103 protein-coding genes (1 of these 103 only partly in view) are annotated in these 115,343 nt (G+C 58.8%); 61 read left to right on the top strand and 42 right to left on the bottom strand.

Translation table 11 applies throughout. The features are described from left to right. Window positions 1-226: 226 nt before the first annotated feature. From KVG88_RS17595 to KVG88_RS17555, 9 genes are all read left to right on the top strand, one after another. Window positions 227-1,348 carry a Re/Si-specific NAD(P)(+) transhydrogenase subunit alpha gene (locus KVG88_RS17595; RefSeq protein WP_217872131.1) on the top strand — a complete coding sequence of 374 codons (1,122 nt, stop codon included), beginning with the start codon at window positions 227-229 and terminating at the stop codon, window positions 1,346-1,348. 15 nt (window positions 1,349-1,363) lie between these two features. Further along, window positions 1,364-1,687, top strand: coding sequence for an NAD(P) transhydrogenase subunit alpha part 2 (locus tag KVG88_RS17590; protein ID WP_003187010.1), 324 nt, complete (start codon window positions 1,364-1,366; stop codon window positions 1,685-1,687). Beyond that, the gene (locus KVG88_RS17585) at window positions 1,687-3,120 is read left to right on the top strand and encodes an NAD(P)(+) transhydrogenase (Re/Si-specific) subunit beta (RefSeq protein ID WP_217872130.1); all 1,434 of its coding nucleotides are present in this window, start codon (window positions 1,687-1,689) and stop codon (window positions 3,118-3,120) included. The genes KVG88_RS17590 and KVG88_RS17585 overlap by 1 nt, the downstream gene beginning before the upstream one ends. Window positions 3,121-3,334: 214 nt before the next feature. Further along, window positions 3,335-4,828 carry a succinyl-CoA:acetate CoA-transferase ScpC gene (gene scpC / locus KVG88_RS17580; protein ID WP_217872129.1) on the top strand — a complete coding sequence of 498 codons (1,494 nt, stop codon included), beginning with the start codon at window positions 3,335-3,337 and terminating at the stop codon, window positions 4,826-4,828. Between the two features lie 319 nt (window positions 4,829-5,147). Continuing rightward, window positions 5,148-5,363, top strand: a complete 216-nt coding sequence (locus KVG88_RS17575; protein WP_007902752.1) for a DUF1127 domain-containing protein — start codon at window positions 5,148-5,150, stop codon at window positions 5,361-5,363. A gap of 339 nt (window positions 5,364-5,702) precedes the next feature. Beyond that, a complete protein-coding gene (locus KVG88_RS17570; protein ID WP_217872128.1) occupies window positions 5,703-6,020 on the top strand; it encodes a DUF2388 domain-containing protein in 318 nt (105 codons plus the stop codon). 107 nt (window positions 6,021-6,127) lie between these two features. After that, window positions 6,128-6,445 carry a DUF2388 domain-containing protein gene (locus KVG88_RS17565; RefSeq protein WP_217872127.1) on the top strand — a complete coding sequence of 106 codons (318 nt, stop codon included), beginning with the start codon at window positions 6,128-6,130 and terminating at the stop codon, window positions 6,443-6,445. Window positions 6,446-6,472: 27 nt separating this feature from the next. Beyond that, entirely contained in the window at window positions 6,473-6,793 is a 321-nt protein-coding gene (locus KVG88_RS17560) for a DUF2388 domain-containing protein (protein ID WP_150704214.1), read from the top strand. Next, window positions 6,790-8,751, top strand: coding sequence for a DUF7844 domain-containing protein (locus KVG88_RS17555; protein WP_217872126.1), 1,962 nt, complete (start codon window positions 6,790-6,792; stop codon window positions 8,749-8,751). Before KVG88_RS17560 ends, KVG88_RS17555 begins: the two co-directional genes overlap by 4 nt. Window positions 8,752-8,848: 97 nt before the next feature. Here the strand turns inward: KVG88_RS17555 and KVG88_RS17550 are convergent, their stop codons facing one another. From KVG88_RS17550 to trpB, 3 genes are all read right to left on the bottom strand, one after another. Next, a complete protein-coding gene (locus KVG88_RS17550) occupies window positions 8,849-9,295 on the bottom strand; it encodes an anti-virulence regulator CigR family protein (RefSeq protein WP_150704212.1) in 447 nt (148 codons plus the stop codon). 120 nt (window positions 9,296-9,415) lie between these two features. Beyond that, entirely contained in the window at window positions 9,416-10,228 is an 813-nt protein-coding gene (gene trpA, locus KVG88_RS17545; protein WP_217872125.1) for a tryptophan synthase subunit alpha, read from the bottom strand. Next, window positions 10,228-11,448: a tryptophan synthase subunit beta gene (trpB, locus tag KVG88_RS17540; protein WP_217872124.1), complete on the bottom strand. Its 1,221-nt coding sequence runs from the start codon at window positions 11,446-11,448 to the stop codon at window positions 10,228-10,230. Before trpB ends, trpA begins: the two co-directional genes overlap by 1 nt. Before the next feature lie 125 nt (window positions 11,449-11,573). Here trpB and KVG88_RS17535 point away from each other — a divergent pair, with 125 nt between their 5' ends. After that, the gene (locus KVG88_RS17535; protein WP_217872123.1) at window positions 11,574-12,491 is read left to right on the top strand and encodes a LysR family transcriptional regulator; all 918 of its coding nucleotides are present in this window, start codon (window positions 11,574-11,576) and stop codon (window positions 12,489-12,491) included. Here the strand turns inward: KVG88_RS17535 and KVG88_RS17530 are convergent. Further along, window positions 12,464-12,790 (bottom strand): ElaB/YgaM/YqjD family protein, encoded by a 327-nt coding sequence (locus tag KVG88_RS17530; protein WP_150704208.1) that lies wholly within the window; start codon window positions 12,788-12,790, stop codon window positions 12,464-12,466. The two genes, KVG88_RS17535 and KVG88_RS17530, sit on opposite strands and share 28 nt — an antisense overlap. Before the next feature lie 157 nt (window positions 12,791-12,947). Here KVG88_RS17530 and KVG88_RS17525 point away from each other — a divergent pair, with 157 nt between their 5' ends. Both KVG88_RS17525 and KVG88_RS17520 read left to right on the top strand, forming a co-directional pair. After that, window positions 12,948-13,163 carry a dodecin gene (locus tag KVG88_RS17525; protein ID WP_075947107.1) on the top strand — a complete coding sequence of 72 codons (216 nt, stop codon included), beginning with the start codon at window positions 12,948-12,950 and terminating at the stop codon, window positions 13,161-13,163. 119 nt (window positions 13,164-13,282) lie between these two features. After that, window positions 13,283-13,504 carry a DUF1161 domain-containing protein gene (locus KVG88_RS17520; protein WP_150704207.1) on the top strand — a complete coding sequence of 74 codons (222 nt, stop codon included), beginning with the start codon at window positions 13,283-13,285 and terminating at the stop codon, window positions 13,502-13,504. 136 nt (window positions 13,505-13,640) lie between these two features. Here the strand turns inward: KVG88_RS17520 and KVG88_RS17515 are convergent, their stop codons facing one another. Further along, window positions 13,641-14,642: an LLM class flavin-dependent oxidoreductase gene (locus KVG88_RS17515; RefSeq protein ID WP_217872122.1), complete on the bottom strand. Its 1,002-nt coding sequence runs from the start codon at window positions 14,640-14,642 to the stop codon at window positions 13,641-13,643. 241 nt (window positions 14,643-14,883) lie between these two features. On the opposite strand from KVG88_RS17515, the gene KVG88_RS17510 reads away from it, so the two are divergent. Then, entirely contained in the window at window positions 14,884-15,315 is a 432-nt protein-coding gene (locus tag KVG88_RS17510) for an OsmC family protein (RefSeq protein WP_150704205.1), read from the top strand. A gap of 181 nt (window positions 15,316-15,496) precedes the next feature. Then, on the top strand, window positions 15,497-15,730 hold the full coding sequence (locus KVG88_RS17505) for a DUF1161 domain-containing protein (RefSeq protein WP_150704204.1): 234 nt from the start codon (window positions 15,497-15,499) through the stop codon (window positions 15,728-15,730). A 6-nt stretch (window positions 15,731-15,736) separates the two neighbouring features. Here the strand turns inward: KVG88_RS17505 and KVG88_RS17500 are convergent, their stop codons facing one another. Together KVG88_RS17500 and KVG88_RS17495 are read right to left on the bottom strand one after the other, a co-directional pair. Beyond that, window positions 15,737-16,156, bottom strand: a complete 420-nt coding sequence (locus KVG88_RS17500; RefSeq protein ID WP_150704203.1) for a PA0061/PA0062 family lipoprotein — start codon at window positions 16,154-16,156, stop codon at window positions 15,737-15,739. 40 nt (window positions 16,157-16,196) lie between these two features. Next, window positions 16,197-16,619, bottom strand: coding sequence for a PA0061/PA0062 family lipoprotein (locus KVG88_RS17495; RefSeq protein WP_150704202.1), 423 nt, complete (start codon window positions 16,617-16,619; stop codon window positions 16,197-16,199). Window positions 16,620-16,678: 59 nt separating this feature from the next. On the opposite strand from KVG88_RS17495, the gene KVG88_RS17490 reads away from it, so the two are divergent. Further along, window positions 16,679-17,773 (top strand): aminopeptidase, encoded by a 1,095-nt coding sequence (locus KVG88_RS17490; protein WP_217872121.1) that lies wholly within the window; start codon window positions 16,679-16,681, stop codon window positions 17,771-17,773. 36 nt (window positions 17,774-17,809) lie between these two features. Here the strand turns inward: KVG88_RS17490 and KVG88_RS17485 are convergent, their stop codons facing one another. Continuing rightward, window positions 17,810-18,460: an HAD family hydrolase gene (locus KVG88_RS17485; protein ID WP_217872120.1), complete on the bottom strand. Its 651-nt coding sequence runs from the start codon at window positions 18,458-18,460 to the stop codon at window positions 17,810-17,812. Window positions 18,461-18,489: 29 nt separating this feature from the next. Continuing rightward, a complete protein-coding gene (locus KVG88_RS17480) occupies window positions 18,490-19,035 on the bottom strand; it encodes a gamma carbonic anhydrase family protein (RefSeq protein ID WP_150704199.1) in 546 nt (181 codons plus the stop codon). 62 nt (window positions 19,036-19,097) lie between these two features. On the opposite strand from KVG88_RS17480, the gene prlC reads away from it, so the two are divergent. Continuing rightward, window positions 19,098-21,176, top strand: a complete 2,079-nt coding sequence (gene prlC, locus KVG88_RS17475) for an oligopeptidase A (protein ID WP_217872119.1) — start codon at window positions 19,098-19,100, stop codon at window positions 21,174-21,176. Beyond that, complete coding sequence (locus KVG88_RS17470) at window positions 21,173-21,460, top strand: YheV family putative zinc ribbon protein (RefSeq protein WP_150704197.1); 288 nt, start codon at window positions 21,173-21,175, stop codon at window positions 21,458-21,460. Before prlC ends, KVG88_RS17470 begins: the two co-directional genes overlap by 4 nt. A gap of 42 nt (window positions 21,461-21,502) precedes the next feature. On the opposite strand, the gene KVG88_RS17465 is transcribed toward KVG88_RS17470, so the two are convergent. The 3 genes from KVG88_RS17465 to KVG88_RS17455 all read right to left on the bottom strand — a co-directional run bounded on the left by KVG88_RS17465 (window position 21,503) and on the right by KVG88_RS17455 (window position 23,230). Next, entirely contained in the window at window positions 21,503-22,147 is a 645-nt protein-coding gene (locus tag KVG88_RS17465; protein ID WP_217872118.1) for a phosphatase domain-containing protein, read from the bottom strand. Between the two features lie 151 nt (window positions 22,148-22,298). Continuing rightward, a complete protein-coding gene (locus tag KVG88_RS17460; RefSeq protein WP_217872117.1) occupies window positions 22,299-22,835 on the bottom strand; it encodes a hypothetical protein in 537 nt (178 codons plus the stop codon). A gap of 92 nt (window positions 22,836-22,927) precedes the next feature. Further along, a complete protein-coding gene (locus tag KVG88_RS17455; protein ID WP_150704194.1) occupies window positions 22,928-23,230 on the bottom strand; it encodes a hypothetical protein in 303 nt (100 codons plus the stop codon). Between the two features lie 222 nt (window positions 23,231-23,452). On the opposite strand from KVG88_RS17455, the gene KVG88_RS17450 reads away from it, so the two are divergent. From KVG88_RS17450 to KVG88_RS17440, 3 genes are all read left to right on the top strand, one after another. Continuing rightward, the gene (locus tag KVG88_RS17450) at window positions 23,453-24,511 is read left to right on the top strand and encodes a PA0069 family radical SAM protein (RefSeq protein WP_217872116.1); all 1,059 of its coding nucleotides are present in this window, start codon (window positions 23,453-23,455) and stop codon (window positions 24,509-24,511) included. 242 nt (window positions 24,512-24,753) lie between these two features. Further along, window positions 24,754-25,485, top strand: coding sequence for a carbonic anhydrase (locus KVG88_RS17445; protein ID WP_150704192.1), 732 nt, complete (start codon window positions 24,754-24,756; stop codon window positions 25,483-25,485). Between the two features lie 88 nt (window positions 25,486-25,573). After that, window positions 25,574-27,100, top strand: coding sequence for a SulP family inorganic anion transporter (locus tag KVG88_RS17440; protein WP_217872115.1), 1,527 nt, complete (start codon window positions 25,574-25,576; stop codon window positions 27,098-27,100). A gap of 110 nt (window positions 27,101-27,210) precedes the next feature. Here the strand turns inward: KVG88_RS17440 and KVG88_RS17435 are convergent, their stop codons facing one another. Then, the gene (locus tag KVG88_RS17435) at window positions 27,211-27,861 is read right to left on the bottom strand and encodes a hypothetical protein (RefSeq protein ID WP_150704190.1); all 651 of its coding nucleotides are present in this window, start codon (window positions 27,859-27,861) and stop codon (window positions 27,211-27,213) included. Between the two features lie 370 nt (window positions 27,862-28,231). Here KVG88_RS17435 and coxB point away from each other — a divergent pair, with 370 nt between their 5' ends. The 4 genes from coxB to KVG88_RS17415 all read left to right on the top strand — a co-directional run bounded on the left by coxB (window position 28,232) and on the right by KVG88_RS17415 (window position 32,622). Then, window positions 28,232-29,359, top strand: a complete 1,128-nt coding sequence (gene coxB, locus KVG88_RS17430; RefSeq protein WP_150704189.1) for a cytochrome c oxidase subunit II — start codon at window positions 28,232-28,234, stop codon at window positions 29,357-29,359. 82 nt (window positions 29,360-29,441) lie between these two features. Continuing rightward, entirely contained in the window at window positions 29,442-31,028 is a 1,587-nt protein-coding gene (ctaD, locus tag KVG88_RS17425; protein WP_056854364.1) for a cytochrome c oxidase subunit I, read from the top strand. Between the two features lie 129 nt (window positions 31,029-31,157). Next, window positions 31,158-31,709 (top strand): cytochrome c oxidase assembly protein, encoded by a 552-nt coding sequence (locus KVG88_RS17420; protein ID WP_034149469.1) that lies wholly within the window; start codon window positions 31,158-31,160, stop codon window positions 31,707-31,709. A gap of 25 nt (window positions 31,710-31,734) precedes the next feature. Continuing rightward, a complete protein-coding gene (locus tag KVG88_RS17415) occupies window positions 31,735-32,622 on the top strand; it encodes a cytochrome c oxidase subunit 3 (RefSeq protein WP_150704188.1) in 888 nt (295 codons plus the stop codon). Between the two features lie 3 nt (window positions 32,623-32,625). On the opposite strand, the gene KVG88_RS17410 is transcribed toward KVG88_RS17415, so the two are convergent. Next, window positions 32,626-32,829, bottom strand: a complete 204-nt coding sequence (locus tag KVG88_RS17410; RefSeq protein ID WP_008064738.1) for a twin transmembrane helix small protein — start codon at window positions 32,827-32,829, stop codon at window positions 32,626-32,628. Window positions 32,830-32,899: 70 nt separating this feature from the next. Between KVG88_RS17410 and KVG88_RS17405 the strand changes: the two genes are divergently transcribed. Genes KVG88_RS17405 through KVG88_RS17385 form a run of 5 tightly spaced genes read left to right on the top strand, consistent with a single transcriptional unit; the run spans window position 32,900 to window position 36,802 of the window. Continuing rightward, on the top strand, window positions 32,900-33,640 hold the full coding sequence (locus tag KVG88_RS17405) for an SURF1 family protein (protein ID WP_217872114.1): 741 nt from the start codon (window positions 32,900-32,902) through the stop codon (window positions 33,638-33,640). Beyond that, a complete protein-coding gene (locus tag KVG88_RS17400; RefSeq protein ID WP_150704186.1) occupies window positions 33,606-34,199 on the top strand; it encodes a PA_0111/PP_0108 family redox-active disulfide protein in 594 nt (197 codons plus the stop codon). The genes KVG88_RS17405 and KVG88_RS17400 overlap by 35 nt, the downstream gene beginning before the upstream one ends. Window positions 34,200-34,209: 10 nt before the next feature. After that, a complete protein-coding gene (locus KVG88_RS17395; protein ID WP_150704185.1) occupies window positions 34,210-35,283 on the top strand; it encodes a COX15/CtaA family protein in 1,074 nt (357 codons plus the stop codon). Then, window positions 35,271-36,170 (top strand): heme o synthase, encoded by a 900-nt coding sequence (gene cyoE / locus KVG88_RS17390; RefSeq protein ID WP_217872113.1) that lies wholly within the window; start codon window positions 35,271-35,273, stop codon window positions 36,168-36,170. The genes KVG88_RS17395 and cyoE overlap by 13 nt, the downstream gene beginning before the upstream one ends. Next, on the top strand, window positions 36,167-36,802 hold the full coding sequence (locus tag KVG88_RS17385) for an SCO family protein (protein WP_150704183.1): 636 nt from the start codon (window positions 36,167-36,169) through the stop codon (window positions 36,800-36,802). The genes cyoE and KVG88_RS17385 overlap by 4 nt, the downstream gene beginning before the upstream one ends. A 185-nt stretch (window positions 36,803-36,987) precedes the next feature. Here the strand turns inward: KVG88_RS17385 and KVG88_RS17380 are convergent, their stop codons facing one another. From KVG88_RS17380 to KVG88_RS17370, 3 genes are all read right to left on the bottom strand, one after another. After that, complete coding sequence (locus KVG88_RS17380; protein WP_003213368.1) at window positions 36,988-37,263, bottom strand: HU family DNA-binding protein; 276 nt, start codon at window positions 37,261-37,263, stop codon at window positions 36,988-36,990. Between the two features lie 194 nt (window positions 37,264-37,457). Further along, window positions 37,458-38,606, bottom strand: a complete 1,149-nt coding sequence (locus tag KVG88_RS17375) for an NAD(P)/FAD-dependent oxidoreductase (RefSeq protein ID WP_150704182.1) — start codon at window positions 38,604-38,606, stop codon at window positions 37,458-37,460. A 19-nt stretch (window positions 38,607-38,625) separates the two neighbouring features. After that, entirely contained in the window at window positions 38,626-38,793 is a 168-nt protein-coding gene (locus KVG88_RS17370; protein WP_007954349.1) for a rubredoxin, read from the bottom strand. A 199-nt stretch (window positions 38,794-38,992) separates the two neighbouring features. Here KVG88_RS17370 and KVG88_RS17365 point away from each other — a divergent pair, with 199 nt between their 5' ends. Both KVG88_RS17365 and ubiA read left to right on the top strand, forming a co-directional pair. Beyond that, entirely contained in the window at window positions 38,993-39,544 is a 552-nt protein-coding gene (locus KVG88_RS17365) for a chorismate--pyruvate lyase family protein (protein ID WP_150704181.1), read from the top strand. Continuing rightward, window positions 39,544-40,434 (top strand): 4-hydroxybenzoate octaprenyltransferase, encoded by an 891-nt coding sequence (gene ubiA / locus KVG88_RS17360; protein WP_217872112.1) that lies wholly within the window; start codon window positions 39,544-39,546, stop codon window positions 40,432-40,434. The genes KVG88_RS17365 and ubiA overlap by 1 nt, the downstream gene beginning before the upstream one ends. Window positions 40,435-40,530: 96 nt before the next feature. On the opposite strand, the gene KVG88_RS17355 is transcribed toward ubiA, so the two are convergent. Continuing rightward, window positions 40,531-40,917: a COG4315 family predicted lipoprotein gene (locus KVG88_RS17355; protein ID WP_150704179.1), complete on the bottom strand. Its 387-nt coding sequence runs from the start codon at window positions 40,915-40,917 to the stop codon at window positions 40,531-40,533. A 152-nt stretch (window positions 40,918-41,069) separates the two neighbouring features. On the opposite strand from KVG88_RS17355, the gene phoB reads away from it, so the two are divergent. The 3 genes from phoB (at window position 41,070) to KVG88_RS17340 (ending at window position 44,658) form a co-directional block, all read left to right on the top strand. Beyond that, window positions 41,070-41,759, top strand: coding sequence for a phosphate regulon transcriptional regulator PhoB (phoB, locus tag KVG88_RS17350; RefSeq protein ID WP_034149326.1), 690 nt, complete (start codon window positions 41,070-41,072; stop codon window positions 41,757-41,759). Window positions 41,760-41,907: 148 nt separating this feature from the next. Continuing rightward, window positions 41,908-43,194 carry a phosphate regulon sensor histidine kinase PhoR gene (gene phoR, locus KVG88_RS17345; RefSeq protein ID WP_248693257.1) on the top strand — a complete coding sequence of 429 codons (1,287 nt, stop codon included), beginning with the start codon at window positions 41,908-41,910 and terminating at the stop codon, window positions 43,192-43,194. Window positions 43,195-43,317: 123 nt separating this feature from the next. Continuing rightward, on the top strand, window positions 43,318-44,658 hold the full coding sequence (locus tag KVG88_RS17340; RefSeq protein ID WP_150704177.1) for a hemolysin family protein: 1,341 nt from the start codon (window positions 43,318-43,320) through the stop codon (window positions 44,656-44,658). Between the two features lie 114 nt (window positions 44,659-44,772). On the opposite strand, the gene KVG88_RS17335 is transcribed toward KVG88_RS17340, so the two are convergent. From KVG88_RS17335 to KVG88_RS17300, 8 genes are all read right to left on the bottom strand, one after another. Further along, window positions 44,773-45,672, bottom strand: a complete 900-nt coding sequence (locus KVG88_RS17335) for a peptidoglycan DD-metalloendopeptidase family protein (protein ID WP_217872111.1) — start codon at window positions 45,670-45,672, stop codon at window positions 44,773-44,775. 207 nt (window positions 45,673-45,879) lie between these two features. Continuing rightward, complete coding sequence (locus tag KVG88_RS17330) at window positions 45,880-46,791, bottom strand: response regulator (protein WP_150704175.1); 912 nt, start codon at window positions 46,789-46,791, stop codon at window positions 45,880-45,882. A gap of 168 nt (window positions 46,792-46,959) precedes the next feature. Next, a complete protein-coding gene (phoU, locus tag KVG88_RS17325) occupies window positions 46,960-47,721 on the bottom strand; it encodes a phosphate signaling complex protein PhoU (RefSeq protein WP_008064514.1) in 762 nt (253 codons plus the stop codon). A gap of 121 nt (window positions 47,722-47,842) precedes the next feature. After that, window positions 47,843-48,676: a phosphate ABC transporter ATP-binding protein PstB gene (gene pstB, locus KVG88_RS17320; RefSeq protein WP_008064516.1), complete on the bottom strand. Its 834-nt coding sequence runs from the start codon at window positions 48,674-48,676 to the stop codon at window positions 47,843-47,845. A gap of 142 nt (window positions 48,677-48,818) precedes the next feature. Further along, window positions 48,819-50,489 (bottom strand): phosphate ABC transporter permease PstA, encoded by a 1,671-nt coding sequence (gene pstA, locus KVG88_RS17315; protein ID WP_150704174.1) that lies wholly within the window; start codon window positions 50,487-50,489, stop codon window positions 48,819-48,821. Window positions 50,490-50,504: 15 nt separating this feature from the next. After that, entirely contained in the window at window positions 50,505-52,538 is a 2,034-nt protein-coding gene (locus tag KVG88_RS17310; RefSeq protein ID WP_217872137.1) for an ABC transporter permease subunit, read from the bottom strand. A 478-nt stretch (window positions 52,539-53,016) separates the two neighbouring features. Then, complete coding sequence (locus tag KVG88_RS17305) at window positions 53,017-54,018, bottom strand: phosphate ABC transporter substrate-binding protein PstS (protein WP_150704172.1); 1,002 nt, start codon at window positions 54,016-54,018, stop codon at window positions 53,017-53,019. A gap of 231 nt (window positions 54,019-54,249) precedes the next feature. Further along, window positions 54,250-55,548, bottom strand: a complete 1,299-nt coding sequence (locus KVG88_RS17300) for an MFS transporter (RefSeq protein ID WP_150704171.1) — start codon at window positions 55,546-55,548, stop codon at window positions 54,250-54,252. A 361-nt stretch (window positions 55,549-55,909) separates the two neighbouring features. Here KVG88_RS17300 and KVG88_RS17295 point away from each other — a divergent pair, with 361 nt between their 5' ends. Next, complete coding sequence (locus KVG88_RS17295) at window positions 55,910-56,314, top strand: acyl-CoA thioesterase (protein ID WP_007896491.1); 405 nt, start codon at window positions 55,910-55,912, stop codon at window positions 56,312-56,314. A 72-nt stretch (window positions 56,315-56,386) separates the two neighbouring features. After that, window positions 56,387-57,286, top strand: coding sequence for a D-hexose-6-phosphate mutarotase (locus tag KVG88_RS17290; RefSeq protein ID WP_217872110.1), 900 nt, complete (start codon window positions 56,387-56,389; stop codon window positions 57,284-57,286). A gap of 86 nt (window positions 57,287-57,372) precedes the next feature. Here the strand turns inward: KVG88_RS17290 and KVG88_RS17285 are convergent, their stop codons facing one another. The 4 genes from KVG88_RS17285 to purE all read right to left on the bottom strand — a co-directional run bounded on the left by KVG88_RS17285 (window position 57,373) and on the right by purE (window position 59,935). Further along, window positions 57,373-57,909, bottom strand: a complete 537-nt coding sequence (locus KVG88_RS17285; RefSeq protein WP_217872109.1) for a DUF3299 domain-containing protein — start codon at window positions 57,907-57,909, stop codon at window positions 57,373-57,375. An 82-nt stretch (window positions 57,910-57,991) separates the two neighbouring features. Then, window positions 57,992-58,237 (bottom strand): GlsB/YeaQ/YmgE family stress response membrane protein, encoded by a 246-nt coding sequence (locus tag KVG88_RS17280; RefSeq protein WP_008064532.1) that lies wholly within the window; start codon window positions 58,235-58,237, stop codon window positions 57,992-57,994. Between the two features lie 112 nt (window positions 58,238-58,349). Beyond that, entirely contained in the window at window positions 58,350-59,432 is a 1,083-nt protein-coding gene (locus KVG88_RS17275) for a 5-(carboxyamino)imidazole ribonucleotide synthase (protein WP_150704168.1), read from the bottom strand. A gap of 11 nt (window positions 59,433-59,443) precedes the next feature. Then, window positions 59,444-59,935, bottom strand: a complete 492-nt coding sequence (purE, locus tag KVG88_RS17270; protein ID WP_034149342.1) for a 5-(carboxyamino)imidazole ribonucleotide mutase — start codon at window positions 59,933-59,935, stop codon at window positions 59,444-59,446. Window positions 59,936-60,356: 421 nt separating this feature from the next. Here purE and KVG88_RS17265 point away from each other — a divergent pair, with 421 nt between their 5' ends. After that, the gene (locus KVG88_RS17265; RefSeq protein WP_217872108.1) at window positions 60,357-61,055 is read left to right on the top strand and encodes a hypothetical protein; all 699 of its coding nucleotides are present in this window, start codon (window positions 60,357-60,359) and stop codon (window positions 61,053-61,055) included. A 55-nt stretch (window positions 61,056-61,110) separates the two neighbouring features. On the opposite strand, the gene KVG88_RS17260 is transcribed toward KVG88_RS17265, so the two are convergent. After that, the gene (locus KVG88_RS17260) at window positions 61,111-62,019 is read right to left on the bottom strand and encodes a LysR substrate-binding domain-containing protein (RefSeq protein ID WP_150704166.1); all 909 of its coding nucleotides are present in this window, start codon (window positions 62,017-62,019) and stop codon (window positions 61,111-61,113) included. Between the two features lie 180 nt (window positions 62,020-62,199). On the opposite strand from KVG88_RS17260, the gene KVG88_RS17255 reads away from it, so the two are divergent. The 9 genes from KVG88_RS17255 to KVG88_RS17215 all read left to right on the top strand — a co-directional run bounded on the left by KVG88_RS17255 (window position 62,200) and on the right by KVG88_RS17215 (window position 84,234). Beyond that, on the top strand, window positions 62,200-63,624 hold the full coding sequence (locus KVG88_RS17255) for an aspartate ammonia-lyase (RefSeq protein WP_150704165.1): 1,425 nt from the start codon (window positions 62,200-62,202) through the stop codon (window positions 63,622-63,624). A gap of 483 nt (window positions 63,625-64,107) precedes the next feature. Beyond that, window positions 64,108-65,556 carry an alanine/glycine:cation symporter family protein gene (locus KVG88_RS17250; RefSeq protein WP_150704164.1) on the top strand — a complete coding sequence of 483 codons (1,449 nt, stop codon included), beginning with the start codon at window positions 64,108-64,110 and terminating at the stop codon, window positions 65,554-65,556. Between the two features lie 169 nt (window positions 65,557-65,725). Beyond that, window positions 65,726-66,730, top strand: coding sequence for an asparaginase (locus KVG88_RS17245; RefSeq protein WP_217872107.1), 1,005 nt, complete (start codon window positions 65,726-65,728; stop codon window positions 66,728-66,730). A 127-nt stretch (window positions 66,731-66,857) separates the two neighbouring features. Next, on the top strand, window positions 66,858-71,522 hold the full coding sequence (locus KVG88_RS17240; protein WP_217872106.1) for a coiled-coil domain-containing protein: 4,665 nt from the start codon (window positions 66,858-66,860) through the stop codon (window positions 71,520-71,522). Window positions 71,523-71,608: 86 nt separating this feature from the next. Further along, on the top strand, window positions 71,609-72,607 hold the full coding sequence (locus KVG88_RS17235; RefSeq protein WP_150704161.1) for an AraC family transcriptional regulator: 999 nt from the start codon (window positions 71,609-71,611) through the stop codon (window positions 72,605-72,607). 151 nt (window positions 72,608-72,758) lie between these two features. Further along, window positions 72,759-73,787 (top strand): histone deacetylase family protein, encoded by a 1,029-nt coding sequence (locus tag KVG88_RS17230; RefSeq protein ID WP_217872105.1) that lies wholly within the window; start codon window positions 72,759-72,761, stop codon window positions 73,785-73,787. 15 nt (window positions 73,788-73,802) lie between these two features. Further along, window positions 73,803-74,903 carry a polyamine ABC transporter substrate-binding protein gene (locus tag KVG88_RS17225; RefSeq protein ID WP_217872104.1) on the top strand — a complete coding sequence of 367 codons (1,101 nt, stop codon included), beginning with the start codon at window positions 73,803-73,805 and terminating at the stop codon, window positions 74,901-74,903. A gap of 162 nt (window positions 74,904-75,065) precedes the next feature. Next, the gene (locus KVG88_RS17220; RefSeq protein ID WP_217872103.1) at window positions 75,066-79,664 is read left to right on the top strand and encodes a hypothetical protein; all 4,599 of its coding nucleotides are present in this window, start codon (window positions 75,066-75,068) and stop codon (window positions 79,662-79,664) included. 28 nt (window positions 79,665-79,692) lie between these two features. Then, window positions 79,693-84,234: a dermonecrotic toxin domain-containing protein gene (locus KVG88_RS17215; RefSeq protein WP_217872102.1), complete on the top strand. Its 4,542-nt coding sequence runs from the start codon at window positions 79,693-79,695 to the stop codon at window positions 84,232-84,234. Window positions 84,235-84,269: 35 nt separating this feature from the next. Here KVG88_RS17215 and pdxR read toward each other — a convergent pair whose 3' ends face one another. Next, window positions 84,270-85,823: a MocR-like pyridoxine biosynthesis transcription factor PdxR gene (pdxR, locus tag KVG88_RS17210; RefSeq protein ID WP_217872101.1), complete on the bottom strand. Its 1,554-nt coding sequence runs from the start codon at window positions 85,821-85,823 to the stop codon at window positions 84,270-84,272. A gap of 92 nt (window positions 85,824-85,915) precedes the next feature. On the opposite strand from pdxR, the gene KVG88_RS17205 reads away from it, so the two are divergent. The 5 genes from KVG88_RS17205 to KVG88_RS17185 all read left to right on the top strand — a co-directional run bounded on the left by KVG88_RS17205 (window position 85,916) and on the right by KVG88_RS17185 (window position 93,041). After that, window positions 85,916-86,545, top strand: a complete 630-nt coding sequence (locus tag KVG88_RS17205; protein WP_217872100.1) for an FMN-binding negative transcriptional regulator — start codon at window positions 85,916-85,918, stop codon at window positions 86,543-86,545. A gap of 2 nt (window positions 86,546-86,547) precedes the next feature. Then, window positions 86,548-86,994 (top strand): GNAT family N-acetyltransferase, encoded by a 447-nt coding sequence (locus tag KVG88_RS17200; protein WP_150704154.1) that lies wholly within the window; start codon window positions 86,548-86,550, stop codon window positions 86,992-86,994. A 17-nt stretch (window positions 86,995-87,011) separates the two neighbouring features. Continuing rightward, on the top strand, window positions 87,012-87,683 hold the full coding sequence (locus KVG88_RS17195) for a GNAT family N-acetyltransferase (protein ID WP_217872099.1): 672 nt from the start codon (window positions 87,012-87,014) through the stop codon (window positions 87,681-87,683). A gap of 151 nt (window positions 87,684-87,834) precedes the next feature. Then, window positions 87,835-90,798, top strand: coding sequence for an autotransporter outer membrane beta-barrel domain-containing protein (locus tag KVG88_RS17190; RefSeq protein ID WP_217872098.1), 2,964 nt, complete (start codon window positions 87,835-87,837; stop codon window positions 90,796-90,798). Between the two features lie 200 nt (window positions 90,799-90,998). Beyond that, window positions 90,999-93,041 carry an autotransporter outer membrane beta-barrel domain-containing protein gene (locus tag KVG88_RS17185; RefSeq protein ID WP_217872097.1) on the top strand — a complete coding sequence of 681 codons (2,043 nt, stop codon included), beginning with the start codon at window positions 90,999-91,001 and terminating at the stop codon, window positions 93,039-93,041. Window positions 93,042-93,250: 209 nt separating this feature from the next. Here KVG88_RS17185 and oadA read toward each other — a convergent pair whose 3' ends face one another. Then, on the bottom strand, window positions 93,251-95,059 hold the full coding sequence (gene oadA, locus KVG88_RS17180; protein ID WP_217872096.1) for a sodium-extruding oxaloacetate decarboxylase subunit alpha: 1,809 nt from the start codon (window positions 95,057-95,059) through the stop codon (window positions 93,251-93,253). Window positions 95,060-95,070: 11 nt separating this feature from the next. Beyond that, on the bottom strand, window positions 95,071-96,486 hold the full coding sequence (locus tag KVG88_RS17175; RefSeq protein ID WP_150704976.1) for an acetyl-CoA carboxylase biotin carboxylase subunit: 1,416 nt from the start codon (window positions 96,484-96,486) through the stop codon (window positions 95,071-95,073). A gap of 189 nt (window positions 96,487-96,675) precedes the next feature. On the opposite strand from KVG88_RS17175, the gene KVG88_RS17170 reads away from it, so the two are divergent. Next, on the top strand, window positions 96,676-97,638 hold the full coding sequence (locus KVG88_RS17170; RefSeq protein ID WP_217872095.1) for a LysR family transcriptional regulator: 963 nt from the start codon (window positions 96,676-96,678) through the stop codon (window positions 97,636-97,638). Here the strand turns inward: KVG88_RS17170 and KVG88_RS17165 are convergent. Then, window positions 97,580-97,792: a PA3496 family putative envelope integrity protein gene (locus tag KVG88_RS17165; protein WP_150704978.1), complete on the bottom strand. Its 213-nt coding sequence runs from the start codon at window positions 97,790-97,792 to the stop codon at window positions 97,580-97,582. The two genes, KVG88_RS17170 and KVG88_RS17165, sit on opposite strands and share 59 nt — an antisense overlap. Window positions 97,793-97,956: 164 nt before the next feature. After that, window positions 97,957-98,823 carry a transcriptional regulator HexR gene (gene hexR / locus KVG88_RS17160; protein ID WP_007954250.1) on the bottom strand — a complete coding sequence of 289 codons (867 nt, stop codon included), beginning with the start codon at window positions 98,821-98,823 and terminating at the stop codon, window positions 97,957-97,959. Window positions 98,824-99,151: 328 nt separating this feature from the next. Between hexR and KVG88_RS17155 the strand changes: the two genes are divergently transcribed. Continuing rightward, complete coding sequence (locus KVG88_RS17155) at window positions 99,152-99,466, top strand: hypothetical protein (RefSeq protein ID WP_217872094.1); 315 nt, start codon at window positions 99,152-99,154, stop codon at window positions 99,464-99,466. Between the two features lie 68 nt (window positions 99,467-99,534). On the opposite strand, the gene KVG88_RS17150 is transcribed toward KVG88_RS17155, so the two are convergent. Continuing rightward, complete coding sequence (locus KVG88_RS17150) at window positions 99,535-102,405, bottom strand: EAL domain-containing protein (RefSeq protein ID WP_150704980.1); 2,871 nt, start codon at window positions 102,403-102,405, stop codon at window positions 99,535-99,537. Between the two features lie 258 nt (window positions 102,406-102,663). Here KVG88_RS17150 and uvrD point away from each other — a divergent pair, with 258 nt between their 5' ends. From uvrD to KVG88_RS17135, 3 genes are all read left to right on the top strand, one after another. Then, entirely contained in the window at window positions 102,664-104,847 is a 2,184-nt protein-coding gene (uvrD, locus tag KVG88_RS17145; protein ID WP_150704981.1) for a DNA helicase II, read from the top strand. Window positions 104,848-105,152: 305 nt separating this feature from the next. Further along, window positions 105,153-106,031 (top strand): Tim44 domain-containing protein, encoded by an 879-nt coding sequence (locus KVG88_RS17140; protein WP_075947044.1) that lies wholly within the window; start codon window positions 105,153-105,155, stop codon window positions 106,029-106,031. A 138-nt stretch (window positions 106,032-106,169) separates the two neighbouring features. Beyond that, the gene (locus tag KVG88_RS17135) at window positions 106,170-106,577 is read left to right on the top strand and encodes an SMI1/KNR4 family protein (protein WP_003187120.1); all 408 of its coding nucleotides are present in this window, start codon (window positions 106,170-106,172) and stop codon (window positions 106,575-106,577) included. A gap of 154 nt (window positions 106,578-106,731) precedes the next feature. Here the strand turns inward: KVG88_RS17135 and KVG88_RS17130 are convergent, their stop codons facing one another. Next, the gene (locus tag KVG88_RS17130; RefSeq protein WP_150704982.1) at window positions 106,732-108,495 is read right to left on the bottom strand and encodes a cation:proton antiporter; all 1,764 of its coding nucleotides are present in this window, start codon (window positions 108,493-108,495) and stop codon (window positions 106,732-106,734) included. A gap of 287 nt (window positions 108,496-108,782) precedes the next feature. Here KVG88_RS17130 and KVG88_RS17125 point away from each other — a divergent pair, with 287 nt between their 5' ends. Then, window positions 108,783-109,265 carry an acyl-CoA thioesterase gene (locus KVG88_RS17125; protein ID WP_095194575.1) on the top strand — a complete coding sequence of 161 codons (483 nt, stop codon included), beginning with the start codon at window positions 108,783-108,785 and terminating at the stop codon, window positions 109,263-109,265. A 91-nt stretch (window positions 109,266-109,356) separates the two neighbouring features. Here the strand turns inward: KVG88_RS17125 and pdxY are convergent, their stop codons facing one another. Beyond that, window positions 109,357-110,229 (bottom strand): pyridoxal kinase PdxY, encoded by an 873-nt coding sequence (gene pdxY, locus KVG88_RS17120; RefSeq protein WP_150704983.1) that lies wholly within the window; start codon window positions 110,227-110,229, stop codon window positions 109,357-109,359. Between the two features lie 119 nt (window positions 110,230-110,348). Between pdxY and KVG88_RS17115 the strand changes: the two genes are divergently transcribed. Beyond that, complete coding sequence (locus KVG88_RS17115) at window positions 110,349-110,762, top strand: DUF3301 domain-containing protein (RefSeq protein WP_150704984.1); 414 nt, start codon at window positions 110,349-110,351, stop codon at window positions 110,760-110,762. Window positions 110,763-110,765: 3 nt separating this feature from the next. On the opposite strand, the gene KVG88_RS17110 is transcribed toward KVG88_RS17115, so the two are convergent. Continuing rightward, a complete protein-coding gene (locus KVG88_RS17110; RefSeq protein WP_217872093.1) occupies window positions 110,766-111,731 on the bottom strand; it encodes a CobW family GTP-binding protein in 966 nt (321 codons plus the stop codon). 26 nt (window positions 111,732-111,757) lie between these two features. Between KVG88_RS17110 and KVG88_RS17105 the strand changes: the two genes are divergently transcribed. Next, window positions 111,758-112,114 (top strand): NADH:ubiquinone oxidoreductase, encoded by a 357-nt coding sequence (locus tag KVG88_RS17105; RefSeq protein ID WP_217872092.1) that lies wholly within the window; start codon window positions 111,758-111,760, stop codon window positions 112,112-112,114. 4 nt (window positions 112,115-112,118) lie between these two features. Here the strand turns inward: KVG88_RS17105 and KVG88_RS17100 are convergent, their stop codons facing one another. After that, window positions 112,119-112,775: a DUF1826 domain-containing protein gene (locus KVG88_RS17100; RefSeq protein WP_217872091.1), complete on the bottom strand. Its 657-nt coding sequence runs from the start codon at window positions 112,773-112,775 to the stop codon at window positions 112,119-112,121. Beyond that, the gene (gene zigA, locus KVG88_RS17095) at window positions 112,775-113,980 is read right to left on the bottom strand and encodes a zinc metallochaperone GTPase ZigA (RefSeq protein WP_217872136.1); all 1,206 of its coding nucleotides are present in this window, start codon (window positions 113,978-113,980) and stop codon (window positions 112,775-112,777) included. Before zigA ends, KVG88_RS17100 begins: the two co-directional genes overlap by 1 nt. Window positions 113,981-114,121: 141 nt before the next feature. Here zigA and KVG88_RS17090 point away from each other — a divergent pair, with 141 nt between their 5' ends. Together KVG88_RS17090 and folE2 are read left to right on the top strand one after the other, a co-directional pair. Beyond that, window positions 114,122-114,499 (top strand): glutamine synthetase, encoded by a 378-nt coding sequence (locus tag KVG88_RS17090; protein WP_217872090.1) that lies wholly within the window; start codon window positions 114,122-114,124, stop codon window positions 114,497-114,499. A gap of 99 nt (window positions 114,500-114,598) precedes the next feature. Continuing rightward, window positions 114,599-115,343, top strand: partial view of a GTP cyclohydrolase FolE2 gene (gene folE2, locus KVG88_RS17085; protein WP_217872089.1) — the 5' portion only. 152 nt of this gene lie beyond the right edge of the window; 745 of the gene's 897 nt are visible here — the first part of the coding sequence; the start codon lies at window positions 114,599-114,601; its stop codon lies off the right edge, out of view.

Raw genomic sequence — 115,343 nt, 5'->3', positions numbered from 1 at the left:
CAAGGCACGGCCTGCAAGGGATTGAACCCGTGGGTTGCGACATTCGGTCACGGGGTGACTTGTAGTTAATTTTCCGTCACCCGTCATAATCCCTTGAAGGGCACAAAGTTCGCCTGCAAAATGCCGCGCCCCGCCCTGATTTGGCGGGATCGTGCTGATCGGCCGCCCCAGCCGCACCATCCGTAGTGCATGGGTTTACTCAATAAGATCACGCAGGAGATTTGACGTGCACATTGGTGTTCCTCTCGAAACCCAGACCGGTGAAACACGGGTTGCTGCAACCCCGGAAACCATCAAGAAACTGATCGGCCAGGGTCATAAGGTCACTGTACAAAGCGGCGCCGGCATTAATGCCAGTGTTGTCGACAGTGCCTATGAAGCGGCAGGCGCAAGCATTGGCAGCGCCAATGATGCGTTTGGTGCGGAGCTGATTCTTAAAGTAGTCGCCCCCAGCGACAGCGAGCTCGCACTGATCAAGAGCGGCACCGTTGTGGTGGGCATGCTCAATCCGTTCAGTAATGAAACCATCGCCAAGATGGCCGAGTGCGGCATTACCGCGTTCGCGCTGGAAGCGGCACCACGTACTTCCCGCGCCCAGAGCCTGGACGTGCTGTCGTCGCAAGCCAACATTGCCGGCTACAAGGCTGTGTTACTGGCTGCTCACCACTATCCGCGCTTCATGCCAATGCTGATGACGGCGGCGGGAACCGTGAAAGCGGCGCGCGTGCTGATTCTCGGTGCCGGCGTTGCCGGGTTGCAGGCGATTGCAACGGCAAAACGCCTGGGTGCGGTGATCGAAGCCTCTGACGTGCGTCCTGCGGTGAAGGAACAGATCGAGTCCCTCGGCGCCAAGTTCGTCGACGTGCCGTACGAGACCGATGAAGAGCGTGAATGCGCCGTCGGTGTTGGCGGTTACGCACGCCCTATGCCGGCCAGCTGGATGCAGCGCCAGGCCGTGGCCGTACACGAACGCGCCAAACAGGCTGACATCGTCATCACTACCGCTCTGATTCCAGGTCGCAAGGCTCCGACGTTGTTGAGCGCGGAAACCGTGGCGCAGATGAAACCAGGCTCGGTGGTCATCGACCTCGCCGCCGCCCAAGGTGGTAACTGCCCGCTGACCGTGGCCGATCAAGTGGTCGTTGAGAACGGCGTGACCATTGTCGGCCCGACCAATCTGGCCGGTGCAGTGGCAGCTGACGCTTCGGCGTTGTACGCCCGCAACTTGCTGGACTTCCTGAAGCTGGTCTTCACCAAGGAAGGCCAGTTCGAGATCAACCTCGAAGACGACATCGTCGCCGCGTGCCTGATGTGCCGCGACGGCCAAGTCATCCGCAAAAACGCCTAAGCAGGGATTCAGACGATGGAAGAGCTTATCTCCCCCGGTATCTACAACCTGATCATCTTCGTGCTGGCGATTTATGTCGGTTACCACGTGGTCTGGAACGTTACGCCTGCGCTGCACACGCCGCTGATGGCCGTGACCAACGCCATCTCGGCGATCGTGATCGTCGGCGCCATGCTCGCTGCCGCCTTGACCGTCACACCACTGGGTAAAACCATGGGCACCCTGGCGGTGGCCCTGGCCGCGGTAAACGTATTCGGTGGCTTCCTGGTCACCCGCCGCATGCTTGAGATGTTCAAGAAAAAAGCCCCGAAAGCCGTAAAAGAAGAGGCGCCGAAGTAATGAGCATGAACCTTGTAACGACGCTCTACCTGATCGCGTCGATCTGCTTCATTCAGGCCCTCAAAGGCCTGTCGCACCCGACCACTTCGCGTCGCGGTAACCTGTTCGGCATGCTCGGCATGGCGCTGGCGATCCTGACCACGGTCGGCCTGATCTATAAGCTGGGCGCCGAGCTAGCCACGGCGGGTATCGGTTACGTAATTGTCGGCCTGCTGATCGGCGGCACCGCTGGCTCGATCATGGCCAAGCGCGTTGAAATGACCAAGATACCGGAACTGGTAGCGTTCATGCACAGCATGATCGGTCTGGCCGCAGTGTTCATCGCCATTGCGGCGGTGGTCGAGCCGCAATCGTTGGGTATCGTCAAGCAACTGGGCGACTCGATCCCGGCAGGTAACCGCCTGGAACTGTTCCTCGGCGCAGCCATCGGTGCAATCACCTTTTCCGGTTCGGTCATCGCGTTCGGCAAGCTGTCGGGCAAGTACAAGTTCCGTCTGTTCCAAGGCGCACCTGTACAGTTCACCGGCCAGCATAAGCTAAACGCGGTACTGGGCCTGGCGACACTGGCACTCGGCCTGACCTTCATGTTCACCGGCAACCTCACCGCGTTTGCGCTGATGCTCGCACTGGCGTTCGTGATGGGCGTGTTGATCATCATCCCGATCGGTGGCGCCGACATGCCAGTGGTCGTGTCGATGCTCAACAGCTATTCCGGCTGGGCGGCGGCGGGTATCGGCTTCTCGCTGAACAACTCGATGCTGATCATCGCCGGCTCGCTGGTAGGTTCGTCCGGTGCGATCCTCTCGTACATCATGTGCAAGGCGATGAACCGCTCCTTCTTCAATGTTCTGCTCGGCGGTTTCGGCAACACAGCCGACGCCGGTCCCGCAGGCGCGAAAGAAGCTCGTCCGGTGAAATCCGGTTCGGCTGACGACGCGACCTTCCTGCTGACCAACGCCGACACCGTGATCATCGTCCCGGGCTACGGCCTGGCGGTTGCGCGAGCTCAGCATGCGCTGAAAGAACTGACCGAGAAGCTGACACACCGCGGCGTGACCGTGAAATACGCGATCCACCCGGTTGCCGGTCGTATGCCGGGCCACATGAACGTGTTGCTGGCCGAGGCCGAAGTGCCTTACGACCAAGTGTTCGAGATGGAGGACATCAACTCCGAGTTCGGCCAGGCCGACGTGGTGTTGGTACTGGGCGCCAACGACGTGGTCAACCCCGCGGCCAAGAACGATCCGAAATCGCCGATTGCCGGCATGCCGATTCTGGAAGCATTCAAAGCCAAGACCATCATCGTCAACAAGCGCTCGATGGCCAGCGGCTATGCCGGTCTGGACAACGAACTGTTCTACCTGGACAAAACCATGATGGTCTTCGGCGACGCCAAGAAAGTCATCGAAGACATGGTTAAAGCCGTCGAGTAAGCAGCTTCGCATTACTCAAACGCCCCGATTCGTCGGGGCGTTTTTGTTTGTGAAAACCGTCGGACAAACCGCTCATTTGTTACCGATACCGTAACGGTGTTTTGCTTGAAAGCCGCGCAATAGAGGCCTCGTTTGCGACCTTGGTAGCGGGACACGGGCTAGCGAAATTAACTAGACTGCGCGTCCTGATACCCGTTGCCCGAGATAACAATCCATGTACCGTGACCGTATTCGCCTGCCTTCGTTGTTGGATAAAGTGATGAGCGCTGCCGACGCCGCCGCTCTGATTCAAGACGGCATGACCGTTGGCATGAGCGGCTTCACCCGCGCCGGCGAAGCCAAGGCCGTACCCCACGCACTGGCCGAGCGGGCCAAGGTCACGCCGCTGAAGATCAGCCTGATGACCGGCGCCAGCCTGGGCAACGACCTCGACAAGCAACTCACCGAAGCCGGCGTGCTGTCCCGACGCATGCCGTTCCAGGTAGACAGCACCTTGCGCAAGGCGATCAACGCCGGCGAAGTGATGTTCATCGACCAGCACCTGTCGGAAACCGTCGAGCAACTGCGTAACCAACAGCTCAAGCTGCCGGACATCGCGGTGATCGAAGCCGTGGCCATCACCGAACAGGGCCATATCGTGCCGACCACGTCGGTGGGCAACTCCGCCAGCTTCGCGATTTTCGCCAAACACGTGATCGTCGAGATCAACCTGGCGCACAACCCGAATCTCGAAGGCCTGCACGACATCTATATCCCGACCTATCGTCCGACTCGCACACCGATTCCACTGGTCAAGGTCGACGATCGCATTGGCAGCACGGCAATCCCGATTCCGCCGGAAAAGATCGTCGCGATCGTGATCACAAATCAGTCGGATTCACCATCCACCGTGTTGCCACCGGACGTCGATACCCAAGCTATCGCCGACCATCTGATCGACTTCTTCAAACAGGAAGTGGACGCCGGGCGTATGACCAATAAGCTCGGCCCGCTGCAGGCAGGGATCGGCACGATCGCCAACTCGGTGATGTGCGGCCTGATCAATTCACCTTTCGAAGACCTGACGATGTATTCCGAAGTGCTGCAAGACTCGACGTTTGACCTGATCGACGCAGGCAAACTGAGCTTTGCTTCGGGAAGTTCGATTACCCTGTCCAGCCGCCGCAATGCCGACGTGTTCGGTAACCTTGAACGCTACAAGGACAAACTGGTGCTGCGCCCGCAGGAGATCTCCAATCACCCCGAAGTGGTGCGCCGCCTTGGCATCATCGGGATCAACACAGCGCTTGAGTTCGACATCTATGGCAACGTCAACTCCACCCATGTCTGCGGCACGCGGATGATGAACGGCATTGGCGGCTCGGGCGACTTTGCGCGCAATGCGCATCTGGCGATCTTCGTGACCAAGTCGATTGCCAAGGGCGGCGCGATTTCCAGCGTGGTGCCGATGGTCAGCCATGTAGATCACACCGAACACGACGTCGACATTCTGGTCACCGAAGTCGGGCTGGCCGACCTGCGCGGCTTGGCACCTCGTGAACGCGCCCGGGTCATCATCGACAACTGTGTGCACCCGGATTACCGGCAGGCATTGAACACCTACTTTGAAAGCGCCTGTGCCGTGGGCGGGCACACCCCGCATATCTTGCGCGAAGCCCTGAGCTGGCACATGAACCTGGAAGAAACCGGGCGAATGATCGCCGTGTAATTAGTACAGATCGCCGCTGACGCAAACACAGTTTCGTCAGCAGGTGATTGTTCAACCCTAATCTCGAAAAAACTGTACTGCTGTACCGGTCATTTCCTACCGCAACATCCTACAAATCCGTACCAAAACGTCAAAAATGCACCCTAATGGAGCAGACAGGTACAGTTGCCTCAATTTCGACCAGTACACCCCCTATAAACAGTTAACTGAGCTCTCACAATACAGATGAACTGTATCTACAGAGACTAGGCAAACGAGAGGATCATGGGCACCAGTTAAACCACTACCTAATCCCGCCACAAGCGGAAGGATGTCAACCATGGAACGTACACTCAGTTCCGAACTGTTCTTCGAAGACACTGCTGCAAAAACCCAGGCTTCCATGCCTCTGCGCGTTATCGCCAACCTGATGTTGTGGCAGCGCCGCATCTCCAGCCGCCACCAATTGGCCCGTCTGGATTCGCGTCTGCTGGCTGACGCCGGGATTAGCGAAGCACAACGCTACGAAGAGCTGAGCAAGCCGTTCTGGCGCTAAGTTAGCGTCGCTGGCTCTGACCTGCAGGTCCACCGCCAGCAACCCGAATTGAATAAGCAGAACCCGTCGTGAGAAATCACGACGGGTTTTGTCGTTTCAGGCCCTCGGAAAACACACAACAGTACAGTTTTACTAAAAACAAACATGACTGGTACAGTTTAGATGCTGGCGTTTAATGTTCCTACCCGCCACTGTTAAGTGTTTTTTCTCCAAGACTGTTCGAACCGCCCTACTCCGGCCTACTATCAAATCAGAACGTGGCGAATGCCGAGTGTCTGGCGTCTGATTCATCAGATACTGCGCCACCTCTCAATCCGGTTTATCCAAAGGAGTTACACCATGACACGCCTTCGTCTGCTCAGCGCTGCAGCCCTGCTTGCCGTGGCTGCCAATGCCCACGCCACCAGCTTCATCGTGACCACCGATGCAGTCGTCGGTGCACTCAAAGCCACATCCGATGCGACCTCCGACGTCACGTCTTCGTTTAAAGACGACAAGATCGTGCTCGCGGCCCGTGACGACGCCGCCAGCTTTGTCGCCAGTCAAGGCGCGATTCGCGGAGTAAAACTGGAAAGCGCGCTGGACCACATTCGGCACCAGTCGCCACAGCTCAACGCTACCGATGCACAATTGGCCCAGGCGATCCTGACGATCTAAGCGTCTGCGCGGATTTGGGGCACGCCCAGCGTGTCCCAATGTTTCCAGGCTGGCTCTAGACCGGGGGTTACGCTAGCCTTGGGGCTCACTTTCAATAGTCGAGTCTCATGCGTTTTCTTTCAAAATCATTCATCCTCCCTGTGTTTTTTGCGGCCACCTGCGCGGGCTCGGCCCATGCTTTTGACGCTTTCAATCTGTCGACCCAGGGCACTGTGGCCAGCGGTTACGCCACAAGCCTGGTGACCTCCGCGCCCTTCGACCATAAACTGCTGCTTGCCGCCCGGGATGATGCCTCGGCATTCATCGCCAGTGACGGCCAATTGAGAGGCGCACAACTGGAATCGGCCCTGTCTTACCTGCGCCGGACCCAGCCAAAACTTCATGCCAGCGACCTTGAACTGGCACAGGCAATTCTCGTCCAATAGTTATCCCCAGTTCTCCGGAGTCGTTCCATGCGTAACCCGCTGATTGCCGCCACCCTTGGCCTGCTGTTGTTGGCCGATGTGGCCCAGGCCCATACCCTGGTTGCCACCAGTAACATTCTTATCCGCGCGACCCAGCGCACACTGGACTTCACGTCCGATACCACCACGTCCATTCGCGACTCGAAAATCGTCCGCGAAGCTCAGGACGACGCCGCCAGCTTCGTCGCCAGCAACGGAGACATCCGTGGTGCACACCTGGAGTCGGCACTCAATTTGCTGCGCACCCGCGTTCCGGAAGCCCGAGACGCCAGTGATCAGGATCTCGCTGAAGCCATCCTCGCACTGTGAGGTCTCCAGCAGCCTGGCTGTTGGCCGGGGCCATGTTGCTGCTCGGCAACATGGCCCACGCCGACCTTGAACTCCACTTGAAGACCGAAGGCCTGAGCCCCGCACAACAGCAGGCCAGCCAGGCATTGCTGGATGAAGCCATGCAGGCGTTGCCGCCGCAGTTCATCAAGCTGCTCGACCGGCGAATCGACGTCGGCTGGACCGATGACATGCCCGCCAACGCCTATGGCCAGGCATCACCGGTGTCAGAGCTCGATTTGAACCGCAACCTGCTGGCCAGCCTGACTGACGGTAGCGCGGCGACCAAAAAGACCAATCGCCCCCATGGCACTGTGCGGCGGGAAATGCTCGCTACGGTGCTGCATGAACTGACCCACATCTATGACCGCTCACGCTTGTGGCCGCAGGCGGAGCGCAAGCTGATTCAACGATGCACCCGACTGGACAGCAGCGCGGGGCTGATCGGTATTCCTGATGAATGCCGAGGCCAGTCCGGCCGGCGCTTTACCCTCAGCGACGATCCGCGCCTGCTCGATCTCGCCGGTTGGCCGCAATACGTCGGTCGTCGCGGCGAGCGCGAACAGCACAACCGCCAGATCGCCCGTAGCCCGGACATCTACGAGACCAGCAGCCCCAAAGAGTTCGTCGCGGTCAACATGGAGTATTTCCTCCTCGACCCGAGCTACGCCTGCCGTCGTCCCGCGCTTTACCGCTATTACAAAGAGCACTTTGGTTGGGCGCCAGCCGCTAAAGGCGACTGCGGCAAAACCTTTGCCTTTCTCAATGCCGGCAACGATTTTGCCAAAACGCCACTGGGCCAGGTCGATCCGGAGCGCGTTTACGCCGTCGACTATCTGCTGGCCGAAGCGAACCAGAACTGGGTCAGCCGCTGGGGCCACAGCATGTTGCGCCTGGTGATCTGCGCCCCGGGCCGGCCAAGAGGTCCGGATTGTCGGTTGGATCTGGACCAGCATCTGGTGCTGTCGTACCGAGCCTTTGTCGGCGATGTGCAGCTATCGAGTTGGGACGGCCTGGTCGGTAAATATCCATCACGGTTGTTTGTGTTACCGCTGGCTCAGGTCATTGATGAATACACCAAGACCGAACTGCGCAGCCTGGCGTCCGTGCCGCTGAACCTGTCGCGTAGCGAGATCGAAGGCGTAGTGGAACGAGCCGCCGAGATGCACTGGAGCTACGACGGCAACTACTTCTTCCTGTCCAACAACTGCGCCGTGGAGGAGCTGAAGCTGCTGCGCAGCGGCACCAACAATTCGAAACTGGTCGCTCTGGACAACATCATGCCCAACGGCCTGCTGGAAGTGCTGAAGGGCCGGAAAATGGCGGATACCAGTGTGCTGGACGATCCGCGGGAAGCGTTGCGTCTGGGCTATCGGTTCGACTCCTTCCGCGATCGCTATCAAGCGATGTTCGAGGTGCTGAAAAAGAACATGCCGGTCAAACAGGACACCGTCGAAGACTGGCTGGACTTGAAGGCCGAAGAACGCCGCACCTGGTTCGAACAGGCTGATTTGCGCACCAGCGCCGCCCTGCTACTACTGGAACAGGCGAGTTTTCGGCGCCAGTTGTTGCTGGCTCAGGACGAGGTCAAGCAGCGCTATCTCGGCGCTCGAGAACTGAAGAACGGCGGAATGGACAAGGCTAACGCCACACTGAGGCAGATTCTCGACAACAGCGGCTTCCTCAGCCGTCCGGCAGAACTGCTCGGTAGCGGTGGATATGGTTTGCCGCAGCCCAATGAGTGGCAGCGTCTGGAGTCGGAAACCAGCCTGCGACAGAAGCAGCTTCAGGCGCTGACCGGGGATCTGGACAAGGAAGTCAGGGCACTGCTCGAGCCAGCGCGCGCGGCCGAGATGGCTGCCAACGAAGCCAACGTGAAACAAATCGGCGAACATCTGCGCAAGCTGCACAAAGCATCAGGTGGCTTGGAGTTGCCTTGAGGTTGTAAAAACAAAGATCGCAGCCTGCGGCAGCTCCTACAGGGGACGCATTTTCATGTAGGAGCTGCCGCAGGCTGCGATCTTTTTTATGCGCGTCTCAGTAAAGAACCCCCTGCAATACCTCATAAACAATCCCGCTTCCCACCGCGATCAACACAACATCACCACCTGCCCGGCGCCATTCGTATCCGGGGTAGTACGGCAGCCGACTCAGCGCGCGGTTGTCCAGGCGTTCGCCGTAATAGCCACGGGGCAGTGGCCGACCGCGCTCCAGATGAATGCCAGGAGGCGGCGGCGCACCTCGAACGAAATAGTCATGATGGTCGTGGATCGTCTGGCGCACCGGGCCAAAATCCCGTGGCGGCGGCCCACCGCGACGATTGTCGTGTCCGTCACGATGATCGTTGTCGTGGTTATCGTAATGGCCTTGTTGCGGCCCGCCGTGGTCGTGATCGTCGCGTTGATCGGCGCTGACGTGCAGCAAGGGGGTCGCACTGAGCATCAGCACACCCAGGCTGGCAATCAGACGTTTCGGCATTTTCATTGGGTATTCCTCACAACACACACAGCAAAAAGGGCTTCAGAACGTAGTCCTGAAGCCCTCGGTCTTGCTGATTAGTCTGTGCCGAAAGGCTCTAATTCCTCTGTATCAGGAACTTTACCTTCAGCTGACGCGAGCCTTACGCACGCCCTCGGACAACGCCGAGCAAAGGCTCAAGACGCCATCGACTGCCTGCTCCGGTGTCGTCGCATTGGCGATGTGATCGATCAATGCCGAACCGACCACCACGCCATCGGCCAGACGCGCGATGTTGGCCGCTTGCTCCGGTGTGCGAATACCGAAACCGATGCTGATCGGCAGATCGGTATGGCGACGCAGACGAGCGACCGCTTCTTCGACGTGCTCCAGCGTGGCCGCGCCAGCGCCGGTCACACCGGCCACTGACACGTAATACACGAACCCGGAGCTGCCGTTGAGCACCGTTGGCAGGCGCACGTCATCGGTGGTCGGCGTGGTCAGGCGGATGAAGTCGATGCCCGCCGCTTGAGCCGGATCGCACAGTTCGCCGTTATGCTCAGGCGGCATGTCGACCACGATCAAGCCATCGACACCGGCCTCTTTCGCATCGGCAATGAAGCGTGGCACGCCGTACATGTGGATCGGGTTGAAGTAACCCATCAGCACCAGCGGAGTTTGATTGTTGTCCTTGCGGAACTCGCGGACCATTTGCAGGGTTTTCGCCAGGTTCTGCTTGGCGCCCAATGCACGGATGTTGGCGAGCTGGATCGCCGGGCCGTCGGCCATTGGATCGGTGAAGGGCATGCCCAACTCGATCACATCGGCACCAGCGCCCGGCAAGCCTTTGAGGATGGCCAACGAGGTGTCGTAGCTCGGGTCGCCAGCGGTGACGAAAGTCACCAGGGCGGCGCGGTTCTGTTCCTTGAGTTCGGCAAAACGTGTTTGCAGGCGGCTCATCAGTGTTTCTCCTGCTGCGATTGTTCCATATGGTGCATCACGGTCTGCATGTCTTTGTCGCCACGGCCGGACAGGTTGACCACCATCAGGTGATCTTTCGGCAGGTTCGGTGCGCGCTTGAACACTTCAGCCAGGGCATGGGCACTTTCCAGGGCAGGAATGATCCCTTCCAGGCGGCAGCATTGGTGGAACGCGGCGAGGGCTTCGTCGTCGGTCACCGAGGTGTACTGAACGCGGCCGATGTCATGCAACCAGGCGTGTTCCGGGCCGATGCCTGGGTAGTCCAGGCCAGCGGAGATCGAGTGGGCGTCGATGATCTGGCCATCGTCGTCCTGCAGCAGGAAGGTACGGTTACCATGCAACACCCCGGGTACGCCGCCGTTCAGGCTGGCCGCGTGTTTACCGGTTTCAATGCCGTAACCCGCGGCTTCCACACCGATGATTTCCACGCTCTTGTCGTCGAGGAACGGGTGGAACAGGCCCATGGCGTTGGAACCGCCACCGATGCACGCCACGAGGCTGTCCGGCAGGCGGCCTTCCTGAGCTTGCAGCTGGTCGCGGGTTTCCTTGCCGATGACGGCCTGGAAATCGCGAACCATGGCTGGATACGGGTGCGGACCGGCCACGGTGCCGATCAGGTAGAAAGTGCTGTCGACGTTGGTCACCCAGTCACGCAGGGCTTCGTTCATCGCGTCCTTCAGGGTGCCGGTGCCGGCTACGACCGGGATCACTTCGGCGCCCAGCAACTTCATACGGAATACGTTGGCCTGCTGACGTTCGATGTCAGTGGTGCCCATGTAGATCACGCAGTCCAGGCCAAAACGTGCCGCCACGGTGGCGGTTGCCACGCCGTGCATGCCAGCGCCGGTCTCGGCGATGATGCGTTTTTTGCCCATGCGCCGCGCCAGCAGGATCTGGCCGATGCAGTTGTTGATCTTGTGCGCGCCGGTGTGGTTCAGCTCTTCGCGCTTGAGGTAAACCTTCGCACCACCGCAGAATTCGGTCAGGCGCTCGGCAAAATACAGTGGGCTTGGGCGTCCGACGTAGTCGCGCTGGAAGTAGGCCAATTCTTCTTTGAATGCCGGATCTTCCTTGGCTGCTTCGTATTCACGGGCCAGGTCGAGGATCAACGGCATCAGGGTTTCAGCGACATAACGGCCGCCGAACGCGCCAAACAGGCCGTTGGCGTCAGGGCCGTTGCGCAGATTAGTCTGGGTCATTTGGGCGCTCCAGTTGAATGCGTGAAGGGGTGCATAAAGAGTCAGTGGGGTCCACTCTACCCCTGACGTCCCGACCTGAAAACCGATAAGATCGCCGCAACCTGTCAGGAAAACTCACAGATAAAATGAGCCACGACCTTCCCCCGCTCAACGCCCTTCGCGCATTTGAGGCCACAGCTCGCCTGAACAGTGTCAGTCAGGCGGCGGAACAGCTGCACGTCACCCATGGCGCAGTCAGCCGTCAGTTGAAGGTGCTTGAAGAACATCTCGGTGTGAGCCTTTTCATCAAGGATGGTCGCGGCCTTAAACTCACAGATGCCGGGATACGGTTGCGTGACGCCAGTGCTGAAGCGTTCGAACGCTTGCGTACCGTCTGCGCAGAACTCACGCAAAGCACCGCCGATGCGCCATTCGTGCTGGGCTGCTCCGGAAGCTTGCTGGCTCGCTGGTTCATTCCGCGCCTGGGGCGGCTGAATGCCGACCTGCCGGATCTGCGCTTGCACCTGTCAGCCGGCGAAGGCGATCTCGATCCGCGTCGCCCGGGCCTGGATGCCTTGCTGGTGTTTGCCGAACCGCCCTGGCCCGCCGACATGCAAGTTTTCGAGCTGGCCAGCGAACGGATCGGCCCGGTCATGAGCCCGCGGTTCGCCGGTTACGAACGCCTGCAAACAGCAGCGCCTACCGCCCTGCTCAACGAATCGTTGCTGCACACCACCTCACGCCCGCAAGCCTGGCCCAGTTGGGCACAACAAAGCGGCCTCGACGCCAAGGCGTTGAAGTACGGGCAGGGTTTCGAACATTTGTATTATTTACTGGAAGCGGCCGTGGCGGGTCTGGGCGTGGCAATTGCCCCGGAGCCGCTGGTGATCGAAGACTTGAAGGCAGGTCGCTTGGTGGCGCCATGGGGCTTCAGTGAAACCCCGGCACATCTGGCGTTGTGGCTACCCAAGCGCGCCGCAGACGGGCGCGCCCGGCAACTGGCGCAATGGCTCAAAAATGAGCTGCGCCAGACGGATCAGTCGCCGCGTTTACACAGCAAGTAAGCCGCCAACAGGCCCAGAGCGCCCACGGCAACACCCGCTGTCGTCCAAGGGTGTTCCTGCGCGTAGTCCCGAGTGGCAATGCCAGTCTCACGGGTTTTGACCTTGACCTCTTCATAGGCATCGGAGAGCAGATGGCGCGAATGCCGCAATGCGTTCTCGGCGTTGCCTTTGAGTACCTTGAGGGTTTTACGCGACTCGTCCGAGGCGTCGTCCTTCAGGTTTTCCAAGGATTTGAGCAGACTCTCGATCTCCGCTTCCATGCTTTGCAATGAGGCTTTACGTAACGAGCTGTTGGCCATGGTGGCTCTCCTGCATTGTTGATGAGTGGCGTGTGTTGGTTGGGACTTCAGTGGCTCGAGAAAGTGCAGTAAATGTGAACTTCCTTGTCGGATAGACCGACAGAAGTAAGACGGAAATTCACTGCTAGGCTGTATTTCACACCCATAGGAGAACGCCATGTCTGACCATCACACCTACAAGAAAGTCGAACTGGTTGGCTCGTCCACCAGCAGCATTGAAGATGCGATCAACAACGCCCTGGCTGAAGCGGCCAAAAGCATCAAACACCTGGAATGGTTTGAGGTGACCGAAACCCGTGGGCATATCAAGGACGGCAAGGCTGCGCACTTCCAGGTGACACTCAAAGTCGGATTCCGGATTGCCAGCAGCTGAGTCTCGGCCTGTCTTCTGAACTTGCGCGCTGGCCGATTGCCATAGGGAATGGCAAAGCGCTACATAAGTGCGTCCGGCCAATGCTGGACGCCCCTTTGATCCGACCGGGGATGCGACTGATGAAGAAGTTTATTTTAGCGATGGGTTTATTGAGCCTTGCAGGCACCGCGTTCGCCGCCGGTAAGTCTTGCGAAGAGCTCAAAGCTGAAATCGCGGCAAAACTGGATGCCAAGGGCGTTTCCGGGTATTCGCTGGAAATCGTCGATAAAGGCGCCGCGGCCGGCGGACAAGTCGTCGGCACCTGTGAAAGCGGCACCAAGGTCATCGTCTACAAGCGATAACCTGATTTCTTTAGCCAATAAAAAGCCGACGTCCATGACGTCGGCTTTTTTACTTGCTAGATCACGACCTGTAGCAGCTGGCGGAGCCTGCTGCTACGGGGAAATGAGCGCCAAGGTGATCGCTGTCCTCCTGGAATCAGCCCTTCATGACTTGCGCCAGCAGTTCGTAGGAATGCAGGCGATCGGCATGTTCGTACAGGTCGCAGGTAAAAATCAGCTCATCGGGCTGAGTCTGCTCGATCAGCACGTCCAGTTTCGCCCGGATCTTCTGCGGGCTGCCAATCACGGCCAGTCCCAGAAAATCCTGCACTGCGGCTTTCTCATGGGGCAGCCACAAGCCATCCATGGTTTCTACCGGTGGGCGTTGCACCAGGCTCTGACCACGCATCAGGGCCAGAATACGCTGGAACACTGAAGTGGCCAGATAATCGGCCTGCTCGTCGGTGTCGGCCGCCACCAGCGGCACGCCGAGCATTACGTAGGGTTTGTCCAGGACTGCAGAAGGCTTGAAGTGATTGCGGTAGACGCGAATCGCCTCGTGCATGAAGCGCGGTGCGAAATGGGACGCGAAGGCGTAAGGCAAACCCCGTTCACCTGCCAGTTGCGCGCTGAACAAACTGGAACCCAGCAGCCAGATCGGAACATTTGTACCGGTGCCCGGCATCGCGATAACGCGCTGGTCCGGTGTGCGAGGGCCGAGGTAACGCACCAGTTCTGCTACATCCTCGGGAAAGTCGTCGGCGCTGCCGGAGCGCTCGCGGCGCAGCGCACGGGCGGTCATCTGGTCCGAACCCGGCGCACGCCCAAGGCCCAGGTCGATCCGCCCTGGATACAGACTTTCCAGGGTGCCGAACTGTTCAGCAATCACCAGTGGCGCGTGGTTAGGCAACATCACCCCACCCGAACCGACACGAATGGTCGACGTCCCGCCTGCCAGATACCCCAGCAACACCGAGGTCGCGGAGCTGGCGATGCCATCCATGTTGTGGTGTTCGGCGACCCAAAAACGGTGGTAGCCGAATTTTTCGACATGTTGCGCCAGGTCCAGCGAGTTACGCAGCGACTGGGCTGCGCTGCCGTTTTCCCGCACGGGTACCAGATCGAGGGTCGAGAACTTGATATCGGACAGTCGTTTCATAAACCTGCTTCTCCAATTGAGGGCGCAGGTTTTGCTCGCGAACGAAAACCTGCCGAATCCAAAAGCGTGTTTCATGCAATGAGGGCATATACCCGAGTTTCAATAGCACCGGGAAAATTCCTACCAAAAAAGCGGACCGATCAGATGAGGTGAACTTTGCGTCTCGGTCTATCCTCAGAACCCTAGCGAACCAAAACCACAAAGGCGCGATCCTTCGCGCCGGATCTTGGAGGAGACAGGCATGGCTATCATCAAAAAAGCATCGGCCCATTGGGAAGGTGATCTGAAAACCGGCATCGGCTCGATTTCCACGGAAACCGGCGTGCTCCGGGAAGCACCTTACGGCTTCAAGGCGCGCTTCGAAGGCGGCAAAGGCACCAACCCTGAAGAACTGATCGGCGCCGCACATGCGGGGTGTTTTTCCATGGCGTTTTCCATGATCCTCGGCGACGCGGGCCTCAAGGCTGACAGTATCGATACCAATGCCGAAGTCACCCTGGACCAGGTGGATGGCGGTTTTGCAATAACCGCCGTGAAACTGATCCTCAAAGCCAAGATTCCGGGCGCGAGCCAGGCGCAGTTCGAGGAATTGAGTAACAAAGCCAAGGAAGGTTGCCCGGTGTCCAAAGTGCTGAATGCAAAAATCAGCCTGGATGCGACGTTGGTGAACTAATCCGGAGTCAAAGATCGCAGCCTTCGCCAGCGCCTACAAAGGCAGAGTGAATCTGCTGGAGCTGTCGCAGGCTGCGATCTTTTTTGCCTTGAAACAAAACAAGGCTGACAAAACTATGGTCGAATAAATGACAGCAGCAAAAACGCATGCCCCATGCGCGCTGCCTCAAGGAGCTTCAACCATGAAACGTTTTGCCTTGGCGGTTATCTGTTGCGCATTGGCCACATCAGCCCTTGCCGCACCCAAACCCTGTGAAGAACTCAAGGCCGAAATCGAAGCCAAGATTCAGGCCAGAGGCGTTACGTCCTACACCCTGGAAATCGTCACCAATGACGAAGTGCACGATCAGAATATGGTCGTGGGTTCGTGCGAAGGCGGTACCAAAAAAATCATCTACCAGAAGAATGATCGCTGACCGGCCTCACGGCACACAGTTGATCTGGCGCTCTTCGGCGACAATTTCACGTTTGGCGTTATACAGGCGTGCTTCCGGAGTGAATGCCATGGAGCGAGCTTGCAGCACATAACGCTGCCCGGCTTCGAAGTGATCGTACTTGATGATCATGTAGCACAGCCGTTCCGTGGAACCGCTGAACAAGTCCGCCCCTCCGCCAGGCACCTCAAAGTCAAAGCGCACCGTCAGCTCGTGGCTGCCGGGCGTCACCTGGAAGTAACGCCCTTCGCGCAACCGCTGATTGTCCAACCGCTCGGCCATCAGCAACTTATCGTTTGGGAAAGGCGTTGAGAAGTCGACCCACGCCATTTGCGGATTGGCTGCCGGCATCGGCGCCGAACAGCCAGCCACCGCAGTGGCGGTCAGTAACAGCATCAACCTGCGCATGATGAGCATCCCGAAGTCTGAATACTCAGAATAGCGCTGATCAGGTGCGTTGGCAGCCTGCCGGTGTGGCTTGGCCAATGACTTTTCGCTGTTGATCGTAAAGCTTGGCCCATGGCCGGAAACCGATGTTCCCCGCTTGCAGTTGATAACGCTCACCGGCGTTGAAACCGCTGAATTTCACGTTCATCTGGCAATCACGCCACAGCGGCTCGGCATCCGGACCGATGTTGGTGGGCTGCACCGGGAACTGATAGCGAACCGTCAGCTCATGGCTGCCCGGTTGCACCTCAAAATATCGTTTGTCGGTGGCTGCTTTATTGTCCACCTCCATCGCCAACAAAGCCGTGTCTTCCTGATGCGAATCCAGATCGATCCATGCCTGCGTCGGATCATGATGAGGTAATCCGAACCCGGCACAACCGGCCAGCATCAGCAGGCCTCCCGTCAGCATCAACTTGCGCATAGCGGAGCTCCAGTCAAGCGGGATAGTCTTGCGAGCAGACTCTCCAGAGATTTTTTATTTTGATCAGGCCGCGTCCAAGCCTTGGGTTACTTGATCGCGTTTTGCGCGTTTTGTTTCCGGGTGTGTTGCTTTTGTTGCTCAACGGTTGTTCCAGCGTCAGCTACTACAGCCAGTTGGCCAGTGGCCAGCTGCAACTGCTGCGGGCACGAGAGCCGGTTTCCGGTGTGATAGCCGATCCCCAGCGCGATCAGAAACTGCGTGCGCACTTGGCTGAATCGCAAAAGGCCCGGGCATTCGCCAGCCAACAGCTTCACCTGCCGGACAATCAGAGTTACCGCTTATACGCTGACATTGGCCGCCCTTATGTGGTCTGGAACGTATTCGCCACGCCGGAATTTTCCCTGAAGCCGCAAAATCACTGCTTCCCCATTGCCGGTTGCGTGGCCTATCGCGGCTACTACAGCCAGAGTGCGGCGCGTGGTGAAGCGGCGCTGCAACGTCTGCAAGGCCTGGACGTGACAATTGGTGGTGTCGAGGCGTATTCAACGCTGGGCTGGTTCAACGACCCGATCATAAGTTCGATGATGGGTTGGGGTGACGAACGCCTGGCGACGCTGATCTTTCACGAATTGGCGCATCAGCGCGTGTATGTAAAGGACGACACCGAATTCAATGAGTCCTTTGCCACCTTCATCGAACAGCAAGGCACTCGCCAGTGGCGCGCCTATCGCGGCCTCCCGGCAGACAACGGTACGCAGGCACAACAGCGGGATCAGTTCACTCAGTTAATCCTGAACACCCGCACGCGTCTGGAAACGCTATACGCCCAGCCGCTGGCACTCGAGCAAATGCGTCAGCGCAAAGCGGCGGAGTTCGAGCATATGCGCAGCGAATACCGTCAGATGCGAGACCGCAAATGGGCCGGGGACAAACGTTACGACGCCTGGATCAATGCGCCGATGAACAATGCCCGGTTGTTGCCGTTCGGTTTATATGATCAGTGGGTGCCGGCGTTTGCTGCGCTGTTCCAGCAGGAGGGCTGCGATTGGGTGAAATTTTATGCGGCTGCCCAAAAGCTGGGGGCGTTGCCGGTAGATGAGCGCAAAGTGGCGCTCAAAGTGTTGTCGGAATCAAAGAACATCAGTGGCGGATAGGTCCTCATCGCAGGCAAGCCCGCGATGGCGTACGGACTAGCGCTGCAAAAACGCCTGATGCATCTCGTCCAGCGTTTCAAAATGATAGGCCGGTGCTTCAGCGCTCAGCTCATCCCGACTGCCAAACCCGTACCCTACCGCCGCCGCGTCCAGGCCATTGCTACGCGCACCGATCAGGTCGTGCTTGCGATCGCCGATCATCAGCGTATTGGCCGGGTCCAGGCCTTCCTCGGCCATCAGGTGAGCGATCAGCTCGACTTTATTGGTCCGGGTTCCATCGAGTTCGCTGCCGTAAATCACTTTGAAGTGCTTGGCAAAGTCGAAATGCCGGGCGATTTCGCGGGCGAACACCCACGGCTTGGAGGTGGCGATGTAAAGCTGTCGCCCTTGTCCACCCAGGGTTTCGAGTAGTGGTGTGACACCCTCGAACACGCGGTTTTCGTAGAGGCCGGTGACTTTGAAACGTTCACGGTAAAAATTCACCGCTTCCCAGGCCTTCGGCTCATCAAAGTCATAGAACTGCATGAAGGCCTGCAACAACGGCGGCCCAATGAAATGTTCGAGTTTGGTCAGGTCAGGCTCATCGATGCCGAGCTTGCTCAAGGCAAACTGAATCGAACGAGTGATGCCCTCACGCGGGTCGGTGAGGGTGCCATCGAGGTCGAACAGAACGGTTTGGTAATGCATGAAAATTCCTGGGCAATAGCGAGACGTTTTCAGATGTGGTCGTAGCCTTCAGCCAGATGCAGATCCTTGAGCTTCACGTAGTTCGCCGCGCTGTAGGTGAAAAAGGCTTGTTCCTTGTCAGTCAGCGGCCGGACCTGCTTCACCGGGCTACCGACATACAGGAACCCGCTTTCCAGGCGCTTCCCCGGCGGCACCAGGCTACCGGCGCCAATAATCACATCGTCGGCGACCACAGCACCGTCCATGACGATGCTGCCCATGCCGATCAAGACCCGACTGCCGACGCTGCAGCCATGGAGCATGACTTTGTGGGCGATGGTCACGTCATCGCCGATCAGCAACGGGAAACCGTCAGGATTGAACGGTCCGGCATGGGTGATGTGCAACACGCAGCCATCCTGCACGCTGGTGCGCGCGCCGATGCGGATGCGGTGCATGTCGCCGCGGATCACCGTCAACGGCCATACCGAGCTGTCTTCGCCGATTTCGACGTCGCCGATCACCACCGCCGAGCGGTCGACAAAAGCGCCTTTGCCCAGCAGCGGCGTGTGGTTCTGATACTTGCGAAGATTCACGATAGGGTTTCTCTCTGTTGCTGATAGCTGCGGTGAACGTCGATTGTAATTAAGATGGCTGCATGTTTCTTCCAGCCAAGGTGCCAACCGTGAGCGTGAACAACCCTCTTTTGCAGTCCTACGACCTGCCGCCGTTCTCCGCGATCCGTGCCGAGCATGTGCAACCGGCCATTGAACAGATCCTGGCTGACAACCGCGCCGCCATTATCGAGATCCTCAAGACCCAGGGCAAACAACCGACCTGGGCCGGCCTGGTGCTGGCGATGGACGAGCTCAACGATCGCCTGGGCGCCGCCTGGAGCCCGGTCAGCCACTTGAATGCCGTGTGCAACAGCGCCGAACTGCGCGAAGCCTACGAGTCATGTCTGCCGGCCTTGAGCGCCTACTCCACTGAAATGGGCCAGAACCGTGAACTGTTCCAGGCCTATGAAGCCTTGGCCAACAGCCCGGAAGCCGCCGGTTTCGACGTCGCGCAAAAAACCATACTGGAACACGCCCTGCGTGACTTCCGTCTGTCGGGTATCGACCTGCCGGAAGCCGAGCAGAAGCGTTACGCCGAAGTGCAGAGCAAATTGTCCGAGCTGGGCAGCCGCTTCTCCAACCAGTTGCTCGACGCCACCCAAGCCTGGACCAAGCACATCACCGATGACGCGGCCCTTGCCGGCCTGACCGATTCGGCCAAGGCGCAAATGGCTGCCGCCGCGCAAGCCAAAGAGCTGGATGGCTGGCTGATCACTCTGGAATTCCCGAGCTACTACGCGGTGATGACCTACGCCCACGACCGTGCATTGCGCGAAGAAGTCTACGCCGCCTACTGCACCCGCGCATCGGACCAAGGCCCGAATGCCGGTCAGAACGATAACGGCCCAGTCATGGAAGAAATCCTCGACCTGCGTCAGGAGCTGGCAAAGCTTCTGGGCTTCGGCAGTTTTTCGGAATTGAGCCTGGCCACCAAAATGGCCGAATCCAGCGATCAGGTATTGAATTTCCTGCGCGACCTGGCTCAACGCAGCAAGCCGTTCGCCGCCCAGGACCTGCAACAGCTCAAGGCGTACGCCGCCGAACAAGGCTGCCCGGATCTGCAAAGCTGGGACAGCGGTTTCTACGGCGAGAAACTTCGCGAGCAGCGTTACAGCGTTGCCCAGGAAGCCTTGCGCGCTTACTTCCCGATCGACAAAGTCCTAAGCGGCCTGTTCGCTATCGTGCAACGCTTGTACGGGATCGAGATCGCCGAGCAAAAAGGTTTCGACACCTGGCACCCGGATGTTCGCCTGTTCGAAATCAAGGAAAACGGCCAACACGTCGGCCGATTCTTCTTCGACCTTTATGCCCGCGCCAACAAGCGCGGCGGTGCCTGGATGGACGGTGCCCGTGATCGTCGTCGCACCGCTGACGGTGTGCTGCAAAGCCCGGTGGCTAACCTGGTGTGCAACTTCACCCCGGCCGACAGCGGCAAACCTGCCCTGCTGACCCACGACGAAGTGACCACCCTGTTCCACGAGTTCGGTCACGGCCTGCATCACCTGCTGACCCGCGTCGAGCATGCCGGTGTCTCCGGCATCAACGGCGTGGCCTGGGATGCGGTCGAGTTGCCGAGCCAGTTCATGGAAAACTGGTGCTGGGAACCTGAAGGCCTGGCACTGATTTCTGGTCATTACGAAAGCGGCGAGCCACTGCCGCAGGACCTGCTGCAAAAAATGCTCGCGGCGAAAAACTTCCAGTCCGGCCTGATGATGGTCCGCCAGTTGGAGTTCTCGCTGTTCGACTTCGAACTGCATGCCACCCATGGCGACGGCCGCAGTGTGCTGCAAGTGCTCGAAGGCATACGCGATGAGGTTTCGGTCATGCGTCCGCCGGCCTACAACCGTTTCCCCAACAGCTTCGCCCACATCTTCGCGGGCGGTTACGCCGCGGGTTACTACAGCTACAAATGGGCTGAAGTACTGTCCGCCGACGCGTTCTCGAAGTTTGAAGAAGAAGGTGTGCTCAACGCGGACACCGGTCGCGCGTTCCGTGAAGCGATCCTGGCGCGAGGCGGTTCTCAGGAGCCGATGGTGCTGTTCGTCGACTTCCGTGGCCGTGAGCCGTCGATTGACGCACTCTTGCGCCACAGCGGCCTGAGTGAGGACGCGGCAGCATGAGTGAGGGTCCCGTGATTACCAAACGACGCTTTATCGCCGGGGCGGTTTGCCCGGCCTGCAGCGAGCCGGACAAGTTGATGATGTGGAACGAGGACAGCGTGCCGCATCGCGAGTGCGTGGCCTGCGGTTACTCCGACACGCTCAATGAACAAGGCCTGTCGGTGCCCAAGGAACTGGGCACGCGGGTCAATACTTCCGCCCTGAAGGTCGCGGATACCAAGGTTCAGGCTGTGCAGTTTTTCCCGAACCCTAAGCTGAAAAAGAAAACAGACGAACAGTCCTGAGTCGAAAGCGCCTTCCACTGTGCAATGCAGTGGAAGGCGCGACTACTGGAGATGGGCGGACTGAAACCAGTTTTTCATCGAGCACGCCGCGAACGGGCTGGTGCTGCAATCACCGTTGGCCAACGCCGTGCGAAGTTTGTCGACATCGGCCTGCATCATGTAACGCACCCCATCCTTGAAATGTGTGCTGTCACCGAAACCGCCCTGAGTCATTTCGTTCAACGCCTCTTCCTTGCTCCAACCCTGCACCACTACCCGGTACATGGCCGCTATCAGTCCGGTCCGGTCGGAACCATGTTTGCAGTGCATCAGCACCGGGCCGTTGGCTTCGGCGGTTTGAATGGTACGCAGGGCATTGAGTATATCGGCGTCATCGACGTGGTTGGTTCGGTAAGGCAAATGGACCTGCGTGACTTTTGCCGTGGACAACCAGCTCGCGTCTGACTCGGGCAGAAAGCTGATCACCGTGCCGACCTTGAGTTTTTCCAGCAACGGCAATGCCCCGCTGTCCGGCAATGCACTGCGGTACAGTGTCGACGACATCTGGAACAGGTTGTATTGAACCCCGACTGGCTGCGCCCAGTCTGTCGGGCGAGCAGAAACACTGTTGTCGGCAAGTGCAGGTGTGAGGTTGAACAAAGCGACCAGCGAAATACACATCGCAGGGAAAAAGCGCAGTAAGGACATGCTCGGGCGACCATCATGGAAGAGGGCTTGGATATTCCCGCCGAGCTTGATTCCCTCGCGGTCAAAGGGTCGTGAGCACTCTGTCAAAGAAACGTGAAGCAGCACGGCCGGCGAAAAAATCGGTCGTCCTGCCTCGTTCAAAAGACCATGTTTATAGCTTCAGCTTGATAAACGCGTGGGCTAACGACTGCAGATCATCCCCCACCTCTATCCTATCGCGCGTTTCCTCATCGAATTTCGTTATGTAGAAGTCCGGGTCGTCCTTGCGCTTTATTGCATCAAAGGCATCGAAAATAGAAAGCGGGTGTGGATGCTCGCCCGCGTCCCACATTTCGATCACGATTTGATTGAGCTCTCCGGTGGATAGATGGCGTAAGTATGCTGCGTTCTCGAGACCGATCGTTGATTGATGGTAATAAGCAAGCGCGAGCGCTGTTATCGCGTCAATATCTTTCTGATCGATACTGCTGTCCGGCGTCACATTGATATCGGACCAAGGGTCGAAATCAAGTTTTAACGCTCTCCCCTCTTCCTTTATATGCAATGTCAAAGGTGTAGAATTTTTAAAGCAATCGATTTGACCTGACACGAGCGTATCGACATTCCTCATGATAAATATCTTGATTTGGATGTCATCGACTTCCTCTATTTTCTGGAGGTATATCCCTGACGTTAGTAAATCAGACATGTTTTATCCTTGCAGCCATTTAAAGTGCACGCGATGAACGCCACGTGCACCCGATCATGACCTTAACAACAGGTCGGGTACTCAGCTTGAAATCACGGACTGACGATCGCCGCAAAAGCCTTTGCCAAAGCCTCTAGCTTGGCTTTATCGTCGGCATCGATATCGCCGTCACCGTCTACATCCTTGCCAACGCCACTGATACTGAAAGAGTTACCACGATCAGTAGAAACAGCATTGAAAAATACCGAGTCCACCAAAGCTTCAACTTGCTGTTGATTCTCTGCATCCCAACTTAACTCCTTGCGGGCAAGCTGCAACGAAACCAGTGTATTAGGCTCTGATGGACCTGGCTGCATCAGTTGAAGAAAAATACCGCGCTGATTGAAGAAAGACATGAATAATTCCTTTTATTCGTTTGTGGTTATTAGTACTGCTTGGAGAAATGAATATACGATCGAAAGTTAAAGTCATCCATGTTCTATATGTTTCTTTAATTTGCGTCTAACTTGTTTTTTACCCGTCTCGAATAAAACGACCTGCATCAGAGGCTGAACGGTACTGGTCGTTGCGTGCAAGCTCGGATACTGTATGAATATACAGACCCAGGAATTCCGTCGATGGCCACTCCTCTCCCTCCCCGCGGTCGTGGCACCGCCAGCAACCCGCACAATCGTTTCGCCCCGAATCAATCGGTGGCCGAGGATGACGGTTGGTATCAGGAAGTCCCTGTGACTCAAGGCACGGAAGTGCGCATCGAGACGGCGAAAACCATCATCACCCGCAATAACTCGCCAGACCTGCCTTTCGATCGCTCGATAAACCCTTATCGCGGCTGTGAACACGGCTGCATTTATTGCTATGCGCGGCCCAGTCACGCCTATTGGGACATGTCGCCCGGACTGGACTTCGAAACCAAGCTGATCGCCAAGACCAACGCCGTGGATGTGCTGGAACAACAACTGTCCAAACGCGGCTATAAATGCGCGCCGATTAACCTCGGCTCCAATACCGATCCGTATCAGCCGATCGAGCGTGAGTACAAGATCACCCGGCAAACCCTCGAAGTGCTGCTGCGGTACCGGCATCCAGTGACCATCGTCACCAAAGGCTCGTTGATCTTGCGCGACCTCGATCTGCTGGCCGAACTCGCCCGGCAACGATTGGTGGCGGTGATGATCAGCCTGACCACCCTCGACGATGAACTCAAACGCATCCTCGAACCGCGTGCCGCAGCGCCCAAGGCCAGGTTGCGCGCGATCAAAGTGATGCGCGAGGCGGGTATTCCGGTGGGCGTGCTGTGTTCACCGATGATTCCGATGATCAACGACAGCGAACTCGAAAGCCTGCTCACCGAAGCCCAGGCGGCCGGCGCGCAAAGTGCCGCTTACATGATGCTGCGCCTGCCACTGGAGGTGGCCCCGTTATTCGAGGAATGGCTGCTCGCTCACTACCCGCAACGTGCGGCGCATGTACTGAGCCTGATCCGCCAGAGCCGTGGCGGTGAGCTCTACGACAGCCGATTTGGCGCACGAATGCGTGGCGAAGGTCCCTTTGCTGAACTGTTGGCAATGCGCTTTGCCAAAGCTATCAGACGCCTGGGGCTCAACCACCGGGAGGGTTTCAATCTGGACTGCGAAGCCTTTTGTCCGCCGGGTCGCCAAATGTCACTGATTTGAGGACAATTGGCCTATCGTTGAGTATTGAAGAACGCGCTCAAAGATTAGGCCAGTCACGTTTTTTGTGACCTGGAACACACGTTCTAGAGCGCTTTATTCAGTTTGAGTTAAGATTCGGCCGCTACCTTGTTCATCGAGTGACTGACGGGTCGAGGTCTTCGACCTGGATGTTTTTTATACAGCCACTGGCTTCATACCGGACTACACGGGTAATTCCCTGACTCCGCCAAAGAGGATGAATCATGAGTGACAAGGATAAACAGCCGTTGGCTGCGTCGGCTTCCACCCAACCCGAGGCGGAAACCGCCGATGCAGCGTTGAAGCATATCGTTGACGGCTTTTTGCATTTTCATCATGAGGTCTTTCCACAGCAGGAAGAACTCTTCAAGAAACTCGCCACGGCGCAACAGCCACGGGCGATGTTCATTACCTGCGCCGACTCGCGCATCGTGCCTGAACTGATCACCCACAGCTCGCCCGGCGACCTGTTCGTGACCCGCAATGTCGGCAACGTCGTACCGCCTTACGGGCAGATGAATGGTGGCGTTTCCACCGCCATCGAGTACGCGGTGCTAGCGCTGGGCGTGCAGCACATCATCATTTGCGGCCACTCCGATTGTGGCGCGATGCGGGCAGTGCTCAACCCAGACAGCCTGGAAAAAATGCCCACGGTCAAAGCCTGGCTACGGCATGCGGAAGTCGCCAAAACCATGGTGCACGACAACTGCAACTGCGCCGACGAAAACGAGACCATGCATATCCTCACTGAGGAAAATGTCATCGCTCAATTGCAGCACTTGCGCACCCATCCCTCGGTAGCCTCGCGCATGGCGAACGGTCATCTGTTCATCCATGGCTGGGTCTACGACATCGAAACCAGCGAGATAAAAGCTTACGACGCCGATCAGGGTTGTTTCCTGCCGCTCAATGGCAGCCTGCCCATTCCGGTGGCGACGCCCAAAGCGCGCTTCTAAAACCTCCTAAATCCGTGTGGACAAGTCGAGGCTGCCGATCAGGCAGCCTGGCTTCGCCATGCCTGAAGAAAACTTCGGGAGAATCATCATGCGTGCTGCGCAAATCAAAGCTGTTTTGCCACGGGAGCTGCTCGCTTCTGTGGTCGTGTTTCTGGTCGCCCTACCGCTGTGCATGGGCATTGCCATCGCTTCAGGGCTACCGCCAGCCAAAGGCTTGATCACCGGGATCATCGGTGGCCTGGTAGTCGGCTGGCTGGCCGGCTCGCCGTTACAAGTGAGCGGGCCCGCCGCCGGTTTGGCGGTGCTGGTCTTCGAACTGGTACGCCAGCACGGCGTGGCCATGCTCGGGCCGATCTTGCTACTCGCCGGTTTTCTGCAATTGGTGGCCGGTCGCTTGAAACTGGGCTGCTGGTTCCGCGTGACGGCACCCGCCGTTGTGTACGGCATGCTTGCCGGTATTGGGGTGTTAATCGTCCTCTCACAAGTGCATGTGATGCTCGATGCAGCGCCAAAACCGTCTGGGCTGGATAACCTCGCGACTTTCCCCGCCGCCGTCGCCCAGGCGCTGCCATCCCTAGGCTGGCAGGCCGGTCTGTTGGGGTTATCGACCATCGCCGTCATGTGGCTGTGGGAAAAACTACGCCCGCATTCCCTGCGTTTCATTCCCGGTGCGCTGCTCGGCGTGGGCCTTGCCACCGCCGCCAGCCTGATCATGTCGCTGCAGGTCAAACGGGTGCAAGTGCCGGCCAATCTGGCGGAAGCCATTGATTGGCTACGACCGGCCGACCTGCTCAACCTGGCGGACCCTACCCTGCTGATCGCCGCGTTTGCAGTGGCCTTCATTGCCAGTGCCGAAACCCTGCTGTCGGCTGCCGCGGTCGACCGGATGCATAGCGGGCAGCGTTCGGACTTCGACCGGGAGTTGTCGGCGCAAGGCGTCGGCAACATGCTTTGCGGCCTGCTCGGCGCATTGCCGATGACAGGTGTGATCGTGCGCAGCTCGGCCAATGTCCAGGCCGGCGCCACCACTCGTTACTCAACGATTTTCCACGGCCTGTGGTTGTTGGCGTTCGTGTTGTTGCTGTCGAGTGTGCTGCAAAGCATTCCGGTGGCCAGTCTGGCAGGTGTTCTGGTGTACACCGGTTTCAAATTGGTGGATCTGAAGGCCTTTCGCGGCTTGGGACGCTATGGCCGGATGCCAATGTTCACTTATGCCGCCACCGCATTGGCCATCGTTTTCACGGACCTGCTGACCGGTGTATTGATCGGCTTCGGCCTGACACTGGTGAAGCTGGCATTGAAGGCTTCACGGCTTAAAATCAACCTGATCGATTTGCCTGAAGCAGGGGAAATGGAACTGCGTCTGGCAGGGGCGGCGACCTTTCTCAAAGTGCCGGCGCTGACCAAGGTACTGGGGACCATTCCCGAGGGCGCGACGGTGCATGTACCGCTCAATAACCTGAGCTACATCGACCACTCGTGTCTGGAATTGCTGGAAGAATGGGGCCGGGCGAATGCGGCCAAGGGCTCGAAGTTGTTGATTGAGTCGCGAGGGTTGAAGCGCAGGCTCGAGGGACGAGTACGGACTAACACTGGCATAGGTGCGGCGGGCTAATAAACCTGTAGGAGCGAGCCTGCTCGCGATGACAATTGATCATTCAACATTGTTGTCGACTGATACAACGTTATCGCGAGCAGGCTCACTCCCACACGATCTATGTTGGATCAGGCGACTGTCTGATCCAGCTCCAGGCCCACGCCCAAGCGGCGGGACATGCACGGCCAGCGCTTCCACGCAGCGCCAGTCTCCGGGCTGCTGAGCTTCTCGCGGTAGGCTTCCACCGACTCCAGCGCGAAACTCTCTTCGCTCAGCATCTCGTCGAAGGCGTGATGCACGACCTCATCGAGTTGGTTGGCAAATTCCTCACCGATCAACTGGTGAGCGATCAGGTTGGCGACAGTCATGTCCAAGGGGATCAGTGGCTGGCCAAAATGCTTGATGTACAGGTCGTTGACCTCTTCGACAAAGCGGTGCGCCAGATAGGCTTCATCCAGCAGGCTGTCGAGCCCGACGTGCCCGGCCATGATCGCCGGCGGCTGGAGGAAGTACTGTTCGGCAATTTTCAACACCGGTTTGATCTGTGACTCGATACCCGCTTCCCTGGCGACTTCATTGGCTGCATCCAGCAGATCAGGAACTTCGTCAATGTAAGCGCTGACAAAACGCGTCAACACGCCATTGGCGTCGTTCTCCGGCAATTGGATCGCCGGGTGTAGATGAGGCAGCTTGCTTTCCAGCTGACGAGTCAGCAGTCCGGTTTCTTTTTCGTGCTGTTGGGCTGTTTGGATCTGCTCGCGCAATGCGGCGGTGTTCATGAAAACTCCAGGAAACAAAGGCAATGAAATAGGGAAGACATAACTTAGCTGGCTTACGATAAATGCTAAGACGCATTTGTCATAAATGTTTCATCCTTGAGACGCCCCCGTTATATCGGTTTGCCACCACTCGTCTGCATCCTTCTCCATTCGTGCCCTGCAACGCAAGTTAATGCTGTTTCAGATGATTTACGCCTTCGCATTGCGAGGTGAGAGTCGCTGTCTATACTCGGGTTGGAATGGAGTCAGCTGATGACGCCCGACTGCATATGCAGCAAGGCCCGGTGCTCAAGTTCGTAGTCTGATGCAGCCGCTCCCTTGCCGCAGGTGAAAGCCGGCGGGATAACAAGAACGATAAGGGGAACCCGCAATGATGCGACATCCACATGTCTGGATGGGCCTCCTGTTGTGGTCGATTTTCAGTCAGGCGCAAGCGGCCTGGACTGTGAATATGGCGCCTGGAGCGACTGAAATCAGTCACGCTGTGTTTGACCTGCACATGACCATTTTCTGGATCTGTGTGGTGATCGGCATCATCGTCTTTGGTGCCATGTTCTGGTCGATGATCCTGCACCGGCGCTCGACGGGGCAGGTGGCGGCCAAGTTTCATGAAAGCACCACCGTCGAAATTCTCTGGACCATCGTGCCCTTCATCATTCTGGTGGCCATGGCGGTTCCCGCGACGGCGACCCTGATCAAGATGTACGACGCCAGTGAGCCGGATATCGATATCCAGGTCACCGGCTACCAATGGAAATGGCATTACAAATACCTGGGCCAGGACGTCGAGTTCTTCAGCAACCTGGCCACCCCCGCCGATCAGATCCACAACAAGGAAACCAAGGGCGAGCACTACTTGCTTGAGGTCGACAAGCCGTTGGTGCTGCCGATTGGCGCCAAAGTGCGCTTCCTTGTGACGTCTGCCGACGTGATCCACTCCTGGTGGGTGCCGGCCTTTGCGGTCAAGCGGGATGCAATCCCGGGGTTCGTCAACGAAGCCTGGACGCGCGTTGACAAGCCCGGCATCTACCGTGGCCAGTGCGCCGAACTGTGCGGCAAGGACCATGGGTTCATGCCGATCGTGGTCGAGGTCAAGGAAAAGGCCGATTACGAAAAATGGCTGGCCGAGCGCAAGGCGGAAGCCGCGCAACTCAAAGAGCTGACCAGCAAGGAATGGACCCTCGACGAGCTCAAGGAGCGAGGCGACAAGGTCTATCACACCACTTGCGTGGCCTGTCACCAGGCTGAGGGCCAGGGTCTGCCGCCGATGTTCCCGGCACTCAAGGGCTCGAAAATCGCCACCGGTCCCAAAGATGCACACCTGAGCATTGTCTTCCACGGCAAGCCCGGCACCGCCATGGCGGCGTTCGGCAAGCAGCTCTCGGAAGTCGATATTGCGGCGGTCGTGACCTACGAACGTAACGCCTGGGGCAACAACAAGGGCGACATGGTCACGCCAAAAGAAGTGCTGGAGCTGAAACAGGCGGAAAGCAAATGACCCGGTCTATTGCGTACCTCAGGAACCGGTCTGGGCAGCGCGCCCCGGCCTGCCCAGCCCATCTGTTTGCAGGAGACAAGCCATGAGCGCCGTCATTGATGACCATGGTCATGCCGACCACGCCCACGGCCCCGCCAAAGGCCTGATGCGCTGGGTGCTGACCACCAACCACAAGGACATCGGCACGTTGTACCTGTGGTTCGCGTTTTCCATGTTCCTGCTCGGCGGCTCGTTTGCGATGGTGATTCGCGCCGAGCTATTCCAGCCGGGGCTGCAAATCGTCCAGCCGGAATTTTTCAACCAGATGACCACCATGCACGGCCTGGTGATGGTCTTCGGTGCGGTGATGCCGGCATTCGTCGGCCTCGCCAACTGGATGATTCCGCTGATGGTCGGTGCGCCGGACATGGCCCTGCCACGGATGAACAACTTCAGCTTCTGGCTGTTGCCGGCGGCGTTCATCCTACTGGTTTCGACCCTGTTCACGCCGGGCGGTGGGCCGAACTTCGGCTGGACGTTCTACGCGCCGCTGTCGACGACCTATGCGCCGGAAAGCGTGACGTTCTTCATCTTCGCCATCCACTTGATGGGGATCAGTTCGATCATGGGCGCGATCAACGTGATCGCCACCATTCTCAACCTGCGCGCCCCCGGCATGACGTTGATGAAAATGCCGCTGTTCGTCTGGACCTGGCTGATCACCGCGTTCCTGCTGATCGCGGTGATGCCGGTACTGGCCGGGTGCGTGACGATGATGCTGATGGACATCCACTTCGGCACCAGCTTCTTCAGTGCTGCCGGTGGCGGTGACCCGGTGCTGTTCCAGCACGTGTTCTGGTTCTTCGGTCACCCCGAGGTGTACATCATGATTCTGCCGGCCTTCGGTGCCGTCAGCTCGATCATCCCGACCTTCTCGCGCAAGCCGCTGTTCGGCTACACCTCGATGGTCTACGCCACGGCGAGTATTGCGTTCCTGTCGTTCATCGTCTGGGCGCACCACATGTTCGTGGTCGGTATTCCGCTGGTGGGCGAGTTGTTCTTCATGTACGCCACGCTGCTGATCGCGGTGCCAACCGGGGTGAAGGTGTTCAACTGGGCGAGCACCATGTGGCAAGGCTCGCTGACCTTCGAGACGCCGATGCTGTTTGCGGTGGCGTTCGTGATCCTGTTCTCCATCGGCGGTTTCTCCGGGTTGATGCTGGCCATTGCCCCAGCGGACTTCCAGTACCAGGACACTTACTTCGTGGTCGCGCACTTCCACTATGTATTGGTGCCGGGTGCGATCTTCGGGATCTTCGCTTCCGCCTATTACTGGATGCCGAAGTGGACCGGCCACATGTACGACGAAACCCTCGGCAAGCTGCACTTCTGGCTGTCGTTCATCGGCATGAACATGGCTTTCTTCCCGATGCACTTCGTGGGCCTGGCCGGCATGCCGCGGCGGATTCCGGACTACAACCTGCAGTTCGCCGACTTCAACATGGTGTCGTCGATCGGCGCGTTCATGTTCGGCGCCACGCAGATCTTCTTCCTGTTCATCGTGATCAAAACCATTCGCGGCGGCCCGCCAGCACCGGCCAAACCTTGGGATGGGGCTGAGGGTCTGGAGTGGAGCATTCCGTCACCGGCGCCGTATCACACCTTCACCACGCCGCCGGAAGTGAAATGAACAATTTCTGTCTTGCGGAAATTCCTGTGGGAGCTGGCTTGCCAGCGATGGGATCACCGCGGTGTGTCAGGCATGCAGCCATCGCTGGCAAGCCAGCTCCCACAGGGTTCTCGGTAGAGGGCATAGGTCATGGCTGATTCGATTTCGATGAAGAAGCTGGTCACTCGACTATTACTGGTGGTGGTCGCGATGTTTGTGTTCGGGTTTGCCCTGGTGCCGATCTACGACGTGATGTGCAAGGCGTTCGGCATCAACGGCAAGACCGCCGGGCAGTACGAAGGCGAGCAAACGGTCGACACCTCGCGGCAGGTTCGCGTGCAATTTCTGTCGACCAACTCGGCCGACATGTCGTGGGATTTCTATCCCAAGCACGATGAACTGACGGCCAACCCCGGGGCGGTGAACGAGATGATCTTCATTGCACACAATCCCACCGACAAGCCGATGAGCGCCCAGGCTGTGCCGAGCATCGCACCCAGCGCAGCGGCGGCGTATTTCCACAAGACCGAATGTTTCTGCTTTACCCAGCAAGTGCTGCAGCCCGGTCAGCGGATCGAGATGCCGGTACGTTTCATCGTTGACCGTGACATGCCCAAGGATGTGAAGCACCTGACGCTGTCCTACACGCTGTTCGATATCACCGCCCGACATCCACCGGTCGCAGTAAACACTGGCGGTTGAGCGTGCCCGATAAGGAGAACAATAAATGGCAACTCATGAACATTATTACGTTCCGGCCCAGAGCAAATGGCCGATCATCGCCACGGTCGGGATGTTCGTCACGGTGTTCGGCCTGGCCACCTGGTTCAACGACCTGAAAGCGGCGCGGCCCGAATCCCACGGCCCGCTGATCTTTTTTGTCGGTGGCTTGCTGCTGGCCTACATGTTGTTCGGCTGGTTCGGCACGGTGATCAAGGAGAGTCGCGGCGGCTTATACAGCGCGCAGATGGATCGCTCGTTTCGCTGGGGCATGAGCTGGTTCATCTTCTCGGAGGTGATGTTCTTCATCGCCTTCTTCGGCGCACTGTTTTATGTGCGCCACGTTTCCGGGCCGGCTTTGGGCGGCGAAGGTGCCAAGGGCATCGCCCACATGCTATGGCCGAGCTTCGAGTTCACCTGGCCACTGCTGAACAACCCGGATTCCAAACTGTTTCCGCCACCCAAGGACGTCATCAGCCCTTGGGGCTTGCCGCTGCTCAACACCGTGCTGTTGGTGAGCTCCAGCGTCACCGTGACCATCGCACACCATGCCCTGAAAAAAGGCCATCGCGGCGCGCTGAAACTGTGGCTGGCGATCACCGTATTGCTGGGCTGCGCGTTCCTCGGCTTTCAGGCCGAAGAATACATCCACGCTTACCACGAACTGGGCCTGACCCTGGGTTCGGGCATCTACGGTGCCACGTTTTTCATGCTCACCGGGTTCCACGGCGCGCACGTGACCATCGGCACCATCATCCTGTTCGTGATGCTGATGCGGATCATGCGCGGGCATTTCGACAACGAGCATCAGTTCGGCTTCGAGGCGGCGAGTTGGTATTGGCACTTCGTGGACGTGGTGTGGATCGGGTTGTTCGTTTTCGTCTACGTGCTCTAAGCCCTACCAAGGGGCATGAGACACCAACTGGCCGCTGAAAAAACCCCAGGCAATCAAGCCGACGGTAATGGCGGCCAGCGCTACACGAACACTCAAGGCAATGACGAGGCGGTTCGAGCTGCTGTCGTCCTTGACCAGAAAAAACAGGCCGCTGAACAGGCTGACAACCGTGGCAATCAGCATCAGGACGATGGCTGCTTTGAGCATGGTGAGACTCCGGGGGACTAGCGATGCACTTGAGTATAGCTATCGCACCGACTGACTTTCTGGCGCTGCCATGAAGCGCTTCCGGCCGGGCATCGTGCCGACACTGGTGGTCGCCCTGCTGCTGCCGCTGCTGGTGTCGCTCGGGTTCTGGCAATTGGGCCGGGGTGCGGAGAAGAGCGCGCTGCTGCAAACCTACACCGAACGCCGGGCTGCCGAACCGATGGCCAGCACTGAACTCCAGAACAGCGCCGATCCGGCTTTCCGCCGGGTTCGCCTGCATGGCCAGTTCGATGCCGCCCACAGTCTGTTGCTGGATAACCGTCAACGAGACGGCAAGGTTGGCGTCGAGCTGCTGCAACCGTTTCAGGATCAGGCGACCGGGCTCTGGCTGCTGGTCAATCGTGGCTGGCTGCCATGGCCCGACCGGCGCACACCGCCGCAATTCACCACACCCACTCAGGCGTTGAGCCTGGATGCCTGGGTTTACGTGCCGCCCGGCGCGACCTTCCAGTTGCACGCCGATCCCGACACCACAACCTGGCCGCAACTGGTCACGGCAGTCGTTCCGACCAAACTCTGGGCCGGCCTCGAGCGTGATGGCTTCGCCTATGAATTACGCGCCGAAACCGGGCCGGCGACTTACCAGGCCGATTGGCCGGTGGTTGCCATGGGCCCGGAAAAACACATCGCTTATGCCGTGCAGTGGTTCGCTATGTCGATTGCCCTGTTCGGCCTTTATCTCTACCTCGGCTGGCACAACGCAAAGGAGAAACACCATGGGAGCGGCCATGAATCCACCCAGCATGTCTGAGGCAAAACCGTCGGTGAACCGGCGCAAAGGACGCTTGCAGTTGCTGCTGATTCTGCTCGGGGTCATCGGGCCGATGGTCCTCGCCACGGGCATGTACAAACTGCAGTTCTGGGTGCCGGAAGGTCGCAGCTATCACGGCGAATTGATCGGCAATGGCCAGACCCGCGCCGACCTTGGCGTGCAGGCACAGGAAGAGCGCTGGCAGTTGCTGGTGACCGCACCCAAGGACTGCGCCGTCGATTGCCAGCAACTGGTGTATCTGGCGCGGCAGGTTCAGATCGGCCTGGGTCGCGACGCGGGGCGTGCCAGCCATGCCATCGCCGTCGCGCAGCCGTTGGCAACCGATTACGAGGCCAAGCTGACCCGCGAGTATCCGCAGCTGCAACGCTACCCGCTGGACCTCAACACCTTCAGCAAGGCCAATGGTGACAAGACCGCGCCGCAACTGTGGATCATCGACCCGCACGGCAATCTGGTGTTGCGCTACGACCCTGCGGTGAAGGGTAAGGACCTGCTCAACGACCTGCGTCACCTGCTGAAACTGTCCAACATCGGATAAGGGCATCGTCATGGCCAAACCTGGATTTCGCCTCGCGCTGTTTGCCACCCTGCTGGCACTGATTGTGGTGTTGCTCGGCGCCTATACCCGCCTGACCCACGCCGGCCTCGGTTGCCCGGACTGGCCGGGCTGCTACGGCTTCATCAGCGTGCCGAAAAGCGAAGCCCAATTGGCCCATGCCGAACTGCATTTTCCGGACACCCCGGTCGAAGCCCACAAGGGCTGGAACGAGATGATCCATCGCTACTTTGCCGGTACGCTGGGGCTGTTGATTGTGGCTCTGGCTGCTCGCGCATGGACGCATCGCCGGCATCCGGGGCAACCGGTGAAGTTGCCGTTGTTCCTGCTGGCGGTGGTGTTCGCGCAAGCCGCGTTCGGTATGTGGACGGTGACACTCAAGCTCTGGCCGCAAGTGGTGACCGGGCATTTGCTCGGCGGTTTTGCCACGTTGAGCCTGTTGTTCCTGCTGACCCTGCGCTTGTCCGGCGTCCTTCCGGCATTGACGGTGCCACGCCGTTTGCAACACTGGGCGACGGCTGGGCTGCTGTTGGTGATCGGGCAAATCGCCCTCGGTGGCTGGGTCAGTTCCAACTACGCTGCCGTGGCCTGCATCGACTTTCCGACCTGCCACGGTCAATGGCTGCCTCCAGCCGATTTCGCCAACGGTTTTCACCTGACCCAGCACATCGGCCCGAACTACCTGGGCGGGCAACTGGACAGCGATGCGCGCACGGCGATTCACCTGACGCACCGCATCGGCGCGTTGCTGGTGACGCTGGTTCTGCTTGGGCTGGCCTGGCAGCTGAAAGCCGTAGGTATGACGCGTCTGGCGGGCCTTGTGTTGGTCGCCCTCGCGGCACAAATCACGCTGGGCATCAGCAACGTGCTGTTCCATCTGCCGCTGCCGGTGGCCGTTGCACACAACGCCGGAGGGGCGGCGCTGCTGCTGACCATGGTGCTGGTCAATTATCACGCGCGAACCAGCCTGGTTCGGGTCAAGCAACCTTCGCGCTGGCGCTTCAGCCCGCGTAAACATTCAGCCGGGCCGATAACAATAAAAGGAGAAATGCCATGGCGATTCTGATTGGCGAGCGTCACAGCCAGGCGATCTGGCGTGACTATCTGGAGCTGACCAAACCGAAAGTGGTGGTGTTGATGCTCATCACCTCGCTGGTCGGGATGTTCCTCGCCACTCGCGCCGGGGTGCCGTGGACCGTGCTGGTGTTTGGCAATCTGGGGATCGCCTTGTGTGCGGGCGGTGCAGCGGCGGTCAACCATGTGGTGGACCGGCGGATCGATGCAGTCATGGCACGGACCCACAAACGCCCTTTGGCCGAAGGTCGTGTTTCACCGACCGCTGCGCTGACGTTTGCATTGGTACTGGCGGTGCTCGGCCAAGCCCTGCTGCTGGCCTTCACCAATCCACTGACGGCGTGGCTGACCCTCGCCTCCTTGCTCGGCTATGCGGTGGTCTACACCGGTTTTCTCAAACGCGCGACGCCGCAGAACATCGTCATCGGTGGCCTGGCCGGCGCCGCCCCGCCGCTGCTCGGCTGGACCGCCGCCACCGGTCACGTCAGCGCCGAACCGCTGCTGTTGGTACTGATTATCTTCGCCTGGACCCCGCCACATTTCTGGGCGCTGGCCATCCACCGCAAAGAGGAATACGCCAAGGCCGACATTCCGATGTTGCCGGTGACCCATGGCGAGCATTACACCAAGGTGCATATCCTGCTTTACACCTTCGCCCTGTTGGCCGTCAGTCTGATGCCGTACGTGATTCACATGAGCGGCCTGCTGTACCTGACCTGCGCCGTCGTACTGGGCGCAAGGTTCCTGCAATGGGCCGTGGTGCTGTACCGTGGCACTCGGCCGCACGCGGCGATCAACACGTTCAAGTACTCTATCTACTACTTGTTCCTGCTGTTTATCGCGCTGCTCGTAGACCACTACTTATTGTTGAACCTATGACTCGAACCCAGAAAACCGTCTTCATCCTTGTTGCCCTGATCGCGCTGGTCCTGGGCCTGACCATCAACAAAGTGCTCTCCGGCAAAGGCCAGGGCGATCCGACGGCACTGATCGACGCAGGCATCATTCTGCTGCCGCAAAGCCGCACCCTGCCGAGCGTGACGATGACTGATCAGGACGGCAAACCGGTTGAGATCAATGAGCTCAAAGGCAAGTGGTCGCTGCTGTTCTTCGGCTACACCTTCTGCCCGGACATCTGCCCGACCACCCTTGCCCAGCTGCGTCAGATCAAAAGCGAACTGCCTCCCGAGGCGGTGGACAAGTTGCAGATCGTGCTGGTCAGCGTCGACCCGAATCGCGATACGCCAAAACAGCTCAAGCAGTATCTGGGTTACTTCGATCCACAGTTCATCGGCCTGACGCCGAACTCGGTGGAAGAACTGCAAAAAGTCGCCAACGCGGTAAGCATTCCGTTTATTCCGGCGGATACCAGCAAGCCGAACTACACCGTCGACCACAGCGGCAACCTGGCGGTGATCGGGCCGGACGGAACACAGCGCGGGTTTATTCGTGCACCGTTGAATAATGTGAAGCTGGTGGCGCAGTTGCCGGTGATGTTGAACCGCAAGTAGCAGCAACACCAAACCCTGCTCGCGATAGCGGGCTGACATTCAGCATTAGATGTCGGCCGTGATGGCCTCATCGCGAGCAGGCTCGCTCCCACAGGGACACAGTGTTTTCAGGCATAAAAAATGGGCACCCAACCTGGTTGGCGTGCCCATTTTTCTATACCGCAACCCGCTTGGCGGGATGGGAATTACGGATTGACGCTGTCTTTCAACGATTTGCCTGGCTTGAATGCGACGGTGTTGCTGGCCTTGATTTTGACGGGCTCACCGGTTTGCGGGTTTTTGCCGGTGCGGGCGCCGCGGTGGCGTTGCAGGAAGGTGCCGAAGCCTACCAGCGTGACGCTGTCTTTGCGGTGCAGGGCGCCGGTGATTTCTTCGAGTACGGCGTTGAGAACGCGGTTGGCCTGCTCTTTGGTGAGGTCTGCTTTTTCAGCAATTGCTGCAGCGAGTTCTGGTTTACGCATATTAGTGAAGCCCCTTTGACGGTTTTTTGTTGTTATGTCCGTGCTGCTCTCTGTGGAGCAGCGCCCAAAGCGCCGCAGGTGCTCTACTCTGCGGCAGACGGGAGTGAGGATGGCACGCAGAGAGGAGCCGCGCCAGTGTCGACGCGGCCAATGTAAGGGCAAAAGGGGGGTGATTCCGACAGAACGACCGGTATTTACGCCAGCAGTGCTGGAAGCTCTTTGTTCAGGGCCAATTTTTCCATCACCGCCGCGCCTGTCAGGGCATAACCGAGCAGTTTGCCGCTGGCATCACGACATAACACCTTGATGTCACCCCCCTGCCCTTCAACCGTCCAGACACCCTCCAGACCCCGTGGCGGCGGGGACACTACCAACGGGCATACCGGGGTTTTAACGGTGATGGGCATCGGGCCGTAGGTGACCGCTGTGGGGTTGCCGGCGAGGGTTTGTGCCAGCGCTCTCGCACAACTCATCAGGGGCATTACGTACAACAGATTCAGCCCATCGACCTCAGCGCAGTCGCCCAGCGCGTAGATGTTGGCGTGAGAGGTTTTCAGGTGACGGTCGACCATCACCCCCCGATTGATCTGTAAGCCGGCTGCGGCCGCCAGATCGATGCGTGGGCGCAGGCCGATGGCCGAGACCACTACGTCGCACGCAATGACCTGGCCATCGGACAGATGAGCTTCCAGGCCATCAGCAACCCGCTGCAGGCGCGTCAGCACCGGACCGAGGTGGAAACGTGCACCGAGGCTTTCCAGCCCGGCCTGAACCGCCGCGGCCGCCGCCGGGTGCAACAGCGTCGGCATGACCTGCTCGCACGGTGCAACCAGCTGCACCTCATAACCGCCCAGGCTCAGGTCGTTGGCGAACTCGCAGCCGATCAGGCCGGCGCCGAGCAGCAGCACCCGACGCTTGCCGGCCGCCGCCGCACGAAAGCGTGCGTAGTCTTCCAGGTCATTGATGGGGAACACGCAATCCGCCGCGTCGCCCTCGATGGGCACGCGCACGGTTTCGGCTCCCCAGGCCAGGATCAGGTCGCGATAGATCACCGCTTCCTCGCCGATCCACAGGCGCTTGTGGCCAGGGTCGATGCCGCTGATGCGCGTGTGAGTGCGCACTTCGGCCTTCAACTGCTCGGCCATGGCGCCGGGCTCGGCCATGCTCAGGCCGTCGGCGTCCTTGTTTTTGCCGAAACCGGTCGAGAGCATCGGCTTTGAGTAGGAACGCCCATCATCGGCGGTAATCAGCAGCAGCGGGGTTTCGCCATCGAGTTTGCGAAACTCCCGGGCCAGGTTGTAGCCAGCCAGGCCGGTACCGATGATCACGACAGGTGCGTTCATTCCTTACTCCTCTAATGTCTTAGTTGATTTCGATCATTTCGAAATCCATCTTGCCGACGCCGCAATCCGGGCACAGCCAGTCTTCCGGCACGTCTTGCCACAGGGTGCCCGGCGCAATGCCGTCATCCGGCCAGCCGTCGGCTTCGTTGTAGATCAGGCCGCAGACCACACATTGCCACTTTTTCATTCAGGTACTTCCTCAGTTCAGGCGTTTTGCCGGCACGAACGGTCGATGATTGCAGCGCTGCCGTCCGGCTCAGGGCGTTTTGTACTGATGGGGCCGCGCAGATGCAAGCCTGTTCGGCGCAACGGGCGGCTGGATCACTCAAATTTATCAGCTGACATGTTAAGCTCGCCGCCTCCTTTGCTGCCAATAATGACGTACTGTGCCGCACTCAAAATCCCCGTTCTGGGTTCCCAGAAGCCAACTCGCCCCCCTCCCCGACGCCTCTATCCTCGACTGGCTGTTCGACGAAGGATCGCTGACCCGACGGCTGACCCGACTATCGAAAGACGGCTTCAGCGTCACGCCGCTGTTCGAAGGCTGGCAGACCTTGCGCGCCGATGAATGCACCGCGCTGGACCTGGCCGAGGGCAGCGAGGGCTGGGTGCGCGAGGTGTATTTGCGCGGGCACGGCCAAGCCTGGGTGTTTGCCCGCAGCGTTGCGTCACGCAGTGCGTTGCAGGGTGACGGTTTGCACATGGACGAATTGGGTAGCCGTTCCCTGGGCGAACTGCTGTTTTGCGACCACGCGTTCCAGCGCCGCGCCATCGAGGTTTGCCACTATCCTCAAGACTGGCTGCCGACTGACGTTCAGGCGCCTGGGCTGTGGGGCCGCCGTTCACGCTTCGACCGCGGCACCTTGAGCGTTCTGGTGGCCGAGATTTTCCTGCCGACCCTGTGGAGCGCCGCCCGCGCCCATCCGGAGAACTGCTGATGTACCAGAGCCTGCTCAAGTCCCTGAACCGCTTGAACCCCCGGGCCTGGGATTTCATTCAGCTGACGCGCATGGACAAGCCGATCGGCATTTACCTGCTGCTGTGGCCGACGCTGTGGGCGCTGTGGATTGCCGGCAAAGGCTCGCCATCACTGGCCAACATCGTGATTTTCGTCCTCGGCGTGGTGTTGACCCGCGCCGGTGGCTGTGTGATCAACGATTGGGCCGACCGTAAGGTCGATGGTCACGTCAAACGCACCGCGCAACGTCCGTTGGCCAGCGGCAAGATCAGCTCGAAAGAGGCGCTGGTGTTTTTTGCGCTGCTGATGGGCGTGAGTTTTCTGCTGGTGCTGTGCACCAATGCGCCGACGATCTGGTTGTCATTGGGAGGACTGGCACTGGCCTTCACCTACCCGTTCATGAAGCGCTACACCTATTACCCGCAAGTGGTGCTGGGCGCGGCGTTTTCGTGGGGGATGCCGATGGCGTTCACCGCCGAAACCGGTGAACTGCCCGCGGCGGCGTGGCTGCTCTGGATCGCCAACCTGCTGTGGACGGTGGGCTACGACACTTACTACGCGATGACCGACCGCGATGACGACTTGAAGATCGGCGTGAAATCGACGGCCATCCTGTTTGGCGAAGCGGACCGGGTAATCATTCTGACCCTGCAAGGCCTGGCGCTGTGTTGTCTGTTGCTGGCGGGGTCGAAATTCGAGCTCGGTGGCTGGTTCCACCTCGGGTTGGCGGTGGCGGCAGGCTGCTTTGCCTGGGAGTTCTGGTACACCCGCGGCAAGGATCGCATGCGCTGCTTCCAGGCGTTTTTGCATAATCACTGGGCTGGATTGGCGATTTTTGTCGGGATCGTGCTGGATTACGCGTTGCGTTGAGACTTTGAAAAGATCGCAGCCTTCGGCAGCTCCTACATTGGAATGGCGTACGCCCTGTAGGGGCTGCCGAAGGCTGCGATCTTTTTAGCAAATTGCCTATTTTTGCGACTCGTGGACCACGTGCCAGACGTCTTTCATCTTGTCGCCGGTCATGTCTCCAGGTTTTGTGTCTTTCACAAACGTATACAGCGGCTTGCCGTCGTAGGCGTACTGCATCTTGCCGTCGTCACGCTTGATCACGCTCCACTTGCCTTCGGCCGTAGCGCCCGCCGGCGCCATCATCGGTGGCCAATTCTTGGCGCAATCGTCGTTGCACATCGACTTGCCGCCAGAGTCCTTGTCGAACGTGTACAGGGTCATCCCTTTGTGGTCGACCATCATGCCGTCTTTCATCATCGCCGGGTCGGCGGCAAAGGCCAGAGTTGGCAGCGTTAGCGCAGCCGTGACCAGCAAAGCCTTCCAGGATTGAGCAAGGTGATTCATGGAAACCTTCCTTTTGTGGTTGTCAGGATTCGGACTTAGAGCTTAGCCCAGGATCGTGGCAATCGCCGGTCGACTAAAATACTGTCACACGACTGCAATAATTCCGTTATCTAATGCGGCGCAAGACAGTTAAATGACAAGAGGATTAAGGCATGGTTGGCAGGAGCATTCTGATCGTCGACGACGAAGCGCCCATTCGCGAAATGATCGCCGTTGCGTTGGAAATGGCCGGCTATGACTGCCTGGAGGCGGAGAACTCCCAGCAGGCGCATGCCATTATCGTTGACCGCAAGCCGGACCTCATCCTGCTCGACTGGATGCTGCCCGGCACGTCCGGTATCGAGCTGGCCCGCCGCCTCAAGCGCGATGAGCTGACCGGGGACATCCCGATCATCATGCTGACCGCCAAGGGCGAAGAGGACAACAAGATCCAGGGCCTGGAAGTCGGCGCCGACGATTACATCACCAAGCCGTTTTCCCCTCGTGAACTGGTGGCGCGCCTCAAAGCCGTGCTGCGCCGTGCCGGGCCAACCGATGGCGAAGCGCCGATTGAAGTCGGCGGCCTGCTGCTCGACCCGATCGGCCACCGCGTGACCATCGACGGCAAGCCTGCGGAAATGGGCCCGACCGAATACCGTCTGCTGCAATTCTTCATGACCCACCAGGAACGCGCCTACACCCGTGGCCAGTTGCTGGATCAGGTCTGGGGCGGCAACGTCTACGTTGAGGAACGTACGGTCGACGTACACATCCGTCGCCTGCGCAAAGCCCTCGGCGATGCTTACGAAAATCTGGTACAAACCGTGCGCGGCACCGGTTACCGCTTTTCTACCAAAGCTTGACGGCAGCTATGAGCTTCAAGCTTCAAGCGGCAAGCTAAAAGCCACGCTGCTTCAAACTTGTAGCTTGGGGCTTGAAGCTGGAAGCTGCTTTTCTTTCAAGGACGCGCGTCACGTGAACCAAAACTGGCATGGCACCCTGATTCGCCACATGCTGCTGCTGGTCACCGCCTGCCTGGTGATCGGCCTGATCACCGGCTATTACGGCTGGAGCCTCGCCGCAGGCCTGGGTATTTACCTGGCCTGGACCCTCAAGCAACTGCTGCGCCTGCACGAGTGGCTGCGCCTGCACAAACCCGATGAAGCACCGCCCGATGGCTATGGCTTGTGGGGCGAGGTGTTCGACAGCATCTACCACCTGCAACGCCGCGATCAGCGAGTACGTGGACGCTTGCAAGCGGTGATCGACCGGGTCCAGGAATCCACCGCCGCACTCAAAGACGCGGTGATCATGCTCGACACCGACGGCAACCTGGAATGGTGGAACCGCGCCGCAGAAACCCTGCTGGGCCTCAAGACCCCGCAGGACAGTGGCCAGCCAGTGACCAACCTGGTGCGCCATCCACGGTTCAAGGAATACTTCGAGCAGGACAGCTACGCCGAGCCGCTGGAAATCCCTTCGCCGACCAACGACCGCGTACGCATTCAGCTGTACATCACCCGCTACGGCAACAACGAACACCTGATGCTGGTGCGCGACGTCACCCGCATCCATCAACTGGAACAGATGCGCAAAGACTTCATCGCCAACGTGTCGCACGAACTGCGCACGCCGCTGACGGTGATCTGCGGCTACCTGGAAACCCTGCTCGACAATGTCGAGGAAGTGAACCCGCGCTGGACCCGTGCCCTGCAGCAGATGCAGCAGCAAGGCGGGCGCATGCAGACCTTGCTCAACGACCTACTGCTGTTGGCCAAGCTGGAAGCCACCGACTACCCGTCGGACAACCAGCCCGTGCCTATCGACGGTTTACTGCAATCGATCAAAAGCGATGCGCAGCAACTGTCCGGCCAGAAAAACCAGCGCATCACCCTCGAAGCTGACCCGACCATCCTGCTCAAGGGCAGCGAAGCGGAATTACGCAGCGCGTTTTCCAATCTGGTGTTCAACGCCGTGAAGTACACCCCGGCCGAAGGCAACATCCGCATTCGCTGGTGGGGCGACGAGCAAGGGGCGCACCTGAGCGTGCAGGACTCCGGGATTGGCATCGACAGCAAACACCTGCCGCGCCTGACCGAACGTTTCTATCGCGTCGACTCCAGCCGCAACTCCAATACCGGCGGCACCGGGCTGGGCCTGGCGATCGTCAAGCACGTGCTGCTGCGCCACCGTGCACGCATGGAAATCAGCAGCGTGCCGGGTCACGGCAGCACCTTTACCTGCCATTTCGCCCCGGCGCAGGTCAGCAAATCCAGGGTCATCAGCACCGCCGACTGATACCGGCCGGCACGCGCCACTAGGCAATCGCCAAGTCAGCCGCTACATTGGCTGACTTGCGCCTGCCTTTCAGGTGCACATTTTTCTTTCCTTTCGAATACACGGAAACCGCAAAACTCCATCATGGACCCTTCCCCTGGTTTGACCCTCGCTACAATTTTCGCCGACTTCGGCATGATTCTTTTTGCTCTGATCCTGGTTTTGCTCAACGGTTTTTTCGTTGCAGCGGAATTTGCCATGGTCAAATTGCGCTCGACCCGGGTCGAAGCCATCGCCGAGCAACACGGCTGGCGCGGCCACATCCTGCGCACCGTACACAGTCAGCTCGATGCCTATCTGTCGGCGTGCCAATTGGGTATTACCCTGGCCTCGCTGGGCCTTGGCTGGGTCGGTGAGCCGGCCTTTGCGCACATTCTTGAGCCGTTGCTGAGCGCCGTGGGCGTCGAGTCGGCCGAGATCGTCAAGGGTGTGTCGTTCTTCACCGCGTTCTTCATCATTTCGTACCTGCACATCGTGGTCGGCGAACTGGCACCCAAATCCTGGGCCATCCGCAAACCCGAGTTGTTGTCGCTATGGACCGCCGTGCCGCTGTACCTGTTCTACTGGGCCATGTACCCGGCGATTTACCTGCTCAACGCCAGCGCCAACACCATCCTGCGCATCGCAGGCCAAGGTGAGCCCGGCCCGCATCACGAGCACCATTACAGCCGCGAAGAACTGAAACTGATCCTGCACTCCAGCCGTGGCCAGGACCCGAGCGACCAAGGCATGCGCGTATTGGCCTCGGCGGTCGAGATGGGCGAACTGGAAGTGGTCGACTGGGCCAACTCCCGTGAAGACCTGGTGACCCTGGAATTCAACGCCCCGCTCAAGCAGATCCTGGCAATGTTCCGCCGCCACAAGTTCAGCCGCTACCCGGTGTACGACAGCGAGCGCCAGGAGTTCGTCGGCCTGCTGCACATCAAGGATCTGCTGCTGGAACTGGCGGCACTGGACCACATTCCCGAGTCGTTCAACCTTGCCGAACTGACCCGTCCGCTGGAGCGCGTCTCCCGGCACATGCCGCTGTCGCAGTTGCTGGAACAGTTCCGCAAGGGCGGCTCGCACTTCGCCGTGGTCGAAGAGGCCGACGGCAACATCATCGGCTACCTGACCATGGAAGACGTGCTGGAAGTGCTGGTCGGCGACATCCAGGACGAACACCGCAAGGCCGAGCGCGGGATTCTCGCGTACCAACCGGGCAAGCTGCTGGTGCGGGGCGATACGCCGCTGTTCAAGGTTGAACGCCTGCTGGGCATCGACCTCGACCACGTTGAAGCCGAAACCCTCGCCGGGCTGGTCTACGAAAGCCTGAAACGGGTGCCGGAAGAGGAAGAAGTGCTGGAAGTCGAAGGTCTGCGCATCATCATCAAGAAGATGAAAGGGCCGAAGATCGTGCTGGCCAAGGTGTTGATGCTGGATTGATGCGATTCGTTAAACCGCATTGATCCCAAAGATCGCAGCCTTCGGCAGCTCCTACAGGGTGTACACATGACCCTGTAGGAGCTGCCGAAGGCTGCGATCTTTTGCTTCAAGGCGTTATTGTTTGCCCAACGCAAAGTTGGGCAATGCATCCACCGGCTGATTGAACCGATACGGAATGGACACCAGCCCCATCCCCGTATTGCGCTGCACCACAAAGTGCAGGTGCGGCCCGGTGCTGTTGCCGGTGTTGCCCGACAGCGCCAAAGCACTGCCTACCGCCACCTTTTGCCCCTCTCGCACCCTGACCGAACCTTTCTTCAGGTGCAGGTACACGCCCATGGTTCCGTCATCGTGCAGCACCCGTACGAAATTGCCGGACGCATCAGTGCCGCGCCCACTCTGGCTGTTCTCGGTTTTCACCACCACCCCGCCACGCGCGGCAATGATCGGCGTGCCCTCTGGCATGGCAATGTCGATGGCGTAACGGCTCTTGGGGCCGAAGTGGCTGTAGGGGCCGTTGGCGCCCTGACTGATCCGGAACGGGCCACCCCGCCACGGCAACGGATACCGATAGCCCACCATGGGACCTGAGGGGTCGCCCAAGAAGTAATTGAACTTCGGAACATAGGCGAATGGCTTTCCAGCCTTGGTCGCCGTGAGCTGCGCCATGCGAACGCTGGTGCGCTGCGGGATCACCCGCCGAATGGGCTTGCCCGGGGCACCGCTGGCGTTCTTCACCCCGGCAAAACTCAACTCGACTTCGACCGGCGCATACAGGTCATTGCGCACATACACGCTATCCACGCCGTTCTTCTTCATGATGATCAGGCGTACCTGACGCTCAAGGTGTTCGACCATGCCGTCACGAAAAATAAACAGCTTGGAGTCTTTGCTGGTGGGGAAGTCGCTGTAGGAGACCACGCCATTGGCATCGGTGGACTTGTAGATCGTCGCGGCCATCGCCGAAATGGCGGCCATGCACAGACCACAAAAAAGCAGCATTCGCATGAACATGAGGATGAATTCTGTCGAGTGAAACCTGGGATTGAGCCTAGCAGCTGCAATGGACCCAGGGAGTCGACAGTTGTTTCAGAACGGGTGTTCAGGAGATGTGCGGTAGTACGGAGGGTCCCTTTGCGAAAAAGCCCGCTCCCACAAGGTTTCTAATCTACCTGTGAGAGCGGGCTTGCCCGCGATGACAATCTGCCCGACGACGTTGAATCAAGCGCCAGGAATAAAGTGCTTCTGCGCCGTGCCACGGGCAATCAGGCGGGAGATGTAGTCGAGTTTCTGCGCGTCCTGGTCGACGAAGCGGAAGGTCAGCTGCAGCCATTCGCTGTCGGGTTTCTGCTCGTGGGCAACGATCGCGTGCAGGTAGCCATTAAGGCGTGCGGTTTCGGCGTTGTCGCCCTGCTCCAGGTCGAGCACAGCACTGTCGAGGACTTGCGGCAAGGTCTCGGCGCGCTTGACCACCAACAGCGCTTCCTTGAGGCTCAAGGCCTTGATCACGCATTGCTGGATGCCGTTCGGCAAACGCAATTGACCCTGACCACGTCCTCCCCCCGCCGCCGCAGCGGCGACCGGTGCCTTGACCGGTGGGCTGTTGAGCAAACCGCGGGACGGTGCAGCGGCAGGCGCAGCAGGTGTCGCCGCCACCACGGCGGGTTTGCCGCCGGTCAAAGCGCTCAGGGAGTCGTTACCGAACGCCGGGCTGGTTTTGGTCGCCGCCACGTTGATCAAGGCGTCGAGCTTGCCGACCTTGTGCAGCGCCTGCTTGACCTTGGTCAGCAGTTGCTCGTTGGTGAACGGCTTGCTGACATAACCGGAAACCCCTGCCTGAATCGCCTGAACGACATTTTCTTTGTCGCCGCGGCTGGTCACCATGACGAACGGCATGCTCTTGAGGCTTTCTTGCTCGCGGCACCAGGTCAGCAGTTCCAGGCCAGACATCTCCGGCATCTCCCAGTCACACAGGACCAGGTCGAACGCTTCCTTGGCCAACATAGCCTGGGCCTTTCTGCCGTTGACCGCGTCTTCGATCCGCATGCCGGGGAAATAGTTGCGCAGGCACTTCTTCACCAGGTCACGAATGAACGAAGCATCGTCCACGACCAACACACTGACCTTACTCATCCAAAACCCCTTTAAAAAATCCCGGCCAGCATACCGCTTTGCTGATGGCACTTTGCCAAAAACCTTCAGTCACGCCGGACTTTTCGTTCACGGGGTGCTGCTTTTCGAATTCGTGAGCCACAAACGAAAACGCCCGGCCAAAAGGCCGGGCGCTTTACTTGGGCAACCTTACTTATCGTCAGATTTGCCCGGAACATTAGCGGTTTCGCCACTGGTTCCTTCAACTTCTTCCTTCATGCGCTTGAGGCCCAGGTGACGCACGTCGGTGCCGCGCACCAGGTAGATCACCAATTCCGAGATATTGCGCGCGTGGTCGCCGATACGCTCCAGCGAACGCAGCACCCAGATAATGCTCAAGACCCGCGAGATAGAGCGTGGGTCTTCCATCATGTAGGTCGCCAGCTCACGCAGGGCGGTTTTGTATTCGCGGTCGATGATCTTGTCGTACTGCGCCACCGACAACGCCAGGTCGGCGTCGAAACGGGCAAACGCGTCCAGCGCATCACGCACCATGTTGCGCACCTGGTCGCCGATGTGGCGAACCTCGACGTAGCCGCGCGGCGCTTCGCCTTCTTCGCACAACTGGATGGCACGACGGGCGATCTTGGTCGCTTCGTCACCGATGCGCTCCAGGTCGATCACCGATTTGGAAATGCTGATGATCAGGCGCAGGTCGGACGCTGCCGGCTGACGACGGGCCAGAATGCGCAGGCACTCTTCGTCGATGTTGCGTTCCATCTGGTTGATCTGGTCATCGATCTCGCGCACCTGCTGGGCCAGGCCGGAGTCGGCCTCGATCAGCGCGGTCACCGCGTCGTTAACCTGCTTTTCCACCAACCCGCCCATGGCCAGGAGGTGGCTGCGAACTTCCTCCAGCTCAGCGTTGAACTGCGCGGAAATGTGGTGGGTAAGGCCTTCTTTACTAATCATCTATTTCGCTCCGCGAAAGTTGCAAGCTTCAAGCTGCAAGCTTCAAGCAGTTATGTATAAGTCCTGAAATCGCACCGCTTCTATCTTGCCGCTTGAAGCTTGCGGCTTGTAGCTGCCTCAACTAGCCATAGCGACCCGTGATGTAGTCTTCGGTCTGCTTCTTCGCCGGATTGGTGAACAGGGTGTCGGTATCACCGAATTCCACCAGTTTGCCCATGTACATGAACGCCGTGTAGTCGGACACCCGCGCGGCCTGTTGCATGTTGTGGGTCACGATGACGATGGTGAATTTCGATTTCAGTTCGTAGATCAGCTCTTCGACTTTCAGCGTCGAGATCGGGTCGAGTGCCGAGCACGGTTCGTCGAGCAGCAGCACTTCAGGCTCTACGGCGATGGTACGGGCGATCACCAGACGTTGCTGTTGACCACCGGACAGGCCCAGTGCCGACTCGTGCAGACGGTCTTTGACTTCGTCCCACAGCGCCGCGCCTTTCAACGCCCACTCTACGGCTTCGTCGAGTACGCGCTTTTTGTTGATGCCCTGGATACGCAGGCCGTAGACCACGTTTTCGTAGATGGTTTTCGGGAACGGGTTCGGCTTCTGGAACACCATGCCGACGCGACGACGCAGCTCGGCCACATCTTCACCCTTACGGTAGATGTTGTTGCCATACAGGTTGATCGCGCCTTCGACACGGCAGCCGTCAACCAGGTCGTTCATGCGGTTGAAGGTACGCAGCAGCGTGGACTTGCCGCAGCCGGACGGGCCGATGAAGGCGGTCACGCGCTGTTTCGGGATATTCATGCTGACGTCGTACAGCGCTTGCTTGTCGCCGTAAAACAGGCTCAGGCCCGGCACTTCAATGGCTACGGTTTCCTGCTCAAGGCTCAGGCTCTGTTTGTCGCGGCCCAGGGCTGACATGTTAATGCCGTGGGTATGTGCTTCGTGCTGCATGGGAGGCTCCCTGTGCTAACAAATTCGGTTCGGTTTTTGTAGGAGCTAGCCTGCTGGCGATTCAGGCAACGCGGTCAATCTGTAGACCGCGTTGTTGCCATCGCCAGCAGGCTGGCTCCCACATAGAAATCAGTGCTGCAAATCAGCTATCCAGTGCTTTGTATTTTTCGCGCAGGTGGTTACGGATGTACACCGCCGACAGGTTCAATGTCGCGATCACCAGCACCAGCAGCAACGCGGTGGCGTACACCAGCGGTCGTGCGGCTTCAACGTTCGGGCTCTGGAAGCCGACGTCATAGATGTGGAAGCCCAGGTGCATGATCTTCTGGTCCAGGTGCAGGTACGGGTAGTTGCCATCCACCGGCAGCGACGGCGCCAGTTTCACCACACCCACCAGCATCAGCGGCGCCACCTCACCGGCGGCACGAGCCACGGCGAGGATCATGCCGGTCATCATCGCCGGGCTGGCCATCGGGATGACGATCTTCCACAAGGTTTCAGCCTTGGTCGCACCGAGGGCCAACGAGCCTTCACGCACGGTGCGAGGAATCCGCGCCAGGCCTTCTTCGGTGGCCACGATCACCACCGGCACCGCCAGCAGCGCCAGGGTCAGCGAGGCCCAGAGCAGACCCGGCGTACCGAAGGTCGGTGCCGGCAGTGCTTCCGGGAAGAACAAACGGTCGACCGAGCCACCGAGTACGTAAACGAAGAAGCCCAGACCGAACACGCCGTAAACGATCGCCGGAACGCCAGCGAGGTTGTTCACCGCGATACGGATGATCCGCGTCAGGGTGTTCTGCTTGGCGTACTCACGCAGGTACACCGCCGCCAGCACGCCGAACGGGGTGACGATCATCGCCATGATCAGGGTCATCATCACGGTGCCGAAGATCGCCGGGAAAATCCCGCCTTCGGTGTTCGCTTCACGCGGGTCGTCCGAGAGGAATTCCCAGATCTTGCTGAAGTAGAAGCCAACCTTGGTGAAGGTGCCCATGGCGTTCGGCTGGTAGGCGTGAACCACTTTGCCCAGGCCGATTTCGATCTCTTTGCCGTTGGCATCACGAGCGGTCAAAGCGTCGCGGTTGAACTGCGCGTGCAGATCACTCAGACGCGCTTCGATGTCCTGATAGCGGGCATTGAGTTCGGCGCGCTCGGACTCCATGTCCGCTTGCGCGGCGGCGTCGAGCTTGCCATCCAGTTCCAGCTTGCGGCTGTGTAGACGAATGCGTTCGAGACCGGCGTTGATCGCGCCGATATCAACCTTTTCCAGCGTCTTGAGTTGCGCGGCCAACTGGTTCACACGGTTGATCCGCGCTTGCAGTTCAGGCCAGGCTGCTTCGCCTTCGGCGATGACCTTGCCGTCCTGTTTGACGTTGACCAGGTAACCGTAGAAGTTGCCCCACTCGCGACGCTCCAGCGCCATCAACTCGACCGGGGTCTTCTGGTTGGTCAGCCACTCGCCGACGATCCAGGTGAAATCGTTGCCGTTCAAGTCACGGTTGCCGACCTTGATCAGCTCGCGGGTCATGAATTCCGGGCCTTCGTCAGGCACCGGCAGGCCGGCGCTCTTCAGACGCGCACGCGGCACTTCTTCCTTCTGTACGATTTCGCCGACCACCAAGTGATTGGCCTGGCCCGGCACGTTGTAGCTGGCGTGCACCAGGTCCGCCGGCCAGAAGTGACCCAGGCCGCGCACGGCAATCACTGCCAACAAGCCAATGGTCATGATGACCGCGATGGACACCGCGCCACCGCTGATCCAGACGCCGGGGGCGCCGCTCTTGAACCATCCTTTCAGGGAGTTCTGTTTCACAGACTTCTACCTTTCTTAAAGCGACGAGTATTTCTTGCGCAGACGCTGACGAATCAGTTCTGCGAGGGTGTTCATGACGAAGGTGAACAACAGCAGCACCAGCGCCGAGAGGAACAGCACGCGGTAGTGACTGCCGCCGACTTCCGACTCCGGCATTTCCACCGCGACGTTGGCAGCCAGGGTGCGCAGGCCTTCAAACAGGTTCATTTCCATGACCGGGGTGTTACCGGTGGCCATCAACACGATCATGGTTTCACCGACCGCACGGCCCATGCCGATCATCAGCGCCGAGAAAATGCCCGGGCTCGCGGTGAGGATCACCACGCGGGTCATGGTCTGCCACGGCGTGGCACCGAGGGCCAGGGAGCCCAGGGTCAGGCCGCGAGGCACGCTGAACACGGCGTCTTCGGCGATCGAGTAGATGTTCGGGATCACCGCGAAGCCCATGGCCAGACCGACCACCAGTGCGTTGCGCTGGTCGTAGGTGATGCCCAGGTCGTGGGAGATCCACATGCGCATGTCACCGCCGAAGAACCAGTTCTCCATGAACGGGCTCATGTACAGCGAGAGCCAGCCCACGAACAAAATCACTGGAATCAGCAGCGCACTTTCCCAACCATCCGGGACTTTCAGGCGGATCGATTCCGGCAGGCGACTGAAGGTGAAACCGGCGACCAGGATGCCGATCGGCAGCAGCATCAGCAGGCTGAAGATGCCCGGCAAATGCCCTTCCACATACGGCGCGAGGAACAGACCGGCGAAGAAACCGAGGATCACCGTCGGCATCGCTTCCATCAGTTCGATCACCGGCTTGACCTTGCGACGCATGCCCGGGGCCATGAAGTACGCGGTGTAGATCGCAGCGGCAACGGCCAATGGAGCGGCCAGCAGCATGGCGTAGAACGCAGCTTTCAGGGTGCCGAAGGTCAGCGGCGACAGGCTCAGTTTGGGTTCGAAGTCGGTGTTGGCGGCGGTCGATTGCCAGACGTATTTAGGCTCGTCGTAGTTCTCGTACCAGACCTTGCTCCACAACGCGCTCCACGACACTTCCGGGTGCGGGTTTTCGAGCAGCAACGGTTGCAACTTGCCACCGGCTTCCACGATCACACGGTTGGCGCGTGGCGACAGGCCGAACAGGCCCTGGCCTTCGACCACTTGGTCGACCAGCAGGGTGCGGTGCGCGGTGCTGTGGAACACGCCGAGCTTGCCGGATGCATCAAGGGCAACAAAGCCCTTGCGGCGCTCTTCGGCGGTTATTTCAACGATAGGCGTGGTGCCCATCTGGAACGTACGGATCTGCTTCAGGCGCTGTTCGCCATCCGGGTCGCGGGCCATGAACCACTGGGCCAGGCCACCTTTGGAGTCACCCAGGATCAGCGAGATACCGCCGACCAGTTGGGTGCTGGCGGTGACTTCAGCCTCGCCGTTTTCCAGCAGTTTGTAGCGACCGTTGAGGCTCTTGTCGCGCAGGCTGAACACGTCGGCCTGGGCACGACCGTTGATCACGTACAACCACTGCTGACGCGGGTCGACGAAGATGTTCTTCACCGGCTCGGTCATTTGCGGCAAGTCGATACGCTTCTGCTCGTTGGTGATCTCGCCGGTCATCATGTTTTCTTCGCTGGTCAGCGACAGAACATTGAGTTGCGAACCGGTGGAGCCGACCAGCATCAGGGTCGAATCGGTGGCGTTGAGGCTGACGTGTTCCAGCGCGCCGCCGGATTCGTTCAGCGCAATCGGGGTTTCGCCGTACGGGTATTCGATGGCTGGCGAGATGGTTTTCTTGCCGTCCGGGTAGCTGACTTTATACGTGTGACGGAACACCAGCGCCTGGCCGTTGGACAGGCCTACGGCTACCAGCGGCTGACCTGGCTGGTCTTTACCGATGGAGGTTACGGTGGTGCCGGCCGGAACAGGCAGATCGACGCGCTTGAGTTCGGCGCCACTGTCGAGATCGAAGAACAATGCCTGGCCCTTGTCGGAAACCCGCATGGCCACCTGGTTCTGCTCTTCCAGGGAGAACATCAACGGCTTGCCGGCGTCTTGCATCCAGGCCGGTGTGATCGCGTCCTTGGACGTCAGGTTAGCCCCCTGGAACAGGGGCGCAACGACGTAGGCAAGGAAGAAAAAGATCAGGGTGATGGCTGCCAGCACCGCCAGACCGCCGATGAGGACGTACCAGCGGGTGAAGCGATCTTTGAGCGCGCGAATGCGGCGCTTGCGTTGCAACTCAGGCGTATTGAAATCAATTCGCTTGGGGGGATTAGTAGTCATGTTGGAATTGGCCAGATCATTCATTCGCACACCCTAGCGATCCTGTATGACAGAAAGATGACAGTGCAGTGACGCAACAAATCCGCCGCTGGCGTTAACCAGCAGTGGATTTAGAATTTGGGGGTTGCAGGAGCTGTCGAGGGAACCGAGGCTGCGATCTTTGACCTTGCAGTTCGAAGCCAGATCAAAAGATCGCAGCCTCGTTTCACTCGACAGCTCCTACAGGTTCGGGGCGTGCCCCGGACCTAGGGTTTTACTTTTTTGCGACTTCAGCGCCGCCTTCCTGCAGACCCAGGTCAGCCAATGCTTTTGCAGCAACTTTGGCTGGCAGTGGGATGTAGCCGTCTTTCACGACAACTTCCTGGCCCTGTTTGGACAGAACCAGTTTCACGAACTCAGCTTCCAGCGGAGCCAAAGGCTTGTTCGGGGCCTTGTTGACGTAAACGTAGAGGAAGCGCGACAGCGGGTACTTGCCGTTCAGGGCGTTTTCTTCGGTGTCTTCGATGAAGTCCTGGCTGCCTTTCTTGGCCAGGGCCACAGTTTTCACGCTAGCGGTTTTGTAGCCGATGCCCGAGTAACCGATGCCGTTCAGCGAGGAGCTGATCGACTGAACGACCGAAGCCGAGCCTGGTTGTTCGTTGACGTTTGGCTTGAAGTCACCTTTGCACAGGGCTTCTTCCTTGAAATAGCCATAAGTGCCGGATACCGAGTTACGACCGAACAGTTGAACCGGCTTGTTGGCCAGGTCGCCGGTCACACCCAGGTCGCCCCAGGTTTTGACGTCGGTTTTGCCGCCGCACAGACGGGTGGACGAGAAGACCGCATCGACCTGTTCCATGGTCATGTGCTTGATCGGGTTGTCCTTGTGCACGAATACGGCCAAGGCATCCACGGCAACCGGAATAGCGGTTGGCTTGTAGCCGTATTTGGTTTCGAAGGCTTGCAGTTCGTTGTCCTTCATCTTGCGGCTCATCGGGCCCAGGTTAGCGGTGCCTTCTGTCAGCGCAGGTGGCGCGGTAGAAGAACCGGCGGCCTGAATCTGGATGTTTACGTTCGGGTATTCTTTTTTGTAGTTCTCAGCCCAGAGGGTCATGAGGTTGGCCAGGGTATCGGAACCAACGCTGGACAGGTTGCCCGACACACCAGTGGTCTTGGTGTAGCTCGGGATAGCAGGGTCAACAGCGGCAACCGCGTTGGCAGTCGCAACGCCAGCAGCGACAAAAGTCATTGCCGCCATCAAACGCTTCAGTTTCATGCCTTACTCCTAGCAGATAGGGTGTGTTAAGTCGGGGCCAAGTATCAGCAGGCCGTGTGAACACTCTATGGCTGAAATATGACAATTGGATGAAAGGCCATTATTTGGCTGTTACTGGATAATTCGCGCCCCTCATCGCCAGCAGGCTGGCTCACACAGTTGAAATGCATTCCAAATGTGGGAGCCAGCCTGCTGGCGATTGGGGAGTACAGACAGTGAAAAAAGTCGGGATTAACGACCCTTCTTCCAGAGATAAGCGCCCACCAGGATCCCGACAACACACAGCACCGCCACATAATAGGCAGGTCCCATCGGGCTTTCCTTGAGCAACAGGCTGACGATCATCGGCGTCAAACCTCCGAAAATCGCGTACGCCACGTTGTACGAGAACGACAGACCGCTGAAGCGCACCACCGGCGGAAACGCCTTGACCATCACGTACGGCACTGCACCGATCGTACCGACCAGCAGACCGGTCAGCGCGTACATCGGGAACAACCAGTCAGGATGGTCGGCCAGGCTGTGGTAGAAGGTCCAGGAACTGGCCAGCAACGCCGTGCAGCCAAAGACGAAGACACGCCCCGCTCCAAAGCGGTCCGCCAGCGCACCGGAAACGATGCAGCCAATGCTCAGGCACACGATTGCCACGCTGTTGGATTGCAGGGCCGTGGTTGGCGAAAAGTGATAGACCGTCTGCAATACGGTCGGGGTCATCAGGATCAGTACCACGATGCCCGCGGACAGCAACCAGGTCAGCAGCATCGAAATGGCAATGGCGCCACGATGATCGCGCAGCACCGCACGCAACGGCACTTCTTCGGCCAGGGCCTTGCGCTGTTGCAACTCGGCAAACACCGGGGTTTCGTGCAGCCAGCGGCGCAGGTACACCGAGAACAGGCCAAACACGCCGCCCAGCAGGAACGGAATCCGCCAGGCGTAATCCGCCACTTCCACCGGGGTGTAAACACTGTTGATTGCTGTGGCGACCAGCGAACCCAGGAGGATGCCCGCCGTCAGGCCGCTGGTCAGCGTGCCGCAGGCATAGCCGACATGCCGCTGTGGCACGTGTTCGGAAACGAAGACCCACGCCCCCGGCACTTCACCACCAATGGCCGCGCCCTGGATGACCCGCATCAGCAGCAACAGAATCGGCGCCCACATGCCGATCTGCGCGTAAGTCGGCAGCAGGCCCATGATCAGGGTCGGCACCGCCATCATGAAAATGCTCAGGGTGAACATCTTCTTGCGCCCCAGCAGGTCGCCGAAGTGCGCCATCACGATGCCGCCCAGCGGCCGTGCCAGATAGCCGGCGGCGAAGATGCCGAAGGTCTGCATCAAGCGCAGCCATTCAGGCATGTCCGCCGGGAAGAACAGCTTGCCCACTACCGTGGCGAAGAACACGAAGATGATGAAGTCGTAAAACTCCAGCGCGCCGCCCAGGGCCGACAGCGATAGCGTCTTATAGTCGTTGCGGGTGAGTGGACGTGCGGATTGGGAGGGCTGCGCGATACTCGAGGGCGCTGTGGTCATGGCAAGGGCTTCTCTTATGGTCAAGTCTGCCGCCCCAACAACGCTGGCAAGGGCTCGGGCAGGACCGGCACGATAGCAAATTGTTCGAAAAAGCACATAGAGGTGCGTAATTGACGGTCAAAATGAGAACCGGACGGTCGTCTCGGAGTCTACCGACCGATATACTCGCAACTGTGCGACGGCTTGCAAGGGTTGCTGTGCGAAAACGCCTGTCTGGCATAGGCGATTTCGCAGAGTTTCCCTTTAGGCGCCTTACGAAAAACGTGACGAACGTAGTATGTTCGGTGCTGAATCGTTTTTCCCGAAGACGGCTACCACCAGCAGCACCAACGAAGAGTCACGGGTCAGAGGCACCCCCGGCATGATAGAGCTCGAACAAGAAGATCCGATCCCGCAAGGCGACCTGGCCTTGCAAATTACCGCACTTCCCCGCGAAACCAACGGCTTTGGCGATATTTTCGGCGGCTGGCTGGTTGCGCAGATGGATTTGGCCGGCACCGCGATGGCCAGCAAGGTTGCCGGTGGCCGCGTGGCTACTGTCGCGATCGACCGCATGGCGTTTCTGGTGCCGGTGGCGGTGGGCGCGCAGCTCTCCTTCTATACCCAGGCACTGGAAATCGGCCGTAGCTCGATCCAGATGATGGTCGAAGTCTGGAGCGATGATCCGCTGTCCAGCGAATGGCGCAAAGTGACCGAAGCGGTATTCGTGTTCGTCGCCATCGATGGCAGCGGCCGTACTCGCTCGGTTCCGCCCAGAGCTCGTTAAAACCGGGAAGCGTTAAACCCGACGACCGATTCACGGTCCATTGCAGTCCTGTTACTGATCGAGAGCTGTCCCATGAGCACGCCCAACGTTGAAGCCGTAAAACTGGATGAACTGAACTGCTGGCGCATCCGCCACGGTCAGGCCGAATTACTGGTGGCCCAGCAAGGCGCGCACATCCTCAGTTATCAACTGGCGGGTCAGCCACCGCTGATCTGGCTCAACGATGAGGCTGTGTTCAAAAGCGGCAAAAGCATCCGCGCCGGTGTGCCGGTGTGCTGGCCGTGGTTCGGCAACTTCGAGCGCAACCCGCAGAGCGTCAAAGCGATGCGCGTCAGCAACGAAGCACCAACGGCTCATGGCCTGGTGCGGGCGATGGACTGGGAATTGGGCGGCATCGAAGCCGAGGGCGAAAGCCTGAAAATCGAATTCCTCCTGCCCTACCCCGAAGGTGGATTGCCGGGCTGGCCGCATCAGGTGGACTTGAAGTTGAGCATTCGTCTGGATGACCAATTGCATATTCATTTGATCAGCCACAACCGGGGCGCTGAAACCGTCACCATCAGCCAGGCATTGCACAGCTATTTCGCCGTCAGTGATGTACGCAACGTGCACGTCGAAGGCGTGGATGGCTTGAGCTACATCGAGACACTGGAAGACTGGAAAACCAAGCAACAGTCCGGTGATCTGCGTTTTAGTGGCGAAACAGACCGAATCTACCTCGACGCCCCGCCGCTGCTGAGCATCGTCGACCCGGCCTGGGAACGTCGCATCGAGTTGACCAGCGTCGGCTCGCGCACGGCAGTGATCTGGAACCCGTGGATCGATCGCGCCGCTGCGTTCAGCGACATGGCCGACGACGGCTGGCAGCGCATGCTGTGCATTGAAACGGCGAATGTGATGGGGGATGTGGTGAGCCTGGCTCCGGGTGCGAGCCACACCTTGGGCGTGAGCGTCGGTAGCAAACCGCTTTAAAATCAAAAGATCGCAGCCTTCGGCAGCTCCTACACCGATCCCTGTAGGAGCTGCCGAAGGCTGCGATCTTTTTTGCTGATTGCCAATTACAGATCCGACTCCTTCACCACCCGCACCTTCGCTGCATCCAGCGCATATGCCGCATCCGCCAGGTCATTGCTGACCTTCTCGACCTTCAGCGTGCCGGTAACCCACAGCGGCGTGTAGATATCATTGAGCTTCAAGCCCTTTGGATAGCGCACGAGCACCAGTTGATTGGGTGGCGGTGGCGGCACGTGAATGCAGGCGCCCGGGTAAGGCACCAGGAAAAACAGCGTGCTGTTGCCCTTGGCGTCGGACTCCAGCGGCACCGGATAACCTCCGATGCGGATGTTCTTGTCGTTCATCGACGCTACGGTTTTGGTCGAATACATCACCGCCGGCAAGCCTTTGCTCTGCTTCATGCCACCCTTTTCGGTAAAGGTGCCATTGGCTTCAGGGGAGTTGTGGTCGATTTCGGGCATTGCCTCGAGGGCTTTCTGGTCCGATTTGGGCATCAGTTCGAGCCAGTCGGTTTCTGGCAGTTCGCCGGCGTGGGCAAGGCTCGAGCCCAGTAAAACAAAGGTCAGCAAAAGACGGCGCATGAAAATGCTCGGCAAGGAAAGGAAAACGCCGAGCATTCTAGTCCTCCCGGGCTGCGCAGCCGAGAGGACTTTGTCGCTTGGATCAGTTCTTTTTGATCAAGCCGTAGATCACCAGCAAGATGACGGCGCCCACCAGTGCCCCGATGAAGCCTGCGCCTTCACCCGCTTGATAGAAGCCCAGGGCCTGGCCGCCGTAAGTGGCTGCCAACGAACCGCCGATACCGAGCAGGATGGTCATGATCCAGCCCATGCTGTCATCACCCGGTTTCAGGAACCGCGCGAGCAGGCCGACGATCAAGCCGATAAAGATGGTTCCGATGATTCCCATGGCATTTCCCTCTGAATGATTTGGCTATGCGAAAGCCTAGTCAGACTTTCGCATCCTGCCATGAGAGAACGGCGGCACCGCAATGGTTCCGCCGCGGCCACAGGAAACTGTTTTACTCGGCGATCAGCGCTTCGACCTTGAGGATCTGCGCGGCCAGGGTTTCGCGGTCTGCACAACGCAGGTTGGCGTGACCGACCTTGCGGCCGACCTTGAACGCCTTGCCGTAGTGATGCAGATGGCAATCGGCGATCGCAATAACCTTGTCGGTGTCCGGCACTTTGCCGATGAAGTTGAGCATCGCGCTCTCGCCGACCTTGGCCGTCGAACCCAGCGGCAGACCGGCAACGGCCCGCAGGTGGTTTTCGAACTGGCTGCACTCGGCGCCTTCAGTGGTCCAGTGCCCGGAGTTATGCACACGCGGGGCGATTTCGTTGGCCTTGAGGCCACCGTCGACTTCGAAGAATTCGAACGCCATCACGCCGACATAATCGAGCTGCTTGAGCACTCGGCTGGAGTAGTCTTCGGCCAGGGCTTGCAGCGGGTGATCGGTGCTGGCCACGGACAGCTTAAGGATGCCGCTGTCGTGGGTGTTGTGTACCAGCGGGTAGAACCGGGTTTCACCATCGCGGGCACGCACGGCGATCAGCGACACTTCACCGGTGAACGGCACGAAACCTTCCAGCAGGCAGGCCACGCTGCCCAGCTCGGCGAACGTGCCGACCACGTCTTCAGGCGTACGCAGGACTTTCTGACCCTTACCGTCGTAACCCAAGGTGCGGGTTTTCAGCACGGCCGGCAGACCGATGGCAGCCACGGCGGCGTCCAGGTCAGCCTGGGACTGAATGTCGGCGAACGCCGGAGTCGGAATTCCCAGGTCCTTGAACATGCTCTTTTCGAACCAGCGATCGCGGGCGATGCGCAGCGCTTCGGCGCTCGGGTAGACCGGTACGAATTGCGAGAGGAACGCTACGGTTTCCGCTGGCACGCTTTCGAATTCGAAGGTCACCAGATCGACTTCATCGGCCAGTTGGCGCAAGTGATCCTGATCGCCGTAATCGGCCCGCAGGTGTTCGCCCAATGCGGCCGCGCAAGCGTCCGGCGCCGGGTCGAGGAAAGCGAAGTTCATGCCCAGCGGAGTGCCCGCCAGCGCCAACATGCGACCCAACTGGCCGCCACCGATTACACCGATCTTCATCGTCAACAACCTCAGGCGATGCGTGGGTCTGGATTTTCCAGGACGCTGTCTGTCTGCTCAGCACGGAAGGTTTTCAGCACTTCGTGGAACTGCGGGTGCTTGGCGCCCAGGATACTCGCCGACAACAGCGCGGCGTTGATCGCTCCCGCTTTGCCGATGGCCAAGGTAGCAACCGGAATGCCGGCAGGCATCTGCACTATAGAGAGCAGCGAATCGACGCCCGAGAGCATTGCCGATTGCACCGGCACGCCCAGCACCGGCAGGTGGGTCTTGGCCGCACACATGCCAGGCAAATGCGCCGCGCCACCGGCACCGGCGATAATCACCTCGATGCCACGCGCTTCCGCTTCTTCAGCGTACTGGAACAGCAGGTCCGGGGTGCGGTGGGCAGAAACCACCTTCACCTCGTAAGGGATGCCGAGCTTTTCCAGCATATCGGCGGTGTGGCTAAGGGTGGACCAATCGGACTTGGAGCCCATGATCACGCCAACCAATGCACTCATCGTCGTGCCTCTTCTCTCTGGGCGCCCGCAGGCGCATCAAAAAACAACAAGCCACGCAAAATGCGTGGCTTGATTGTACGAATTATGGCCGGTCGTAACCGGCCGAAGGCCGCGCAGTATACCTCAACGGAGCAGATAAACAGCCCCCGTGGCGACCATCTGTCGTAACCGGAGAATGGGTCTGGGGAAGGAGTTTTACTGACTCAGAAGTCAACCCGCATTTATCGACCACCACTCTATTTTTTGTTAGATGTAGTGCGGTGTTGATTATTCAACATCAACTTACTAACACAACTCCATCACACCACATCCACTGACACAAATTTATAGTGCACACCTATCAAAAATTAAACTATTAATCCTTATATCCATAGGTCATCACAACGACTCAAATATCTCCAAACAAGGAAGTTCTAAAGATATGCTCAAATCAAAAATATCAGTACCACTGTTGCTTTTAGCTGCACTGACTTCAAACTCAGCCCATGCGACGATAGCCATTGACGATACTCCCTGGCCCGCCGAACAACCTCAGCCAAAAGCTCGCTCACTGGTAGAACCATTAGTATCTAAAATGCCAATCTTCATCTATGCATTCATCCATGATGATGTATTAGAGCCACAGTCCGACATTTACACGAAGCACTTCCTGCCTATGGTCAAGGAAATTGAGGGATTTACCGGACGACGCGTGTCCATTCAGTTCATTCGAAACTTGCGAACATTCACTGACTTTAATTATGAACATGAAAACGAACAAACCACCTATCTAAACTGGTATGGGTTGGCTTCATATTACAGAGACGAAAAAAACTTGCCGCGCACCCGAACAACAAAATTCCTGCTGATCACCAAGAACGCACTCAACAACAGAGTCGCGGGAATCGCCGGCCTAGGGCAACAAACCGGTATTGCCTCACTAAAAAGCGCATTATTCGTTGGGCATGAAATTGGACACATGCTGGATGCCGATCATGAGCACGGTGACGTGTTGTTTAGAAACGGTTGGTGGTGCGACAGTTACATGGTACCGAGCCCGAACCTGTTGAACGCCAATTGCCATTTTTATACTGATGCAAACCAGCAAAGAATCAGTGATTTTCTAAGCAACGTCCCCTGAGTTTCCGCTATCCGCAATGTTCTGAGCCGGTCAAGCCGGCTCTAGACGTATATTTTCATGCACCTGCCGCTGCCCCACCCTCCAGCTTGCGCCACAACAACCGCACATTCGCCTTGCGCACCAAGGCGCAACGGTACAGACGAATCTCCAGCGGCACATGCCACTGCGGACCGCCGCACACCACCAGTTCACCGCGCGCCAGCTCGGCGCGCACGCTCAGTTGCGGCACCCAGGCAATGCCCAAGCCTTCCAGAGCCATGCTTTTGAGGCTGTCGGCCATGGCGGTTTCGTAGATGGTGGTGAAGCGCAGCGCCCGTTGGCGCAGCAACATGTTCACCGAACGCCCGAGAAATGCACCGGCGCTGTAAGCCAGCAACGGCACACTGCCCTCGCCTTCGAGGTCGAACAACGGTTTGCCGTCGGCGTCGGCGGCACAGACCGGCAACATTTCGGTGTGCCCCAAGTGCAGCGAAGGGAAGATTTCCGGGTCCATCTGCATCGCCGCGTCGGGGTCATAGAACGCCAGCATCAAATCGCAGCCGCCTTCGCGCAAAGCGTGTACCGCGTCGCCGACGTTGGTCGCGACCAATCGTGTGGCGATGTTCAGACCTTCGTTGCGCAGCTGGGCGATCCAGCGCGGAAAGAAACCCAACGCCAGCGAGTGAGCCGCAGCAACCTGCATCACTTCGCCCTGCCCGCCTTCCAGGTGGTGCAGATGGCGCAGCACTTCGCCGAGCTGTTCGACCACGGTACGCGCCGTTACCAAAAACAATTGCCCCGCCGCCGTCAGCTCGATCGGTGTGCGCGAGCGATTGACCAGTGTCAGCCCCAACGCCGCTTCCAGGCTGCGGATTCGGCGGCTGAACGCGGGCTGAGTCACGAAGCGTCGTTCGGCAGCCTGGGAGAAGCTACGGGTGGCGGCCAGGGCACTGAAGTCCTCCAGCCATTTACTTTCCAGATTCATCTCGCCCTCCCGGACACGCACCAAATTAGGTCACACGCTCGCCGTCAACTCGGCGTCACATGGTCATTATGCCGAATATGCATAGGCCAGTGTTTAACAGCATTGGCCCAAAATTCTCCACAAGCCTAGCATTTGCAGTGTTCCGGCACAGACCGGGTTCATATCGAGATGATTTCTATCATGTCCTCCGCTGCATCTTTCCGCACAGAAAACGACCTGCTTGGCGCCCTCGAAGTACCGGCTCAAGCGTATTACGGCATCCAGACCCTGCGAGCGGTGAACAACTTCCGCCTCTCGGGCGTTCCGATTTCGCATTACCCGAAACTGGTTGTCGGTCTGGCAATGGTCAAACAGGCCGCTGCTGACGCCAACCGTGAGCTGGGTCATCTGAGCGAAGCCAAGCACGCGGCCATCAGCGAAGCTTGTGCACGATTGATCCGCGGTGATTTCCACGAAGAGTTCGTGGTCGACATGATTCAAGGTGGCGCTGGTACTTCCACCAACATGAATGCCAACGAAGTGATCGCCAACGTTGCTCTGGAAGCAATGGGTCACCAGAAAGGCGAGTACCAGTACCTGCACCCGAACGACGACGTCAACATGGCGCAGTCGACCAACGACGCCTACCCGACGGCGATCCGTCTGGGTCTGTTGTTGGGTCACGACACGCTGCTGGCCAGCCTCGACAGCCTGATTCAGGCGTTCGCGGCCAAGGGTAAAGAATTCGATCACGTCCTGAAAATGGGTCGCACCCAGCTGCAAGACGCCGTGCCGATGACTCTCGGTCAGGAATTCCGTGCGTTCGCCACCACCATGGGTGAAGACCTGGCCCGTCTGAAGACGCTGGCCCCGGAACTGCTGACTGAAGTGAACCTGGGCGGCACTGCGATCGGTACCGGCATCAACGCTGACCCGCGTTATCAAGCGCTGGCTGTACAGCGTCTGGCACTGATCAGCGGTCAACCGCTGGTTCCAGCGGCCGACCTGATCGAAGCGACTTCCGACATGGGCGCCTTCGTACTGTTCTCCGGCATGCTCAAACGCACCGCGGTCAAGCTGTCGAAGATCTGCAACGACCTGCGTCTGCTGTCCAGCGGCCCGCGCACCGGCATCAACGAAATCAACCTGCCAGCGCGTCAGCCAGGCAGCTCGATCATGCCAGGCAAGGTCAACCCGGTAATCCCGGAAGCCGTTAACCAGGTGGCGTTCCAGGTGATTGGTAACGACCTGGCGCTGACCATGGCAGCCGAAGGCGGCCAGCTGCAACTGAACGTGATGGAGCCGCTGATCGCTTTCAAAATCTTCGACTCGATCCGTCTGCTGCAACGCGCCATGGACATGCTGCGTGAGCACTGCATCGTCGGCATCACCGCCAACGAAGCACGCTGCCGTGAACTGGTCGAGCACTCGATCGGTCTGGTCACTGCACTGAACCCGTACATCGGCTACAAAAACGCCACCCGCATCGCCGGGCTCGCCCTTGAAAGCGGCCGCGGCGTGCTGGACCTGGTGCGTGAAGAAGGTCTGCTCGACGACGCCATGCTCGCCGACATCCTGCGCCCGGAAAACATGATTGCTCCGCGTCTGGTGCCTTTGAAGGCATAACCCTACGCGTTACTTGTAGCACCGCTCACCAGGTCGAGGGACTAGACACCTCTCACCTTTTGAGGGCTTGGGGATTTAGTCCCCAGGCCCTTTTTTTTAACTTCTTCGCGGGCAGGACGTTAAATGTTTTGTGTATTTGATACCGCCAAGATCGCAGCCTTCGGCAGCTCCTACATGTTTGACGTACACCTGTAGGAGCTGCCGAAGGCTGCGATCTTTTGATTCTGCAGCACCTCGTTTCGTCGCTTGCACCACTACTGTGCAGACGGACGGCACGCTCATCGGTATAGTGCCGCCCCTCTTCGCGTGAGCGGTCGTCGGTAGCGAGACCTCAACCCATGCGAAACCCGAACTAATAACAAACCCGCGATATGAAACCGGGATGAACATCGACCCGCCTGTTGTGCCGAGTGCCAACCGATGTAACTCGATGTGTCTGCCCGGTCTGCATTTGCCTACACAAAAAACAGCGAGGAGTAATCCATGCTCGAAGTCATTAACGACTTCCTCTCAGGGAAAGTACTGATCGTGCTCATTGTCGGGCTCGGTAGCTACTTCACGATCCGCTCGCGTTTCGTTCAACTGCGTCACTTCTTCCACATGTTCGCGGTGTTCCGTGACAGCCTCAAAAGCAGCGCCGGGCAACTCAGTTCGTTCCAGGCCTTGATGCTCAGCCTCGCCGGCCGCGTCGGCGCGGGCAACATTGCCGGTGTCGGCATCGCCGTGACCCTCGGCGGGCCGGGCGCCGTGTTCTGGATGTGGGTGACCGCGCTGGTCGGCATGTCCAGCAGCTTCTTCGAGTGCTCCCTCGGCCAACTCTACAAGCGCTGCGATTCTGAAGGCCAGTTCCGCGGCGGCCCGTCCTACTACATCCAGCACGGTCTGCAAAAACGCTGGCTGGGGATGATCATGGCGTTCCTGCTGCTGATCACCTTCGGCTTCGCCTTCAACGGCCTGCAATCGCACGCTGTGACCCACTCGCTGAACAACGCCTTCGGCCTGGACACCACTTACACCGGCATCGGCCTGGCCGTGCTGCTGGGCCTGGTGTTCATCGGCGGGATCAAACGCATCGCCAAGGTCGCCGACCTGTTAGTGCCGGTGAAAACCCTGGTCTACATCGGCGTGACCATCTACGTGATCGTCCTGCAGTTCGACCAGGTGCCGGGCATGCTGATGACCATCGTCAAGAGCGCATTCGGCCTGGACCAGGCTTTCGGTGGCCTGATCGGCAGCGCAATCATCATGGGTGTGAAACGCGGCGTGTTCGCCAACGAGGCCGGTCTTGGCAGTGCGCCTAACGTGGCGGCGGTAGCAGCGGTCGAGCACCCGGTGGCGCAAGGCGTGGTTCAAGCGTTCAGCGTGTTCCTCGATACCTTCGTTATCTGCACCTGCACCGCGCTGCTGATTCTGCTCTCCGGTTTTTACACGCCGGGCTTTGAAGGCGACGGCATTGCCCTGACTCAGAACTCGCTGGCCGCCGTGGTCGGTGACTGGGGTCGGATGTTCATTTCCGTGGCCCTGGCGTTGTTCGTGTTCACCTCGATCCTCTACAACTACTATCTGGGCGAGAGCAATCTGCGCTTCTTGATTGGTGAAAACCGCAAGGCGCTGATGGGTTATCGCGCGCTGGTACTGGGACTGATTTTCTGGGGCGCCATCGAAAACCTCGGCACCGTGTTTGCCTTCGCCGACATCACCATGACCCTGCTCGCGTTCGTCAACCTGATCGCGCTGTTCCTGCTGTTCAAGGTCGGCATGCGCATCCTGCGCGACTACGACGACCAGCGCGCCGCCGGCATCAAGACGCCAGTGTTTGATTCGAGCAAATTCCCGGACCTGGATTTGGACCGCCAAGCCTGGCCGGCGAACCCGCCCGCAGCTCCTCAGGCACAACCCGAGCCGCAAGGCGTACCCGCAGCGCAACGCTGACAGGTGAATGACGGGCGCATCCCCTGCGCCCGTCAGTTAAAGTGGTGCAATACCTGTAGGAGCGAGCCTGCTCGCGATAGCGGTTCAACATTCAACATTGATGTTGGCTGAAAGACAGTTATCGCGAGCAGGCCCACGCCTACCATGTCATCTCTTGTGGAGACTCCAGATGATTGCCAGTTCCTACCCCGCCGCCCAACACGTCATGGTGCTTTACACCGGGGGCACCATCGGCATGCAGGCCAGCGCCAACGGCCTGGCCCCGGCGTCCGGTTTCGAAGCGCGGATGCGCGAATACCTGCACAGCCAGCCTGAGCTGGTGGTGCCGCAATGGCGCTTCCGCGAGATGTCGCCGCTGATCGACAGCGCCAACATGACCCCGGCTTACTGGCAGCAACTGCGTGAAGCCGTCGCCGAGGCGGTTGATGTGCACGGCTGCGACAGCGTGTTGATCCTCCACGGCACCGACACCCTGGCCTACAGCGCGGCGGCGATGAGTTTTCAACTGCTGGGCCTGCAAGCGCGCGTGTGCTTCACCGGCTCGATGTTGCCCGCCGGTGTGACCGACAGCGACGCCTGGGAAAACCTAGGTGGCGCTTTGGTCGCCTTGGGCAATGGCCTGGCTCCTGGCGTGCACTTGTATTTCCACGGTGAAGTGCTGGCACCGACCCGTTGCGCCAAAGTGCGCAGCTTCGGCCGCCATCCGTTCAAACGCCTGGAACGTCAGGGCGGTGGTGTGAAGGCGCCTTCGATCCCGACTCAGCTGAATTACAACCAGCCCAAACAATTGGCGAACGTCGCCGTGCTGCCGCTGTTTCCAGGCATCAGTGCCGCCCTCCTCGATGGCTTGCTCGACAGCGGTATTCAAGGTCTGGTGCTGGAGTGCTACGGCAGTGGCACCGGTCCGAGCGACAACCCCGAGTTTCTCGCCAGCCTCAGTCGTGCTCGCGACAACGGTGTGGTGGTCGTTGCCGTGACGCAATGCCACGAAGGCGGTGTTGAACTGGACGTCTACGAGGCCGGCAGTCGTCTGCGTGGCGTTGGCGTGTTATCGGGTGGCGGCATGACTCGCGAAGCCGCGTTCGGCAAGTTGCACGCGCTGCTGGGAGCAGGGTTGCCGACGGCAGAAGTACGACGCTTGATCGAACTCGACCTGTGCGGTGAATTGAGCTGATTCGCAACGTCTAAAAACCTGCCGGCGTATAAATAACTACCACCGCTGCTCAATGACACATCCCTAGCATGGAGTGGCCCGAGACTTGTTCTCGGGGCACTCCATCACTTATATGCAGGGATGCACCATGAGCACACCAGCTTCAACCTCCACGCCACAAATCCCCTCCGCGACAGAGGCATTGATCACCCAACTCAGCGTCGGTCCCGACTTGAGGGAAGTGGCGGCCGTCCTTTTGCGTCAACACTTGCAGACGCTGTATCCGACGCTGGATATCGACCCCGCCATCACCATGGTCGGCACGCCTGTGTGGGAAATTTTCAACGATGAAATCATCGCCGGCCCCACCCGGTATCAAGCACTGACGGAAATCCTCGCCAATCAGACGGTGTTCGCCATTCCAGCCCTTTACATCGAGGGCGAACATTTTCTGGTGCAACAACCCATCACCGAACCTGCAGTCCATTTGCCAGTGCGGATCGACGAAATCGCCAACATCATCAATCTGCTCGCTCCCGTGATGCTCTCGGCATTTCAGGAGCAACAGCTGGCATTCTGGAACAGGGAAAGTGGCAGTGCCGGGCCACGCTGGCATGAACTCTCGAGCACCCTGCGCAATCTCTGGAATGTCGACAAGGTTCAGGGTTGGGATGTGGATGATTGCGCCATGGCGCGCAAACTGTTCCGCTCCCCGGATCTGGAGAGCCGCAAACAGGACGACGCCTATAAAACCAGAGCCTATCTGGTGGGGATTGATCTAATCGATGGGGAGAAGGTGACACACCTCAGCGAAGTGTCGATTTCGGTTCTGGTGGGCACGCACCAAAAACGCACCATCGTCCTCACTCATTCGTTGCTCAAAGGCTATGAAAAATTCGACTCACTGGAACAATTCGGCCAGACACTCCCGGATCATCTCAGCACCTCGGTGGCCCATCAGGAACTACAGTGGCGACTGATAGAACCTAAAGATAATTTCTTTGATTATCAGGCTTGCGCATTGATCTCGATCCAGATTGATGTCATCGCATCTCTGGATTTTTCCGATCTCAGGTATGGCAATCCTGGCAAGCCACTTGCTCCATCGCCTTCCGACTCCGACGTGGTAGAAACCACCACAAAGCAAGGTCCCGGTATTGAATGGTTCAAAGACGCGCTACCCGATTGGTTGAGCTCGGCTCCACTGCCAGACCAAAACAACTTCTCACGACACTTGAAGGACCTGGCGGCGCTGCACAGTCTGAATGCAGGTAAGTCTTATCTGGACGGCATAACGCCGATCAGGCAGTACGCGCTGGACGAGCTCAACACACTGCATACGAAAAAGACCACAGAACACGCTACCACGGCACAGCAAAATACCGACGTAGAACTCGATCTGGCCATGATCCAGATACGCGTCCAGAGTCCTGTCATCTGGGGAACATTTGCCGTTCCGGGCAAGATCGATAGCTACACATTCAGCGTGTCCGATCTTGCGTTGCAGAACCTGATCGCCCTCCCCACTGGAAACAAGACCATTCACTCCACCAGGGGCAAGACCCTGCCTGAATGGCTGACCGTCAAGTATGTCGAAGACCTCATCACCGAGGTCGATATCGGCAAGACCTACCCGGCACTGATCAAAAAAACCTTGCTCGAAGATCCGAAAGAGCTTGCGCGCCGACAAGCCCTGTATACCCAACACCTGAGAATTCAGTTGCCACTGCTTGCCTTGCAATGCCAGATCCGCGAACAGGCGGGCATCGACGCACGCGGCTACCGCTATGTCGTGGCCATGATGGAGTCCGAGCCCGATAACCGTGTCGTTGAAGGACAGACCATCGTCATGCGCCCCTTGGCGTTTTCTCCCAAGCGCCGCAAAGATGGCTCCGAGGATGTGGTCGCCAACATGTTCGTGATCGGCCCGAAAAACCCTACAGCCGGCCCTTGCCTGTTGTATCGACCGATGCTTGACGAGCCTTTGACACAGTACCCCTCACCCACCAATTTGCTGTACGCCATCCAGCAATCTGCCAGCTTGCGCGAATCCGTACTGGCCTGGTTGCCGGAAAGTGTGCGCAGCGATTACGCCAACTATGTTTTCCAGGGCGCACTGCCTTCGCCGTGGGCCATTGCCGAATTTCTGGTCGATCCGGTGAAGCTCACGACCATGACCGGGCCAATGATGCTGGGCAAAAAAACAGTGGAGGGTGATCTGTTCGCTACCCTGTTCAAGTCCAACACAGATGCATTGGTTGAACTCGCTGATCGCGAGTCAGTTTCGAACACCGAAAATCGCTGGGCGAGCTTCAAACAAGCCGGTTGGACGATATTCAATACCGTCCTGCCTTTTTTGGGGCGCACGGTTGGCATCGCGGCCTGGATCTGGCAGATCATGGACCAGCTTCAACAGCTGCATGACGTGCAGGAAACAAACGACAAGCCCGAGCAATGGGCCGCACTGACCGACCTTCTGCTTAACCTTGGAATGGCAATCACCGTCCATATCACGACCCAAAGCGCATCCACCAAGCACCAGAAAAGCATTACGCCAACGCCCAAGCCCGCTCCCTCGAAAGAGCCGGTAGCGAAAAAAGTCAGCATCAAACAACTCACCAAAGCCGCTGACAATGACGCGCCTAAACTCCAGCAAATCCTGAACATCAGTGGCGCTGTAAATCGGACAGCCGGCAGCCTGGCAACCGTTGTGGCACGCTTCAAAGTCAACCGCCCCGAAGGCCTAGGCGAGGCCAACACTGAGGAAGGCATTCATCAGCATCTCTACAGTCACAACAAAAAATGGTACGCAAAAGTTGGAACGAACTGGTTCGAGGTTTCAGTGGACGAAAACGAAACCGTCATGATCATCGACCCCAAACGGGCCGATCACACGGGACCGGCACTGATCCACAATCTGAAGGGTGAATGGTTCATCGACACGCGCCTGCGTCTGCGAGGTGGCGGACCCAAGACCCTGGCGCAACTCGCCAAGGCTCAAGCCACGCTCAAGGCCAATGAACTGCGTACCAAACTGACGGCGTTCGAAAGCCGCAAGAAAACCGCGCAAAACGAATTGCAACAGGCCCATCAAGCGATGAGCAGTGCCAGCGCCCAGAGCGTTGAAGCCAAGCGCCAGCTCTACCTGGAAAAGCTTGAGTCTCAGCAAACAGATTACGCAACGGCGCTGCAAGATCTCAAAACATTACATGTGTTTGCGCCCACCGCGGATTACCAGCAAAAAGCGCTGCTATATCTTGACGCTCAGCTGGAACTCATTCATGCCGGCATTCGGGAAAAGCTCATTACTTTCACGCCGAAAATGCGAGTTGTACTGGCTCAGATTGAACGGCAATCCGCAGACCCACAACTACGCCAGATCAAAGATGCGCAGCAAATGAGCGAAATGAGTAAAGACATGATCGCCCGCCTGGAGCGCATTCAATCAGGCATTAAGGAGCTCAAGCCGCTGGAAAGAGATGGACTTGTGCTGATTCAAAAGATCCGTAAACGATTACCCGTCTATTCGATCGACGATCTGAAGACTGTCCAAGTGACGATAGCGCGCAATTTGTGTCTGCCCGAAAGCACCCTTGCAACCCAGGCTGAGGCCTGGTCGACCATTGACCAGATTGTCGATACCGCCGACATTGCCGTGCGAGCCTTGCGCGACACATTGGATGAGCGCAGCGTGGCCCGTCTGGATGAGCGCATCGACAGTCTCAACGACTTGATCGAACAGTTCAGCGTCATCGACGAACGCTTGGAGGATTTCAAAGACTCGTACACGACGCACGTCCTTGAATCGCCGTTGAAACAGCTGCGTCAACAGCTCGAAGAATTCAAAAACCGCGCTGCACACAATCTGGTCCTGGTCATTGAAGAGCGGGATGCATTACGCGCCAGGCCCACTCTGCCACTGCAACCGCCAAGGCCCAGGAAAAAGTTCATCAGAACGCGCTACAACGGTGTGCTCATAGGTCAGCCACGCCTGACTACGCTGGGTTTGGAGACGGATCTGGTGGACATCACATCGCCGCTCACCGACAAGGTCATTGCCACGTTCCATGAGAAAACCCCGGGCGTGTGGGTTGAGCGATTGACAACCCCCACAGCTGAACCGGCGACGCCGGATTTGCAGCTCAGCATCAACCAAGGCCAGGCGTTGCTCAACGGGCTGAAAACGTTCAATACGCGTATGGCCGAACAACTCAAACAGCCAGGGCGCTCGCCTGGCGGGATCGAATACCTGTTTCACCATCACGCCGTGCAACTGGAGCAAGCCAGCAGTGCAATCGAACAAGCATTGACCGACCGCAATGCCACCGAGAGCACCACGACCTCCGCAGCAGAGGTCAACAAAGCCCTAAACGATGCCGCCGATAGCCTCTATGAGCAGGCCACCGCAAACATGCTGAAGATGACCAAGGAGCAACCACCGACCCTGGCGGGCATTGAATGGCTCAAAAGCCACAATGCGATAACCATCACAAAAACCATTACCCGGCGCCGCGTAAAAAGTGGAAGGACGCTGTACCTGGACGAATTCACGCTCACTGATCCCAAAACACGAGAGGTACTTTGGTATGCGCATTTCCTGTATTCGACGGCCTGGGTTCCAGCCAAATCTTTTCTTTACGCACGCCTGAAAACTCCGCAGGAACAGCGGATGGGCACTGCCGCTGACACCGCCAAAGAACTCTATGGACCCCAGCGACTGGCGTATTACCGCAGCATGATCGGGCTCGAGCAGGCCAACCGGTTATTCTTCGGTCCTGAATGTGTCACCGAGAGTTGTTGTGTGACCTGCTGACCTCAGCACGCCCTCGCCAACGCGAGGGCGTGTGATCACGGCACGCTCCTTGCTCTGTCCAGATCAAACAAAGACCGGTGTTCCTTATGCTCCACTCCCACCTCACAACGCTAAACGCGGTGTCGCTGGTACTCAACGCCTTCAAGGCAGAAGGCCTTTCCAGCGAAGCGCTGCTGGCCGGTAGCGGCATCAGTGCGGCGGACCTGAGCCGCGCCGACACACGAATCACCACCAATCAGGAGATGCAGGTCTGCGCCAATGCTGTCGCACTCAAGCGAGACATCGGCCTGGAACTGGGCCGGCGGATGCACGTTTCCTCCTATGGCATGCTCGGTTACGCGCTACTCACCAGTGCCACCTTCGGTGACGCCTTGCGCCTGGCGATACGCTATCCAGCGTTGCTGGGAACACTTTTCGAGCTGAGCCTGGAGGACGACGGAGAGCGTGTCTGGTTCGCGGCCGCCGATTACCGTGAGAGCCCGGCCATGGCCGTGTTCAACGCAGAATTCTGCCTGGTCTCGCTGAAAGTCACCTGCGATGATTTGCTCGGCCATCCCTTGCCGTTGCTCGGCGCACGCTTTGAGCATGCTGCGCCCGATTACGAAGCGACTTACGCTCAGCACTTTGACTGCCCGCTGCACTTCGGCGCGCGGGACAATGCCTTCGCTTTCGACAAGCGCTGGCTGGATCAACCGCTGCCACTCGCTGACGCGATTACCCATCAAGCCATGGCTGAGCGTTGCCGCAAGCAAAACCTTGAGTTCACCGGGCGGCAGGCCTGGCTGGGACGAATCCGCCAATTGCTAAGCGCGCAATTGAACGCAGCGCCGGGGCTTGAAGGCCTGGCCGAACAGATGAATTGCTCGGCGCGGACCTTGCGCCGACACCTCAAGGATCTGGGTTGCAGCTACCAAGAGCTGCTCGATGAATTGCGCTTTGAGCAGGCCAAGCAAATGCTGTGTGAGGATCAGTTGCCGATCTATCAGATTGCCGAGGCGCTGGGATTCAGCGAGACCGCGAGTTTTCGGCATGCGTTTGTGCGCTGGAGTGGCGTGGCGCCCAGTCAGTTTCGGCCGCACGGCTAACCCCGGTTATGCATTGCATGCGTTAACCAGGGGCGAATTTCGGTCAAATGTTTTGGCCATATCGATCCCCTTTTGGCCTTTCCTGCCGTTCTCCTAAACCGTCTGCGCCGCAAAACTGTGTTCAACCGACTCAGCCTGCGGAGAACAAGAAATGCTGACGATCTACTCGAACGATCACCACCTGCACCACGGCCGTTGCGAACTCATCGACGGGCAACTCAAGCCCTGCTTCGAAATGCCGTCGCGAGCCGACCACGTGCTGGCACGGGTACAAAATCGAAATCTGGGCCCGGTCGAAGCGCCGCAGGATTTTGGCCTCGGGCCAATCGAGCGCATTCACAGCCGCGACTATCTGGACTTCTTCAAAGGCGCCTGGGCACGCTGGACCGAGTTCAACACCGACGGCGACTTGCTGCCCTACACTTGGCCAGCCCGCACCCTGCGCCGCATTAAGCCCACCAGCCTGCATGGTGAACTGGGTTACTACAGCTTCGACGGCGGCGCCCCGATCACCGCCGGCACCTGGCAAGCGGCGTACAGCGCAGCGCAAGTGGCGCTCACCGCCCAAGCGGAAATCCAGCGCGGCGCCCGTGCGGCCTTCGCCCTGTGCCGCCCACCGGGACACCACGCTGCCGGCGATTTGATGGGCGGTTATTGCTACCTCAACAACGCCGCCATTGCCGCTCAAGCCTTCCTTGATCAAGGCCATAAAAAGGTCGCGATCCTCGATGTCGATTACCACCACGGCAACGGCACCCAATCGATTTTCTACGAGCGCAGCGACGTGCTGTTCACCTCGATCCACGGTCACCCGGAAGCCGAGTTCCCGTTCTTCCTCGGCTACGAAGATGAACTGGGCGAAGGTGCTGGAGAAGGCTTCAACTTCAACTATCCACTGGCCGCCGGTTCAGGCTGGGACACCTGGAGTGCCGCACTGGAACAAGCCTGCAAAGAGATCGAAAACTACGGTGCCGACATCGTTGTGGTTTCCCTGGGCGTCGACACATTCAAAGACGACCCGATCTCGCAATTCAAGCTCGACAGCCCGGATTACCTGGCCATGGGCAAGCGCATTGCCGGCCTCGGCGTGCCTACGTTGTTCGTGATGGAAGGCGGCTACGCGGTCGAAGAAATCGGTATCAATGCCGTGAACGTTCTCGAAGGTTTTGAAAGCGCTTAATGAGGAAGTACAAGCATGAAAAGTCTTAAGCGCCTTATGGTTCCAGCGCTGTGCGCCACAGTGCTCAGCGGCGCGGCGCACGCCGAAGAACGAACGTTGCGCGTCTACAACTGGTTCGACTACATCACCCCCAAGGCTTTGGAAGATTTCAAGGCGCAGAACACCCAGACCAAACTGATCTACGACATCTTCGACACCAACGAAGCGCTGGAGGCCAAACTGCTGACCGGCAACTCCGGCTATGACGTGGTGGTACCGTCCAACGTGTTCCTCGCCAAGCAGATTGAAGCCGGCGTATTCCAGCCGCTGGATCGCAGCAAACTGCCGAACTGGAACCACCTCGATCCCAAGCTGATGAAGCTGATCGAAGCCAACGACCCGGGCAACAAATTTGCCGTGCCGTACATGTACGGGACCATCCTGATCGGCTTCAACCCGGACAAGGTCAAGGCTGCCCTGGGCGCCGACGCCCCGGTGGACAGTTGGGACCTGATTTTCAAGGAAGAGAACATCAGCAAGCTCAAGCAGTGCGGTGTCGCCCTGCTCGACTCGCCGTCGGAGATTTTGCCCCTGGCCCTGCAACACCTCGGCCTGGACCCCAACAGCAAGAAGCCGGCGGACTACGCCAAGGCTGAAGCGCTGCTGATGAAAATCCGTCCGTACGTGACCTACTTCCACTCGTCCAAGTACATGGCCGACATCGCCAACGGTGACATTTGCGTGGCCGTCGGTTATTCCGGCAGCTTCTCGCAAGCCGCCAACCGTGCCAAGGAAGCCAAGAACGGTGTGGTCGTCGACATGCGCTTGCCGAAAGAAGGCGCGCCGATCTGGTTCGACATGCTGGCGATTCCCAAGGGAGCGAAAAACACCGAAGACGCCTACACCTTCATCAACTACCTGCTGCAGCCTCAGGTGATTGCGCCGGTCAGTGACTTCGTGGGGTATCCGAACCCGAACAAGGACGCCACGGAACTGGTCGACCCGGCGATCCGCAACAACCCCAACCTGTATCCGACCGACGCGGCAATGGGCACGCTCTACACCCTGCAACCGCTGCCGCGCGATGCCGAACGCGCACGGACCCGGGCCTGGACCAAGATCAAGTCCGGCACCTGATAACCGCGTCGTAACGTCATCAACAAGACCTGCGTTTTACGCAGGTCTTTTTTTTGCCCGCCATATTTATTTACCGCCAACGCTGTCCCGCCCGTCACTAACTTGCAGGGGACTGCTCACCACTCATTCAACGGTGACTGCCCCCAAAAAAGGATGTGACCCATGCCCGATACTTCTACCCCGTCTTCCATCCCCGACCTGCCAGCCGATCAAGACGCCTTGCTGACGCAATTGGTGGCCGGACCCTCAATCAGGGAAGTCGCCACCCATGCCTTGCAACCGGCCCTTAAAACGCTTTACCCGAATCTGCACATCGACCCACGTCTGGCCATGGTGGTGACCCCGACCTGGGCCGTTCATGAACAGCAGGTTGATCCCGGTCCCCGCCACTTTGAATCGTTGACCGACGCGCTGGTACGCCATGGAGTAGCGGCTACGCCGGTGGTCTACCTCGACGGCGAGCATTACCTCACGCTGCAACCGCTGGTGCCCATTCCAGTGCAATTGCCCGTCAGCATCAATGTCATCGGACAGCTTCTCAACGAGTTGGCGCCGCTGCTGTTCGTCGCGTTTCAAGAGCAACAGGTCGAGTACTGGAACCAGTACACTCGGGCGTCCGAGCCACGCTGGAAAGGTTTATCCAAATCGCTACGTGAACTGTGGAGCATCGAAACAGACACGAACTGGGACACCGACCGCTACGCCATGGCGCGTAACCTGTTTGCTTACCCGGACAAAAGCAAACGCGCGGCTCACGATACCTATCAATCGCGGGCATGCCTGATCGATCTCGACAGTTTGAGCGACGGCGTCTCAACTCACCTCAACATCCTCGACATGGCAGTCCTGATCGGAACCCAAGGCACTCGTAGCCTCATCATTACTCACACCATCACCCGCGGCTTTCAAGCCTACGACTCGATGCAGGAGTTGGGTGATTCGTTGCTGTCTTACACCAACGGCCAGACTACCGGCAACACCCTGCAATGGCGCCTGATCGAACCGCAGGGTAATTACTTCGACCATCTGGCGTGCAACCTGATTGCCCTGCAAGCGGACTCGATTGGCGCCCTGGCGAACGACAGCACCGCGGTGAACCCTGACCTGGCGCCGCACATCAGCCGCTCAACGAACGAGCTCGATCCAACGGACAAACAAAAGCCCTCTCGATTCAATCAGGTCGAGCAAACATTACCGGACTGGATGGACAACGCCTCTTCCAGCGACCTCACCGCGTACAGCCGGCACCTGATGGATCTGGCGCAGGTGCAAAATCAGAATGCCGGTCAGTCGTTTCAAGATGGGATCAAACCCATCCGCGAGTTCGTCCTGGATCAACTGAGCGCAGCCATGCTCAAAGACCACGCCGATGCCTCAAAACTGAATCTGGCGGACATCGAAATCGTGGTCGATAGCCTGGTGGTCTGGGGCGCTTTCGTACCGCTGGTAGAGCCCGAGCGCACCACACTGAGCCTGGTCGACCTGGCCCTGCAAAACCTGATTGCCTTGCCACTGGGCAACAAAACCGTAAGCAGCACCAGCGCCGCCACGCTGCCAGGATGGTTGACGGTGGACTACCTGGAAACGTTGATCACCCGCGTCGATATCGGCAAAACCTATCCGACGCTGATCAAAAGCAAGCTGCTCGACGACCCCCTTGAAAGCTTGCGGCGCCAGAACCTGTTCACCAGTCACCTGCGCGTCGAACTGCCGCTGCTGGCTTTGCAGCAGAAGATTCGCGCACAGAACGGGATCGATGAACGCGGTTACCGTTACGTGGCGGCTGTCGTGCAGGTACTGGATGCCAATCGCTGGGTGGATGGCCAGGAAATTGTCATTCGCCCGCTGGCGTTCAATCCGGGCTGGCGTCTGAATGCAACTGCAGACGAAGTGGCCAACATGTTCGTGATCGGTCCCCGGCAAATGGACAAAGGCCCTTGCCTGCTTTACCGACCACTGCTCGATCAACCATTGAGCCAATACCCGACGCCGGCCAACCTGATTTATGCCATCAAGCACACCCCGGCATTACGTCAATCGGTGCTGGCCTGGTTACCGGATGGTGTACGCGCCAACTACACGAACTACGTGTTCACCGGCGACCGGCCTTCAGTGTGGTCGCTTTCGCAACTGCTGGCCGATCCTCTGACCCCGCTGCAAATGGCGGGCACGCTTTCTCTGGGGACCGGTGTCGTCGCCACCGATTATCTGGCCAGCCTGTTCAAGGCCAACGTCAAAGCCTTGATCGAACTGGCGCAAAAGCAATCGGTGTCCAACGCGCAAAATCGCTGGGCAACCTTCAAACAAGCAGCGTGGATGATATTGAACGCAGCGCTGCCTTTTCTCGGCCGAACAGTCGGCACAGCCGCCTGGATCTGGCAGGTGCTGGATGACTTGCAACAAACGGTGGACGCCGGTGAGAGCGGTGACGCACAACAACAGAAAACGGCGATGACCGACCTGCTGCTGACCCTGGCCATGGTGCTCGCTCATCACGCCAGCACGCGCCATGCGACCGCGCGCAGAATCGAAGAGAAACCTTCGTCACAAGCTGTGACAGTCGTTGAGAAAAAACCGGTATCTCCACCGGTTGTGGTTGTTCAGTTACCCGATACCGTTGCCGAGCCAACCTCTTCACAACATCAAATTTCAGTACTGACAGGCACCGCCCTAAGCCTGGAGAAAACCCTGGATCGTTTCAAAATCACCAAGCCCGCGGTACTCACGCCACCGGACAGCGCCAGCGGTATCTATCGCAATCTCCATCGAGACGGAGCGAAGTACTACGCCCCGGTCGGTGCGCGATGGTTCGAAGTAAGAGTTGAGGAAACCGGCGAAGTGTCGATTGTTGACTCACGCCAGCAACCCCCGCGGGAAGGTCCTGCATTGATCAACAATCAGCGGGGCGAATGGTTTGTCGATACTCGCCTGCGTCTACGAGGTGGCGGCTTGTCGAGTCGGCGCAAGGCGTTGCAGTTAAAAAATCGACAGCGCATCACCGAACTCAAAAAAAAGTTGGCCCAATTCAGTGACGAGCGTGAAAGCGCTCGCCAACAACTGATGGATGCCCACGCCCAGATGAAAGCCGCCAGCGACGAGACGCGGCCAAGCGTTCAACAGCAGTTTCTCGAAAAACTCGACCAACACACCGACCAATATGCCGCCCCCATTGAACAACTGAAATCGCTGAACCTGCTCGAAACGGTTCCCGGTTTCCGCACCGACATGGTCGAGATGCTCGGCACCCAGCTTTTTTTCAACCAGACGTGGCTTGATGAAAAAAGTCCGGCCTTCACCCAGGCCCTGCGAGAAACATTCACGCTGCTGGATGCTGAAGAAACGTCAGGCGGGAGTGGTGACCGTGCGACTTATCAAAAAATGATCGACCTGAGTGAGGGCATGATCGGCAAAGTCGAGTTTGCTCAATCACGCTTTCTCGAGTTGAGTCGACTGGGTAAAAGCGCTGCCGAAATCGTCAGCACCTACAAAGCGAAACTGCCGGCTTACAGCTTGAACGACCTCAAGGCGCTTCAGGTTTCGCTGGCCCGCGAGGTGTGCCTCAAAGAAGGAGAAAGCATTGCGCTGAACGAAGCCCGAACGGAATTCTTACGTCTGCTCGACACCACCAATCTGGTCATCCAGACCTCGCAAGAGCTGATGCTGAAGGAGAGCAGTTGGGCGGCCAGTGAACGCATCGAAGGCCTGAGTGGCATGCTGGAACAGTTCGTGGCCATCGACCAATCCTTCGCGGATTTCGCCGCCAACCACAAGGACGCCATACAAGAAACACCGCTCAAGCACTTACGCAAACGGGTTAGCGAATTCCAGCAAGACACCGAGAGTCATCTGGTGCAATTGCTGCGGGAGGAGCCTCCCAAAGAACCGCGCCCTGGACCTTCCCGCCCAGCACTGGCTCCGCGCAAACGCGTCGTGAACACACGCTTCAATGGCACGGTGGTTGGCGAAGTCCGTCCTTCGGCTCCGGGTGAGCCAATACTGCTTGATGTGCATGCTCCTGTGACCGGCAAAGTCATCGCCACCTTTCACGAAAAAACACCCGGAGTCTGGCTCGAGCGAGTACCGGCCAAACGTCGCGGGCCTACGGCTCCAGCACCGACACTCGACGCGCAAATGACCCATGGCCGGACTCTGCTCGATGGCCTGGAAAATTTTATCCGGCAAACCGAAATCAGCGCAAAGAAGCCCGGCCGTATCCCGGTGGAAATCGAGGAGTTGTGCCAGCAACAAGCCGACCATTTGAACCATAGCGCCAGGACCCTGGAGCAGTCCCAAATCAACACTAACAGCACCGCCGAACCGGATGTTGCCGCCACACAGCTGGCTGCGGAATTGACCAAGGCCCGTGATCGACTCTACGCCGAAGGACAACGAATACGCATCGATATGACCAAGCAACAACCCCCCACGGCCGCGCGCGTGCAGTGGTTGCGAAGCAAAAATGAAGTCGACATTGTGCCCGTCGGTGATCGACGCCGACTCAAGGGTCCGCGCAAGGATTTCATGCAGGAGTATGAAATTCGCGAGCGCCAAAACCAGCAAGTGCTGTGGTATGCGCATTTCCATTATTCGAGCCTGGATGCGCCGGCCGACGCCTTCACCGCCGCCCACCTGAAACTTCGCGATCAACGACTGTTGGCGGGTGCATTCGACATGCGCTCGGCCACCACCAACCCACAAGTGATTGCCATCTATCGCAGCGAGATCAGCCCGCAACTGGCGCGCACGCTGTTCTTCTCGTAATACCGAAACGTCAAAAAGGAAAATGACGATGACCGAACACACAGAGTCCACCCAAACACCCGTACTCCTGAAAAAGAGCCTGGTCGTCCATCAAACGAGCCAAGGGCCAACGGTCAATGAGGTGGCCGCGCAAATGCTGCGCAAGGCCTTGAAGACGCAGTTTCCCGAACAGGATATCGACCCCGACCATACGATGATCGGTACGCCACGATGGCGATTCGTCGACGGCACGCTGGTGGCCATGACCACGCACTTCGAGTCGCTGACCCAAGCGTTGGTGCGTCAGTTCTTTACCTCAACCCACGCCAATTTCCTCGAAGGCGAGCACTTCCTGACACTGGACCCACACGCCAGATCCGTGGTGCACATGGATCTCAGCATCGAAACCATCGCCGACCTGCTCAATGACTACACGCCCCTGCTGTTTGTCGCTTTCGAAGAACGCCAATTAGCCTTCTGGAACAACACCGGCAAACACGCACCCCGCTGGCAAGAGCTGTCCGGCGCCTTGCGTAAAACCCTCGATGTACAGATTGTTCCTGGCTGGGATGCCGGGCAGTGTCGTCTCGCCCGGGCCGTCTCGCTTCATCCCGACAAACAGGACAGACTCAAACACGACCCATCGCTTTCGACACTCAAGGTCAGCCTGATCGACATAGATTTTGTCGATACCAAGGGCGACACCCGACACCTGCTGCTTGGCGGCGCGGCCGTCATCACAGGGCATCCTGAACAGCTCGAGCGGGTGATGATGTACACCGTAGAGGACGGTTACGAGTCGTTCGACTCCCTCGAACTGTTGGGTGCTTCTCTGCCTGCCCGCATCCAGATGCCCTCGGCCGCAAAGAGTCTGAAGTGGCGGCTGTTCGAGCCCGAAGGTAATTTTTTCGACCACATGGCGTGGGCCTTGATCGCGACCCAACTCGATACGCTCGCGGCGATCACTTCCGCAGGCGTCACCGACAATCCGCAGGCCGGCGTTGAACCTCCCGCCCTCCCGGCACACACCACCGAAAAAGAAAAAACAACACTCATTGGCCTGGATGACGCAATACCCGACTGGCTGATCGGCGCCTCGGCCGCAGACCTGGATCAATACAGCCGCTCCGTCAGCGCACTGGGCAAATTGTACAAGCAAGCCGATAAAAAACTGTTCCAGATACAGCCCATTGATACCTTCGCCCAAAAGCGCATGCGCGACGCAATCCTCGTCGACAAGCCATCCGCCAGCGAACTGCCGCTGGACACACTTGAGATCGCGATCACCAACAGTTTCGAATCCGGTGGTCTGACACTGCCAAACCCCCTCGACACGCACACCGAAAACCTCGGCGAATATGCCTTGCAGAACGCGGCACCTTATCAGGCCAGCATTCGCTTCAATCCGCCCCAAACGGTCCCGGACTGGCTTGACGTAGCCTATCTGACGCAGACGGCGAGCAAGGTCGATATCGGCAAGGTGTACCCACAGTTGATCAAGGAAAAACTGATCGATGATGCGCAACAGGCTCCCTTGCAAGAGCATTTCTACATCAGCCAACTGCGTGCCTTGCTGCCGCTGATTGCGCTGGAGTGCAAGATCCGTCGACGCGGTGGCATTGATGAGCTGGGCTATCACTATGTTCGCGAATGGCTCAACCCGACACCCGCTCATCCGCAACCCGTGGTGATACGCCCCCTGACGTTCGTGCATTCCGGGAACACCGACGGCGCCACCGTGACGAACATGTTTATCATCGGTCCACGCGAGCCGCGCGCCAGGCCCTGCTTGCTGTATCGCCCGCTTGAGGAACATCCACTACTGCAATTTGCGTCCCCGCAAAACCTGCTATACGCCTTGCATCAACCAGGTGCGTTGAGAGACTCGGTACTGGCATGGCTACCGGACTCGGCCAGCAGTTTCAAATATGCGCAATACACCTTCCCCATTGGGCTTCCCAGTCCATGGCTGGGTGCGCAGTTGCTGTCCGAACCCTGGACGTCCGTGAACTGGGCTGGCCCGGTCAAGCTTTCGGCAAAAGAGCTCAGCGGTGATATTTTCAAAACCTTGTTCAAGACCCATGCCCAGGCCATGGCTGAACTTGCCGACCGCCAAGCTCAGTCCAACGCAGAACGTCGCTGGGCTTTGCTGCGTGACAGCGGTTGGGCGTTGTTCAACGTCGCTGCGAACTTTCTCAGCGGGCCGGCCGGTGCCGCCGTCTGGGTCTGGCAAAGCATCAATGAAGTCGAGCAGGCCGAGGACGCCCACAAGCGCGGCGACAAGCTCACCGAGTGGAGCTCGACCGGAGACTTGCTGCTGACCCTGGGCATCCTCCTCGCTCACCATGCCGCTGTTCGACGCAAAACCGGTTCACGCCAGACGGAACGAGGCGTCGACAGCGTGCCGGTCGCGCCGGTGGGCACACCCGTCAAACCTGCGACGCCTGCCGTGACACTTTTGCCCACCCCGTTGACCGGTGAGTTGCCGTCCAGTCATTACTCCTCGCTTGAAGCTAACGGCTCCGTGCCCCATCGGTCGGCCACCGCACTGGCTGAGTTTCTACAGAGTCTGACAGTACCGGCAATCGATCTGAAGGCCGCGACTCTGGAAACCCTCGTGCGTGATACGGCGTCACTTTATCGTCTGGATGGCAAGACCTACGCCGCCGTCGGCGAACACTGGTATCGGGTGACGGAAAACGACGACGAGCAAATCCAGATCGTTTACCCGAATACACCCTCCAAAACCGGCCCACTGCTGACCCATAACAAACGAGGGCAATGGGTCGTGGACACTCGATTGCGTTTGCGTGGTGGTGCAGGCGGCCAAAGCCTGCGCAGTCAACTCAAAGCACAACGCAGGGAGAAGGAGCAGGAAAAAAATCAGCTTGCCGCGCTTCTGGCGACCTTCAAGCTTCAGGAAACAACGGGGGAAGAGGCCCTGAAAAAAGCCCATGTAGAAATGTTTGGGGCCACCGGGGCGGCACTCGAATCAGCGACCCAGCGTTATCTTGTTCAAGTGGAATCGTTGATTGGAGCGTACGAACAGGCCCTGAAAAACTTGCAGCAGTGGCGTCTCAAGGGTGGGAGCGAAGGCTATTTCGATGACCTTAGGCTCATGACTACCAAATTGCACAAGAACCTCAGCGTATGGTTCCTGCTCAAGCGCAACAACTACGCAAAACTCACTCAACAACTCGCCGGTAATACCCTCATTGAAACGAATGCCGCACTGCAAACTCACATCAAAGGAGTCAAGGAAGTATTCGCGTTAAGCCAGGACATGATTTCCCGCCTGCAACTGTCACAGACCTCCATGAAACCGCTGGATGCCTTGGGGAGTGCAGGCATGGTCAGCGCGCAACGCTTGCGCGATTTGCTCCCGGCGTTCAACGAATGGGACTTGAAATCCAATGAAATCGGCATGTCTCATGAGCTGTGCCTGCGTGGCACCGACGACACACATGCCAATCCGGCGCGCGAAACAGTGGGTTTGTTAATCATCGAAGCGGCGACCGCCACCCACCGCCAGGCCGCCATGATCAAAAGCCTGAACAGCCATGAGGATGTTGCGGCGCGTATCGAAATCCTGAGCAGGCTGATCGATGTCTATGCCGACACGGATCAGCGTCTCGAAGATCTTTCAGGCGAATACCCCGACAACGTGGCATCGACCGAACTTAAACGGGTTCGCGGCTTGATCGGCGAGTTCCGGCAGATGGCTCAGGAACAACTGTCCCTGCTGCTACCCGAAAACGCGAGCATTCCCACGCCTGAGCCGCCAAAACCCGCAGTTGCCGGCCCTTCACGCTCAACAGTCAAAGTCACCAAGAGTCGCCCTAGAGATCCGGTGCCTACCAAAACGTCGACGCCTGAAGAGACGGCACTTGAGCAGATGCTCCCGGTGATGTCGCGCCCTACTGCCAATCAAGTGTTGGAGGACATCGACACCATTGCCAATGCGTTGACCCTGAATGAGAACGTAGAAGGCTTCATCGCAAAAACACGTAAAGATGCCTTCAAACCGAACCGTATACCGGCTGACATGCAAGACCTGTTCGATCAACATGCCAGACACCTGGAACAAACAGCGATCAATGTCGACCAGGTCATGGCGCGTATGCGTGCGGCCGGCGGGACGCCCCTTCCTGTGGGCACTCTGAGCTCCGAGCTCAACGATGCCGCCACCGGGTTACGCGCTCAAGGTGTCAGTATCAGGGCTAGCCTGCTCAAGGAGCGCCAGCCCCGGCAAGCTTATCTGCAATGGTTGCTGGTCAATGATCAAGTGCGGATCATCAGGAACGATCAAGGCCGGATCAGAACCAGGAAAAGGCAAGACTACTTTCAGGAATACCAGATTCTCGACAAGACCGACCGTGATCGGCCGCTATGGCTGGCGCACTTTCACTACGATTCGCTCGGAGCTCCGGTGGAGTCATTCACCGCTGCACACCTGAAGATCGCCGATAAACGTCTGGAGCAATTCACGGCCGAACGCCGCCAGGCTCTCACTACGCTCGCTCCGATTGATTATGTGTTGCGGCGCATCACCGATCCGGCACTGTTCTTCAATCTCGAACCGCAAGCCTGATTACCATCCGCGCGCGGACTGCCACTGCGCGCGCTTCAACCCGCATGCCACACGGCCCTTAACCGTTGCAGCGCCGCCTCGATATCTGTTTCGGGCACCGCGGCAAAGCCCAGCACCAGCCCGGCGCGTTGGTCCATCGGGGTTGTGGACTCCGGCAGCCAGTAGCTGCTCAAGCCATTGACCTCGACATCGACGCGGCTGGCCAACTCGATCAACTCGCGTTCACGGGCCACGCTGTCAACGGGCACGGTCATGTGCAAGCCTGCGGTGACGATGGGCAGCTTGCCGACACCAGAAATAGTCAGCGGCCAAGCATTGAGCAAAGTATTTCGCCGACTCAGCGCTGCACGCCGCATGCGCCGGATGTGCCGCTGGAAATGCCCGGCGGCCATGAACTCGGCCATTACCGCCTGGGTACTGACTTCGGAATGCCGCACGTCCACCGCACGTCGCTGCGAAAAGGGTTGTACCAGCCCCGGCGGCAACACCAGATAACCGAGTCGCAACGCTGGAAAAGCGACTTTGCCGAACGTGCCGACATACAGCACTCGCCCGTGACGATCGAGCGCTGCCAAAGGCGCCAGTGGTGCACCGCTGTAACGGTACTCGCCATCGTAATCATCCTCGACGATCCAGCCCTGGGTGCGCTCCGCCCAAGCCAGCAGCTCAAGGCGGCGTGCCAGGCTCATCACCACGCCGGTGGGATACTGGTGCGACGGCGTCACGTAGGTCAGCCGACAATTATCAAGCCGCGCCAGCTCACTGCAATTGATGCCCTCACTGTCCACCGTCACACCGTGCAGTCGCGCCCCCGCCACGGCGAAGGCATGACCGGCCGCCCGATACCCCGGATTTTCAATCGCCACCCCGTCGCCGGGCTCCACCAGCAACTGTGCACAAAGGCTAATCCCCTGCTGCGCACCACTGGTGATCAGAATTTGTTCAGCAGAGCACTGCATGCCACGGGAACTGCGCAAATACGCGGCGATCATCCCGCGCAAGCGAGCATCGCCTGCCGGATCGCCGTAGCACAGTTGTTGAAAATCCGGCTTGCGCCAGAAAGCCGCATTCAGCTTGGCCCAGACCTCGAATGGAAACAGATCGAACGCCGGAACACCGACGCGAAATGCTCGCGGCGGACCGCTCGGTGGACTGGCCAGATGGTTGTTTTTGACCCGCGTCAACGGATCGTTGTGGATAACTTTGCTGGATGGATCCACAGGTAAATCGAGCCAATTTGTGGATAAGGCTGTGGGTAACCCTGTTGAAAAGCCTGTGGATATTTTTGTGGATAGTTTTTTCGTCGGCACGCTTGTCTGAGGCAATTGCGCGACATAAGTCCCGTCACCCACCCGCCCTTCGATAAACCCTTCGGCGTACAACTGATCATAGGCACGGACCACGCTGTTACGGGAAATCGCCAACGCGGCTGCCAGGTCACGGCTGGCCGGCAAACGCGTTCCGCTGGCCAATCGCCCGTCCAACACGCGCGCGCGCAACGCCTGGTACAGCTGGCGGCTCAGCCCTTGGCGACGATCGAGTTCGATACCCGCCGGGTTGAAGGTCAGGGACAGTGGTTCGCTTGTCATCGCAATGGACCCATGAAATTGGTCATTAATGGCTCTTACAACAGACCAATAGCCTGCCTAGGATGCAAGCATTCGCCAAGGAAAATATCTCCATGTACACGCCGCGCGCTTTTGCCATCGATGATTTGTCCCAACTGCATGAACTGATCCTCGCTTCCCGTCTGGCCATTTTGGTGACCCACGGCGAAAGCGGTCTGCAAGCCAGTCATGTGCCGGTGCTGCTGCATTGCGAGCAAGGTTCGAACGGCACGTTGTACGGGCATTTGGCCAAAGCCAATCCCCAGTGGAAAGACCTGCGCGACGGTGCCGAAGCCTTGCTGATTTTTTCCGGTGCCGACGCCTACGTCAGCCCCGGCTTCTATCCGAGCAAGGCCGAGCACGGCAAAGTCGTGCCCACCTGGAACTACGTCGCTGTACATGCCTATGGTCGGGCCGAAACCTTCAGTGATGGCGGGCGACTGCTCGACATCGTCAGCACCCTCACTGATCGCCATGAAGCGGGCCGCGCTCAACCATGGTCAGTGGCCGATGCCCCCGCCGATTACATCGACGGCATGCTCAAGGCTATCGTCGGTTTTGCCATTCCCATCGACCGCCTGGAAGGCAAGCGCAAGCTCAGCCAAAACCGCAGCGCGGCCGATATCGCCGGCGTCCGCGAAGGCCTGGCCGCCAGCCCCGACGTCAACGACCAAACCCTCGCCCAATTGATGCCCAAGGAATGAACATGAGCCAGATCGACATCCGCCAGGTCCGCGCTGACGACCACGCCGCTTGGCTGCCGTTGTGGCAAGCCTACCTGCGCTTTTACAAAACCGAATTGCCGGAGGCCGTCACTCAAAGCTCCTGGCAGCGCATGCTCGACCCGAACGAACCGACCCACGCCGCCCTCGCCTGGGTCGACGGTAAAGCGGTGGGCATGGTGCATTTCATTTACCATCGTTCGAACTGGGCCATTGAAAATTCCTGCTACCTGCAAGACTTGTTGGTAGCGCCGGAAACTCGCGGCACCGGTGTTGGCCGGCAGTTGATCGAATTCGTCTACACCACGGCCAAGGCCGACGGCTGCAACAAGGTGCATTGGCTGACCCACGAAACCAACGCCACCGCGATCCAGCTCTACGAGCGCATCGCCGAACGCCCTGGTTTCATCCAGTTTCGCAAAGCCATTTAAGGTTCAAGGAGAACAACATGTCGACTTCACTCACGGACTGGAAAGGCGTCCCGCCCCCCACGACAACACTGCTCGAAGGGCGTTTCATCCGCCTGGAAAGACTCGACCCGGCACGCCACGCAGATGAGTTGTTCAAGGCGCTGCAAGGCCCCGATGCCGACCCGAAACTCTGGGACTATCTGCCTTACGGCCCCTTCCCCGAGCGCAGTATTTTCAACGACTGGCTGAACAACCACGCCGCCGCCAGCGACCCCTACTTCTTCAGCGTGATCGATCGCGCCAGCGGCGAAGTGCAAGGCATCCTCAGCCTGATGTCGATTGTCCCTGCCCAGGGTCGCATCGAAATCGGCCACGTCACCTTCGGCGCGCCAATGCAGCGCTCACCGAAAAGTACCGAGGCCGTTTACCTGCTGGCCAAGGAAGCGTTCGCCCTGGGCTACCGCCGCCTGGAGTGGAAATGCAACAACGGCAACGCTCGCTCCAAGTATGCGGCCGAGCGCCTGGGCTTCAGCTTCGAAGGCATTTTCCGTCAGCACATGGTGGTCAAGGGCCAGAACCGCGACACCGCGTGGTACTCGATCCTGGACTCGGAATGGCCAGCGATTGGGGCGGGCTTCGAGCAATGGTTGAGCGATGAAAACCAGACGGCTTCGGGGCAGGTGAAGTCGCTTGCCGAGTGCCGTAGCTAAAAATCAAAAGATCGCAGCCTTCGGTGTACACCCTGTAGGAGCTGCCGAAGGCTGCGATCTTTTGCTCTTCAAACAAATGGCGAATACATCAATCTGTAAAAACCCTCCGCTATACAGGACGCCCCGCTTATAACAAAAAGGCCGTCCAACCATGCCCTTCTCGCCCCAGCGTTTGGCGCTCATCATTTCCCTGTTGATCAGCACAGGGGCCGGTGCCGCTCCGTATAAAACGGTGCAGATCGACACAGCCACCACTACCGCGCAAACTTTGGGCGGGGCCGACACCCTGACGATCTCGGCGCCGGGCAGCATTACCAATGCCGGCAAGGCTGTCACCCTCAAGGACGGTACGGTCGGGGCTGGCGTGGTGATTGATAACGCGGGGCAGATCGTTTCGACCGGTGGCCGGGCAATCGACAGCAGCGGCGACCTGACCCAGGCGCGCAACTACAGCATTTACAACCGCGCTGGCGGGCAGATTCTGGGCTTCAACGACGCGTTGCGCATCGACAGCAACGTCGTCAGCGGCAGCCTGTTGATCGATAACAGCGGCATCATCCGCTCCACCACCGGCCAAGCCCTTGATCTGGACGCACTGCGCAGTGCCGGGGCCACGACCACGATCATCAACCGCGCGGGCGGGCTGATCCGTGGCGACGCCAGCGACGGCATGAAGACCGGCGCCAATGCGACCATCATCAACCATGGCGAGATTTCCACCGGCGACTCGAACAACGCCGACCAGAAGTTCGATGGCATCGACATCGATTCAGCTACCGGCGTGACCGTGACCAACTACGGCACCATTTCCGGTGGACGCCACGGCATCACCACCGATCTGGGTGCGACCGTTACCAACTATGGGCAAATCACCGGGCGCAACGGCTCCGGTTTTGGTTCCGACGGCGACGGCACCGTGATCAACCACGGCACCATCACTGGCGCGTATTCCGGGTTGCAACCCAATGGCGACGGTGATGGCGTAGACATCGACAAAATCGCCCACATCGAAAACTACGGCACCATTCAAGGCGTCGGTGCCGGGGGCGTGGACAAGAACGGCTTCGCCAACGGCAGCGAAGGTATCGCGCTCGGTGGCGGCTATGTGCTGAACGCCCAAGGCGCGATGATCAGCGGCGCCAACAGCGCGATCCTGGTCGACGACGGCAGCGGAGGGCCGGGGCTGGCGGCGACCACGCTGGAAAACTTCGGCACAATCCAGGGCCTGGATGGCTTCGGCGTGAAGTTCGTGGGCGAATTCGCTGACAGCGTCATCAACGGCGGCACCCTCAGCGGCAGCAACGGCCTGGCGCTGGACTTGGGTGGCGGCAACGACAACCTGACCTTGCGCAACGGCAGCCGCTTCATTGGCGTTGTCGATGGCGGCAGCGGTTACGACCGCGTGGTAATGGACGATGCGTTGGGTGGCAGCTTCGGCAGCAGCCGCAACTTCGAATGGCTGGAGGTTCAGCAAGGCGCCTGGACCCTGAGCGGCAACGGCGACTTCAGTGACGGCGGCGCGATACGCAATGGCGCGACCCTGATCAATCAGGGCAGCATTGCCGGCAGCGTGACTGTCGATGCCGGTGGCGTGTATGCCGGCGGCGGCTCAGTGGGCAACTTGCTGGTCAATGGCACCTTGCAGACGAGCACTCACTTCGGCACCGCGACCATCACCCACGACCTGACCATGGGCAGCGGCTCGACGATAGCCTATGGCGTCAACGCCGATGGCAGCAGCGCACCAATCAGGGTCGGCGGCACGGCCAACCTCAATGGCGCGACCCTGGCGGTAAATCCCGGCAGCGGCACCTACCCGTGGCAAAGCCAGTACACCGTATTGCAGGCAGAGAGCGTGAACGGCACCTTCGGCAAGGTCACCAGCGACTACGCGTTTCTGACACCTACCCTGGCTTACACACCGACTCAGGTCGACCTGACTTATACCCGCAACGATGTCGCCTTCAATGAGTTCGCCACCACCGGCAACGGCGGCCGCGCCGCCAACAGCCTGGCGAGCCTCGGCAAGGGCAACGCGCTGTACAACGCATTGCTCAACACCACCAACGCCACGGCCGGTGCTGCGATCGAACAACTGAGCGGCGCCAGCAATGCCAACCTGACCAGCGCGACCCTCGGCGCCAGCAGTCAGGTCGGTGGCAGCATGCTGTCGGCCATGCATCAGATGGGCGGTGGCACCAGCCTGCTGGTGGGCCTCGACCAGCACGACACCCCGGTCCTGGCCGCGAATGGCGTGCCCCGCGAAGCGCGCAACCTCAACGACCCGAATGCCCAAGGCCGACTCTGGCTGCAAGCCATTGGCGGCTACGGCAAGCTCGATGGCGAACACGGCAGCAGCGGCCTGGAACAACGCAGCAAAGGCACGGTACTCGGCGCCGATTGGGCCTTCGATGAGCAATGGCGTTTCGGTGTGCTTGGCGGTTACTCAAAAACCGACCTGGATGCCACCGGCGTCGATGGCAATGTCGAGAGCTGGCATGCCGGTGTGTATGCCCTGCGCCAAAGCGGTCCGTTGGCTTTGCGCCTCGGTGCGGCGTACAGCGGCCACCAAGGCGAAAGCAAACGGACCGTCGCCTTCAACGGCTTCAGCGACCGGCCTGAAGGTGACTACGACGCCGACAGCCAACAGGCGTTCGCCGAACTCGGTTACACCATGGGCAGCGGGCGCCTCAGTGCCGAGCCATTCGCAAGCCTGGGCTACCAGCGCTACCACCGCGACAGCTACGAAGAAAAAGGCGGCGCCGCCGCCCTGCAAGTGGACAGCCAAACCGAGGACAACTTCAGCACCACCTTCGGCCTGCGCCTGGCCCACTTGAACAGTCTGGACAATGGCATGAGCCTGACCCCGCGCATGACCGCCGGCTGGAAACATACCTATGGCAGCGTCAGCAACTCGACCCGCCAGGCATTTGTGGTGGGCGGTACGGCGTTCAGTGTCGATGGCAGTTCGCTGGATCGTGACAGCCTGGTACTGGAAGCCGGGCTGGATGTCGGCCTGTCTGCACGCCACACACTGGGCATCGGCTACAGCGGCGAAATCGGCAACAACAGCCGCAATCACGGGCTGATCGGGCAGTGGCAGATGAGTTTCTGATCGTGGCTAGCCGTGTCCGTCCGGTTATGTCGTAAGAAAAAGCGTCTGGCCGACACCGACAAATACAGCCGTCTGCGTGCGGCTGTATTTTATTCCGCATCACCCGACGACACCCCCTGCAATGGCGCCGGAAGCAGCTGACATCGGCGCTTACAGCCCTCTTTTAGAGTTTGGCCTCCTGACAAAAGAGGCCAAAATCGATGCCCGTTCAACACAAATACCGACCACAACACCTCGCCCTGGCGATTGCAGTAGCCTTGGCTTTTACAGAGTTCGCACAGGCTCAAGAGCCCGCTTCTGAACCCGCCCCTCCCACCCACAAAACCATTCAGGCGCTGGTCAAAGACATCGACGCGTTCGCTAAAACGGCCACGCCCCACTCCATCAAAAACATAGATGACTGGGACAAGCTTCAACTCGGCGATACCGATGAAGTGGTCAGGGTACTGACCCCGCAAGCGTTCAATGGGATCGTGGAAGGTGGCGCAGGCGAAAATCTCCTCCAACTCGATGCCGCCAAAGGAGGAACGTTTGGTGAAAGCCGTCAGTTCCAGCAACTCGATGTAAAGAAGGGTGCGTGGACGCTGACCGGTTCCGGTGACTTCAGCACGGGTGCTCTGGTTCGTGCAAAAGCGGCGCTGAACAATGAGGGGCGTATCGCTGGCGACGCATGGGTACAGGGGAGCCTGAGCAATTCGGGGAGCATCGACGGCCGTGTCGATATCTACGAACAAGCGACCTTCAGTGGCCGCGGAACGGTGGGAGCCCTCAACGTCATGGGGCACATGCTCGTCAATCAAGCGCAAGGCGCACCCCAGGTCAAAGGCGACATGGACCTCGCCAAAACAGCGGTCCTGTCCTATGAAGTGCATTCGGAGGGTTCGAGCGAAACCATCAAGGTGGAGGGTACTGCCAGACTTGGAAATGCGACGTTGAAAGTGGTCGGCGCAGGCGAGGATTTTCCACAGACCAGCGAGTACACCATCATTGAAGCGGGCAAAGTTGAGGGTGAATTCGCTCATGTCGAAAGCAACCTGGCATTCATGAGCGCACAGGCGAACTACGAAGAGAACCGAGTCGGCCTGACGTATGCCCGCAACGAAGTGCCCCTCGAAAAGTTTGCAGTTGATCAAAACACCGAGGAATTCATTCACAACCTTGTTGCACCTGAAGCGGCTCTCACAGAACAGAGTCCAGCCCAAACCCCAAACGCTGCCATCAAGGCCTTGCTCGGCACCACCACAACCACCGCACCGTTGGCCATCGAGCTACTGACCGGCGACAGCAACGCCAACCTCACCAAAACCACGCTGAACAGCGTCAGCCCGGTGAGCACCAGCATGCTCTCGGCCATGCGCCAGTTGGACCGTGCAGGAAACTCCGTCAATCAAAACAACGCCCCTCGCCTGGCGGCCGGGAGCAAAGGCAACGGTCGGGTGTGGGTTCAAGCGTTGGGTCATGGCGGCAAACTGGATCGCGACTTTCAGGACTTGAAATACTCCACGGAAGGCTTGGTGATGGGCGCTGACTGGGGCATCAGCGAGCATTGGTATCTGGGCGTGATCGGCGGTCAATCCGCGACGCGCATGGACAGCCGTGAACTCGACGGCAATCTCGACAGCTGGCACCTGGGCGTTTATGCCTTGCGCCAGAGTGGGCCTTTCGCCTTTCGACTGGGCGCGACCTACAGCCAGCACGATGGCGACAACAAACGCGAAGTCGCCTTCGCTGGTTTCAAGGACCGTCCGCAAGGTCGTTACGATGCCAGCACTCAACAAGCCTTCGCAGAAGCGGGTTACAACCTGGGGCGCGCGAACGTCAGCTTCGAACCGTTCGCCAGCATTGGCTATCAACGCTACCAACGCGACAGCTACACAGAAAAGGGTGGTGCTGCCGCACTCAAAGTCCATGGGCAGAGTGATGAGAACCTGAGCAGCACCTTCGGGCTGCGCCTGGCACAGATCAATGGGCTGGATAACGGCATGCAACTGACGCCGCGTTTCAGCGCCGGCTGGAAGCACACCTACGGTGAACTCTACAGCTACACCCGCCAGCGTCTAGTGACGGGTGGTCGCGACTACACCGTGTACGGTGCGCCGCTGGACCGTGACAGCCTGCTGGTCGATGCCGGGCTGGATCTTCGGGTATCGGCCAACAACACCCTGGGCGTCAGCCTCAATGGCGAAGCCGGCAGTGATGGCCGCAGCTATGGCGTGACGGGGCAATGGCGGATAGCGTTCTGATCAGTCACTGACCCAAAACAAAACCTGTGGAAGCTAGCCTGATAGCGAATGCGGTGTGTCTGGAAGCATGGGTATCAACTGACACTCCGTCATCGCGAGCAGGCTCGCTCCTACAGGGTAGGTGGTGCAATCCGGAGCGGATTTTCAGTCAAAAAAAAGGGGAGCACATGCCCCCCCGAGGTTTAAAGCGTTGTATCGAGGCTGTTAACTCAACCTTCGATCTCGATCAGAATTTCGCCCGGGTTCACGCGGTCGCCCTTGGCCACGTGAATAGCGGTGACTTTACCGGCGATGGCAGCCTGGACTTCGGTCTCCATCTTCATCGCTTCGGTGATCAGCACAGCCTGGCCCGCCTTGACGGTGTCGCCTTCCTTGACCAGTACGTCGACGATGTTGCCAGGCATGGTGGTGCTGACGTGGCCCGGTGCAGTGGCTTGCTTGCGCTTGCTGCTGCCGCCGCCGACGAACTCGTTGAGCGGTTCGAACACCACTTCTTCCGGCATGCCGTCGATGGACAGGTAGAAGTGACGCTTGCCTTCAGCCTTGACGCCCACACCGGTGATGTCGACGCGGTAAGTTTCACCGTGAACGTCGATGACGAATTCGGTTGGTACGCCTTCGCCACCCGCCGAGGCGACGCCGCCGGCTTCAGGAATCGGCAGCAGCACTTCAGGGGTCAGGGTGCCCGCTGCACGCTCTTCGAGGAACTTGCGACCGATGTCCGGGAACATGGCAAAGGTCAGCACGTCTTCTTCAGACTTGGCCAATGCACCGATGTCGGCACGCAGCTTGGCCATTTCCGGCTTGAGCAGGTCGGCGGGACGCACGTCGATCACGTCTTCGCTGCCAATGGCCTGGCGACGCAGTTTCTCGCTCACGGTACCCGGCGCCTTGCCGTAGCCGCCTTGCAGGTACAGCTTCACTTCGTTGGTGATGGTCTTGTAACGCTCACCGGCCAGCACGTTGAAGAACGCCTGGGTGCCGACGATCTGCGAAGTCGGGGTCACCAGCGGCGGGAAGCCGAGGTCTTCACGAACGCGCGGGATTTCAGCCAGCACTTCACTCATGCGGTTGAGCGCGCCCTGCTCTTTCAACTGGTTAGCCAGGTTGGAGATCATCCCGCCCGGTACCTGGTTGACTTGAACACGGGTGTCGACAGCGGTGAATTCGCTTTCGAACTGGTGGTACTTTTTGCGCACGGCGTAGAAGTACAGGCCGATCTCTTGCAGCAGTTCCAGGTTCAGGCCGGTGTCGAACTCGGTGCCCTTGAGCGCAGCAACCATCGACTCGGTACCCGGGTGGCTGGTGCCCGAGGCGAAGCTGGAAATCGCAGTGTCGATGTGGTCGGCACCGTTCTCGATCGCCTTGAGCTGGCACATCGTCGCCAGGCCTGCGGTGTCATGCGAGTGGATAAACACTGGCAGCGACTGCTCGGCCTTCAACGCGCGGACCAGTTCGCCAGTAGCGTACGGCGTCAGCAGGCCGGCCATGTCCTTGATCGCCACCGAGTCGCAGCCCATCGCTTCCATCTGCTTGGCTTGCGCCACGAACGCGTCGATGGTGTGCACCGGGCTGGTGGTGTAGGCGATGGTGCCCTGGGCGTGCTTGCCGGCGGCTTTCACCGCTTCGATGGCTACACGAAGGTTACGCACGTCGTTCATGGCGTCGAAGATGCGGAATACGTCGATACCGTTGACCGCGGCCTTGGCAACGAACGCTTTGACCACGTCGTCGCTATAGTGGCGGTAGCCCAGCAGGTTCTGGCCGCGCAACAGCATTTGCAGACGGGTGTTAGGCAGCGCCGCGCGCAGTTGGCGCAGACGCTCCCACGGGTCTTCTTTCAGGAAACGTACACAGGCGTCGAACGTCGCGCCGCCCCAGCATTCCAGCGACCAGTAGCCGACTTTGTCGAGCTTGTCGCAGATCGGCAGCATGTCTTCGGTGCGCATGCGGGTCGCCAGCAGCGATTGGTGAGCGTCGCGCAGGATGGTGTCGGTTACATGAATCTTCTTGCTCATTGTTCTATTCCTCACAGGCCTGCGTGGGCGGCGATGGCGGCGGCGATGGCCAGGGCCAGCTCTTCGGGTTTGCGCTTGATCGAGTAGTTGGTCAGTTCAGGATGGCTTTCAACGAAGCTGGTGTTGAACTGGCCGCTACGGAATTCCGGGTTACGCAGGATTTCCTGGTAGTACGCGGCGGTGGTCTTGACCCCTTGCAGACGCATGTCGTCCAGGGCGCGCAAGCCACGGTCCATTGCCTCTTCCCAGGTCAGCGCCCACACCACCAGTTTCAGGCACATGGAGTCGTAGAACGGCGGGATGGTGTAGCCGGTGTAGATCGCCGTGTCGGTACGTACGCCGGGACCGCCGGGTGCGTAATAACGAGTGATCTTGCCAAAGCTCGGCAGGAAGTTGTTCTTAGGGTCTTCGGCGTTGATCCGAAATTGCAGGGCGAAACCACGGTGGTGGATGTCTTCCTGTTTCACAGAAAGCGGCAGGCCCGAGGCGATGCGAATCTGCTCGCGGACAATGTCGATGCCGGTGATTTCTTCGGTGATGGTGTGTTCCACCTGCACCCGGGTGTTCATCTCCATGAAGTACACCTCGCCTTCGGCGAGCAGGAACTCCACGGTACCGGCGTTCTCGTAACCCACGGCCTTGGCTGCGCGCACAGACAGGTCGCCGATGTAAGCGCGCTGTTCCGGGGTCAGTTGCGGGCTCGGGGCGATTTCAATCAGCTTCTGGTTGCGACGCTGGATCGAGCAGTCACGCTCGAACAGGTGCACCACATTGCCGAAGCTGTCGCCAAGAATCTGCGCTTCGATGTGCTTGGGATTGACGATGCATTTTTCCAGGAACACTTCAGCCGAACCAAACGCCTTGGTGGCTTCCGAAATCACGCGAGGGAACGCCTGTTCGAGTTCTTCGCGGCTGTTGCACCGGCGGATACCGCGGCCGCCACCACCGGAAGTGGCCTTGAGCATCACCGGGTAACCGATGCGATCGCCTTCAGTCAGAGCTTCAGCGATGTCCGCGACGTTGCCTTCAGTGCCTGGAGTGACCGGCACGCCGGCCTTGATCATGCTGCGGCGGGCTTCGGTCTTGTCGCCCATGCGGCGAATCACTTCTGCCGATGGACCAATGAATTTGATACCGCGCTCGGCACAGATGTCCGCCAGTTCGGCGTTTTCCGAAAGGAAACCGTAGCCGGGGTGCAGCGCATCGCAACCGGTTTCCACGGCCAGGTTCACCAGCTTGCGCGGGTTCAGGTAACCGGCCAGCGGTTCGGCACCGATGCTGTGGGCCTCATCCGCACGCTTGACGTGCAAGGCATGACGGTCGGCATCGGAATAGATCGCGACCGAGCGAATGCCCATTTCGGCGCAGGCACGCACGATTCGTACGGCAATCTCACCACGGTTGGCGATCAGGATCTTTGTTATCACTTGGAGGTTCCCTTGAGCCGGTGGTACCCACGACCTGCTAGACCAGGTCGACGCGTGACCAAATGTTTCAATTTAGTCGCAGGTCCACACTAGCGCCCACAAGGGATTAACAAAAATGAATAATTATTGGGTCATGCATAAGTAAAGACTTATAGTTGACGCATCAGCCCGCGGCCAGAGTGCGAAAAAATGCGTAAGTCATTGATGCGTATGACATTGCGTCAATTGCAGATTTTCAATGAAGTGTGTGATCTGAGGTCCTACAGCCGCGCGGCCGACGAAATGTCGCTCACACAACCGGCCGTTAGCCTACAGATTCGTCAGCTTGAAGAGCTGATCGGTCAGCCTTTGTTCGATTACGTCGGCAAAAAACTTTACATGACCGAAGCCGCCGAAGCACTTCAACGCGCCAGCCGGGACATTTTTGGCCGCCTGGAAAACCTCGACATGCAGCTATCGGACATGCAGGGTTCTTTGCAGGGTCAGCTGAAACTGGCGGTGGAATCCAGTGCCAAGTACTTCGTCCCGCACCTGTTTGCCGCGTTCAAGCGCCAACATCCCGAGGTCAACCTGCAATTGACGGTGGTCAACCGGGGCCAAGTCATTCGACGTCTCTCGGACAACCGCGACGATCTGGTCATCATGTCCATGGTGCCGCAGGACATGGGGCTGGAGTTTTTGCCGTTCCTCAACAACCCGATTGTTGCCGTGGCGCCACCGGATCATCCGCTGTGCCACATGGGACCATTGCGCTTGCAAGACCTTGAACCTTACACCCTGCTGTTACGCGAATCCGGCTCCGGGACGCGCATGGCGTGTGAAGAGTACTTCAAAGAGAAGCGCGTGCACTTCAACCAGACTCAGGAGGTGTCGTCAGCCGAAGCTCAACGCGAGTGTGTGCTGGCGGGTCTGGGCGTGGCGCTGTTGACGCGCCATGCCCTGAACCTTGAGCTGGCAACCGGCGGACTGATTGAGCTGCCGGTTGAAGAGTTGCCGCTGTATCGCAGTTGGTGCCTGGTGCAGGCCAAGGCGAAACGCCTGTCACCGGTGGCTCACGCCTTCCTGGCGTTCGTGCGCAGCGAGCGGGTACAGATCAGCGGCCTGGTTGAGCGTTTCGACGGGAAGCTGTCGAGGCGGCCTGCCAGTAGTTGAGTTCCAGATCTTCCGGAAAATCACCAATCTCGGCCAGAAGCTGACGGCGTTCGCAGCGATCTTCAATGGCGCGGCGAAATTCCATGCGGCGCTGATCTTCCTGCTGACGGCGGGTTTTGACGGCGCTGTTGCGTTCTTCGTAGGGCTGGGCCATTTCGAGTCTCCCAAGGCGAGTACGGGAGTTTCAAGATAGGCGCGAGGGATGACGGTTTGGCGGCTTCGGCGTTACAGGGAGATGAACATTCGGAAGCAAAGATCGCAGCCTTCGGCAACTCCTACGCAGGAACGCGAACCTGTAGGATCTGCCGAAGGCTGCGATCAGTCGTCCAACGCCTTCACCGACTTGGGCGACAGCCGCAAGCTGCGCAGGCTGCGCTTGACGCTCTTGAGGTGGTTGACCAGGCTCGGCCCACGGGCCATGGCCACACCCATCGCCAGCACGTCGATCACCACCAGGTGAGCAATACGCGAGGTCAACGGCGTGTAGATCTCGGTGTCTTCGTGCACATCGATCGCCAGGTTGACAGTCGACAGCTCGGCCAGCGGTGTCTGGCTCGGGCACAGGGTAATCAACGACGCCCCGCTTTCGCGAACCAGATTGGCGGTAATTAGCAGGTCCTTGGAGCGCCCGGACTGCGAGATGCAAATCGCTACGTCAGTCGGCTTCAACGTCACCGCCGACATCGCTTGCATGTGCGGGTCGGAGTACGCCGCCGCCGTCAGCAGCAAGCGGAAGAATTTGTGCTGTGCATCCGCCGCTACCGCGCCCGAGGCACCGAAGCCGTAGAACTCGACACGCTGGGCCTGGGACATCAGCGTTACCGCTCGCTGCAATTCCAAGGGGTCGAGCTTTTCGCGGACCTCCATCAAGGTATGCAGGGTGGTATCGAAGATTTTAAGGCTGTAGTCGGCGACCGAATCGTCTTCATGGATCGCGAACTGCCCGAAACTCGCACCAGCGGCCAGACTCTGGGCCAGCTTCAATTTCAGGTCCTGGAACCCGGAACAACCGATGGCTCGGCAAAAGCGCACGATGGTCGGCTCACTGATGCCGACGCTGTGGGCCAGGTCGGCCATGGAGCTGTGCATCACGGCCGCAGGGTCAAGCAGCACGTGATCGGCGACCTTGAGCTCCGACTTGCGTAACAGGTGGCGAGACTGGGCGATGTGTTGCAGCAGATTCAAAGGGCTGGACTCTTTGTTATTGGCAGGTGCCGGGGATGTAGCACGCTTGTAGTTATACTACATGAATTGGCTTTTTGCCTGCTCAATGCGTAACCGAATCCCTCGATTTCAGGTGCCCGCGCTTCATGTAGCACACACGGCGCGAGGCCGAGACGTCCGTTTTTCGGTGCCAAGCATTTATTTAGTTATTGCTTGATAAGTTAAAATGACAACTAACCACTGGCTCACGACTTATTACAAATCCAACTAATAAAAACCAACCAAATCCAACTTTATCTGGGTATATTAATTCGGCAGGAAGCAAATACCCAATTAAAGGAGCTACATCATGACTATTAAAACCAAAGACTGGACCGCACAAATCGACCGCATGCCCGGCGCCCCTTCGTTCCGCGCCTACGGCACCGTGACCGTTGCTCACACGGGCATTACACCCAAGCTGAAAATGACCACACTGCAAGACAAGTCCTTCGACTTGCGCCTGGAACTTACCCTGGAAGATTCCAATGAAGTTTCGCTACAAGTCGAAACCGACAAAGTTGTTGAATATAAAGCACTGGGTAATTCCAATGTTTCTGGCGTCAGCATCTTCTACGAAGGCAAGTTGCTGCACCACATTGATAACGTACTGATCACCCAGTAAGAAACCCGATAGCTTCCGGCCATTCAGGCGTCCCGTACTCATCTGCTGAGTAACGGGACGCCTCCTTCTCAGCTGGCGGCCTGCGCGTGCAGCAAACCTGCCAGCGTCTCGGCCTCAACCGGACGACTGATCAAATAGCCCTGCACCTCATCGCAGCGCTCTGCTTTCAAAAATTCAAGCTGTTCACGCCGCTCAACGCCTTCCGCCACCACCTTCAACGACAGACCATGAGCCATGGCAATGATTGCCCGTGTGATCGCGGCATCTTCGCTGCCCTCCCCCAAGCCACGGATAAACGCCTGATCAATCTTCACGTAATCCACGGGAATACGCTTGAGATAGCTCAGGGACGAATAGCCGGTGCCAAAGTCATCAATTGCCAGTTTCACACCCAAATCACGCAACTGCTGGAAGGTCGCGATGATGTGTTCGACGCTGTCCAGCAACTGGCTTTCGGTGAGTTCCAGCTCCAGGTAGCGCGGCTCCAAGCCGGTTTCTTCAAGTACTTGGCGCACCAGACTGACGAGCTTGCCCTGCCGCAATTGATGCACCGACAGATTCACCGACACCCGAATCGCTTCAAGCCCCTGCCGCTGCCACTCACAGGCTTGCCAGCAGGCCTGACGCAGGACGAATTCGCCGATCGGACCGATCAACCCGGTCTCCTCGGCCAAGCCAATGAAGTCTCCTGGCGGCACGCGGCCCATGGTCGGGTGATCCCAGCGCACCAAGGCTTCGGCAGCATTCAGCTTGCCGGTGGCGAGACACAGCTTCGGTTGATAAAACACCTGCAACTGTTTCTCTTCGACGGCCTTTCGCAGTTGGTTTTCCAACTGCAGACGCTCCAGCGTGCTGGCTTGCAAACTGTCGGTATAGAACTGGAAATTGTTGCCCCCCAGATGCTTGGCATGTTGCATGGCCATGTTCGACTGACTGACCAACGCGGAAATCTCCCGGGCACTGTCTGGCAACAAGCTGATGCCCATCGACGCGCTGACGACCAGTTCATGCCCTTCGATATTCACCGGCAAGCGCAACTTGCTTGCCAAACGAGTCGCCACCCGCGCCAGGCTCGACAGGTTGCCGTAGGAGTTGAACAGCACCGCAAACTCGTCGCCGGACAGGCGCGCGATGGTGTCGGCCTCTGGCAAGGCATTGACCAGCCGGCGAGCCATCTTCTGCAACAACTGATCGGCAATTTCATGCCCCAGGCTGTCGTTGAGCTGTTTGAAGCGATCGAGATTGATGTGCAGCAGCGCCAGGCTGCGATAACCGCCCTGACGCACCCGTTGATGAGCTTCACTGAGTCGTTCGCGGAACATTGAGCGGTTGGCCAGGCCCGTCAGCTCATCGTAATGAGTGAGGTAGCGCATGCGCTCTTCGGATTCGCGGCGAGCCGAGAGATCAGCGAAGAAGCCGACAATGTGGCTTACATTTCCCCGGGTATCGCGCACGGCATTCAGTTGCAGCCATTGTGGATACATCTCGCCGTTCTTGCGGGTTTCCACCAATTCGCCCTGCCAACTGCCTTGCTGCTCCAGCGCCTGATGAATCGCCGCGTAATGTCGACGCGCATCGCGGCTGCACGGCAACTCAACAACATTGCGCCCAATCATGTCTTCGATGTCATAGCCGGTTACCCGACTGAAGGCCTGATTGATCGCGATCAGCGCGTAATTCGGATCGAAAATCACGATCCCTTCGCTGGCCGCCTCGAATACGGTCGCCGCCAGTTGCCGCTGCTCTTCCAGACCTTTGCTGACGCTAATGTCGCGACGGGTGCCGACCATACGGATCACCCGACCGTTTTCGGCACGCTCGACCGCACGCCCACGGTCCTCGATCCAGACCCAATGGCCGTCGCCATGGCGCACGCGATACTCGATTTGATAGTCCTCGGTGCGGCCCTTCAGATGCTCGACCAGTGCCCGTTTAAGCGCCGGAAGATCCTCGGGATGCAACCGCGGCTTGAGGTGACGCAGTATGGCCGTCACCTGCTCCGGCTCCAGGCCGAACAACTCCTGAATCTGCGTATGGTGAACTTCGTCGGTTTGCAGGTTCCAGTCCCACAGCCCCAGCTCACTGGCCTTCAAGGCCAGCGCCAGACGCGCCTCGCTTTTACTCAATGCCTGGTTGGCGGCGTCCAGCTCCAGGCTGCGCTGGGCAACGCGATTTTCCAGGTCGATCTGGATTTCGCGCAATTCGTCTTCGGCACGCCGCCGTTGCTCAATTTCCTTGGCCAGCTTCTGATTGAGCTGGTCGCTGCAACTTTGCGCCTGCTGTAAGTGTTCGATCAGCGCCTGATTCTGAAAACGCCGCATCAAGCCCCGATCGATCAGTCGATTGACCTGCCACGCCACCACGCTCAATGCGCCGAGCAGAATCAGCCCGAACCAGCCCCAGCCCTGCTGCTGTACGTCACCCCCCCAAAACATATAGGCGATGGCTGGCAACAGACAGGGCAAGGTGAACGACAGAAAGGCCGGCAAACTGACCGCATAGGCCACACTCGCCGAAAGCGCTGCGGCACCAATGAGGCCGAAGACCCAGGCTTGCTGAATGAAGTTATCGGCGGGAACCAGGGCAATGCCGGCGCCAGCCAGGGTCAGCCCGGTGAGGCCGGAACCCAGCAAAAACATTCGTCGCCAGATGGGGTGGGCCTGTCGATTGGGAATGGCCGAATCGAAGGCGGCGACCTGAATCACCCGCAATGCCACCAATGACAACAGCCATACCAGCCAGACACTGACCAAAAAATAGCGCTGCGGGCTCCAGAGCAAACCGGCGCAGACCAGACCATTGATCAACATGAACAGCGTAGGCAGCAACGAGCCTTGATACAGCAGACGCGTGCGTTCGACCGCCATTTCCATGGCGTATTGTTTACGGATAACCCGGGGCTCCACAGTGGGGCCCGACAGGTCGGAGCTGAGGGTCATAGGCGATGTTCTTGTTCTTATAATGATGAGCATGAGCCCGAAACGTCGACGGAGCATACACAAGCAAGTGCTTGGACCAAACTGCTCCCGGTCAAAAAACAGACAAAAGTATTAGCCCGCCGATCCGCTGCAAATGCCGCCAGACGCGTGCAGCCAACACTTGCGGCCGATGACTGACCGGTCGTCTTGCGCGCCTCTTTCATCGGCTAATGCAAAGCGGGGTTTGCCCGGTGTGACGCCGCCCCCTAGAATGCCCCGATGCGCGATGATCTCTCCCTATTGCTGAACTCCCTCAACGATGCCCAACGGCAGGCCGTAGCGGCCCCCGTGGGTCGTCAGTTGGTCCTGGCCGGTGCTGGTTCCGGTAAAACCCGAGTGCTGGTGCACCGTATCGCCTGGTTGATCCAGGTCGAGAACGCGTCGCCCCACTCCATTCTGTCGGTGACCTTCACCAACAAGGCCGCTGCCGAGATGCGTCACCGCATTGAGCAGCTAATGGGTATCAACCCGGCCGGCATGTGGGTCGGCACCTTCCACGGTCTGGCGCACCGCTTGCTGCGGGCGCACTGGCAGGAAGCCGGCCTGAGCCAGACCTTCCAGATTCTCGACAGCGATGACCAGCAGCGGCTGGTCAAGCGGGTGATCCGCGAGCTCGGCCTGGACGAGCAACGCTGGCCGGCCCGTCAGGCCCAATGGTTCATCAATGGGCAAAAAGACGAAGGTCTGCGTCCGCAACACATTCAAGCCAGTGGCGACCTGTTCCTGGCGACCATGCGCAGCATCTATGAAGCCTACGAGGCGGCGTGCCTGCGCGCCGGCGTGATCGACTTCTCCGAACTGCTGCTGCGTGCCCTCGACCTGTGGCGCGATCACCCAGGTCTGCTGGCGCACTATCAGAAACGCTTCCGGCACATTCTGGTGGACGAGTTCCAGGACACCAACGCCGTGCAGTACGCCTGGCTGCGCTTGCTGGCCAAGGGTGGCGACAGCCTGATGGTGGTGGGCGACGACGATCAGTCGATCTACGGCTGGCGCGGCGCGAAAATCGAGAACATCTATCAGTATTCCGAAGACTTTCCGGACGCCGTCACCATTCGCCTGGAGCAAAACTACCGCTCCACCGCCGGCATCCTGAAGGCTGCTAACGCTTTGATCGCCAACAACACCGGGCGTTTGGGCAAGGAGCTTTGGACTGATGGCGGCGATGGCGAGGCCATCAACCTGTATGCCGCGTTCAACGAACACGACGAAGCGCGTTACGTTGTCGAAACCATCGAAAGTGCGCTAAAAACCGGCCTGGTGCGCAGCGATATCGCGATTCTGTACCGCTCCAACGCCCAATCACGCGTTTTGGAAGAAGCCTTGCTGCGTGAGCGCATTCCATATCGCATCTACGGCGGTCAGCGCTTCTTTGAACGGGCGGAAATCAAAAACGCCATGGCCTACATGCGCCTGCTCGAAGGCCGTGGCAACGATGCCGCGCTGGAACGGGTGATCAACGTACCGGCGCGCGGTATTGGCGAAAAAACCGTCGAAGCGATCCGCGACCATGCACGCCACAGCGATGTGTCGATGTGGGAAGCGATGCGCCAACTGGTGGCCAATAAAGGCCTGACCGGTCGCGCCGCCAGCGCGCTCGGCGCATTTATCGAACTGATCGAAAATCTCGCCGCCAAGTGCATGGAAATGCCGCTGCACCTGATGACCCAGACCGTCATCGAGCAGTCGGGACTGATCGCCTACCACGAAGCGGAAAAAGGCGAGAAAGGCCAGGCCCGGGTAGAAAACCTTGAGGAACTGGTCAGCGCTGCGCGCAACTTCGAAAACAGCGAAGAAGACGAGGACCTGACGCCGCTGGCGGCTTTCCTCGGCCACGCCTCGCTGGAGGCTGGCGATACCCAGGCCGACGAGCACGAAGACAGCATTCAACTGATGACCCTGCACAGCGCCAAGGGCCTGGAATTCCCTTACGTGTTCCTGGTGGGCATGGAAGAAGGCCTGTTCCCACACAAGATGAGCCTGGAAGAACCTGGTCGTCTTGAGGAAGAACGGCGTCTGGCTTATGTCGGCATCACCCGCGCCATGCAAAACCTGGTGATGACCTACGCTGAAACCCGACGCTTGTACGGCAGCGAGACCTACAACAAGGTGTCGCGCTTCGTACGCGAAGTCCCGAAAGGCCTGATCCAGGAAGTTCGGCTGTCCAACAGCGTCAGTCGTCCGTTTGGTGGCAACCAGTCGATGAGCGGTGGAAGCCTGTTCAGCGGCAGCGAAATCCCGCAGACCGGTTTCAGCCTCGGCCAGACGGTGCGGCATTCGGTGTTTGGGGATGGCGTGATCCTGAACTTCGAGGGCGCGGGCGCGCAGGCGCGGGTTCAGGTGAACTTCAGCGAAGGCAGCAAGTGGCTGATGCTGGGGTACGCGAAGCTGGAAGCGATCTAAAGGCTGAAAAGATCGCAGGCTTCGCCAGCTCCTACAGGGATTGACGTGTAACTGTAGGAGCGGCCGAAGGCTGCGATCTTCACCTGAGTCCACCGCGTGTCCAAAAGAGGCGCCTTGCGACGCCAGGCATCTCTCCTACAGAACTAATCCACTCATCCTGCAGACCAAAGTTAACAGGCCTTATTGCGCGGACAGAAGCTGAATACAACCTGTCAGGCAAAAGCCGGAAACACTCTGCCGCTAGCCAGTAACACTTCAGCTGTGCAACATGGCGCGCGTGCCTTCCACAAATGGGAATTCCCTCTATGAAACGTTTTCTTAGCATCGCCATGGCGTTGTGCATCGGCCTGACGATGAGTCTCGACGTCAATGCCGCCAAGCGCTTCGGTGGTGGCAAAAGCGCAGGCGCTGCGCCGACGCACCAAACCAGCCAGATGGCTCCTTCTTCTCCAGGCATGGGCGGCGCTGCGGCGACCGCTGGTGCTGCCGGTGCCGCTGGCGCCGCTGCCAAGGCCGGTGGCGCTTCGCGCTGGCTCGGCCCATTGGCCGGTATCGCCGCCGGTGGCCTGCTGGCGTCCATGTTCATGGGCGACGGCTTCCAGGGCATGCAGATCTTCGACATCCTGATCATGGCGGTCATCGCGTTCCTGGTCTTCCGATTCATCGCCGCCCGTCGTCGCAAGCAGCAAGAGCAATTTGCTCCGGCCGGTCACGCGCCGATGCAGCGTGAAGCCTTCGAACAGAAGCCAGCTGGCGGTTCGATCTTCGGCGGTTCGGCTGCACCTGTCGCCGCTCGTCCGGTGATCAATGCTCCAGCCTGGTTCAACGAGCGCAACTTCATCGAAGCCGCGCGCAACCACTTCCAGTCCCTGCAACAGCATTGGGACGCGAACGAAATGGACAAGATCGCCGAGTTCGTTACCCCGCAAATGCTGGAGTTCCTCAAGCGCGAACGTGCCGATCTGGGCGACGGTTTCCAGTCGACCTACATTGATAACCTCAATGTACAACTGGACGGTGTGGATGATCGCGCTGACAAGACCATCGCCACCCTGACCTTCAGCGGCGTGTCGAAAACCTCGCGTTTCGACCAGGGCGAAGTGTTCAGCGAAAGCTGGAACATGGAACGTCCGCAGGGCGAAAACCAGCCTTGGCTGGTGGCAGGTATCCGCCAGAACGGCTGATCACCCTCCGCGCTTCACTTGCTGCAATAAAAACCCCGGCCTCGGCCGGGGTTTTCTATTTCGCGGTTGCATCTATAGCAAGCTACTGTATAAACCGCCCCATATAAACCGCGCCATACAAGCAAGAGGATCCCGGACGTGGAAGAAATCATCGAACAACTGCGTGAAGCCAACGAACCGGTACCGGTCCCCTTGGAGTTGCCTGACGAAGACCTGCTGGTGGAAATCGAAGAACAACTGTTCATCGACATTCCGTTCGTCTTCAGAGAATTTTTGCTGACCGTCAGCGACGTGGTCTACGGCAGCCTGGAGCCAGTGACCGTCACGGACCCGCAATCGCACACCTACTTGCCGGACGTTGCCGCCAACGCCTGGGATGCCGGCGTTGATCGCAGCCTGATCCCTATCTGCCAAGACGGTGATGATTACTACTGCGTCGAAGAAGACGGCACCGTGGTGCTTTGGCAGGCCGAAGAAGAACTGATTGCCGAAGAAACCTGGGAATCGGTTTGGCATTGGGCACGGGACGTCTGGCTGGAGAGCTGATAACCCAAACGACTCATGTAGCAGCTGGCGCAGCCTGCGTTCGGCTGCGCAGCAGTCGTAACCCCTGACAGCCCGGTGCACCAGAAGGATCTCGCCATCTGATTCGCGACTGCTACGCAGCCGAACGCAGCCTTGGGCGGCTGCTACATAGAGGTCAGTGCCCCGGTGAATCCTTGTGGTTCTCCAGGGTGTCCAGCAAAGCCACCTGCATCCGCGTGTGCACGCGAATGAACCAGCGCCACAGCAATGCCGCCACTGCGGCTGCGACCACGGCGATCAGCACCAGCAACTTGTTGGTCGGCAGAATACTGGCCGACAAGGCTGCCAGCAGCAGGAAAATCACCAGCAGTGAAAGGATCGGGATCACTTCGGAAATCACCCGACGCACTCGCTGCGTGTGGCGTCCGGCCATTTCCGGTTTTACACCCATTTCCGCCAGCAACATCGACAGCGCCTTGAGCTTGCGATACGCGGCAATCAAAAAAGGCAGCGATAGCAACAGCGCCCCGCCCCAGATCAAAGCCTTCTGCCAGCTCGGATCGCTGATCCAATCCTGCAGATAAGTGGAAATGCGTTCGGCGAAGTAAGCACCCGCGAAGAAGATCGCGATCACCAACGCCAGATTGACCCCAACTTGCAACAAGATCCTCCGGATCATCGATGCCAGCAACGCACCCTGGCCCTGCGGCTGGATGCTGCGCAGCCATTCACCATACATGCCCAGCACGCGCCCCAGCCGCTGCGGCATCACTGCGGCCAATTTGATCGACAGCGGGTCGGCGGCACGAATCAGATAAGGCGTTAGCAGCGTGGTGATCACCGACACCGCCACCGCCACCGGATAAAGAAAGTTGCTGGTGACCTGCAGGGTCATGCCCAGCGCAGCGATGATGAAAGAAAATTCGCCAATCTGGGAAAGACCCATCCCGACGCGCAGCGAGGTCCGTCCGTCATTGCCGGCGATAAAGGCGCCAAGACCGCAGGACAACATCTTGCCGAGCACCACCGCCACGGTAATGACTGCAATTGGCCAGGCGTATTGCAGCAGGATCATCGGGTCGAGCATCAGCCCGATGGCGACGAAGAAAATCGCACTGAACAAGTCACGAACCGGCTCGATCAAGCGCTCGATTTTTAGCAACTGCCGGGATTCGGCCATGATCGCGCCGATCAGGAACGCGCCCAGGACCATGCTGTATTCGAGTTTGACCACCAGCAGGCAGAAACCGAAACACAGCCCCAGTACCGTGATCAGCAGCATTTCGTTGCTTTCGAATTTAGCCACATAGGCCAGCAATCGTGGCACCAGCAGAATGCCGATCACCAGCGCGACGATCATGAACAGCGACAGCTTGCCGACCGTGGAAAACACTTCGCCCGAACTGACCGTACCGCTGACCGCGATGCTCGACAGCAAGGCGATGATGCCGATACCGAGGATGTCTTCAACGATCAGCACCCCAAAGATCAGCTGCGCGAAGCGCTCGTTCTTCATCTTCAGGTCGTTGAGAGCTTTGACGATGATGGTGGTCGAGGAGATCGCCAGGATCGCACCCAAGAACAGCGAATCCATGGTGTTCCAGTCAAACCAGCGGCCAATTTCGTAGCCGATCCAGATCATCAGCACGATTTCCAGGAACGCCGCGATAAATGCCGTGGCGCCGACCTTGAACAGTTTGCGCAGGCTGAATTCCAGCCCCAGACAGAACATCAGGAAAATCACCCCGAGTTCCGCCAGAGTCTTGATGGTTTCTTCGTCATGGATCAGGCCGAACGGCGGGGTATGCGGGCCGATAATGAAGCCGGCGACGATATAGCCCAGCACCACGGGCTGCTTGAAGCGATGGAAAAGCACGGTCACCACACCTGCGACCAACATGATCACTGCCAGGTCCTGAATAAAACTGATGGCATGCATGGTGTGAGGCTCCTTGGGTGACATGGCTCAACCATCAGACGTGGGAAACGTCCGATTGAGCAGAATTAAAATCCGCTATCCGCGTAGGAATTTGCCCTTCGGGGTGGGCTTTTGAAGGGTAACACCGGGACTTCCGGCAGAAAGGCGGTGCAATATAAGGAAACAGATCGATCCGGCGTGACGGCGATCAAGCGCCCGGCGTCCCGATAACTGTTGGTTTGAAAAAACCACCGAGGCACCCGTAGAGGTGCGTCCCCTCAAACCTTGCCTTGAACCGTGAGAACGCTATGGAACCCGGAAACGCCCAACTGTCGATGACAGTATTGATGACCCCCGACATGGCCAACTTCTCTGGCAATGTTCACGGCGGCACCCTGCTCAAGTACCTCGACGAAGTGGCCTACGCCTGCGCCAGCCGTTATGCCGGTCGCTACGTGGTGACCCTGTCGGTGGACCAGGTGATTTTCCGTGAGCCAATCCATGTCGGCGAGCTCGTGACCTTTCTCGCCTCCGTCAACTACACCGGCAACACGTCCATGGAAGTGGGCATCAAGGTTGTGACCGAAAACATCCGGGAGCGCTCGGTGCGCCACACCAACAGCTGCTTCTTCACCATGGTCGCGGTGGATGACCAGCGCAAGCCTGCCCCGGTGCCACCACTGCAACCGGAAAACAGCGAAGACAAGCGCCGCTATATCCAGGCGCAGCAACGCCGCCAGATTCGTCAGGAACTGGAAAAGCGCTATCAGGAAATCAAGGGCGACGCCTAAAGCAAAAGATCGCAGCCTGCGGCAGCTCCTACAGAGAAATGCGAATTCCTGTGGGAGCTGCCGCAGGCTGCGATCTTTTATTCTGATTTGGTTACAAGCTGATCGACGTCGCCTCGAACCGCACCCGAGGATGGGCAATCCGGTCCTGCGCCCGCACCAGTTCCAGCTCATAACTGGCGCAGGCCTGGGTTTCCAGCAAGACCTCGTGCACCGCCGATGCGGCAAATTCGAAGGCCGCCACCAGGCTATCACCCAATAGCACGCGCGCCAGGAACAGCCCGGACGTCAGGTCACCAACGCCCACCGGCTGACGCGGAAACGCCAGCAACGGGCGTTGCAGATGCCAGCTGCCTTCGGCGGTCACCAGCAGCATTTCGAAGACCTCCGGGGTTTTGCCCGGGTAATCCAGATGCTTGACCAGCACGGCCTTCGGTCCACGCGCCAGCAACGAGCGCGCCATCGCCAGGCAATCGAACAGCGATTGCGGTTTACGCCCCGAAAAACTGTCGAGCTCCAGTTGGTTCGGGCACATGAAGTCGGCCACGGCGGCGGCCTCCTCCAACAGAAAATCGCTGACTTCTGCGGGCACGCTGCAGCCTTTCTCCGGATGGCCCATCACCGGATCACACAAATAAAGCGCTTTGGGATTCATCGACTTGATGCGCGCCACCCCCGTGAGGATGGCCCGACCCTGTGCCGCGCTGCCGAGGTAGCCCGACAACACCGCATCGCAATTGCCCAGTTCGCCAATCGCAGCGATGCCTTCAACCAGATCGGGGATCTGGTGGGGCGCCAGCACTTCACCGGTCCACTGCCCGTATTGCGTGTGGTTGGAGAACTGTACGGTGTTGAGCGGCCAGACATTCACCCCGACCCGCTGCATCGGGAAAACCGCGGCACTGTTGCCGGCGTGACCGAACACCACGTGGGACTGGATAGCGAGCAGATGGGGCGTACGTTTCATGCGGTGAGTTTCCGTAAAACGATTGAAATTCGAGCGGCGCAGTATGCGACTAAACGCAGCCTGTACGACAGACCGGCGACACAGTTAAGCTGACACTATCTTGTTGGAGCACCCTGTTGATGCTGACCCTTGGAAATATTTTCGTGTTGATGCTGCTCGCCACTGCTGGCGCGTGGCTCTGGCACAACCACGGCTTGCGCGAGCGCGCTTTGGAGCGGGTCAAGCAGCACTGCAGCAACCTCGGGATCGAGCTGCTGGATGGCAACGTGGCGCTGAAAAAAATCGGCTTCATCAAGGATGCCAACGGTCGGCGGCGCCTGGCCCGTGTGTATAACTTCGAATTCACCGTCACCGGCGAATCCCGTCATAACGGCACCATCACCCAATTCGGCGCTCACAGTGCACAGATTGAACTGGCGCCGTACCCCATGCCGTTCGACGACACGCCTCCAGTCGTCGACGTGGTCAAGCCCACTGCCCAGGTGATCGAGCTGAACCATTGGCGCCAGGAGCACAACAAGTGGCGGCCCTGAGGCTCAAGCCAACCGGCAGTCGGCCAGCCCCTTTTGCAGCACCTCAACATCCATTGGTTCGCTGAATATCAATTCAATTCGCGAATCCTGCCGCCACTCGCTAGGCTGCCATTGCAACAGCGAGTTATCCAGCGCATTCGCCGATACCCAGCCTTCAGCGCTGTGAACGACCAGCTTCGCCCTTCGCCAGCAAAGGCTTTGCAGCCAGCGACTGACAAAATCCGCATCAAAGACCTGACTCGGGTGCCAGCGCCAGCCGATGCTCCAGCCCCCTTCCTGCTCCTGGCTTAAACAAATCGGCAGCGTCGGGTCGCTCCAGATCGACGCAAGTTGCGCCAGGCCCTTGGGCATCACAAAGTTATCCACACCCGCCACCGCTCGCGACGCAAGGCCCGGCAGCTCATTCAAGGCCAGCGTGGCTTGTTGCGTCCAGTACAGCGGGCGTGCGGGCAACAATGCGGCGATTCGCTGGCGGACCGCGGCGTCAATTCCTTCGGATTTGTTCATCAGCAACAGGCCGGCGCTGTTCAGCGCCTCTTGTTGCGCCACGGGCAGTGCCTTACCTGCCGAGAGCGCCTGCGCATCGAGTACCAGCACGCTGGGTTGCAGATTCAGTACACCTTGCCATGGCGCCTCGCTCAGCTGCTTGAGCAACTGCACCGGATGCCCCAACCCCGACGGCTCGATGAACAACCGGTCCGGCCGAGACCTGCGCAGTAAACGGCCAAGCCCGACCTGAAACGGCGCGCCGTTGACGCAACACAAACACCCCCCGGCCACTTCCCCCAGTGCGATACCATCGGCCTCCTGAGTGAGCAGCGCGGCGTCGATGCCGATCTGTCCGAACTCGTTGATCAACACCGCCCAGCGCTCATCTACCGGACGTTGCGCCAGCAGGTGTTTGATCAGGCTGGTCTTACCGGCCCCAAGCGGCCCGGCGATGACGTGGGTTGGTATGTTCTGCAACATGATCGAAGGTTTCTGAGGAGGTAAGGATGCGGTGGATGGGCTTGTCGTTACTGCTGACGTTTGCGTGTGGCGAGGCGTTGGCGCAGGCCTGCGTTGTTCACAGCCAGGCGGAACGTCTCGACGTCAAAGTCTGCCAGCAGAACCGCAACATTCCGGAAAAACTGTTCGCTGACGGTTTCTGCAAACCGACCCTGGCCGGGCAAAAGGTCGAGGTGCAGTACGTCGACCAATGCCCTGCTGGCGCGTTCGGTGTGTGCAGCAACGCTCAAGTCGCCAATATGCCTTACCGGCAGGATATTCACTATTACGGCGTGGCCACGGATGCCGCGTATTTGCAGCCGTATTGCGAAACACAAAGCCAAGGCACCTGGCTGAAGCCCTGAGCGGCTAGCTCAGCCAGTCGAGGGTGAGGATCAAACGGCGTTCGCCGGAATCCAGATGCGGCGAGCGGTGAATCAGGCCGAAGCCTTCATTGCCGTGCCATTTCTCACCCTTGAGCAGTGCAACCTCGCCACTGCTGATTGTCTGGATCAACCTGTCATCCAAGGGTTCGGCGCCGGGATTGCCAAGTTGTCGACGGTCCATGGCGCCTTCTTTCAGCCATTCGCTGCCGAGCCCCGCATAAGTGGTGATCAATCTGACAGGAACGTGATCGACGTGAAAACGCGGGCACATGGCTTTGTCGAGCACCCGCAGGCGCAGGCCGATCCGTTGGGCGCCGAGCAAACAGGCAAAAGCGCTGACCAGCCACGAAACGTCGGCGATGAAGCCCTCGTAACCTTCGAGATCACTGAAGCCTGAGGCCAATCCAAGGAGATTGGGTTGCGCTTCGTCGTCGGCTAACTCCAGGACGAGTGATTCGCCCAACGGTTCGTTCAGCGACAGCAACAACGTCGCGAAGTCCGCGATATGCAGCGGCAGCTGGCGCTTCCAGACTGCGAGGTTGACCCCTTCGTCGACAATGGTGGCCAAGGATGTTGGTGTGGTTCCGTACTGCTGACGTATCGACTTTCCGGACAACCTGGCGGGCGTCAATGTCAGCATCAGGCCGCCTCCTCATGCCAAGGGCCGAATGGGTCCGGGAGCAACCGCCAGCCTTCAACACCCATCGTCATTTCATCGTCCGTTAGCAAGCAGGCGTCGAGCTCTGCTGTGAGCTGTTCGAAGTCGATGTTCTGGCCAATGAACACCAGTTCCTGGCGGCAATCTCCCGTGGCACGGGTCCAGTTTTCCATGATGCCGGCCGTGCTTTCTTCGTCCTGTGGCCACTGATTCTTCGGCACAAAACGCCACCAGCGCCCAGCAAAACCGTGACGCATTAAACCACCGGCCTGCGACCAACTGCCGGCATCCGTATGTTTGCTAGCCAACCAGAAAAAGCCCTTGGAACGCAGCAGCTTGCCATTGACCCACGGGCGATCGATAAAACTGAAAAACCGTTGCGGATGGAAGGGCCGACGCGCCCGGTAAGCACTGGAAGCGATGCCGTACTCTTCGGTTTCCGGTGCATGGTCGCCGCGTAACTCCCGCAACCAGCCTGGCGCTTGAGCGGCTTTATCGAAGTTGAAGCGGCCCGTGTTGAGGATCTTGTTGAGCGGCACTTCACCCATGACCATCGGAATAATCTCGGCCTCGGCGTTAAGTCGCTGCAGGATCGCGATCAGCTCCTGGCGTTCGCGGCTGCTGATGAGGTCGATCTTGCTGATCAGGATCACGTCCGCGAACTCTACTTGCTCAATCAGCAGGTCGGTAATCGCACGTTCATCATCTTCGCCTAACGTCTCGCCACGGGATGCGAGGCTCTCGGCGGCCTGGTAGTCGAGCAAGAAATTCATGCCATCGACCACCGTGACCATGGTGTCGAGCCGCGCGATGTCCGTGAGGCTTTGCCCGTTTTCGTCGCGGAACGTAAAGGTTTCGGCGACTGGCAGCGGTTCGGAAATGCCCGTGGATTCGATCAGCAAGTAATCAAAGCGACCTTCATTGGCGAGCTTGCTCACCTCCTCCAGCAAGTCTTCTCGCAAGGTGCAGCAGATGCAGCCGTTGCTCATTTCTACGAGCTTTTCTTCTGCGCGGTTGAGGCTGACATCGCGCTGCACTTCGCTGCCGTCGATGTTGATTTCACTCATGTCATTGACGATGACTGCGACTCGAAGTTTTTCTCTAGTACGTAGTATGTAATTAAGAAGTGTACTTTTTCCGGCCCCTAAAAAGCCTGACAGCACGGTCACGGGTAGACGATTGGGCATCAGAAGCTCCTCACAAGATGCCCGGTCAAAACGTCGGGCTTGATTTAATGTTATAGTATAACAACACAATCAAGCCACTCCCTCTTGTCCAAGACCATCAACGGCAGGATGCTGAAACCCATTCCTCGTACGAGAACACCCATGCGTAACGCCCTGAAACTCGCGCTGATGAGTTTTTCAATGCTTGGTGCCGCCAATGCCTGGGCACAAGTTCCAGCGCTGGCTAACTGCACTCGTAGCGCCAATTTGCTGGCCTGCGTGGATGGCGAAGGCAATGCCTACAGCGTCAATACCGTCGGCAGCACTATTTACTTGCGTGGGTTCGAAGCCATTGGGAAGCGCTACTGGGCGCAGACCAACAGTCGCTACGGGCAACTGACGTTCTTCACCGGCATCGCTTCCGACGGCGAAGCCTGGGTCGGCTACAACCGGCGCGTCGGCTGGACTACGATCAATCGGTTTTCCAGCTCCGGGGGCAGCAGCGCCAAATTCACCTGTAGCCGAATCGCGGGCTGCTGAGCCTGCGATTGCGGATGAAAAACTGTTCACGAAAAAGCTATCGTGAAGCGCATTGTTATACTATAACATGCAAAATCAACCTCCACGATGGACCTGCTCATGAATGCGCTGACTCTGCCGGATATCGCCGCGCAGGCCTCACGCCAAGCCCTGCCACTTGAGTGGGTGGGCATGTGCGGTATAGCTCTTCCCGTTTTATTCGATGGCCAGCGATTGAGCGCAACCGCCGATGCTGGCGTCAGTCTCGACGATGGCGAGGCACGGGGCATTCATATGTCGCGGCTCTATCTGGCGTTGGAAATGCTCGAGCAAGCAACTCTTTCACCCGCACTACTTCGACGGGTATTGCAGCGCTTTCTGGACAGTCATGAAGGCTTGGCCAACAGTGCTTATCTGACAATCCATACGAATTTGCTACTTAAACGGCCCGCCCTGATCAGCCCTTTGAGCGGCTGGAAAACCTATCCCGTCCGCATTGATGCGCGATTGAAAAACTCGATGTTCCACGTGGAACTAAAAATCGACGTTGCTTATTCCTCGACGTGCCCGTGCTCAGCGGCATTGTCTCGGCAGTTGATCCAACAGCAATTTGTCGATGACTTCGCCAACAAACCTTTGAAGCACGCCGATGTTTTGGCCTGGTTAGGCTCGACAAAAGGCATCGTGGCGACGCCCCACAGCCAACGCAGCACTGCGCAATTGAACCTGCATCTGGACGACCATCTGGACGAACTGCCATTGATTGCGCTGATCAATGACGCCGAAGCAGCGCTCGGCACCGCCGTGCAGACCGCCGTGAAACGCGCAGACGAACAAGCTTTCGCACTCGCCAATGGCCAGAACC

The sequence above is a fragment of the Pseudomonas azerbaijanoccidentalis genome (assembly GCF_019145495.1).
Classification (GTDB): domain Bacteria; phylum Pseudomonadota; class Gammaproteobacteria; order Pseudomonadales; family Pseudomonadaceae; genus Aquipseudomonas; species Aquipseudomonas azerbaijanoccidentalis.
The sequence above is the reverse complement of the archived record's forward strand: the minus strand, read 5'-3'. Positions and strand labels throughout refer to the sequence as shown.

Bases quoted from the DNA above. Each gene is read 5' to 3' on its own strand.
- KVG88_RS17590 (WP_003187010.1), top strand. From the start codon at position 1,364: ATGGAAGAGCTTATCTCCCCCGGTATCTACAACCTGATCATCTTCGTG.
- KVG88_RS17585 (WP_217872130.1), top strand. From the start codon at position 1,687: ATGAGCATGAACCTTGTAACGACGCTCTACCTGATCGCGTCGATCTGC.
- scpC (WP_217872129.1), top strand. From the start codon at position 3,335: ATGTACCGTGACCGTATTCGCCTGCCTTCGTTGTTGGATAAAGTGATG.
- KVG88_RS17575 (WP_007902752.1), top strand. From the start codon at position 5,148: ATGGAACGTACACTCAGTTCCGAACTGTTCTTCGAAGACACTGCTGCA.
- KVG88_RS17570 (WP_217872128.1), top strand. From the start codon at position 5,703: ATGACACGCCTTCGTCTGCTCAGCGCTGCAGCCCTGCTTGCCGTGGCT.
- KVG88_RS17565 (WP_217872127.1), top strand. From the start codon at position 6,128: ATGCGTTTTCTTTCAAAATCATTCATCCTCCCTGTGTTTTTTGCGGCC.
- KVG88_RS17560 (WP_150704214.1), top strand. From the start codon at position 6,473: ATGCGTAACCCGCTGATTGCCGCCACCCTTGGCCTGCTGTTGTTGGCC.
- KVG88_RS17550 (WP_150704212.1), bottom strand. From the start codon at position 9,295: ATGAAAATGCCGAAACGTCTGATTGCCAGCCTGGGTGTGCTGATGCTC.
- trpA (WP_217872125.1), bottom strand. From the start codon at position 10,228: ATGAGCCGCCTGCAAACACGTTTTGCCGAACTCAAGGAACAGAACCGC.
- trpB (WP_217872124.1), bottom strand. From the start codon at position 11,448: ATGACCCAGACTAATCTGCGCAACGGCCCTGACGCCAACGGCCTGTTT.
- KVG88_RS17535 (WP_217872123.1), top strand. From the start codon at position 11,574: ATGAGCCACGACCTTCCCCCGCTCAACGCCCTTCGCGCATTTGAGGCC.
- KVG88_RS17530 (WP_150704208.1), bottom strand. From the start codon at position 12,790: ATGGCCAACAGCTCGTTACGTAAAGCCTCATTGCAAAGCATGGAAGCG.
- KVG88_RS17525 (WP_075947107.1), top strand. From the start codon at position 12,948: ATGTCTGACCATCACACCTACAAGAAAGTCGAACTGGTTGGCTCGTCC.
- KVG88_RS17520 (WP_150704207.1), top strand. From the start codon at position 13,283: ATGAAGAAGTTTATTTTAGCGATGGGTTTATTGAGCCTTGCAGGCACC.
- KVG88_RS17515 (WP_217872122.1), bottom strand. From the start codon at position 14,642: ATGAAACGACTGTCCGATATCAAGTTCTCGACCCTCGATCTGGTACCC.
- KVG88_RS17510 (WP_150704205.1), top strand. From the start codon at position 14,884: ATGGCTATCATCAAAAAAGCATCGGCCCATTGGGAAGGTGATCTGAAA.
- KVG88_RS17505 (WP_150704204.1), top strand. From the start codon at position 15,497: ATGAAACGTTTTGCCTTGGCGGTTATCTGTTGCGCATTGGCCACATCA.
- KVG88_RS17500 (WP_150704203.1), bottom strand. From the start codon at position 16,156: ATGCGCAGGTTGATGCTGTTACTGACCGCCACTGCGGTGGCTGGCTGT.
- KVG88_RS17495 (WP_150704202.1), bottom strand. From the start codon at position 16,619: ATGCGCAAGTTGATGCTGACGGGAGGCCTGCTGATGCTGGCCGGTTGT.
- KVG88_RS17485 (WP_217872120.1), bottom strand. From the start codon at position 18,460: ATGCATTACCAAACCGTTCTGTTCGACCTCGATGGCACCCTCACCGAC.
- prlC (WP_217872119.1), top strand. From the start codon at position 19,098: ATGTTTCTTCCAGCCAAGGTGCCAACCGTGAGCGTGAACAACCCTCTT.
- KVG88_RS17470 (WP_150704197.1), top strand. From the start codon at position 21,173: ATGAGTGAGGGTCCCGTGATTACCAAACGACGCTTTATCGCCGGGGCG.
- KVG88_RS17465 (WP_217872118.1), bottom strand. From the start codon at position 22,147: ATGTCCTTACTGCGCTTTTTCCCTGCGATGTGTATTTCGCTGGTCGCT.
- KVG88_RS17460 (WP_217872117.1), bottom strand. From the start codon at position 22,835: ATGTCTGATTTACTAACGTCAGGGATATACCTCCAGAAAATAGAGGAA.
- KVG88_RS17455 (WP_150704194.1), bottom strand. From the start codon at position 23,230: ATGTCTTTCTTCAATCAGCGCGGTATTTTTCTTCAACTGATGCAGCCA.
- KVG88_RS17450 (WP_217872116.1), top strand. From the start codon at position 23,453: ATGGCCACTCCTCTCCCTCCCCGCGGTCGTGGCACCGCCAGCAACCCG.
- KVG88_RS17445 (WP_150704192.1), top strand. From the start codon at position 24,754: ATGAGTGACAAGGATAAACAGCCGTTGGCTGCGTCGGCTTCCACCCAA.
- KVG88_RS17440 (WP_217872115.1), top strand. From the start codon at position 25,574: ATGCGTGCTGCGCAAATCAAAGCTGTTTTGCCACGGGAGCTGCTCGCT.
- KVG88_RS17435 (WP_150704190.1), bottom strand. From the start codon at position 27,861: ATGAACACCGCCGCATTGCGCGAGCAGATCCAAACAGCCCAACAGCAC.
- coxB (WP_150704189.1), top strand. From the start codon at position 28,232: ATGATGCGACATCCACATGTCTGGATGGGCCTCCTGTTGTGGTCGATT.
- ctaD (WP_056854364.1), top strand. From the start codon at position 29,442: ATGAGCGCCGTCATTGATGACCATGGTCATGCCGACCACGCCCACGGC.
- KVG88_RS17420 (WP_034149469.1), top strand. From the start codon at position 31,158: ATGGCTGATTCGATTTCGATGAAGAAGCTGGTCACTCGACTATTACTG.
- KVG88_RS17415 (WP_150704188.1), top strand. From the start codon at position 31,735: ATGGCAACTCATGAACATTATTACGTTCCGGCCCAGAGCAAATGGCCG.
- KVG88_RS17410 (WP_008064738.1), bottom strand. From the start codon at position 32,829: ATGCTCAAAGCAGCCATCGTCCTGATGCTGATTGCCACGGTTGTCAGC.
- KVG88_RS17405 (WP_217872114.1), top strand. From the start codon at position 32,900: ATGAAGCGCTTCCGGCCGGGCATCGTGCCGACACTGGTGGTCGCCCTG.
- KVG88_RS17400 (WP_150704186.1), top strand. From the start codon at position 33,606: ATGGGAGCGGCCATGAATCCACCCAGCATGTCTGAGGCAAAACCGTCG.
- KVG88_RS17395 (WP_150704185.1), top strand. From the start codon at position 34,210: ATGGCCAAACCTGGATTTCGCCTCGCGCTGTTTGCCACCCTGCTGGCA.
- cyoE (WP_217872113.1), top strand. From the start codon at position 35,271: ATGGCGATTCTGATTGGCGAGCGTCACAGCCAGGCGATCTGGCGTGAC.
- KVG88_RS17385 (WP_150704183.1), top strand. From the start codon at position 36,167: ATGACTCGAACCCAGAAAACCGTCTTCATCCTTGTTGCCCTGATCGCG.
- KVG88_RS17380 (WP_003213368.1), bottom strand. From the start codon at position 37,263: ATGCGTAAACCAGAACTCGCTGCAGCAATTGCTGAAAAAGCAGACCTC.
- KVG88_RS17375 (WP_150704182.1), bottom strand. From the start codon at position 38,606: ATGAACGCACCTGTCGTGATCATCGGTACCGGCCTGGCTGGCTACAAC.
- KVG88_RS17370 (WP_007954349.1), bottom strand. From the start codon at position 38,793: ATGAAAAAGTGGCAATGTGTGGTCTGCGGCCTGATCTACAACGAAGCC.
- ubiA (WP_217872112.1), top strand. From the start codon at position 39,544: ATGTACCAGAGCCTGCTCAAGTCCCTGAACCGCTTGAACCCCCGGGCC.
- KVG88_RS17355 (WP_150704179.1), bottom strand. From the start codon at position 40,917: ATGAATCACCTTGCTCAATCCTGGAAGGCTTTGCTGGTCACGGCTGCG.
- phoB (WP_034149326.1), top strand. From the start codon at position 41,070: ATGGTTGGCAGGAGCATTCTGATCGTCGACGACGAAGCGCCCATTCGC.
- phoR (WP_248693257.1), top strand. From the start codon at position 41,908: ATGCTGCTGCTGGTCACCGCCTGCCTGGTGATCGGCCTGATCACCGGC.
- KVG88_RS17340 (WP_150704177.1), top strand. From the start codon at position 43,318: ATGGACCCTTCCCCTGGTTTGACCCTCGCTACAATTTTCGCCGACTTC.
- KVG88_RS17335 (WP_217872111.1), bottom strand. From the start codon at position 45,672: ATGTTCATGCGAATGCTGCTTTTTTGTGGTCTGTGCATGGCCGCCATT.
- KVG88_RS17330 (WP_150704175.1), bottom strand. From the start codon at position 46,791: ATGAGTAAGGTCAGTGTGTTGGTCGTGGACGATGCTTCGTTCATTCGT.
- phoU (WP_008064514.1), bottom strand. From the start codon at position 47,721: ATGATTAGTAAAGAAGGCCTTACCCACCACATTTCCGCGCAGTTCAAC.
- pstB (WP_008064516.1), bottom strand. From the start codon at position 48,676: ATGCAGCACGAAGCACATACCCACGGCATTAACATGTCAGCCCTGGGC.
- KVG88_RS17310 (WP_217872137.1), bottom strand. From the start codon at position 52,538: ATGCAAGACGCCGGCAAGCCGTTGATGTTCTCCCTGGAAGAGCAGAAC.
- KVG88_RS17305 (WP_150704172.1), bottom strand. From the start codon at position 54,018: ATGAAACTGAAGCGTTTGATGGCGGCAATGACTTTTGTCGCTGCTGGC.
- KVG88_RS17300 (WP_150704171.1), bottom strand. From the start codon at position 55,548: ATGACCACAGCGCCCTCGAGTATCGCGCAGCCCTCCCAATCCGCACGT.
- KVG88_RS17295 (WP_007896491.1), top strand. From the start codon at position 55,910: ATGATAGAGCTCGAACAAGAAGATCCGATCCCGCAAGGCGACCTGGCC.
- KVG88_RS17290 (WP_217872110.1), top strand. From the start codon at position 56,387: ATGAGCACGCCCAACGTTGAAGCCGTAAAACTGGATGAACTGAACTGC.
- KVG88_RS17285 (WP_217872109.1), bottom strand. From the start codon at position 57,909: ATGCGCCGTCTTTTGCTGACCTTTGTTTTACTGGGCTCGAGCCTTGCC.
- KVG88_RS17280 (WP_008064532.1), bottom strand. From the start codon at position 58,237: ATGGGAATCATCGGAACCATCTTTATCGGCTTGATCGTCGGCCTGCTC.
- KVG88_RS17275 (WP_150704168.1), bottom strand. From the start codon at position 59,432: ATGAAGATCGGTGTAATCGGTGGCGGCCAGTTGGGTCGCATGTTGGCG.
- purE (WP_034149342.1), bottom strand. From the start codon at position 59,935: ATGAGTGCATTGGTTGGCGTGATCATGGGCTCCAAGTCCGATTGGTCC.
- KVG88_RS17265 (WP_217872108.1), top strand. From the start codon at position 60,357: ATGCTCAAATCAAAAATATCAGTACCACTGTTGCTTTTAGCTGCACTG.
- KVG88_RS17260 (WP_150704166.1), bottom strand. From the start codon at position 62,019: ATGAATCTGGAAAGTAAATGGCTGGAGGACTTCAGTGCCCTGGCCGCC.
- KVG88_RS17255 (WP_150704165.1), top strand. From the start codon at position 62,200: ATGTCCTCCGCTGCATCTTTCCGCACAGAAAACGACCTGCTTGGCGCC.
- KVG88_RS17250 (WP_150704164.1), top strand. From the start codon at position 64,108: ATGCTCGAAGTCATTAACGACTTCCTCTCAGGGAAAGTACTGATCGTG.
- KVG88_RS17245 (WP_217872107.1), top strand. From the start codon at position 65,726: ATGATTGCCAGTTCCTACCCCGCCGCCCAACACGTCATGGTGCTTTAC.
- KVG88_RS17240 (WP_217872106.1), top strand. From the start codon at position 66,858: ATGAGCACACCAGCTTCAACCTCCACGCCACAAATCCCCTCCGCGACA.
- KVG88_RS17235 (WP_150704161.1), top strand. From the start codon at position 71,609: ATGCTCCACTCCCACCTCACAACGCTAAACGCGGTGTCGCTGGTACTC.
- KVG88_RS17230 (WP_217872105.1), top strand. From the start codon at position 72,759: ATGCTGACGATCTACTCGAACGATCACCACCTGCACCACGGCCGTTGC.
- KVG88_RS17225 (WP_217872104.1), top strand. From the start codon at position 73,803: ATGAAAAGTCTTAAGCGCCTTATGGTTCCAGCGCTGTGCGCCACAGTG.
- KVG88_RS17220 (WP_217872103.1), top strand. From the start codon at position 75,066: ATGCCCGATACTTCTACCCCGTCTTCCATCCCCGACCTGCCAGCCGAT.
- KVG88_RS17215 (WP_217872102.1), top strand. From the start codon at position 79,693: ATGACCGAACACACAGAGTCCACCCAAACACCCGTACTCCTGAAAAAG.
- pdxR (WP_217872101.1), bottom strand. From the start codon at position 85,823: ATGACAAGCGAACCACTGTCCCTGACCTTCAACCCGGCGGGTATCGAA.
- KVG88_RS17205 (WP_217872100.1), top strand. From the start codon at position 85,916: ATGTACACGCCGCGCGCTTTTGCCATCGATGATTTGTCCCAACTGCAT.
- KVG88_RS17200 (WP_150704154.1), top strand. From the start codon at position 86,548: ATGAGCCAGATCGACATCCGCCAGGTCCGCGCTGACGACCACGCCGCT.
- KVG88_RS17195 (WP_217872099.1), top strand. From the start codon at position 87,012: ATGTCGACTTCACTCACGGACTGGAAAGGCGTCCCGCCCCCCACGACA.
- KVG88_RS17190 (WP_217872098.1), top strand. From the start codon at position 87,835: ATGCCCTTCTCGCCCCAGCGTTTGGCGCTCATCATTTCCCTGTTGATC.
- KVG88_RS17185 (WP_217872097.1), top strand. From the start codon at position 90,999: ATGCCCGTTCAACACAAATACCGACCACAACACCTCGCCCTGGCGATT.
- oadA (WP_217872096.1), bottom strand. From the start codon at position 95,059: ATGAGCAAGAAGATTCATGTAACCGACACCATCCTGCGCGACGCTCAC.
- KVG88_RS17170 (WP_217872095.1), top strand. From the start codon at position 96,676: ATGCGTAAGTCATTGATGCGTATGACATTGCGTCAATTGCAGATTTTC.
- KVG88_RS17165 (WP_150704978.1), bottom strand. From the start codon at position 97,792: ATGGCCCAGCCCTACGAAGAACGCAACAGCGCCGTCAAAACCCGCCGT.
- KVG88_RS17155 (WP_217872094.1), top strand. From the start codon at position 99,152: ATGACTATTAAAACCAAAGACTGGACCGCACAAATCGACCGCATGCCC.
- KVG88_RS17150 (WP_150704980.1), bottom strand. From the start codon at position 102,405: ATGACCCTCAGCTCCGACCTGTCGGGCCCCACTGTGGAGCCCCGGGTT.
- uvrD (WP_150704981.1), top strand. From the start codon at position 102,664: ATGCGCGATGATCTCTCCCTATTGCTGAACTCCCTCAACGATGCCCAA.
- KVG88_RS17140 (WP_075947044.1), top strand. From the start codon at position 105,153: ATGAAACGTTTTCTTAGCATCGCCATGGCGTTGTGCATCGGCCTGACG.
- KVG88_RS17130 (WP_150704982.1), bottom strand. From the start codon at position 108,495: ATGCATGCCATCAGTTTTATTCAGGACCTGGCAGTGATCATGTTGGTC.
- KVG88_RS17125 (WP_095194575.1), top strand. From the start codon at position 108,783: ATGGAACCCGGAAACGCCCAACTGTCGATGACAGTATTGATGACCCCC.
- pdxY (WP_150704983.1), bottom strand. From the start codon at position 110,229: ATGAAACGTACGCCCCATCTGCTCGCTATCCAGTCCCACGTGGTGTTC.
- KVG88_RS17115 (WP_150704984.1), top strand. From the start codon at position 110,349: ATGCTGACCCTTGGAAATATTTTCGTGTTGATGCTGCTCGCCACTGCT.
- KVG88_RS17110 (WP_217872093.1), bottom strand. From the start codon at position 111,731: ATGTTGCAGAACATACCAACCCACGTCATCGCCGGGCCGCTTGGGGCC.
- KVG88_RS17105 (WP_217872092.1), top strand. From the start codon at position 111,758: ATGCGGTGGATGGGCTTGTCGTTACTGCTGACGTTTGCGTGTGGCGAG.
- KVG88_RS17100 (WP_217872091.1), bottom strand. From the start codon at position 112,775: ATGCTGACATTGACGCCCGCCAGGTTGTCCGGAAAGTCGATACGTCAG.
- zigA (WP_217872136.1), bottom strand. From the start codon at position 113,980: ATGCCCAATCGTCTACCCGTGACCGTGCTGTCAGGCTTTTTAGGGGCC.
- KVG88_RS17090 (WP_217872090.1), top strand. From the start codon at position 114,122: ATGCGTAACGCCCTGAAACTCGCGCTGATGAGTTTTTCAATGCTTGGT.